General features: G+C 67.7%; 123 protein-coding genes and 2 tRNA genes (2 of these 125 cut by a window edge). 45 read left to right on the forward strand and 80 right to left on the reverse strand.

The annotated features are described in order from the left end of the window. Both DM480_RS10285 and hisB read right to left on the reverse strand, forming a co-directional pair. Nucleotides 1-37, reverse strand: the beginning of a protein-coding gene (locus tag DM480_RS10285; protein WP_115378769.1) for a YciI family protein. 281 nt of this gene lie to the left of the window's left edge; the window shows 37 of its 318 coding nt (coding positions 1-37); its start codon is at nt 35-37; its stop codon lies beyond the left edge, outside the window. A gap of 13 nt (nt 38-50) precedes the next feature. Continuing rightward, nucleotides 51-638 carry an imidazoleglycerol-phosphate dehydratase HisB gene (gene hisB, locus DM480_RS10290; RefSeq protein WP_115381154.1) on the reverse strand — a complete coding sequence of 196 codons (588 nt, stop codon included), beginning with the start codon at nt 636-638 and terminating at the stop codon, nt 51-53. A 77-nt stretch (nt 639-715) separates the two neighbouring features. On the opposite strand from hisB, the gene DM480_RS10295 reads away from it, so the two are divergent. From DM480_RS10295 to gmk, 5 genes are all read left to right on the forward strand, one after another. After that, nucleotides 716-1201 (forward strand): SspB family protein, encoded by a 486-nt coding sequence (locus DM480_RS10295; RefSeq protein WP_115378771.1) that lies wholly within the window; start codon nt 716-718, stop codon nt 1199-1201. 436 nt (nt 1202-1637) lie between these two features. Further along, nucleotides 1638-3029, forward strand: coding sequence for a class II fumarate hydratase (gene fumC / locus DM480_RS10300; protein WP_115378773.1), 1392 nt, complete (start codon nt 1638-1640; stop codon nt 3027-3029). Nucleotides 3030-3108: 79 nt separating this feature from the next. Next, nucleotides 3109-3321, forward strand: coding sequence for a hypothetical protein (locus tag DM480_RS10305; protein ID WP_115378775.1), 213 nt, complete (start codon nt 3109-3111; stop codon nt 3319-3321). Beyond that, nucleotides 3318-3521: a hypothetical protein gene (locus DM480_RS10310; RefSeq protein ID WP_115378777.1), complete on the forward strand. Its 204-nt coding sequence runs from the start codon at nt 3318-3320 to the stop codon at nt 3519-3521. The genes DM480_RS10305 and DM480_RS10310 overlap by 4 nt, the downstream gene beginning before the upstream one ends. A gap of 102 nt (nt 3522-3623) precedes the next feature. Then, nucleotides 3624-4271, forward strand: coding sequence for a guanylate kinase (gene gmk, locus DM480_RS10315; RefSeq protein ID WP_115378779.1), 648 nt, complete (start codon nt 3624-3626; stop codon nt 4269-4271). Nucleotides 4272-4284: 13 nt separating this feature from the next. On the opposite strand, the gene DM480_RS10320 is transcribed toward gmk, so the two are convergent. The 6 genes from DM480_RS10320 to DM480_RS10345 are packed head-to-tail and all read right to left on the reverse strand — an operon-like array spanning nt 4285 to nt 8099. After that, a complete protein-coding gene (locus DM480_RS10320) occupies nt 4285-4974 on the reverse strand; it encodes an ATP12 family chaperone protein (RefSeq protein WP_115378781.1) in 690 nt (229 codons plus the stop codon). Continuing rightward, nucleotides 4971-5189 carry a hypothetical protein gene (locus tag DM480_RS10325; protein WP_115378783.1) on the reverse strand — a complete coding sequence of 73 codons (219 nt, stop codon included), beginning with the start codon at nt 5187-5189 and terminating at the stop codon, nt 4971-4973. Before DM480_RS10325 ends, DM480_RS10320 begins: the two co-directional genes overlap by 4 nt. Then, nucleotides 5186-5839 carry an HAD-IA family hydrolase gene (locus DM480_RS10330; RefSeq protein ID WP_115378785.1) on the reverse strand — a complete coding sequence of 218 codons (654 nt, stop codon included), beginning with the start codon at nt 5837-5839 and terminating at the stop codon, nt 5186-5188. Before DM480_RS10330 ends, DM480_RS10325 begins: the two co-directional genes overlap by 4 nt. Before the next feature lie 5 nt (nt 5840-5844). Further along, complete coding sequence (locus DM480_RS10335; protein ID WP_115378787.1) at nt 5845-6945, reverse strand: RluA family pseudouridine synthase; 1101 nt, start codon at nt 6943-6945, stop codon at nt 5845-5847. Beyond that, nucleotides 6942-7316 (reverse strand): fluoride efflux transporter CrcB, encoded by a 375-nt coding sequence (gene crcB, locus DM480_RS10340; RefSeq protein ID WP_115378789.1) that lies wholly within the window; start codon nt 7314-7316, stop codon nt 6942-6944. Before crcB ends, DM480_RS10335 begins: the two co-directional genes overlap by 4 nt. Nucleotides 7317-7376: 60 nt before the next feature. Next, on the reverse strand, nt 7377-8099 hold the full coding sequence (locus DM480_RS10345) for a hypothetical protein (RefSeq protein ID WP_115381156.1): 723 nt from the start codon (nt 8097-8099) through the stop codon (nt 7377-7379). 145 nt (nt 8100-8244) lie between these two features. Here DM480_RS10345 and DM480_RS10350 point away from each other — a divergent pair, with 145 nt between their 5' ends. After that, nucleotides 8245-8472 (forward strand): hypothetical protein, encoded by a 228-nt coding sequence (locus DM480_RS10350; protein WP_405053264.1) that lies wholly within the window; start codon nt 8245-8247, stop codon nt 8470-8472. Nucleotides 8473-8651: 179 nt separating this feature from the next. On the opposite strand, the gene DM480_RS10355 is transcribed toward DM480_RS10350, so the two are convergent. From DM480_RS10355 to DM480_RS10375, 5 genes are all read right to left on the reverse strand, one after another. After that, nucleotides 8652-9257: a glycine zipper 2TM domain-containing protein gene (locus tag DM480_RS10355; protein WP_115378793.1), complete on the reverse strand. Its 606-nt coding sequence runs from the start codon at nt 9255-9257 to the stop codon at nt 8652-8654. A gap of 146 nt (nt 9258-9403) precedes the next feature. Further along, nucleotides 9404-9829, reverse strand: a complete 426-nt coding sequence (locus DM480_RS10360) for an OsmC family protein (RefSeq protein ID WP_115378795.1) — start codon at nt 9827-9829, stop codon at nt 9404-9406. A gap of 133 nt (nt 9830-9962) precedes the next feature. Further along, entirely contained in the window at nt 9963-10277 is a 315-nt protein-coding gene (locus DM480_RS10365; RefSeq protein ID WP_115378796.1) for a glycine zipper 2TM domain-containing protein, read from the reverse strand. Between the two features lie 114 nt (nt 10278-10391). Further along, nucleotides 10392-10592, reverse strand: coding sequence for a hypothetical protein (locus tag DM480_RS10370; protein WP_115378798.1), 201 nt, complete (start codon nt 10590-10592; stop codon nt 10392-10394). 114 nt (nt 10593-10706) lie between these two features. Beyond that, nucleotides 10707-11336, reverse strand: coding sequence for a hypothetical protein (locus DM480_RS10375; protein WP_115378800.1), 630 nt, complete (start codon nt 11334-11336; stop codon nt 10707-10709). A 141-nt stretch (nt 11337-11477) separates the two neighbouring features. Here DM480_RS10375 and DM480_RS10380 point away from each other — a divergent pair, with 141 nt between their 5' ends. After that, complete coding sequence (locus tag DM480_RS10380) at nt 11478-11906, forward strand: biopolymer transporter ExbD (RefSeq protein WP_115378802.1); 429 nt, start codon at nt 11478-11480, stop codon at nt 11904-11906. A gap of 1 nt (nt 11907) precedes the next feature. Here the strand turns inward: DM480_RS10380 and DM480_RS10385 are convergent, their stop codons facing one another. The 4 genes from DM480_RS10385 to DM480_RS10395 all read right to left on the reverse strand — a co-directional run bounded on the left by DM480_RS10385 (nt 11908) and on the right by DM480_RS10395 (nt 14909). After that, nucleotides 11908-13371 carry an HNH endonuclease family protein gene (locus DM480_RS10385; protein ID WP_157968815.1) on the reverse strand — a complete coding sequence of 488 codons (1464 nt, stop codon included), beginning with the start codon at nt 13369-13371 and terminating at the stop codon, nt 11908-11910. Nucleotides 13372-13468: 97 nt separating this feature from the next. After that, nucleotides 13469-14527 (reverse strand): ribonucleotide-diphosphate reductase subunit beta, encoded by a 1059-nt coding sequence (locus tag DM480_RS10390; protein ID WP_115378806.1) that lies wholly within the window; start codon nt 14525-14527, stop codon nt 13469-13471. A gap of 17 nt (nt 14528-14544) precedes the next feature. Continuing rightward, nucleotides 14545-14712 carry a hypothetical protein gene (locus DM480_RS18090; protein WP_157968786.1) on the reverse strand — a complete coding sequence of 56 codons (168 nt, stop codon included), beginning with the start codon at nt 14710-14712 and terminating at the stop codon, nt 14545-14547. Further along, the gene (locus tag DM480_RS10395) at nt 14709-14909 is read right to left on the reverse strand and encodes a hypothetical protein (RefSeq protein WP_115378807.1); all 201 of its coding nucleotides are present in this window, start codon (nt 14907-14909) and stop codon (nt 14709-14711) included. The genes DM480_RS18090 and DM480_RS10395 overlap by 4 nt, the downstream gene beginning before the upstream one ends. Before the next feature lie 56 nt (nt 14910-14965). On the opposite strand from DM480_RS10395, the gene DM480_RS10400 reads away from it, so the two are divergent. Then, nucleotides 14966-15214, forward strand: a complete 249-nt coding sequence (locus tag DM480_RS10400; RefSeq protein WP_115378809.1) for a DUF2171 domain-containing protein — start codon at nt 14966-14968, stop codon at nt 15212-15214. Between the two features lie 74 nt (nt 15215-15288). Here DM480_RS10400 and DM480_RS10405 read toward each other — a convergent pair whose 3' ends face one another. From DM480_RS10405 to DM480_RS10415, 3 genes are all read right to left on the reverse strand, one after another. Beyond that, nucleotides 15289-15681, reverse strand: a complete 393-nt coding sequence (locus DM480_RS10405) for an endonuclease domain-containing protein (protein WP_115378811.1) — start codon at nt 15679-15681, stop codon at nt 15289-15291. A 136-nt stretch (nt 15682-15817) separates the two neighbouring features. Next, nucleotides 15818-17755 (reverse strand): ribonucleoside-diphosphate reductase subunit alpha, encoded by a 1938-nt coding sequence (locus DM480_RS10410; RefSeq protein WP_115378813.1) that lies wholly within the window; start codon nt 17753-17755, stop codon nt 15818-15820. A gap of 411 nt (nt 17756-18166) precedes the next feature. Continuing rightward, nucleotides 18167-20815 carry an EAL domain-containing protein gene (locus tag DM480_RS10415; RefSeq protein ID WP_115378816.1) on the reverse strand — a complete coding sequence of 883 codons (2649 nt, stop codon included), beginning with the start codon at nt 20813-20815 and terminating at the stop codon, nt 18167-18169. A 163-nt stretch (nt 20816-20978) separates the two neighbouring features. Between DM480_RS10415 and DM480_RS10420 the strand changes: the two genes are divergently transcribed. Then, a complete protein-coding gene (locus DM480_RS10420; protein ID WP_115378818.1) occupies nt 20979-22502 on the forward strand; it encodes a fumarate hydratase in 1524 nt (507 codons plus the stop codon). A gap of 178 nt (nt 22503-22680) precedes the next feature. Beyond that, on the forward strand, nt 22681-23115 hold the full coding sequence (locus tag DM480_RS10425) for a hemerythrin domain-containing protein (protein WP_232833957.1): 435 nt from the start codon (nt 22681-22683) through the stop codon (nt 23113-23115). Between the two features lie 144 nt (nt 23116-23259). Here the strand turns inward: DM480_RS10425 and DM480_RS10430 are convergent, their stop codons facing one another. The 3 genes from DM480_RS10430 to DM480_RS10440 are packed head-to-tail and all read right to left on the reverse strand — an operon-like array spanning nt 23260 to nt 24225. Then, entirely contained in the window at nt 23260-23448 is a 189-nt protein-coding gene (locus tag DM480_RS10430; protein WP_115378820.1) for a hypothetical protein, read from the reverse strand. A gap of 28 nt (nt 23449-23476) precedes the next feature. Then, a complete protein-coding gene (locus DM480_RS10435) occupies nt 23477-23989 on the reverse strand; it encodes a hypothetical protein (RefSeq protein WP_115378822.1) in 513 nt (170 codons plus the stop codon). Beyond that, the gene (locus DM480_RS10440) at nt 23989-24225 is read right to left on the reverse strand and encodes a helix-turn-helix transcriptional regulator (RefSeq protein ID WP_232833958.1); all 237 of its coding nucleotides are present in this window, start codon (nt 24223-24225) and stop codon (nt 23989-23991) included. Before DM480_RS10440 ends, DM480_RS10435 begins: the two co-directional genes overlap by 1 nt. 62 nt (nt 24226-24287) lie before the next feature. Between DM480_RS10440 and DM480_RS17935 the strand changes: the two genes are divergently transcribed. Next, the gene (locus DM480_RS17935) at nt 24288-24794 is read left to right on the forward strand and encodes a hypothetical protein (RefSeq protein ID WP_125471497.1); all 507 of its coding nucleotides are present in this window, start codon (nt 24288-24290) and stop codon (nt 24792-24794) included. 56 nt (nt 24795-24850) lie between these two features. Here the strand turns inward: DM480_RS17935 and DM480_RS10450 are convergent, their stop codons facing one another. Both DM480_RS10450 and DM480_RS10455 read right to left on the reverse strand, forming a co-directional pair. Beyond that, nucleotides 24851-26050, reverse strand: coding sequence for an IS256 family transposase (locus DM480_RS10450; RefSeq protein ID WP_062127390.1), 1200 nt, complete (start codon nt 26048-26050; stop codon nt 24851-24853). A 555-nt stretch (nt 26051-26605) separates the two neighbouring features. After that, entirely contained in the window at nt 26606-27166 is a 561-nt protein-coding gene (locus tag DM480_RS10455; RefSeq protein WP_115378828.1) for a hypothetical protein, read from the reverse strand. Between the two features lie 117 nt (nt 27167-27283). Here DM480_RS10455 and DM480_RS10460 point away from each other — a divergent pair, with 117 nt between their 5' ends. Then, entirely contained in the window at nt 27284-27670 is a 387-nt protein-coding gene (locus tag DM480_RS10460) for a PRC-barrel domain-containing protein (RefSeq protein WP_115378830.1), read from the forward strand. Here DM480_RS10460 and DM480_RS10465 read toward each other — a convergent pair. The 3 genes from DM480_RS10465 to uvrB all read right to left on the reverse strand — a co-directional run bounded on the left by DM480_RS10465 (nt 27667) and on the right by uvrB (nt 30524). Next, the gene (locus tag DM480_RS10465; protein ID WP_232833959.1) at nt 27667-27924 is read right to left on the reverse strand and encodes a HigA family addiction module antitoxin; all 258 of its coding nucleotides are present in this window, start codon (nt 27922-27924) and stop codon (nt 27667-27669) included. The genes DM480_RS10460 and DM480_RS10465 overlap by 4 nt on opposite strands. Nucleotides 27925-27958: 34 nt before the next feature. Beyond that, complete coding sequence (locus DM480_RS10470; RefSeq protein WP_115378833.1) at nt 27959-28240, reverse strand: type II toxin-antitoxin system RelE/ParE family toxin; 282 nt, start codon at nt 28238-28240, stop codon at nt 27959-27961. An 82-nt stretch (nt 28241-28322) separates the two neighbouring features. Continuing rightward, nucleotides 28323-30524 (reverse strand): excinuclease ABC subunit UvrB, encoded by a 2202-nt coding sequence (gene uvrB, locus DM480_RS10475; protein ID WP_115378835.1) that lies wholly within the window; start codon nt 30522-30524, stop codon nt 28323-28325. 219 nt (nt 30525-30743) lie between these two features. Here uvrB and DM480_RS10480 point away from each other — a divergent pair, with 219 nt between their 5' ends. The 3 genes from DM480_RS10480 to DM480_RS18735 all read left to right on the forward strand — a co-directional run bounded on the left by DM480_RS10480 (nt 30744) and on the right by DM480_RS18735 (nt 33337). Beyond that, the gene (locus DM480_RS10480) at nt 30744-31565 is read left to right on the forward strand and encodes a ferredoxin--NADP reductase (protein ID WP_115378837.1); all 822 of its coding nucleotides are present in this window, start codon (nt 30744-30746) and stop codon (nt 31563-31565) included. A 172-nt stretch (nt 31566-31737) separates the two neighbouring features. Then, nucleotides 31738-33051 carry a chloride channel protein gene (locus DM480_RS10485; RefSeq protein ID WP_115378839.1) on the forward strand — a complete coding sequence of 438 codons (1314 nt, stop codon included), beginning with the start codon at nt 31738-31740 and terminating at the stop codon, nt 33049-33051. Between the two features lie 151 nt (nt 33052-33202). Beyond that, a complete protein-coding gene (locus DM480_RS18735; RefSeq protein WP_269801924.1) occupies nt 33203-33337 on the forward strand; it encodes a hypothetical protein in 135 nt (44 codons plus the stop codon). Nucleotides 33338-33571: 234 nt separating this feature from the next. On the opposite strand, the gene DM480_RS10490 is transcribed toward DM480_RS18735, so the two are convergent. After that, on the reverse strand, nt 33572-34813 hold the full coding sequence (locus DM480_RS10490; protein WP_115378841.1) for an MBL fold metallo-hydrolase: 1242 nt from the start codon (nt 34811-34813) through the stop codon (nt 33572-33574). A gap of 122 nt (nt 34814-34935) precedes the next feature. On the opposite strand from DM480_RS10490, the gene DM480_RS10495 reads away from it, so the two are divergent. Further along, on the forward strand, nt 34936-36516 hold the full coding sequence (locus DM480_RS10495) for an amidase (protein ID WP_115378843.1): 1581 nt from the start codon (nt 34936-34938) through the stop codon (nt 36514-36516). Between the two features lie 56 nt (nt 36517-36572). Here DM480_RS10495 and DM480_RS10500 read toward each other — a convergent pair whose 3' ends face one another. Both DM480_RS10500 and DM480_RS10505 read right to left on the reverse strand, forming a co-directional pair. Further along, complete coding sequence (locus tag DM480_RS10500; protein WP_115378845.1) at nt 36573-36968, reverse strand: DUF4345 domain-containing protein; 396 nt, start codon at nt 36966-36968, stop codon at nt 36573-36575. Continuing rightward, nucleotides 36965-37414 carry a DUF2721 domain-containing protein gene (locus DM480_RS10505; protein ID WP_115381160.1) on the reverse strand — a complete coding sequence of 150 codons (450 nt, stop codon included), beginning with the start codon at nt 37412-37414 and terminating at the stop codon, nt 36965-36967. Before DM480_RS10505 ends, DM480_RS10500 begins: the two co-directional genes overlap by 4 nt. Nucleotides 37415-37510: 96 nt before the next feature. On the opposite strand from DM480_RS10505, the gene DM480_RS10510 reads away from it, so the two are divergent. From DM480_RS10510 to DM480_RS18805, 3 genes are read left to right on the forward strand one after another with little or no spacing between them, the layout of a single operon-like run. Further along, the gene (locus DM480_RS10510; RefSeq protein WP_232833960.1) at nt 37511-38602 is read left to right on the forward strand and encodes a GNAT family N-acetyltransferase; all 1092 of its coding nucleotides are present in this window, start codon (nt 37511-37513) and stop codon (nt 38600-38602) included. Nucleotides 38603-38635: 33 nt separating this feature from the next. Next, nucleotides 38636-39181, forward strand: a complete 546-nt coding sequence (locus DM480_RS10515) for a 3'-5' exonuclease (protein ID WP_115378847.1) — start codon at nt 38636-38638, stop codon at nt 39179-39181. 9 nt (nt 39182-39190) lie between these two features. Further along, the gene (locus DM480_RS18805) at nt 39191-40096 is read left to right on the forward strand and encodes a DUF4169 family protein (protein WP_332871304.1); all 906 of its coding nucleotides are present in this window, start codon (nt 39191-39193) and stop codon (nt 40094-40096) included. 10 nt (nt 40097-40106) lie between these two features. Here the strand turns inward: DM480_RS18805 and trmB are convergent, their stop codons facing one another. Beyond that, the gene (gene trmB, locus DM480_RS10530) at nt 40107-40787 is read right to left on the reverse strand and encodes a tRNA (guanine(46)-N(7))-methyltransferase TrmB (protein ID WP_115378849.1); all 681 of its coding nucleotides are present in this window, start codon (nt 40785-40787) and stop codon (nt 40107-40109) included. 105 nt (nt 40788-40892) lie between these two features. Between trmB and DM480_RS10535 the strand changes: the two genes are divergently transcribed. The 3 genes from DM480_RS10535 to DM480_RS10545 all read left to right on the forward strand — a co-directional run bounded on the left by DM480_RS10535 (nt 40893) and on the right by DM480_RS10545 (nt 42509). After that, the gene (locus DM480_RS10535) at nt 40893-41693 is read left to right on the forward strand and encodes a formate/nitrite transporter family protein (protein ID WP_115378851.1); all 801 of its coding nucleotides are present in this window, start codon (nt 40893-40895) and stop codon (nt 41691-41693) included. After that, the gene (locus tag DM480_RS10540) at nt 41690-42085 is read left to right on the forward strand and encodes a hypothetical protein (protein ID WP_115378853.1); all 396 of its coding nucleotides are present in this window, start codon (nt 41690-41692) and stop codon (nt 42083-42085) included. The genes DM480_RS10535 and DM480_RS10540 overlap by 4 nt, the downstream gene beginning before the upstream one ends. A 64-nt stretch (nt 42086-42149) precedes the next feature. Continuing rightward, a complete protein-coding gene (locus DM480_RS10545) occupies nt 42150-42509 on the forward strand; it encodes a PilZ domain-containing protein (RefSeq protein WP_115378855.1) in 360 nt (119 codons plus the stop codon). Nucleotides 42510-42602: 93 nt separating this feature from the next. On the opposite strand, the gene metK is transcribed toward DM480_RS10545, so the two are convergent. After that, a complete protein-coding gene (gene metK / locus DM480_RS10550) occupies nt 42603-43805 on the reverse strand; it encodes a methionine adenosyltransferase (RefSeq protein WP_115378857.1) in 1203 nt (400 codons plus the stop codon). 40 nt (nt 43806-43845) lie between these two features. After that, nucleotides 43846-45375, reverse strand: a complete 1530-nt coding sequence (lnt, locus tag DM480_RS10555) for an apolipoprotein N-acyltransferase (protein ID WP_115378859.1) — start codon at nt 45373-45375, stop codon at nt 43846-43848. Nucleotides 45376-45530: 155 nt separating this feature from the next. On the opposite strand from lnt, the gene DM480_RS10560 reads away from it, so the two are divergent. Together DM480_RS10560 and DM480_RS10565 are read left to right on the forward strand one after the other, a co-directional pair. Then, a complete protein-coding gene (locus DM480_RS10560) occupies nt 45531-45974 on the forward strand; it encodes a VOC family protein (protein WP_115378861.1) in 444 nt (147 codons plus the stop codon). Next, complete coding sequence (locus DM480_RS10565) at nt 45971-46270, forward strand: polyhydroxyalkanoic acid system family protein (RefSeq protein WP_115378863.1); 300 nt, start codon at nt 45971-45973, stop codon at nt 46268-46270. Before DM480_RS10560 ends, DM480_RS10565 begins: the two co-directional genes overlap by 4 nt. Nucleotides 46271-46402: 132 nt before the next feature. On the opposite strand, the gene DM480_RS10570 is transcribed toward DM480_RS10565, so the two are convergent. From DM480_RS10570 to cyoA, 7 genes are all read right to left on the reverse strand, one after another. Beyond that, entirely contained in the window at nt 46403-46951 is a 549-nt protein-coding gene (locus tag DM480_RS10570; RefSeq protein ID WP_115378865.1) for a response regulator transcription factor, read from the reverse strand. Beyond that, a complete protein-coding gene (locus tag DM480_RS10575) occupies nt 46948-48216 on the reverse strand; it encodes an ATP-binding protein (protein ID WP_232833961.1) in 1269 nt (422 codons plus the stop codon). Before DM480_RS10575 ends, DM480_RS10570 begins: the two co-directional genes overlap by 4 nt. A 92-nt stretch (nt 48217-48308) precedes the next feature. Beyond that, complete coding sequence (locus tag DM480_RS10580; protein ID WP_115378869.1) at nt 48309-48995, reverse strand: SURF1 family protein; 687 nt, start codon at nt 48993-48995, stop codon at nt 48309-48311. Nucleotides 48996-49009: 14 nt separating this feature from the next. Then, entirely contained in the window at nt 49010-49414 is a 405-nt protein-coding gene (gene cyoD, locus DM480_RS10585) for a cytochrome o ubiquinol oxidase subunit IV (protein WP_115378871.1), read from the reverse strand. Next, nucleotides 49411-50040 carry a cytochrome o ubiquinol oxidase subunit III gene (gene cyoC / locus DM480_RS10590; RefSeq protein WP_115378873.1) on the reverse strand — a complete coding sequence of 210 codons (630 nt, stop codon included), beginning with the start codon at nt 50038-50040 and terminating at the stop codon, nt 49411-49413. Before cyoC ends, cyoD begins: the two co-directional genes overlap by 4 nt. A 6-nt stretch (nt 50041-50046) precedes the next feature. Further along, complete coding sequence (gene cyoB, locus DM480_RS10595) at nt 50047-52047, reverse strand: cytochrome o ubiquinol oxidase subunit I (RefSeq protein ID WP_115378875.1); 2001 nt, start codon at nt 52045-52047, stop codon at nt 50047-50049. 10 nt (nt 52048-52057) lie between these two features. Next, nucleotides 52058-53233 carry a ubiquinol oxidase subunit II gene (gene cyoA, locus DM480_RS10600; RefSeq protein WP_115378877.1) on the reverse strand — a complete coding sequence of 392 codons (1176 nt, stop codon included), beginning with the start codon at nt 53231-53233 and terminating at the stop codon, nt 52058-52060. A 170-nt stretch (nt 53234-53403) separates the two neighbouring features. Between cyoA and DM480_RS10605 the strand changes: the two genes are divergently transcribed. Beyond that, nucleotides 53404-54732: an MFS transporter gene (locus DM480_RS10605; RefSeq protein WP_115378879.1), complete on the forward strand. Its 1329-nt coding sequence runs from the start codon at nt 53404-53406 to the stop codon at nt 54730-54732. Between the two features lie 67 nt (nt 54733-54799). Here the strand turns inward: DM480_RS10605 and DM480_RS10610 are convergent, their stop codons facing one another. Beyond that, entirely contained in the window at nt 54800-55552 is a 753-nt protein-coding gene (locus tag DM480_RS10610) for an EF-hand domain-containing protein (RefSeq protein ID WP_232833962.1), read from the reverse strand. A gap of 140 nt (nt 55553-55692) precedes the next feature. On the opposite strand from DM480_RS10610, the gene DM480_RS10615 reads away from it, so the two are divergent. Together DM480_RS10615 and DM480_RS10620 are read left to right on the forward strand one after the other, a co-directional pair. Next, entirely contained in the window at nt 55693-56415 is a 723-nt protein-coding gene (locus tag DM480_RS10615; RefSeq protein ID WP_115378883.1) for a response regulator, read from the forward strand. Between the two features lie 13 nt (nt 56416-56428). Next, entirely contained in the window at nt 56429-57778 is a 1350-nt protein-coding gene (locus tag DM480_RS10620) for an ATP-binding protein (RefSeq protein WP_115378885.1), read from the forward strand. Here DM480_RS10620 and DM480_RS10625 read toward each other — a convergent pair. Together DM480_RS10625 and DM480_RS10630 are read right to left on the reverse strand one after the other, a co-directional pair. Further along, nucleotides 57733-57966: a hypothetical protein gene (locus DM480_RS10625; RefSeq protein WP_115378887.1), complete on the reverse strand. Its 234-nt coding sequence runs from the start codon at nt 57964-57966 to the stop codon at nt 57733-57735. The genes DM480_RS10620 and DM480_RS10625 overlap by 46 nt on opposite strands. A 220-nt stretch (nt 57967-58186) precedes the next feature. Next, a complete protein-coding gene (locus DM480_RS10630; RefSeq protein ID WP_115378889.1) occupies nt 58187-58669 on the reverse strand; it encodes a GreA/GreB family elongation factor in 483 nt (160 codons plus the stop codon). Nucleotides 58670-58768: 99 nt separating this feature from the next. On the opposite strand from DM480_RS10630, the gene DM480_RS18260 reads away from it, so the two are divergent. Beyond that, complete coding sequence (locus DM480_RS18260; RefSeq protein WP_198665798.1) at nt 58769-58939, forward strand: hypothetical protein; 171 nt, start codon at nt 58769-58771, stop codon at nt 58937-58939. Between the two features lie 50 nt (nt 58940-58989). On the opposite strand, the gene DM480_RS10635 is transcribed toward DM480_RS18260, so the two are convergent. Then, nucleotides 58990-60279: an MFS transporter gene (locus tag DM480_RS10635; RefSeq protein ID WP_115378891.1), complete on the reverse strand. Its 1290-nt coding sequence runs from the start codon at nt 60277-60279 to the stop codon at nt 58990-58992. 186 nt (nt 60280-60465) lie between these two features. On the opposite strand from DM480_RS10635, the gene pgsA reads away from it, so the two are divergent. Genes pgsA through DM480_RS10650 form a run of 3 tightly spaced genes read left to right on the forward strand, consistent with a single transcriptional unit; the run spans nt 60466 to nt 61745 of the window. Next, nucleotides 60466-61032, forward strand: coding sequence for a CDP-diacylglycerol--glycerol-3-phosphate 3-phosphatidyltransferase (gene pgsA / locus DM480_RS10640; protein WP_115378893.1), 567 nt, complete (start codon nt 60466-60468; stop codon nt 61030-61032). 6 nt (nt 61033-61038) lie between these two features. Continuing rightward, nucleotides 61039-61296 carry a molybdopterin converting factor subunit 1 gene (moaD, locus tag DM480_RS10645; RefSeq protein WP_115378895.1) on the forward strand — a complete coding sequence of 86 codons (258 nt, stop codon included), beginning with the start codon at nt 61039-61041 and terminating at the stop codon, nt 61294-61296. After that, nucleotides 61293-61745 carry a molybdenum cofactor biosynthesis protein MoaE gene (locus tag DM480_RS10650; RefSeq protein ID WP_115378897.1) on the forward strand — a complete coding sequence of 151 codons (453 nt, stop codon included), beginning with the start codon at nt 61293-61295 and terminating at the stop codon, nt 61743-61745. Before moaD ends, DM480_RS10650 begins: the two co-directional genes overlap by 4 nt. 13 nt (nt 61746-61758) lie before the next feature. On the opposite strand, the gene DM480_RS10655 is transcribed toward DM480_RS10650, so the two are convergent. From DM480_RS10655 to DM480_RS10670, 4 genes are all read right to left on the reverse strand, one after another. Further along, a complete protein-coding gene (locus DM480_RS10655; protein ID WP_115378899.1) occupies nt 61759-62379 on the reverse strand; it encodes a fasciclin domain-containing protein in 621 nt (206 codons plus the stop codon). Nucleotides 62380-62426: 47 nt separating this feature from the next. Continuing rightward, on the reverse strand, nt 62427-63329 hold the full coding sequence (locus DM480_RS10660; RefSeq protein ID WP_115378901.1) for a hydrogen peroxide-inducible genes activator: 903 nt from the start codon (nt 63327-63329) through the stop codon (nt 62427-62429). A 120-nt stretch (nt 63330-63449) separates the two neighbouring features. Then, entirely contained in the window at nt 63450-63875 is a 426-nt protein-coding gene (locus tag DM480_RS10665; RefSeq protein ID WP_198665799.1) for a DUF4112 domain-containing protein, read from the reverse strand. Nucleotides 63876-63881: 6 nt separating this feature from the next. After that, a complete protein-coding gene (locus tag DM480_RS10670; RefSeq protein WP_310596199.1) occupies nt 63882-65315 on the reverse strand; it encodes an ABC transporter substrate-binding protein in 1434 nt (477 codons plus the stop codon). Between the two features lie 227 nt (nt 65316-65542). Here DM480_RS10670 and DM480_RS10675 point away from each other — a divergent pair, with 227 nt between their 5' ends. Beyond that, on the forward strand, nt 65543-65737 hold the full coding sequence (locus DM480_RS10675) for a hypothetical protein (RefSeq protein ID WP_115378905.1): 195 nt from the start codon (nt 65543-65545) through the stop codon (nt 65735-65737). Nucleotides 65738-65786: 49 nt separating this feature from the next. Here DM480_RS10675 and DM480_RS10680 read toward each other — a convergent pair. The 3 genes from DM480_RS10680 to rpsA all read right to left on the reverse strand — a co-directional run bounded on the left by DM480_RS10680 (nt 65787) and on the right by rpsA (nt 68056). Further along, a tRNA-Leu gene (locus tag DM480_RS10680) sits at nt 65787-65871 on the reverse strand. A 65-nt stretch (nt 65872-65936) separates the two neighbouring features. Beyond that, nucleotides 65937-66215, reverse strand: coding sequence for an integration host factor subunit beta (locus DM480_RS10685; protein WP_115381169.1), 279 nt, complete (start codon nt 66213-66215; stop codon nt 65937-65939). A 131-nt stretch (nt 66216-66346) separates the two neighbouring features. Then, nucleotides 66347-68056, reverse strand: coding sequence for a 30S ribosomal protein S1 (gene rpsA / locus DM480_RS10690; RefSeq protein ID WP_115378908.1), 1710 nt, complete (start codon nt 68054-68056; stop codon nt 66347-66349). A gap of 278 nt (nt 68057-68334) precedes the next feature. On the opposite strand from rpsA, the gene DM480_RS10695 reads away from it, so the two are divergent. Together DM480_RS10695 and DM480_RS10700 are read left to right on the forward strand one after the other, a co-directional pair. Further along, entirely contained in the window at nt 68335-68583 is a 249-nt protein-coding gene (locus tag DM480_RS10695; RefSeq protein WP_115378909.1) for a type II toxin-antitoxin system ParD family antitoxin, read from the forward strand. Beyond that, nucleotides 68543-68860 (forward strand): type II toxin-antitoxin system RelE/ParE family toxin, encoded by a 318-nt coding sequence (locus DM480_RS10700; RefSeq protein ID WP_232833963.1) that lies wholly within the window; start codon nt 68543-68545, stop codon nt 68858-68860. The genes DM480_RS10695 and DM480_RS10700 overlap by 41 nt, the downstream gene beginning before the upstream one ends. On the opposite strand, the gene cmk is transcribed toward DM480_RS10700, so the two are convergent. Next, entirely contained in the window at nt 68857-69480 is a 624-nt protein-coding gene (gene cmk / locus DM480_RS10705; protein ID WP_115381173.1) for a (d)CMP kinase, read from the reverse strand. The two genes, DM480_RS10700 and cmk, sit on opposite strands and share 4 nt — an antisense overlap. Beyond that, on the reverse strand, nt 69477-70859 hold the full coding sequence (gene aroA / locus DM480_RS10710; protein ID WP_115378911.1) for a 3-phosphoshikimate 1-carboxyvinyltransferase: 1383 nt from the start codon (nt 70857-70859) through the stop codon (nt 69477-69479). Before aroA ends, cmk begins: the two co-directional genes overlap by 4 nt. A gap of 128 nt (nt 70860-70987) precedes the next feature. Here aroA and DM480_RS10715 point away from each other — a divergent pair, with 128 nt between their 5' ends. Both DM480_RS10715 and DM480_RS10720 read left to right on the forward strand, forming a co-directional pair. After that, nucleotides 70988-71311, forward strand: coding sequence for a TIGR02300 family protein (locus tag DM480_RS10715; protein ID WP_115378913.1), 324 nt, complete (start codon nt 70988-70990; stop codon nt 71309-71311). 124 nt (nt 71312-71435) lie between these two features. Then, nucleotides 71436-71511: transfer RNA gene (locus DM480_RS10720), tRNA-Ala, on the forward strand. 87 nt (nt 71512-71598) lie between these two features. On the opposite strand, the gene DM480_RS10725 is transcribed toward DM480_RS10720, so the two are convergent. After that, the gene (locus DM480_RS10725) at nt 71599-72306 is read right to left on the reverse strand and encodes a FadR/GntR family transcriptional regulator (protein WP_115378915.1); all 708 of its coding nucleotides are present in this window, start codon (nt 72304-72306) and stop codon (nt 71599-71601) included. A gap of 304 nt (nt 72307-72610) precedes the next feature. Between DM480_RS10725 and DM480_RS10730 the strand changes: the two genes are divergently transcribed. Beyond that, complete coding sequence (locus DM480_RS10730; protein WP_115378917.1) at nt 72611-74170, forward strand: alpha-N-arabinofuranosidase; 1560 nt, start codon at nt 72611-72613, stop codon at nt 74168-74170. 54 nt (nt 74171-74224) lie between these two features. Here the strand turns inward: DM480_RS10730 and paoC are convergent, their stop codons facing one another. The 4 genes from paoC to DM480_RS10750 form a co-directional block, all read right to left on the reverse strand. Next, nucleotides 74225-76435 (reverse strand): aldehyde oxidoreductase molybdenum-binding subunit PaoC, encoded by a 2211-nt coding sequence (paoC, locus tag DM480_RS10735; RefSeq protein WP_115378919.1) that lies wholly within the window; start codon nt 76433-76435, stop codon nt 74225-74227. Continuing rightward, nucleotides 76432-77418, reverse strand: coding sequence for an FAD binding domain-containing protein (locus tag DM480_RS10740; protein WP_115378921.1), 987 nt, complete (start codon nt 77416-77418; stop codon nt 76432-76434). Before DM480_RS10740 ends, paoC begins: the two co-directional genes overlap by 4 nt. Then, a complete protein-coding gene (gene paoA, locus DM480_RS10745; RefSeq protein ID WP_115378923.1) occupies nt 77415-78047 on the reverse strand; it encodes an aldehyde dehydrogenase iron-sulfur subunit PaoA in 633 nt (210 codons plus the stop codon). Before paoA ends, DM480_RS10740 begins: the two co-directional genes overlap by 4 nt. Nucleotides 78048-78190: 143 nt before the next feature. Continuing rightward, nucleotides 78191-78991 carry a Crp/Fnr family transcriptional regulator gene (locus DM480_RS10750; RefSeq protein ID WP_125471499.1) on the reverse strand — a complete coding sequence of 267 codons (801 nt, stop codon included), beginning with the start codon at nt 78989-78991 and terminating at the stop codon, nt 78191-78193. A gap of 309 nt (nt 78992-79300) precedes the next feature. Between DM480_RS10750 and DM480_RS10755 the strand changes: the two genes are divergently transcribed. Then, a complete protein-coding gene (locus DM480_RS10755; RefSeq protein WP_198665800.1) occupies nt 79301-80377 on the forward strand; it encodes a catalase family protein in 1077 nt (358 codons plus the stop codon). 12 nt (nt 80378-80389) lie between these two features. On the opposite strand, the gene DM480_RS10760 is transcribed toward DM480_RS10755, so the two are convergent. Further along, nucleotides 80390-80857, reverse strand: a complete 468-nt coding sequence (locus DM480_RS10760) for a MarR family winged helix-turn-helix transcriptional regulator (protein WP_115378927.1) — start codon at nt 80855-80857, stop codon at nt 80390-80392. A gap of 112 nt (nt 80858-80969) precedes the next feature. Between DM480_RS10760 and DM480_RS10765 the strand changes: the two genes are divergently transcribed. Together DM480_RS10765 and DM480_RS10770 are read left to right on the forward strand one after the other, a co-directional pair. Beyond that, nucleotides 80970-81395: an organic hydroperoxide resistance protein gene (locus DM480_RS10765; protein ID WP_115378929.1), complete on the forward strand. Its 426-nt coding sequence runs from the start codon at nt 80970-80972 to the stop codon at nt 81393-81395. 121 nt (nt 81396-81516) lie between these two features. Further along, nucleotides 81517-82029 (forward strand): DUF1440 domain-containing protein, encoded by a 513-nt coding sequence (locus tag DM480_RS10770; RefSeq protein ID WP_115378931.1) that lies wholly within the window; start codon nt 81517-81519, stop codon nt 82027-82029. A 10-nt stretch (nt 82030-82039) separates the two neighbouring features. On the opposite strand, the gene DM480_RS10775 is transcribed toward DM480_RS10770, so the two are convergent. The 15 genes from DM480_RS10775 to DM480_RS10845 form a co-directional block, all read right to left on the reverse strand. Further along, nucleotides 82040-83362 carry a PQQ-dependent sugar dehydrogenase gene (locus tag DM480_RS10775; protein WP_115378933.1) on the reverse strand — a complete coding sequence of 441 codons (1323 nt, stop codon included), beginning with the start codon at nt 83360-83362 and terminating at the stop codon, nt 82040-82042. Between the two features lie 200 nt (nt 83363-83562). Next, nucleotides 83563-85713 (reverse strand): TonB-dependent siderophore receptor, encoded by a 2151-nt coding sequence (locus DM480_RS10780; protein WP_115378935.1) that lies wholly within the window; start codon nt 85711-85713, stop codon nt 83563-83565. A gap of 455 nt (nt 85714-86168) precedes the next feature. Next, nucleotides 86169-88385 carry a catalase/peroxidase HPI gene (gene katG / locus DM480_RS10785; protein WP_115381177.1) on the reverse strand — a complete coding sequence of 739 codons (2217 nt, stop codon included), beginning with the start codon at nt 88383-88385 and terminating at the stop codon, nt 86169-86171. A gap of 176 nt (nt 88386-88561) precedes the next feature. After that, nucleotides 88562-89470: a hemolysin family protein gene (locus DM480_RS10790; protein ID WP_115378937.1), complete on the reverse strand. Its 909-nt coding sequence runs from the start codon at nt 89468-89470 to the stop codon at nt 88562-88564. Between the two features lie 11 nt (nt 89471-89481). Beyond that, nucleotides 89482-89994: an rRNA maturation RNase YbeY gene (gene ybeY / locus DM480_RS10795; protein ID WP_115378939.1), complete on the reverse strand. Its 513-nt coding sequence runs from the start codon at nt 89992-89994 to the stop codon at nt 89482-89484. Then, nucleotides 89994-90389, reverse strand: coding sequence for a type II toxin-antitoxin system VapC family toxin (locus DM480_RS10800; RefSeq protein ID WP_115378941.1), 396 nt, complete (start codon nt 90387-90389; stop codon nt 89994-89996). Before DM480_RS10800 ends, ybeY begins: the two co-directional genes overlap by 1 nt. Beyond that, on the reverse strand, nt 90386-90634 hold the full coding sequence (locus DM480_RS10805; protein WP_115378942.1) for a type II toxin-antitoxin system VapB family antitoxin: 249 nt from the start codon (nt 90632-90634) through the stop codon (nt 90386-90388). Before DM480_RS10805 ends, DM480_RS10800 begins: the two co-directional genes overlap by 4 nt. Nucleotides 90635-90683: 49 nt before the next feature. Continuing rightward, complete coding sequence (locus DM480_RS10810) at nt 90684-91682, reverse strand: PhoH family protein (protein ID WP_115378944.1); 999 nt, start codon at nt 91680-91682, stop codon at nt 90684-90686. Between the two features lie 144 nt (nt 91683-91826). Next, nucleotides 91827-92138 carry a hypothetical protein gene (locus tag DM480_RS10815; RefSeq protein WP_115378946.1) on the reverse strand — a complete coding sequence of 104 codons (312 nt, stop codon included), beginning with the start codon at nt 92136-92138 and terminating at the stop codon, nt 91827-91829. A 6-nt stretch (nt 92139-92144) separates the two neighbouring features. Then, complete coding sequence (locus DM480_RS10820) at nt 92145-92435, reverse strand: hypothetical protein (protein ID WP_115378948.1); 291 nt, start codon at nt 92433-92435, stop codon at nt 92145-92147. After that, complete coding sequence (gene miaB / locus DM480_RS10825; RefSeq protein WP_232834203.1) at nt 92432-93703, reverse strand: tRNA (N6-isopentenyl adenosine(37)-C2)-methylthiotransferase MiaB; 1272 nt, start codon at nt 93701-93703, stop codon at nt 92432-92434. The genes DM480_RS10820 and miaB overlap by 4 nt, the downstream gene beginning before the upstream one ends. Nucleotides 93704-93961: 258 nt before the next feature. Continuing rightward, a complete protein-coding gene (locus tag DM480_RS10830) occupies nt 93962-94342 on the reverse strand; it encodes a hypothetical protein (protein ID WP_115378950.1) in 381 nt (126 codons plus the stop codon). A gap of 86 nt (nt 94343-94428) precedes the next feature. Next, complete coding sequence (locus DM480_RS10835; protein WP_115378952.1) at nt 94429-95151, reverse strand: lysophospholipid acyltransferase family protein; 723 nt, start codon at nt 95149-95151, stop codon at nt 94429-94431. 10 nt (nt 95152-95161) lie between these two features. After that, complete coding sequence (locus DM480_RS10840) at nt 95162-95584, reverse strand: Fur family transcriptional regulator (protein ID WP_115378954.1); 423 nt, start codon at nt 95582-95584, stop codon at nt 95162-95164. 119 nt (nt 95585-95703) lie between these two features. Then, nucleotides 95704-98565: a M16 family metallopeptidase gene (locus DM480_RS10845; RefSeq protein ID WP_115378956.1), complete on the reverse strand. Its 2862-nt coding sequence runs from the start codon at nt 98563-98565 to the stop codon at nt 95704-95706. A 219-nt stretch (nt 98566-98784) separates the two neighbouring features. Here DM480_RS10845 and DM480_RS10850 point away from each other — a divergent pair, with 219 nt between their 5' ends. From DM480_RS10850 to DM480_RS10870, 5 genes are all read left to right on the forward strand, one after another. After that, nucleotides 98785-99513, forward strand: coding sequence for an aspartyl/asparaginyl beta-hydroxylase domain-containing protein (locus DM480_RS10850; protein WP_232833964.1), 729 nt, complete (start codon nt 98785-98787; stop codon nt 99511-99513). A gap of 244 nt (nt 99514-99757) precedes the next feature. After that, nucleotides 99758-100330: a NifU family protein gene (locus DM480_RS10855; protein WP_115381184.1), complete on the forward strand. Its 573-nt coding sequence runs from the start codon at nt 99758-99760 to the stop codon at nt 100328-100330. Beyond that, nucleotides 100330-100923, forward strand: coding sequence for a malonic semialdehyde reductase (locus DM480_RS10860; protein ID WP_115378958.1), 594 nt, complete (start codon nt 100330-100332; stop codon nt 100921-100923). The genes DM480_RS10855 and DM480_RS10860 overlap by 1 nt, the downstream gene beginning before the upstream one ends. 49 nt (nt 100924-100972) lie before the next feature. Further along, nucleotides 100973-101632: a tRNA (adenosine(37)-N6)-threonylcarbamoyltransferase complex dimerization subunit type 1 TsaB gene (gene tsaB, locus DM480_RS10865; protein WP_115378960.1), complete on the forward strand. Its 660-nt coding sequence runs from the start codon at nt 100973-100975 to the stop codon at nt 101630-101632. Next, complete coding sequence (locus DM480_RS10870; RefSeq protein WP_115378962.1) at nt 101632-102099, forward strand: GNAT family N-acetyltransferase; 468 nt, start codon at nt 101632-101634, stop codon at nt 102097-102099. The genes tsaB and DM480_RS10870 overlap by 1 nt, the downstream gene beginning before the upstream one ends. 19 nt (nt 102100-102118) lie before the next feature. On the opposite strand, the gene DM480_RS10875 is transcribed toward DM480_RS10870, so the two are convergent. The 5 genes from DM480_RS10875 to ggt all read right to left on the reverse strand — a co-directional run. Next, nucleotides 102119-103444 carry a TadE/TadG family type IV pilus assembly protein gene (locus DM480_RS10875; protein WP_232833965.1) on the reverse strand — a complete coding sequence of 442 codons (1326 nt, stop codon included), beginning with the start codon at nt 103442-103444 and terminating at the stop codon, nt 102119-102121. 5 nt (nt 103445-103449) lie between these two features. After that, on the reverse strand, nt 103450-104013 hold the full coding sequence (locus DM480_RS10880; RefSeq protein ID WP_232833966.1) for a TadE/TadG family type IV pilus assembly protein: 564 nt from the start codon (nt 104011-104013) through the stop codon (nt 103450-103452). Beyond that, complete coding sequence (locus tag DM480_RS10885; protein ID WP_232833967.1) at nt 104013-104519, reverse strand: TadE/TadG family type IV pilus assembly protein; 507 nt, start codon at nt 104517-104519, stop codon at nt 104013-104015. The genes DM480_RS10880 and DM480_RS10885 overlap by 1 nt, the downstream gene beginning before the upstream one ends. 283 nt (nt 104520-104802) lie before the next feature. After that, nucleotides 104803-106590: an AMP-dependent synthetase/ligase gene (locus DM480_RS10890; RefSeq protein ID WP_115381192.1), complete on the reverse strand. Its 1788-nt coding sequence runs from the start codon at nt 106588-106590 to the stop codon at nt 104803-104805. 52 nt (nt 106591-106642) lie between these two features. After that, on the reverse strand, nt 106643-107892 hold the 3' portion of the coding sequence (gene ggt / locus DM480_RS10895) for a gamma-glutamyltransferase (protein WP_405053270.1). Its footprint extends 508 nt past the window's final position; only the last 1250 of its 1758 coding nucleotides appear in the window; the start codon falls outside the window, past its right edge; it ends in the stop codon at nt 106643-106645.

The following is a 107892-nucleotide window of genomic DNA, read 5'->3' on the forward strand; positions in this document are numbered from 1 at the left end:
ACAAAGGCGCATCGGTCCGGACGAAGGGTTCGCTCACAGCATGCCCCCCATTACAGGATACCCTTCGTCGAGGGGATGGCGTCGCCCTTGCGCGGGTCGATCTCCACCGCGGCGCGCAGCGCGCGGGCGAGACCCTTGAACGCACTTTCGACGATATGGTGGTTGTTCTGCCCGTACAGCGTCTCGACGTGCAGCGTCAGGCCAGCGGTCTGCGCGAAGCTGTGGAACCAGTGTTCGATCAGCTCGGTGTCCAGGTCGCCGAGCCGCGTCATCGTGAACGCCGTCTTCCATACCAGCCACGGCCGGCCCGAGATGTCGAGCGCGACGCGGGTCAGCGTCTCGTCCATCGGCGACAGCGCGTCGCCGTAGCGGCGGATGCCGCGCTTGTCGCCCAGGGCCTTGGCGATCGCCTGGCCGAGCGCGAGCGCCGAATCCTCTGCGGTGTGGTGCCCGTCGATGTGCAGGTCGCCGTCGACCTTCAGATCGATATCGATCAGGCCGTGGCGCGACAGCTGTTCGATCATATGGTCGAGGAATCCGATGCCGGTGTGGATCGCATAGACGCCGGTGCCGTCGAGGTTGACGGTGACGTCGATCCGCGTTTCGGCGGTGGAGCGGTTGATCGTGGCGGTGCGCATGTCGGTTCGGCCCATACGTGGGTGTGTCGGCACACACAATCTTGACCGGTTTGGGCAAGTCGCTACCCAAGGGGCATATGACCGACGGACTGCCCGATAGCCTGATCCCTTACGACGAGATCGTCCAGGAGGCGCTGCGCGCCGTCGTCGGTCGCGTGCTGGGGTCGGTGGCCGAAACGGGCGCGCTGCCCGGCGACCATCATTTCTACATCACGTTCAAGACGCAGGCGCCCGGGGTCGACATCCCCAAAAGGCTGATCGAGCGCTTCCCGGACGAGATGACGATCGTGCTGCAGAACCGGTTCTGGGACCTGACGGTCGACGAGCGCAAATTCTCGGTCGGGCTGAGCTTCAACCAGGTGCCCTCGAAGCTCGTCATCCCCTATTCGGCGATCACCGGCTTCCACGACCCGGCGGTGAATTTCGAACTGCGTTTCCAGGCGACCGAGGATCCGGACGACGGCCCCGAGCCGCACGAAGAGGCGGAGAACGATGGCCCGACGGTGACGCCGGTGGAGGACGGGTCGAACGTCGTCAGCGTGGATTTCAAGCGGAAGAAATAGGGCGCGAGCGATTTAGTCACGACTAAATCGCGGTCGCGCAAGCGACGCGCCCCGCCGGCCGGGCTCGGCCAGCGGCCGAGCTTCGACGTCACGGGATTTACTCCCGTGACGGCGTGGGGTGGTTCTCCATGCTCCGTCATCCCCGCGGAGGCGGAGATCCAGACCCGGAGACGTCCGCGAATCTCAGCACCGGCAGCGCGTCTGGATTCCCGCCTGCGCGGGAATGACGTGTGGGGGTGTGGCGCTCTTCGTCCCTCCTTCGTCGTCCCTGCGGACGCCGGGACCCATGGACTCGGGACGCTGACGGGTCGCGCCATCGCTGGCCGAGCGCTTTCATGGGTCCCGGCGTTCGCCGGGATGACAAAGGAGGGGGCGGAACACGATGCCGTCCCCAGATCGCCCGGCAACCAACCCCGCCGCCGCCGGTTCCTCCATCATGACCGACACCCGCACCGAAACCGATTCGATCGGCCCGATCGAGGTTCCCGCCGACGCCTATTGGGGCGCGCAGACCGAGCGGAGCCTGGAGAATTTTCCTTTCCACGCGCGCGAGCGGATGCCGATCGGGATCGTCCATGCGCTGGCGATCGTGAAGCAGGCGGCGGCGCGGGTGAACCGCCGGCATGGCCTGGCCGCGGACAAGGCGGACGCGATCGAGGCGGCGGCGGCGGAGATCGTCGCCGGCATGCTCGACGACCAGTTCCCGCTCGTCATCTGGCAGACGGGTTCGGGCACGCAGTCCAACATGAACGTCAACGAGGTGATCGCCGGCCGCGCCAACGAGAAGCTGGCGGGGACGCGGGGCGGCAAGGCGCCGGTGCATCCCAACGACGACGTCAATCGCGGCCAGTCGTCGAACGACAGTTTTCCGACCGCACTGCACGTCGCGGCGGCGTTGGCGGTACGCGACCGGCTGCTGCCCGCACTGGCTACGTTGCACGATGCGCTCGATGCCAAGGCGAAGGCGTGGGACGGCATCGTCAAGATCGGCCGCACGCATCTGCAGGACGCGACGCCGTTGACGCTGGGGCAGGAGTTTTCCGGCTACGTCCAGCAGCTCGCCAATGCGCGCGACCGGATCGAAGGAACGGTGAAGCGCAACATCCTGCCGCTGGCGCAGGGCGGCACCGCGGTCGGCACCGGGCTCAACGCACCGTCGGGTTTCGCCGAGGACATGGCGGCAGAAATCGCCGGGCTGACCGGCATTCCCTTCGTCACCGCACCCAACACGTTCGAGGCGCTGGCGTCGAACGACGGACTCGTCGACCTGCACGGCACGCTGAATGTGCTGGCGGTCGCGCTCACCAAGATCGCGAACGACATCCGCCTGCTCGGCTCCGGCCCGCGCTCTGGCCTGGGCGAGCTGGAGCTGCCCGCGAACGAGCCGGGAAGTTCGATCATGCCCGGCAAGGTCAACCCGACGCAGGCCGAAATGCTGACGATGGTTGCCGCGCAGGTGATGGGCAACAACGTTGCGGTCACCGTCGGCGGGCTGCAGGGGCATATGGAGCTCAACGTGTTCAAGCCGTTGATCGGCGCGAACGTGCTACGCTCCATCGACCTGCTGAGCGTCGGGATGGAGAGTTTCGCCGCGCGGACGGTGGCGGGGATGCGCGCGAACGAAGCGCGGATCGTCGAGCTGGTCGACCGGTCGCTGATGCTCGTCACCGCACTGGCGCCGGAGATCGGCTACGACAATGCCGCGAAGATCGCCAAGCATGCGCATGCGACCGGCGGCACGCTGAAAGAGGCGGGGCTCGCGCTGGGTCTGGTCGATGCGGCGATGTTCGACCGGCTGGTACGGCCAGCGGCCATGGTCGGCCGATAAGGGGCGATCGATAAAGGACCGTTTCCGGAACAACTTCGCTGCGTCGCGAATTGGACGCGGGCGAATACGGGAGGCATTCATGAGCGCAACAACACTCGGCGCGCTGATCGGCGGCGCGATCGATGCAATGTCCGGCGACGATGGCGTCGCGGATGGCGCGATCATCGGTGCGGTGACCGCCAACGTGCTGAAGGTCGTGCTGCCCGTGGTGGTGACCTATGCGGTCGGCTGGGCCGTGCTGCGCGGCGCGGCGGAACTCAAGAACCAGGTTTTCGGAGAGGCAGAGGCATGATCGGCAAGATTATCGGAGCGCTCGTCGGGCGCGAGCTGGACCGTCGTCAGGGTTCGGACGGCGTCAAGGGCGCGGTTGCCGGCGCGGTCGCCGCCGGCGTGCTGCGCCGCATGGGGCCGCTCGGCATGCTGATCGGCAGCGGCTATGTCGCCAAGAAGGCGTACGATCGCCGGAAGATGGCGAAGCGCAGCGTGATCTGACGCCGCGCTTCGGGCGTGCACTGGGCACGGCCGAATATTTTTCCGCAGTGCAACAGGCCGCGGGTGCTTGACGCCTGCGGCCTTCGCGCGCCACTAGCACGCATGCCGACGACCCCACCTGACCCGCACAATTTCAAGCGTCGCGGAGTCCTGTTCGTCCTGTCCTCCCCCTCGGGCGCGGGTAAGTCGACGATCGCGCGCAAATTGCTCGCCGCCGATCCGGAACTGGCGATGTCGGTGTCCGCGACGACGCGGCCGATGCGCCCCGGCGAGGTCGAGGGCAGGGATTACCATTTCGTCGACCTCGAGGAATTCCGTCGCATGGTGGCGGAGGACGAGTTCCTGGAATGGGCGCACGTCTTCAACCACCGTTACGGCACGCCGCGCGCGCAGGTCGAGGCGATGCTGGCGGCGGGCAAGGACGTGCTGTTCGACATCGACTGGCAGGGCGCGCAGCAGCTGTTCCAGATCGCGGGCGGCGACGTGGTGCGTGTGTTCATCTTCCCGCCGTCGATGGAGGAACTGCGGTCGCGACTGACCAACCGCAACACCGATTCCGCCGAGGTGATCGAGGCGCGGATGGCGCGCGCGACGAACGAGGTCAGCCATTGGGACGGCTATGACTATGTCCTGGTCAACGACGACGTCGAGCAATGCTTCACGGGCGTGCGCACGATCCTAGCCGCCGAACGGCTGAAGCGGTCGCGGCAGACCGGGCTGATCGGCTTCATCCGCAAGCTGACACGCTGAACCGACGCTGGCGTCAGGCGGGGTCGAGCGCCGCGAGAAACCGTACCGCCGCGTCATAATCGCGCCGCCGCGTTTCGCGCGCCTGCGCGGCGAGCGGGTCGTGGCCCCAGTGATCGGCCTGCCAATCCTCGTCGACGTTCGCGGCGCGCCAGAGCGTGTCCGCGTCGCTTGCCCCTTCGACGAGGGCGAGTGCGAGCACGAGCGATCCGGTGATCGTCACGACCGGCGACAGGCCGGCGAGGTGGAAGGCGTCGAGCGCGGCAACCGCTTCGGTCAGCCGGTGCACCGTGGCGGCGGGTTGCGGCGTATGGAGGATGCCTGCCGTCACCGCGAAATGCACGTCGTACCGCCCGCGCGCCCAGTCGAGCCACGGGTCCCATGCCGCCGCCTGCCGCGCGACGAGCGGTTCGGGATCGGCGGCACGGTAACAGAGCAGGTCGCTTTCACCGTAGGCGGCGAGGCCCGCGGCGAAGGCGGCGGGGTCGGGCGCGATGCGATCGATCGCGGCATTGGCGAGCCCGGTGAGCGGCATCGCGCGCGGATCGAGCGTGTCGCCGACGGCATTCCACTCGCCCGCGACCGTATGCGCCAGCGCATCGGTCGGCAGCGTCAGCGGCGTGCGACCGGGAGTGCGCACCGGACGTCCATCCAGCATTACGACGCGGTTCGCGTCGACACTCGCCTGAGCCCAGAACCGCTTCATGCGTCGGGGCTGCGCCAGCGATGCGCGAGGCTGGCGGGCACGATCGCGATGACGGCGAGCGCCGACAGGACGATGGCGATGCCGAGGATCTTGACCGGTATGTCGTGGGTGCGCGCGGCGAGGATCATGCCGAACACCGCGCCCGCGGTCCCGGCGAGGCGAATCGCGACGAGCGCCAGCCAGCGGCGCATCGCCTTGGCGTCCTCCGGCGTCATGCGAGCAGCCCTGGCAGCGCATCGACCGTCTCTGCGACCACGTCCGCGCCGCCGCGGGCGAGATCATCCCGATCATGATAGCCCCAGGCGACGCCGACGGCACGCGCGCCGGCGGCCCTGGCCATCGCCATGTCGAAGCTAGTGTCGCCGATCATCGCGGTTTCGTGCGGCGCCGCGCCGGCTTCCGCCATTGCGGCGAGCAGCATCGCGGGGTCGGGCTTCGACGGATGGCGATCCGCGGTCTGGAGCGTGACGAAGCGCTGCGTCAGGCCGTGATGGGCGAGTACGTGCGCCAGGCCGCGATCGGACTTGCCGGTCGCGACGCCGAGCAGCCAGCCGTCCGCGGCGAGCCGGGCGATCACCTCGGCGATTCCGTCGAAGAGCGGCTCTTCCGCCATGTCGCCGCTGGTGCGCAGGTCGAAGAACGCCTGCTTGTAATCGGCGGCCATGCGGCTGTGCGTCGCGTCGTCCTCTTCCGGCAACAGGGCGTGCAGCGCCTCGACGAGGCTGAGACCGACGATGCGGCGGATCGCGGCGCGTGGCGGCGGGGGGCGGTTGGCGATCGCGAACGCCGCCTCCATCGCCTGGCAGATGTTGGCCTGGCTGTCGACGAGCGTGCCGTCGCAGTCGAACACGGCGAGCCGCGGCACCGCGATCAGTCCCGGCTGCCGCGGCGGCGGCGTTCGCCGCGATGTTCCTTGCGCATCGACTTGGCGTGCGCCCTGGCGCGCTGTTTTAGAACGGCCTTGGGCGGTGGGCCCTTCTTCGGTTCCTCCAGCGGCATGGCATCGCCCTGCGCCGTCTCGAAGCCGAGGCTGGCGAGGCTTTCGGCGAAGTGCGTCGGCAGATCGGCGACCTGGTCGAGCGTACCGCCGTCGGGATGGTCGACGCGGATGCGGCGCGCGTGCAGGTGCATCTTGCGGCTGATCCCGCCGGTGAGGAAGGCGGCGGGACCGCCGTACTTGCCGTCGCCGACGATCGGGTGGCCGATCGCCGCCATGTGGACGCGCAGCTGGTGCGTGCGGCCGGTGAAGGGTTGCAGTTCGACCCAGCAGCAGCGGTTGCCCGCGCGCTCGATGACACGGTAGCGCGAGCGCGACGGCTGGCCGTTCTCCTCGTCGACGTGCATCTTTTCGCCGCCGGTGCCGGGCTGTTTGGCGATCGGCAGGTCGACCATGCCGTCGTCGATCGAGGGGACGCCGACGACGAGCGCCCAATAGACCTTGCGCGCGGTGCGGCCCGAAAATGCCTTGGCAAAGAAGGCGGCGGCCCGGCTAGTGCGGGCGATCAGCAGCGCGCCGCTGGTGTCCTTGTCGAGGCGGTGGACCAGCTTCGGCCGGCTTTCGCCGTCGAACTGGAGCGCGTCGAGCAGGCCGTCGACATGCTCGACCGTCTTGGTGCCGCCCTGCGTGGCGAGGCCGGGCGGCTTGTTGAGGACGAGCGCCTGCGCATCCTTATGAATGACCATCTCGCGGGCGAAGGCGACCTGATCCTCGGTCAGCGGCGTACGGTCGCGCTGCGGGCGCGGCGTCGTGGCCGCGGGGGCTGCCTCCGCCGGGGGGACGCGCAGCACCTGGCCGGCAGCGATGCGGTCGCCCGGCGTGGCGCGCGCGCCGTCGACGCGCAACTGACCGGTGCGCGCCCATTTCGCGACGACGGTGAAGCTGGTGTCGGGCAGATGCCGCTTGAACCAGCGATCGAGGCGGATGCCGTCGTCGTCGAGGTCGACGGTGAACTGGCGGACGGCGTCGGTCATGCCACCCCCCGCGCCAGCGCGAGGCCGCCGGCGAGCGCGAGGATCGAGCCGATCACCGAGACGAGAACGTAGAAGAGCGCGAGCGGCAGCGCGCCGCGTTCGATCATCGTCACCGTATCGAGCGAGAAGGACGAAAAGGTGGTAAAACCGCCGAGCACGCCGACGCCGAGCAGCAGGCGCCAACTCTCCCCGCCGGTGCCGAAGCGCGCCAGATTGCCGACGAGCAGCCCCATCAGCAGGCCGCCGATCAGGTTCACCGAGAGCGTGCCATAGGGAAAGGCGGGGCCGAACACAGCGAGCGTGGCACGGCCCATGAGGTGCCGCGCGCCGCTGCCCAGCGCGCCGCCGAACATGACGAGAAGGAGAGGCATGCCCCGCCCCCTACCGGAATTGGCGCGCAAAGGGAAATGCCCGGCGCGAGCATCCCTCGCTCAGCGCGTCACCAGGTCGACGTCGGTCCCGCCGCCGGGGCGGGGGCTGGCGTAGAGGACGAAGGCGGCGTCGCCGTGCGTGCCGCCGAGCACGTGGCGGTTCCCATCCGCCTGATGTTCCGCGGCATAGCCGGCGCGGGTGACGCGGGCGTTATACCAGTCGAGGATGCGGCCGAGCGGGGCGGCGCTAGCGAAGCTGACGACGCGCAGGCCGCAGGCATCGTTGCCGGCCGCCTCGACGACGCGGGCGTCGGGGTAGAGCGGTACGGCGGCGGGCAGGCGGTTGGCCCAGGTGGCGGAATAGCTGACGTTGCGCGCGCAGTCGGCGGTCATCGGCGACTGGCGGCGGGCGAGTTCGCCGAGCGTCAGCGCGCCGTTCGCCTTGCGGCATTCGGGGCAGTCGGCCTTTGCCGGCGGCGTCGCCTTCAGGTCGGCGCTGCGTACGCCGTCGGGGCGGGCGCCGGCGTCGTCGGGGGGCACCGATCCCGCATCCGGGCGGCTGGGCGGACGGACGACGTTGGTGTTGGCCGATTGCGTCATCGCCGGATCGACCATGATCTGGTCGCGCAGCGCCGCGGTGAGCGCCGGGTCGTGCTGGTTGACGGGCTTTGCCCCTTCGGTCAGTTCGCGGTCGAGGCTGTCCAGATCCTGCTGCGTCGCGGCGGGCTTGGCGCAGGCGGCGAGCGGCAGGGCAAGGAGGAGCAAGGCGAGAGTCGGGGACACGGCGGGGATCGTGGCGCGCGCGCCGCTAAGGAACAAGCGACAAGCGTGGTTAATGGTGATCGCCGCCTTTACCGTGCCGGGGCGGGACATGGGATGGATCGGATCGGCACGGGGCCCTTGCACTGGCGGGGAACGGGGCCATGTGATGGCCATGCTGAACATCATTTCCGTGCTGATCGGTGTCGTCACGCTGGTGCTGGGGCTGGTCGCGTTCGTGCCGTTGCTGGGCTGGCTCAACTGGCTGGTGATCCCGATCGGGGTCGTCGGCGCGGCGGTTGGCGCGTTGTCGTCGAGCAACGGCGGGCGCAACCTCAACCTGATCCTGATCGTCATCTTCGCGGTCCGGCTGAGCCTAGGCGGCGGAATCATCTGAGTCGCGGTGCCGGCCCGCTCCCCCTCCCGGCCACCCATCGAGGATACCTTGTGGTGGCCGGGAGGGGGAGCGGGCCGGCACCGTCACGAAATTCGCCCTGGCGAATTTCCGGACATACGCACGGCGGAGGGGCCCGGCGGTCGCGCGCCGAGCCCCCATCTTAGCCGAAGCCTGTCCGCTTAGCGGCAGACGACCTGGCCGCGGTCGACCGACTGGCCGAGCAGCGCGCCGCCGGCGCCGCCGATCACCGTACCGAGCAGGCGCGAGCCGCCGCCGGCGATGACATTGCCGAGCGCACCGCCGGCGAGGCCACCGATGATGAGGCCCGTCGTGCCATCCGAACGGCGGCAATAATAGCGGCCGTCGTTACCGCGGTAGATGCGGTCGTTGCGGGTCAGCCGGCGCGGCTGGTAATAGCGGCCGTCGCGGTAGTAACGGTCGGCATAATAGGCGCGCTGGCCCGGCGGCAGGCGATTGTAGTCGTAGCTGCGCCAGGTGCGATAATCGTCGCGGCGATAATCATCACGGCGATCCTGGCGGATGTCGCGCAGGTCCTCGCGGCGATCCTTGCGGGCATCGCGGACCTGGTCGCGGTAATCGCGCTGCGCATCGCGGATGTCGCGGGGCGAATCGGCGTTGCGCACGTCGCGGCGATAGTCGCGCTGCGCGTCGCGGACTTCCTTGCGATATTCACGGTTCGCCTGCCACGGCGTGTCCTGCGCCGCGACGGGGATGGCGCCGATCGTGGTCGCGGCGAGCGCCGCGGTGAGAAAAGCGGTACGCATCAAACTCTCCTTCTCAATGCATGCCAGGAAAACGGATCGCGCGGATGACGGTTGCGTGAACCGAAAACTACGTCCGGTTCATGAATGAGACAGCAGCGCTGCCTTTCTCCGCCGCTCCCGGCCCGCCTGTCTCACCGCCGCCGCCCTCAGCCGAAGGTGGTTTCCAGCGTGATGTCCGCGTTCAGCACCTTCGACACCGGGCAGCCGGCCTTCGCCTCGTTGGCGATGCGTTCGAACTCGGACTGGTCGATGCCGTCGACATGACCCTTGAGCGTCAGCGCCGATTTGCTGATCTTGAACCCGTCGCCGTCCTTGTCGAGCGTGACCCGGGCGCTGGTTTCGAGCGTGCCCTGCGTATGCCCCGCCTGCGCCAGCGCGAAGGACAGCGCCATCGTGAAGCAGCTGGCGTGCGCCGCGGCGATCAGTTCTTCGGGGTTGGTGCCCGCGCCGTCCTCGAACCGCGTGTTGAAGCCATATTGCGTGTCGCTGAGCACGCCCGACTGAGTCGAAACGTGACCCTTGCCGTCCTTGCCGAGCCCGTCGTAGCGGGCCGAACCCGAGCGCGTTACCATCGTCCTTGCTCCTTCGTCACATGAGACCGGGGCGCCGCGATTGCTCGCGACACCCCGGCCCAACGCGTGAACGCGCATTTGGCGGCAGCCGGAAAACGACGCTTGTCCCAGCGCGCGCTCCGGCCGTCGCGGCTTAGCGGCAGCCGCGACGGCTGCGCTGGCTGCTGCGGTCGACCTCGCGGCCGAGCAGGCCGCCCGCCACCGCGCCGCCGAGCGTACCGAGCGTGCGGTCGCCGCGCGTATCGATCGTGCGGCCGAGCAGCGCGCCCGCGACGCCGCCGACGACGAGGCCGGTGGTGCCGTCCGGCTTGCGGCAGCGCAGGCGGCCGCGATCGTCACGCCATTCGCGATACTTGTAGCGCTGCGCGCCCGCCTGCGAGATCGGCACCGCCATCGTGGCGGGGATGACCATCGCGGTGCAACCAAGGGCCAGCATCAACTTGCGCATCGTAACACTCCCATTGTTCAAAGTTCGTGTGGGGCCAACGCCGTCCGGATAATGAGAGTTGCATGAACGCAGCACAACGTTCCGTTCAGGAAACGAAAGGCGGCTGCGGGCGCGTCAGCCGAGCGCGTTGACCAAGGTCGCGACGTCGCGATCGTCGGGGGCCGCGTCCGGCGTCGCCGAGGCGGCGGGCGCGGGGCCGGACGCGTGACGCGGCCCCGACAGGCCGCCCGCCATCTCCGCCACGCCCCACAGGATGCCCGCCGCCCAGAGGAGCGCGGCGCGGCGGCTGCGGAAGAGGCGGGGGCCGGGGAGCATGACCGCGCCAGCGTGCGCGCGCGGGCTTGCGATCGGGTTGCGCGAAAGGGTTAAAGCCCGCCTGTGGCGATCGAAAGGTCGCAAAGGTCGCAGTGTCTGGGGGGTAGGCGGGGGTCAACAGCGCATCGCGGGATCCTCCTCCGGCGCCTCGTCGTCGAAATCGGCGGGGCCGACGGGCAGGTCGTCGACGGAGATGGCGGCGAGTCCGTCGAGCGCGGCGGGGAGCGCGCGCTGCGCGCTGCCGACGCGATCGGTACCGAAGGCGTTGCCCGCGGTCGTCGGCCCGAACAGGTGCGGCATCGTCTTGGCGAGCAGGAATTCGGCCATGCGATCGGACGGCACGCGCGTCTGCGACACGATCTCGCCATCCTTCCACACGGTGCGCACCGCGCCATTGATCGCGCGATCATAAGCGACGGCGAGCAGACGGTGGCCCGCGGCGAGCTGCGCCTGCGTCCAGGCGTGCGCGAAGGCGGCGGCGCGGGGGTGCAGGCGCAGGCGATAGGCGGAGCGCGCGGTCATGCCGACCGCATCGGCGGCCGCCGCGACGCAGCCGGTTTCGGCGAGCGCGCCGAGGAAGTGGCGCTGCCGCTCCACCGTCCAGCCGTCGTGCCGCGAGCGCAGCGACGGCGCGCGATAGGCGGGCGGGGGCGATGCGCGTTGCGGATCGAAAGGGGCGGGATCGAAAGGGGCGGGATCGAAAGGGGCGGGATCGGAGGGCGCAGGATGGGCGGTGTCGGGCATGGGTCGACTCCTCTTCGAATGGATCGACCATATCATATAACCAAATGGGTTCTTGTAGGAAAGCGGTTTTTACCGCGCGTACGCGATCTACGCGTACGTGGATTAGTGATGGTATTACGTCATATCATTGGGAGAGTGACCATGCGCCAAGCGTTCCGTCCCGCCGCTACCCCGATCCCCGAGCCGATCGCGACGCTGAACATCACGCCGTTGATCGACGTCCTGCTCGTGCTGCTGGTGATGATGATCCTGACCCTGCCGACCGTGCTGCACAAGGTGCCGATCGAGCTGCCGCAGGATGCGCCCGACGCTTACGTCCCGCGCAATGTGCACCGGCTGGAGCTGACGCGCGCCGGCGGCGTGACGCTGGACGGCGCGGCGGTGGCCGACGCCGCGCTGCCCGCGCTGCCCGCGCGGCTGGCGGCGGCGAAGGCGGACCCCGATGCGCTGCTGGTGATGCGCACCGACCCGGAGGCGCGCTACGAACGCTTCGACCAGACGCTGGCGGTGGTGAAGCGCGCGGGGATCACGCGGCTGGGGTTTGCGGGGAATGGGCCGTTGGCAAAGTAAACTAGCCTTTTACGCTGTTGCAATATGGATGGGTCGCTTGGCAATTTTCGTCCCCGCCAGTGCCTCCATCTTCCTTTCTGATAATGTGATCATAAGATATTGATTTAGTCGGATCTAGATAACCCTCGCAGAGCGGGCGCCGTAATGCTTGACGAAGTGCGTCCCTTAAAAAAGCTGAACTTTTTGCGTCATCACTAAAATCAGCGCCTGGCTTGCTTTGGATAGAATAAAGCCGGCTTTGTAATCCCAAATGTGCTGCAATATTGTCGGGTGTGATCGTGGATTTTCCTTCGCGGACGGTTTCAACGATATAATCGATGACCCGTTTACCTCCTTCTGCGCGCTTTTTACTAGCGGTCGCCGATATCAGCAGCGTTATGATTGTCTTGTGTTCAATCAGCGCTTCCTCAATCAAGCGCCTTTTGGGTGTAGCAAATATTTTGAACCAATCGCGATCGTTGTTGTTTAACTTTTCGGCGACAAGCGAGAACATGCCCATCATTAATGGGGGGTAGTGACGACCTTTTGACGTGTAAAAATACACAAATGGATGAAGGCCCAAGCTACGCGACTGATTGCCAATCAGATTTGACGTAGTCTTCTCAAGTCGTGATAGAAGGCTTAACGTCTCAGATCCGTCGGGGTCATCCTGGTAGCTTTCAATGGGGCGTGAGCTCGGATCAACGATTTCCGATAGGCTAATTAATAGGTCCAAAGCATCAGTAACCGACGCGGCTCCTCCAACGGGGAGGTCGATAGATTTAATCGGTGTATTTATTTCGGGTGAAAACAGCGACCTATGAATAGATGCTGATTTTGTCTCGATCGTTTTCTGAACCTCTGGGGAATATTTCGACCAATATTGATGCCCCGTGGCGGCCCTGACTACAGAGCGTGCGGCGACAGCGGGTGCCTTGCGTCGATTGCGTAAGATCCGTTCTTCAACGGGATCATGTATCGAGCCCTGCGTGTTGATTTTGAAAAAAGAGGACTCGGCCTTGTCGGCATCACCGTATATCCACTGAACTTGGATGCCACGCCGGATAAAATTCCCTACGCGAGCCGAAACTTTTGGGTCGGTTACTTCGCGTCCATTGGAAATTTGATCGGTGAAATGGCTAAACAAGCCGATTCGTGTTTCCACTTCGTTGCGGGCTTTCCGAGCCAAAGCTCGTTGGCCTTCAGGAATGATTCCCCCAAAATACTGATATGATAGCGGTCCGTCTCCATAATCGTTGAGGACCCAGGAAAGTAGCGCACTGAGTCTGTGCGCGCCGTCAATTACAAATATGTGGGACTTGGGCCCCCACAAAATAACCGCGGGAATCAGTTCGCCATCAAGAAAGCTCTCGATCAGCGTGACCATTTGATTTGCGGTCCACTGCGTAGTTTCACGCTGGAAGTCGGGCTTCCGAAGAACCTTTGGAAGCCATGCTCCGGCCCCTGCTAAATCCTTCAGGGCTATTTCAGCAAAATTATTGGCCTGAACGTGATCGCTATCCGACTTTGAGGCAAAGTCGGATAGCGATCATGGCGTCAAGGTTTATATTCTTTGCCATTTCTCACTCCGCTGCAACTCCAGCTTGCGAGAACATGTCACCGCTGTCCAGTCCCAAATCTTCATTCGCCGGCTTGGCGCCTTTGGCCTTCTGGCGCTTGTCGAAGCTGTCCCAGACGTCGTTCCACTGGCCCTTGGTCGCGGCCTTCGAATATTCGGTCGCGCGGGTTTCGAAGAAGTTGGCGTGCTCGACGCCGTTCAGCATCGGTGCGAGCCACGGCAGCGGGTGTTCGTCGATCATGTAGATCGGCTTGAGGCCGAGTTGCCCCATCCGCCAGTCGGCGATGAAGCGGATGTATTTCTTGATCTCCTTGGCGGTCATGCCGTTGACCGGGCCCATTTCAAAGGCGAGGTCGATGAAATTGTCCTCGAGCCGGATCGTCGTCTGGCACACGTCGGCAATGTCGTCCTTCACCGCCTTGGTCAGGCACTGGCGTTCCTTGACGAAGGTGTGGAACATCTTGATGATGCCCTCGCAATGCAAGCTTTCGTCGCGGATCGACCAGGTGACGATCTGGCCCATGCCCTTCATCTTGTTGAAGCGCGGGAAGTTCATCAGCATCGCGAAGCTGGCGAACAGCTGAACGCCTTCGGTGAAGCCGCCGAACATGGCGAGCGTGCGCGCGATGTCTTCATCGCTGTCGACGCCGAAGTTTTGCATGTAATCATGCTTTTCCTTCATCTCGGCATATTCGAGGAAGGCGCCATATTCGCTTTCGGGCATGCCGATCGTGTCGAGCAGATGGCTGTAGGCGGCGATGTGGACCGTCTCCATGTTGCTGAACGCGGTCAGCATCATCTTGATCTCGGTCGGCTTGAACACGCGGCCGTATTTCTCGTGGTAGCAATCCTGCACCTCGACGTCGGCCTGTGTGAAGAAGCGGAAGATTTGCGTCAGCAGGTTGCGCTCGTGATCGGTCAGCTTCTGCGCCCAGTCGCGGCAATCCTCGCCCAGCGGCACTTCCTCGGGGAGCCAGTGGAGCTGCTGCTGACGCTTCCAGAATTCGAACGCCCAGGGGTATTCGAACGGCTTGTACTGCTTGGAGGCTTGGAGGAGGGACATGGCGGTGCCTTTCGGATTCAAACGAGATGGAGGACGAGCAGCGCGGCGCTGCTGAAAAGGGCGAGGAGCGCGACGGGCAGCCGGGCGCGCAGGCTCCAGCGGGCGGCGGGACGGAGGAGGGCGGCAACGAGGCCGAGCAACGATGCGGCCTGGACCGCGGTGAGCAGGCGGACCGCAGGGCTCATCCCGCGACGCTCCACCGCTGCATCGACCCGGCGCCGGCGGCGAGCATCACGCCCGCGGCGAGCGCCATGATCCCGGTCATGCGCAGCACATAGGCGCGCGCCGCGCCGCCGGGGCGCAGCAGCAGCAACAGGCAGCCCGCGCCGACGAGCAGCAGCAGCGCCGCGACCGCATACATGATGGCGACCTGGCGGATCATGCATCCATTCCCCGCGACGCTCGTTCCGCGTCCGACCCCGTTGAAGGAGAATCAGCATGCACGATCATAGCAACATCAAGGAACATATGAAGGTCATCGGCGCCGACGGCGTGCATGTCGGCACCGTCGACCATGTCGATGGCGAGCGCATCAAGCTGACCAAGACCGACTCGCCGTCGACGCAGGACGGGCAGGGCGCCAAGCATCATTACCTGCCCGCCGGGCTGGTCGCGGAGATCGAGGGCGACACCGTGCGCCTGTCGGCGACCGCGCAGAACGCGCAGGACATGTTCGAAGAGGCGTGAAGTGCCTTCTCCCTCTCCCGTCGGGAGAGGGAGGGAGCCGCCGAAAGGCGGCGAAAGGGTGAGGGGGCCGTCCATCACGGGCGGCCCTTTTGCTTGTGCGCCACGCGCGCGTCGATGCTTGCCACGACGCCGCCGAGGTTCGTCATCACATCGGCATTGGCGAAGCGGATCACGTCATAGCCCTCGGTATTGAGGAAGCGGGTGCGGAGTGCGTCCCGGTTTTGTCGCAACGCATGGTCGTCGCCGTCCACTTCGACGATCAGCCGCGCGGCGTGCGAGCAGAAATCGGCATGATAGGGGCCGAACGGGACTTGTCGGCGGAACTTTGCGTCCGGGAAAGCCTCGCGGAGGGCGCGCCACAGACGGCGTTCGGGTTCACCGGCACTCTGGCAAAGTGCACGCGAGAGCGTGGCAACCGTCGCGGGGAGTTGCTGGCGCTTGGTCAGGCCTTGCGCATTGCCCCTCACCCTTCCCACGGCCTGCGGCCGCGGGCCCCTTCCCTCTCCCACAAGGGGAGAGGGAGGGAGCGCCGGAGGCGCGGAAGGGTGAGGGGGGCGTGGCATGCCGTGACCTTCCCGTCAGGCGATCAGCGGACTCCTGTCCTCACTGGCAGGCCAGACACTCGTCATAATCCGTCGTCTCGCCGAGTTCGAACTTCGGCTTTTCGATCGTGTTGTCCGCCTCGACGCCGCCGCTCCCAGCAAAGCCCGCGCGCTGCACCGACTTGGAGCGCAGGTAGTAGAGCGACTTGATGCCCAGTTCCCACGCGCGGAAGTGGAGCATCAGCAGGTCCCACTTCTCGACGTCGGCGGGGATGAACAGGTTGAGCGACTGTGCCTGGTCGATATAGGGCGTGCGGTCGCCGGCGAGTTCGAGCAGCCAGCGCTGGTCGATCTCGAAACTGGTCTTGTAGCAGTCCTTTTCCTCCTGGCTGAGGAAGTCGAGGTGCTGGACCGAGCCGCCGTGTTCGAGGATCGAATTCCACACCGCGTCGCTGTTCTTGGATTTCTCCTTGAGCAGCTTTTCGAGATACGGGTTCTTGACCGAGAAACTGCCCGACAGCGTCTTGTGCGTATAGATGTTCGCCGGGATCGGCTCGATACACGCGCTGGTGCCGCCGCAGATGATGGAAATCGACGCGGTCGGCGCGATCGCCATCTTGCAGGAAAAGCGCTCCATCACGCCCATGTCGGCGGCGTCGGGGCAGGGCCCGCGCTCGACGGCGAGCTGCATCGAGGCTTCGTTCACCTGTGCGTTGATGTGCTTGAAGATGCGCAGGTTCCACGACTTGGCCATCGCGCCCTCGAACGGCAGGCCGCGCGCCTGGAGGAAGCTGTGGAAGCCCATGACGCCGAGGCCGACCGAGCGTTCGCGCCCGGCGGAATAGGCGGCGCGTTCCATGCCGGGTTCGTGGCGGTCGATGTAATCCTGCAGCACGTTGTCGAGGAAGCGCATCACGTCCTCGATGAAGACCTTGTCGTCCTTCCACTCGTCCCACGTCTCGAGGTTGAGGCTCGACAGGCAGCAGACCGCGGTGCGGTCGTTGCCCAGGTGGTCGCGCCCGGTCGGCAGCGTGATTTCGGAGCAGAGGTTCGAGGTCGAGACCTTGAGGCCGAGGTCGCGGTGATGCTTCGGCATCGCCTTGTTCACGTGATCGGCGAAGACGATGTACGGCTCGCCGGTGGCGAGGCGGGTTTCGACCAGCTTCTGGAACAGCGCGCGCGCATCGACCGTCGCGCGGACGGACTGGTCCTTCGGGCTGAGCAGGTGCCATTCGGCGCCGTCGCGCACCGCCTCCATGAAGGCGTCGGTGAGCAGCACGCCGTGGTGGAGGTTCAAGGCCTTGCGGTTGAAGTCGCCCGAGGGTTTGCGGATTTCGAGGAATTCCTCGATCTCCGGGTGGCTGATGTCGAGGTAGCAGGCGGCCGACCCGCGGCGCAGGCTACCCTGGCTGATCGCGAGGGTGAGCGAATCCATCACGCGGACGAACGGGATGATGCCGCTGGTCTTGCCGTTGAGGCCGACCGGCTCGCCGATCCCGCGCACGTTGCCCCAATAGGTGCCGATGCCGCCGCCGCGGCTGGCGAGCCACACGTTCTCGTTCCAGGTGTCGACGATACCGTTGAGGCTGTCGGGCACCGAATTGAGGTAGCAGCTGATCGGCAGGCCGCGCCCCGTGCCGCCGTTCGACAGCACCGGCGTCGCGGGCATGAACCACAAGCGGCTGATATAATCGTAGATGCGCTGCGCATGCGCGGCATCGTCGGCATAGGCGCTAGCGACGCGGACGAACAGGTCCTGGAAGCTTTCGCCGGGCAGGAGATAGCGGTCCTTCAGCGTTTCCTTGCCGAAATCGGTGAGTAGCGCGTCGCGGCCATGGTCGACGTCGAGCGCATAGGGCTGCGCGATCGCGCGGCTGCCCGTGTCCGCCTTGGCGGCGTCGGGCTTTGCGGCATCGGCCTTAGTCGGCGCGTCGTCCTGCGCGGGGGCGAGGGCAAGCATATCGGTCATCGTTGCGTCCTGCGTATCCCTGAAATCCATCGCCAAAACCGCTCCTTCGTCCCATCATCGCGTCCACCGCCGGGCAGGCGCCACGCGTCGTCAAGCGGGCGGTGCCGATCGGCGAACATACCGTGCACCACCTGGCCCGTTCGGGAGAGCAAGCGGAATCGCGACACCCTATATAGGGTGCATCCGATACCAGTGCTTGGGTTCTCCCCCGATACCAACCCCAACAAATTGTGGCAAAGCGCGGCGGGAGGCAAGGGGTTAATCGCGTGCCAGCCATCCGGTTCCCCCGGTTTGCGGGGGCGTCCTGTCGGGCTCAATCACGCGACGCGTGGACTTCTGCGGGTTTCGCAAAGTGCAAGCGAAGAAGGCGCGCGCGAAAATTTTTTCGACGCCGGCCGATCCGTCCGACCCGGTCGAAACCGGGCGGAAATCCGATATCCGTCAGGCGGTGCGGCGGAGCGCGCGGGCAGGCTGGGGCGCGAGCCGCGAGAGGTCGAATTCGCAGCCGAAGGTAAGCCCGGCGCGCCCGTCGCGCGCCCAGGCGATGCGGGCGGGCACCAGTTCGTTCTCGACGAGTTCGATGCTCACCGCCATCCCTACCGCCTCGCCGGCGATCGACAGGCCTTCGACCATCGCCCCCATCGGCGAGATGTCGCGGATGCGCACGTCACCGCTCGCGGTGCCGGCGATGACGCGTGCGGTGCGCAGCATCCTGGTGCGCGGACGACGGCTGATCTTGTACCCAGACGGGGTGATCGCGCCGCCGCCGAGCTGGTCGATGACGAGCGCATCGCGTACGGGCGGGCCGTAGACGAAGCCCTGGATATGGCTGACGCCGAGCGCGCGGACCAGCGCGATCTCGTCCTGCACCTCCACCCCTTCGGCGGTGGTTTCCATGCCCAGCGTGTCGGCGAGCGTGACGATCGCCTTGATGATCGCGGCGTTGCGGCTGGCGGGTTGCGCGGCGCCGCGGACGAACGACTGGTCGATCTTGATCTTGTCGAACGGCGCGTTGCGCAGATAGCCGAGGCTGGAATAGCCGGTGCCGAAATCGTCGAGGCTGAGACGGACGCCGAGGCCCTTCAGCGCGTTGAACATGTCATCGGACGAATCGTTGAGAAACGCGCTTTCGGTGATTTCCAGCTCGAGCCGGTGCGGCGCGAGCGTGGAATGGGCGAGCGCGCTGGCGACGATCGCGGGCAGGCTGGGGCTGGCGAACTGGATCGGCGAGACGTTGACCGCGACGCGCACTGCGCGGGGCCAGCGGGCGGCGGCATCGCAGGCGGTGCGCAATACCCATTCGCCGATCGGCGCGATCAGCCCCGATTCCTCTGCGACCGGAATGAAGGTGGCGGGCGAGATCAGCCCCTGCGTCGGATGGTTCCAGCGCAGCAGCGCCTCGTAGCCGACGATGCGTTCGTCGCTGGTCGATACCAGCGGCTGGTAGACGAGGTGGAACTGCCCCTCCGCCAGCGCCGCGCGCAGATCGTCTTCCAGTTGCTTGCGGGTCCGTGCGCCCGCCAGCATCGCTTCGGTGAAGAAGCGGTGGACGCCGCGCCCGTCGGCCTTGGCGGCATAGAGCGCAAGGTCGGCGTTGCGGATCAGTTCCTCCGAATCCTCGCCGTGATCGGGCGCGATGGCGATGCCGATCGAACAGCCGATCGACACCGACGTGCCGCTGATGAAATAGGGTTGCGACAGCGAGGCGATGAGATCGTGCGCGAGCGCGGACAGCGCCTCGCGCTTGTCGAGGCCGGGCAGCAGCACCTGGAATTCGTCGCCGCCGAGCCGGCCGACCAGCCCGGCCTCGCCGACGCCGCGCTGCAGCCGTTGGGCGACCTGGACGAGCAGCGCGTCGCCCGCCTGATGGCCGAGCGTGTCGTTGACCGTCTTGAACCGGTCGAGGTCCATGAGAAATAGCGCGGCAGGGCGATAGGGGCCACCGCCCTGCTGCTGCAGCGTCTTGTCGAGGCTGTGGCGCATGCGCTGGCGGTTGGCGAGGCCGGTGAGGCTGTCGAACAGGGCGAGGCGGTTGATCTCCGCCTCCGACCGGCGCTGTTCGGTGAGATCGCTGCCCGATCCGATGAACCCCTGGAACCGGCCGAGATGGTCGATCAGCGGACGACCGGAGATCGACCACCAGCGTTTGTCGCCATCGGCGCGGTCGCCCTGGCGCACGGCGCGGACGGTATAGTCGGCGAACGAGGTGCGCGACGACAGGTGGAAGGCGAGCGTGCGTTCGGTCCCCGGCGCGGCGCTGTCCATCTGGAACAGGTCGGTGAGCAGCTGGCCGAGCGGCGCGTGGCCACCCGCGGCGAGATCGCTCGCGACCTTTTCCGACAGATAGGTGAGGCGGCCGTAGCGATCCGTCTGCCAGAACCAGCCGGTGCCATGCGCCTCGAATTCGCCGATCATGCGCGCGGCGGACTGACCCGCCTCGCGCTCGCGGATCGCGGCGCGGGCGCCGGCGACCTCGATTCCCGCGATGCGCAGCACCGCAAAGGTGAGGCCGACGAGGAACAGCGCGGCGACCAACGTCGGCAGCCATTGCTGCGACACGACGCCGAGCGTGACGACGAGGCCGGCAAGGAAGGCGAGGCTGGCGACGCGGACGGCATGGAACGCGAGCGCCGTCGCGATCAGCGCGGCGATCAGCGCGACGAAGGCGGCATCCTGCACCATCGCGGTGGCGATGGCGGCCGCGGACCATAACGAGGCGGTCAGCATCGCCGCGACGCACGCGGCGCACGCGGCGAGCGCACGGTTGCGCTGGTGGATCGGCCAGCGGTGCGTATCGGCGTGGCAGACCACGAACCACGATCCGCCGGATGCGAGCAGCATCACCGCCACCTCGATCGCGGCGATCACGGCGGATGCCGCCTGCCGCGCGATCAGCGTCGCGCCGATGGCCAGCAGCCCGGCGACCGCCTGCGTCGCCAACGCATAGGGCCAGGCGATGCCGACGCCGCGCAGCCGCGAGGCGTGCTGGTTGGCGATCGGATCCTCATGCACGTCGACCAGACCGAGCAGGTGCCAGACCTGCGGCGCCTTTTCCACGTCGCGATCCGTCCGGGGCAGAAAAGCTCTCATATTGAAGCTTCTATGGTGAAGTCGTTTCCGAAGCGTTGCGCGCCGAACGTCAATTCGGCGTTAACCACCGGCGCTTTCGCCGGTACCGGTCGCGCGGCGACGGGTCTTGGATTGGGGCGAGCGCGCGCTTAAGGCTGCGCGGGTCCAAAGGAGCCCCCACGCCGTGTCCACCGTCACCATCCGCCCCGACGACCTGATCGAAAGCGTCGCCGACGCACTGCAGTTCATCAGTTACTATCATCCGATGGATTACATCCGCGCGCTCGGCGAGGCCTATGCCGTCGAGCAGAGCCCGGCGGCGAAGGACGCGATGGCGCAGATCCTGACCAACAGCCGGATGTGTGCGGAGGGACACCGGCCGATCTGCCAGGATACGGGCATCGTCACCGTCTTCGTCAAATGGGGGCAGGATTGCCGGCTGGAGGGCGAGCGTTCGTTGCAGGAGGTCGTCGACGAAGGCGTGCGGCGGGCGTATCTGCATCCCGAGAACAAGCTGCGTGCCTCGATCCTCGCCGATCCCGCCTTCACGCGCCGCAACACGCGCGACAATACGCCGTCGGTGCTTCACGTCGAGATGGTGCCGGGGGCGCACGTGCATGTCGACGTCGCCGCCAAGGGCGGGGGCAGCGAGAACAAGACCAAGTTCAAGATGATGAACCCCAGCGATTCGATCGTCGACTGGGTGCTCGAGATGCTGCCGCAGATGGGCGCGGGCTGGTGTCCGCCGGGGATGCTCGGCATCGGCATCGGCGGCACCGCGGAAAAGGCGATGGTGCTGGCCAAGGAATCGCTGATGGGCCAGATCGACATGGCTCAGCTGAAGGCGCGCGGGCCGAAGAACGACCTGGAGGCGCTGCGCATCGAGCTGTTCGACAAGGTCAACGCGCTCGGTATCGGCGCGCAAGGGCTGGGCGGGCTGTCGACGATCCTCGACGTCAAGATCCTCGACTGGCCGACACATGCCGCCTCCAAGCCCGTCGCGATGATCCCGAACTGCGCCGCGACGCGCCACGCGCATTTCACGCTCGACGGCAGCGGGCCGGTGTTCCTGGAAGCGCCGAGCCTGGACGAATGGCCCAAGGTCGACTGGCAGCCCGACAGCGCGGCGATCCGCGTGGACCTCGACACGCTGACGCCCGAGGTGGTGCAGACGTGGAAGCACGGCGACCGGCTGCTCCTCAACGGCAAGATGCTGACCGGGCGCGACGCCGCGCACAAGCGCATCGCCGACATGCTGGCCCGGGGCGAGCCGCTGCCGGTCGAGTTTGCCGGCCGCGTGATCTATTATGTCGGCCCGGTCGATCCGGTCGGCGAGGAAGTCGTCGGCCCCGCCGGCCCCACGACCGCGACGCGGATGGACAAGTTCACGCGCATGATGCTGGAACAGGGCCTGCTCGCGATGGTCGGCAAGGCGGAGCGGGGCCCTGCTGCGACCGAGGCGATCCGCGACCACAAGTCCGCCTATCTGATGGCGGTGGGCGGCGCCGCCTATCTGGTCGCGCGTGCGATCAAGGGCAGCAAGGTCGTCGGCTTCGCGGACCTGGGGATGGAGGCGATCTACGAGTTCGAGGTGAAGGATTTCCCCGTCACCGTCGCGGTCGATGCCGAGGGGCAGAACGTCCACCAGCTCGCGCCGCTCGTCTGGCGCGAGAAGATCGCGCGCGAAGGACTGCTCCAGCCCGCCTGAGCGGCGGTCTGGTGGCATCCGTCTGGAACGGCACGGCAGCGCGCGTTTCGCGGCGGAGTGAAACGCTTTCGGTACGGTTCCGGACATAATTTTAACCGGACCGCAACCCCGCCCGACCATCCTTCCGGCCGTATCGCCAACGGCGATGCGCGAGGGGTAACGATCGGGAAGGGCCACCATGCTTAGCCGCGCCACGCTGTCCGCCGAGCATGACGAACTGCTGGGGCTTGGCGAAGAGCTCGTCGCCTGCATCGCTGAGACGGTGCCCGATCATGCGGCGGTCGCGCGGCTGCGCTGGGCGATGACGCGCAAGCTGCTGGCGCATCTGGCGAAAGAGGACACGCTTCTCTATCCGCGGCTGAAGGCCAGCCGCGATCCGCGCGCCGCGGCGATGGCGACGCGCTTCGCCGACGAGATGGGCGATCTGGCGGAGAAATACCGCGCCTATATCGCGGACTGGCCCGCCGAGCGCATCGACGCGGACTGGCGCCAATTCGGTGCCGAGACGCGGCGTATCCTGCAAGCGCTGCGCCAGCGGATCGCCCGCGAGGAGACGATGCTTTACGCATTGCTCCCCGCCAGTCCACCCGCGGTCGGCCGCGGCGCGGGCTGACGCGAAGCCGCGTCGTCCTGCCAGCGGATCGTCCAACTGACGTAGACGGTGGGCGAGGCGGCGGTTCGGTCGATCCGATATGCACGGGGCATCGCGTCGGACAGCGCGCTGCGCGCGAACTCGTTATAGGCAGCAAAAGCCGCGCTAGGTCAGCCACGCGTCACGCGAAAAGGGCGAGTTGAGGAACAGCAGCCTGCTCATCAGCATCGCATTGGGGATGATGGTGCCGTGGTCCCCGGCACCGGTCATCGCCATGGCGGGAATGGCAAGGACGAAGACGAGGCCCAGGGTCAATAGCGTCGCGGGCGCCGCTTCATCTCGTTCGCCTGCCATTCGCGGAAAGCGTAGCCGTCGCGATAGCTCATGCGGCGTCCTCGTCGGTTGGGAAGGGAATCGCCCATTCGGCGAACAGCGCAGGGAGGTTGGAAGCAATGGCGGCGAGCGCGAGCGCCCAGGCCGCCCAGTCGCCCCAGCGATGCGGCATGACAAGCGCATGCGCGGATGCAACCGCGCACCAGATCAGCGCAGCGATCGCGAGGATGACGATGACGCGATAGGCATTCTGCGTCGCGCGCAGCACCGCCTCGCGCTCGAACTCATCATAGCGGGCGACGTACCATTGGTTGCGCGCGAATGGCGACCGGCCGCGCGAAACGTTGAACAGCGCGGTCACGACGAACCAGCCGACGGGCAGGCCGGAGCCGTGCGCATCGGGGAAGAACGGCTGCGCGATTGCAAGCGCGAGGCTGCCGATCACCGCAGCGAGCAGATACCAGCGCAGGCGCCGGTTGCGATAGGGACGCCCGCCCGCGAACTCGGGCGGCATCTCGCCCGGCGCGTAGCGGCCCGTCCAGCGGCGGCTGTCGTAACCCATCAGGCGTCTCCGGCCCGGCGCAGTGCGTCGGTGAGCGAGGGGAAGGGGGCGAGCGAGAAGACTAGGTCGACCGGGACGTCGAAATAGGCGGCGATCTTCAGCCCCAGTTCGAGGCTGGGATTATAATCGCCGCGCTCCAGATAGCCGATTGTCTGCGGATTGACGCCGACCGCCTTCGCCAGATCGCGGCGCGACACGCCGCGGTCGTTGCGGAAGAGGGCGATGCGGTTATACATGCGCAGATCATAGATGATATGTTGCGTTTACACAACGATTCGTTTTGAGTGGACGCGGCCTGATGGTTGCCCGGCATTGGCATGTCGCCTGCACACATGCACTGTCGCATCCAAGCTGGCGCAGACGCTGCCTGTATGCTTGTTTCAGCATTATGTCGGGTAAGCGGGATCTGACGGGTGGTGAACGTCTGCAAGCGGGTTGCGGCTGTGGGGCGCTGGTCCTCCTTGCGTCGACGGCGCTGCTCGGTTCGGCGGGGGAAGCGATGTGCAAGACGACCATGTTCGGACAATCGACCTCGCCGGATGGGTGGTCCATGGCGCGGGTCGACATGACGGATTGTGGTGCACTGAACGGCTTTTCGCGCATCGTGTGGGTGCAGCCGGCGTGGCTGCCGTCGTCGCGCTGGCTATCATGCCGGGCCGTCGCGTTTTCCGGCGTGACACCGGTGCATGTGCACTGGCGCGATGACGTCCTCGTCGTGTCCAGCGCCGTCTCGAAAGATGATGTGATCGCGGCAGCGTCCACATGCCAAGGATGGCGGATAGATTTGCAGGTAAGCGGACCGTGATACCCTGCACTACGCGGGACTGTCAGGAATTTTGTGCGGGAGGCCGGTTACCGTCATTAGATGACGAAGCGCTCACCGAAGATTACGGCGAACTGACTTTTGGCCTCACCCCATTCGCGCGGTGGGCGCTTCCATTCGTCCGCCGCGTGATTGAGCACGAGATATAACAGCTTCATCGCGGCATCGTCACCGGGGAAATGGCCGCGGGTACGGACGGCACGGCGAACCTTCGAATTCAGGGCCTCGATGGCGTTCGTAGTGTAGATGATCCGGCGGACGCCCTCGGGAAAGGCGAAGAACGGGATCACCTGGTCCCAGTGTCGCCGCCAGCTTATGGCGATGGCCGGGTGTTTCTGGCCCCAGGGGCCTGCCTCGAACGCCTCCAGCGCAGCCATGCCGGCCTCGGGCGTCTCGGCACGGTAGACGCCGCGCAACGCCTGGGCGATGAACTTGCGCTCTTTCCAGGACGCAAAGCTCATGCTGTTGCGGATCAGATGGACGATGCAGGTCTGGACGATGGCCTCGGGGAAGACAGCGTTGATCGCCTCCGGGAACCCCTTCAGGCCGTCGACGACGGCGATCAGGATGTCGGCGACGCCGCGGTTCCTGAGCTCGTTCATGACGCGCAGCCAGAATTTGGCCCCCTCGGTCTGCTCGATCCAGATGCCGAGCACCTCCTTGGTCCCGTCCGGCTGAATGCCCAGCGCGATGTAGACCGCCTTGTTGCGGACGAACCCTTCGTCGCGGATCTTCACCCGGATCGCGTCGAAAAACACCAGCGGATAGCAGGCGTCGAGCGGCCGACCCTGCCATTCGGCAACCGTCTCCAGCACCGCATCGGTGACGGTCGAGATCAGGTCCGGCGAGACGTCGATCCCGTACAGCTCCTCGAGGTGCCCGCGGATTTCGCGCACCGTCATCCCGCGCGCGTACATCGAGACGATCTTGTCGTCGAAGTCGGGGAAACGGCGCTGGTATTTGGCGATGAGCTTCGGGTCGAACGTCCCCGCCCGGTCGCGTGGCACGTCCAGCGTCACCTTCGATGTGCCCGTCAGCATCGTCTTCCTCGATGACCCGTTGCGCCGGTTGATGGTGCCTGCGGCGCCTTCGCTTTCCAGATGATCGTCGAGCTCAGCCGACAGCATCCGCTCCGACAACGCCTTCTTCAGCTCGTCGAGCAGACCGTCCTTTGCAAACAGCTCCTGCGGGTCACGACCAGCCAGAAGCTGGTCCAAAACGTCCTTGTCGATTGCCATATCGATGGTCCCTTCCATTCCATCCTATGGCCTCCCGCACAAAATTCCTGACAGTCCCGCACTACGCCGCCGCGAAGCCGCGTCGTCAGTCGTCGCGTTGCGACGCTGGCCGGGCTGGGGCGTCTCGACGCCAGCGCGACTGGCGGCGTGCGCCCTCAGCCACAAATGAGAAGAGGTTGCCGGGCATCCCTCCCGGGTCTGCCCGACAACCCCTCAACATGGTCAGCGGCCGGAGAGCTCCAGCCCGGGAAACCATGAGGCCTCTTCAACCCTTGCCGTCACCGTTGATTGGGGGAGGATACCCCCCGATGCGGCGTCAACGGGTGTTAGAAGCCAGTCCCCCGAACGAACTGAACCGACCCCATTGCTGAACCATGAGACATCGGATCACCTCCTTTCGCTTGTGATAGCCATGTGCCGAGGACCCTCGCCACACCCGCAATGTGCGTAAGCCCGAAGCAACATACAAGGCTTGTTTTGTCGCAAAGTTTGGACGAGAATCGGCGCTTCCCCGCGCGTAACCCCGGTCCCGCGCAGCCCGCTCTCTTGGGCGCGTCAGCCGCGGCAATCCTCGATCACCCTGCCGACTTCCGCCCAGGCGGGGATGACCAATGTGCCGGGAGCCGGCTGCGCCGCCGCCTGTTGCCCGATGGCCTCCATGGTGAAATGGCCGCGGCTGAACGCCATCGCATCGAGCAGGCGATCGTCGGGCGCGAGCGCCACGGCGACATAAAGCGGCGTGCCGCCGGTCGGCTGCATCGCCACGACGCGCACCATGCTGGTGGTGCGGATGGTCAGCGGTTCGGCCACGCTGCCCGCGCGCGACAGATACAGCCGCCCCGCCGCGCGGTCGCAGCGCAGCGAGACCAAGGCATCGCTGCCCGCCGGGCCGAACAGCGCGAGCCCGCCGCGCGCGTCGCGCCGATACGTCCACGTCCCCGGCGTGACGGGCCAGTCGCGCCAATCGTCGCTGATCGGCTGCGCCACCGGTTGCGGCGCCGCCTGCAAGACGACGCGGGTCGGCAGCGGCGTAGGCGCGGACTGCGGCGCGACCTGCGGAACGCAGGCGGTCGCGGCGGCGGCGGCGATCGGGACGGCGGAAAGGCGAAGGCGCATGGCCGCGGCTTATGGGCGATGCGCCGGGGCGTCTCAAGGCGGCACGTCCGGGAACCGCCGTGGCGGCCGGGCGGTTCATCTGCATCAATGCCGTATCATTTCGCATAAGGAGCTGCCATGTCCGCCGACGCGTCCGCCGCCACCACCGCCGCCACGCAATTGCTGGCGCAGACCAACGTCGCCCAGACGCTGAAGGTCGAAAGCCGCGACGGCGACGTCGTCGGGTCGGTCTATGCGCTGATGGTGCACAAGGGGTCGGGTCGCACCACCCATGCCGTGCTGAGCCTGGGCGGGTTCCTGGGCATGGGCAAGAGCTTCTACCCGGTGCCCTTCCACCTGCTGCAGTTCGACCCGGTGCGCGACCTGTACGTCATCACGATCGACCGCCGCATGCTGGAAGGCGGCCCGAGCTGGTCGAACAACGCGCCGGTCTTCGACCAGGCCTATGCCGATCGCGTCGCCAGCTATTACGGCGTCGGCACCGAGGATCTCGCCGCGGGTTAAGCGGCGCGCGGTACGATCCGGTCGAGCGCGTCGTTCAGGGCGCGCTTGGCTTCCACGATTTCGTAGCGATCCTGCAGTCGGAGGAAGAACCCCTCTGACATGCCGAAATATCGCGCGAGGCGGAGGTCGAGTTCTGCATCCATAGGCCGGCCGCCATCGATCACCGCCTGGATGTGATCCTGCGACGCGTCGATTGCCTGCGCGAGTTGCGCGACGCTCAATTCCTCGGGCTCGAGAAATTCGCTGACCAGCAACTGGCCCGCATGCTCGTTGTCGAGCCAGTCCGGATCAGTGATACTCGGTGATCTCGACGTCATGGGCGTCTCCGTCCTTCCATACGAAACATACCCGCCATTGCATGTTGATGGCAATCGCATGCTGGCCTGCGCGATCGTCCTTGAGGGCGTGGAGGCGGTTGCCTTTCAGGTTGCCGATCTCTTCGAGGCTCTGCGCCGAATCGAGCAACGTAAGCCGCCGCATCGCCCGCTGCTGGATGTCGGGTGGCAGTCGGCGGCTGCGATCACGGTTCCAGATGCGTTCGGTTTCGGGGTCGGCGAAGCTGCGGATCATGGCGTCATCCTTTCCACTCGATCCGTAGCCGGCTCATCATCCGCTACTACCGCCGTCACATGTAGAAGCGCATCCTACATGACTAACGGCTCCGTGAGCCCCCCATGCGCATCTTCTGCTGCTTGCCGTAACGCGTCTTGCGTGTGCCCGGCTTGCCTTCGTTGCTGCGGCCCATGATCGGCGCCTTGTGCTGTTCGACGGGGAGGCCGAGTTCTTCCTGTTCGAGGCTGCGGATTTCGTCGCGGAGGCGGCCGGCTTCTTCGAATTCGAGGTCGGAGGCGGCCTTGCGCATCTTCTTTTCCAACTCCTCGATGTAGGCGCGCAGATTGTGGCCGACCATGTGCGGCCGCTGGCCGTCCTCATCGATCGGCACCGTCACCTGGTCTTGGCTGGCGACGTGCGCGATGATGTCGCCGATGTTCTTGCGCACCGTCGCGGGCGTGATGCCGTGTTCGCGGTTGTACGCTTCCTGCTTCTCGCGGCGGCGCGACGTCTCGTTCATCGCGCGCTCCATGCTGCCGGTGATGCGGTCGGCATAGAGGATGACGCGGCCGTCGACGTTGCGCGCGGCGCGGCCGATCGTCTGGATCAGCGACGTCTCGGAGCGCAGGAAGCCTTCCTTGTCCGCGTCGAGGATCGCGACCAGCCCGCATTCGGGGATGTCGAGGCCCTCGCGCAACAGGTTGATGCCGATGAGGACGTCGTAGACGCCGAGCCGCAGGTCGCGGATAAGCTCGATACGCTCCAGCGTCTCGACGTCGGAATGCATGTAGCGGACCTTGATCCCCGCTTCGTGCATATATTCGGTGAGGTCCTCGCTCATGCGCTTGGTGAGCGTCGTCACGAGGCTGCGATAGCCCTTCGCCGTCGTCGCCTTGCACTCCTGGATCAGGTCCTGCACCTGTTCCTCGACGGGCTTGATCTCGACCGGCGGGTCGATCAGGCCGGTGGGGCGGATGACCTGTTCGGCGAAGACGCCGCCGGTCTGCTCCATCTCCCATGTGCCGGGCGTCGCCGAGACGCTGACCGTCTGCGGGCGCATCGCGTCCCATTCGTTGAAGCGTAAGGGGCGGTTGTCGATGCACGACGGCAGGCGGAAGCCATATTCGGCGAGCGTGATCTTGCGACGGTGGTCGCCGCGCGCCATCGCGCCGATCTGCGGCACGGTCTGGTGGCTTTCGTCGACGAACAGCACGGCGTTTTCGGGCAGATATTCGAACAGGGTGGGCGGCGGCTCGCCGGGCAGGCGGCCGGTGAGGAAGCGGCTGTAATTCTCGATGCCGTTGCAGCTGCCGGTGGCGGCGATCATCTCGAGGTCGAAATTGGTGCGCTGCTCAAGCCGCTGCGCCTCGAGGAGCTTGCCCTCGGCGACGAGTTCCTTGAGCCGTTCGCTGAGCTCGTGCTTGATCGCCTCCGTCGCCTGTTTCAGCGTCGGGCCCGGCGTGACATAGTGGCTGTTCGCATAGATGCGGACCGAGTTGAGGCTGGCGATCTTCTTGCCGGTCAAGGGATCGAACTCGACGATCTCCTCGATGTCGTCGCCGAAGAAGCTGATCCGCCAGGCGGTATCCTCATAGTGCGACGGGAACACTTCGAGCGTGTCGCCCTTCACGCGGAAGTTGCCGCGCGCGAAGGCGGCGTCGTTGCGCTTGTACTGGAGTGCGACGAGCTTGCGCACGATCTCGCGCTGGTCGGCGGTCTGGCCCTTCTTGAGGTCGAAGATCATCGCCGAATAGGTTTCGACCGAGCCGATGCCGTACAGGCACGAGACGGAGGCGACGATGATGACGTCGTCGCGTTCGAGCAGCGACCGGGTGGCCGAGTGGCGCATCCGGTCGATCGACTCGTTCACCGAGCTTTCCTTCTCGATATACGTGTCCGATCGCGGGACGTAGGCCTCCGGCTGGTAGTAATCGTAATAGCTGACGAAATATTCGACCGCGTTGTTGGGGAAGAAGCTCTTGAACTCGCCGTACAGCTGCGCGGCGAGGATCTTGTTGGGCGCGAGGATCAGCGCGGGGCGCTGCAGTTCTTCGATCACCTTCGCCATGGTGAAGGTCTTGCCCGAGCCGGTGACGCCAAGCAGCACCTGGTCCTTCTCGCCGGCGCGCGCGGCTTCGGTCAATTCCCGGATCGCCGTCGGCTGGTCGCCCGACGGCGTATATTCGCTGACCAGTTCGAAGCGCTTGCCGCCTTCCACCTTGTCGGGGCGCGCGGGGCGGTGGGGGACGAAGCTTTCGCCCGTTTCCGGCTCGGCGAGGCTGGTGCGGATCTGGATGGCCATAGATGCAGGGATATGGGGGCGGAGGCGGACGGTGGCAACGGATCGGGAACATCCATGTGCTCCTGCGCACGCAGGAGCGGAGGGTCACGGGCGTTGCGCTATTCGGCTCTGGGCTCCTGCGTGCGCAGGAGCACTGGGGTGGCTGCAAGTTTCGCTTTGGTTGACCCGTCCCGCCCGCACCCATATTGCGACCGCTTCGCGAACAACCCGAAGCGTGCAATGACCGATACCCGTGCCCCCGTGCTGATCCCCGAGACGAAGGCGTTCCTGAACGTCAAGGTTTTGTGGGTGCGCCACTGGAACGACCGCCTGTTCTCCTTCGCGGTCGAGCGGCCGGCGTCGTTCCGCTTCCGCTCGGGCGAGTTCGTGATGATCGGCCTGCCCGGCGACGATGAAAACGCCAAGCCGATCATGCGCGCCTATTCGGTCGCCAGCCCGCATTATGCCGAGGAACTGGAGTTCCTGTCCATCAAGGTCGAGGACGGGCCGCTGACGTCGAAGCTGCAGCTGATCCAGCCGGGCGACGAGGTCTATATGGGCAAGAAGCCGACCGGCACGTTGGTGACGGACGCGCTCGTCGGCGGCAAGCGGTTGTTCTTTTTCTCGACGGGCACGGGCCTTGCGCCGTTCCTAAGCCTGGCGCGCGATCCGGACGTGTACGGCATGTTCGACCAGGTGATCCTGGTCCATTCGGTGCGGCAGGTCAGCGACCTGGCCTATCACGACGAACTGCAGGCGCGGCTGGCGGACGATCCGCTCGTGTCGGAGGAAGCGGCGACGCAGTTCCACTATATCCCGACCGTGACGCGCGAGCCGTTCCGCACGACGGGGCGGATCGGCGACCTGATCGAGAGCGCGGCGCTGTTCGGCGATCCGGTGCAAGGCCCGAAGAGGCTCGACCCGGAGACGGACCGGATCATGCTGTGCGGGTCGATGGCGATGATCCGTGAGACGGCGCAGATGCTGGACGGCATCGGGTTCGAGGAAGGGTCGAACGCCAAGCCCGGGACATATGTGATCGAGCGCGCGTTCGTCGATTGAGCGCGTAGGGATAAGCCCCTCCCCTTCAGAGGAGGGGTTGGGGTGGGGCGGCGTCTCGCAGAGACCGGCCCGCGCAAGGGCCTTGCCTGCGGCCTCCACCCCAACCCCTCCTCTGAAGGGGAGGGGCTTTATGGGCTTCACCATTCCCCCCCTTTCGCCTACCGCGGCGCGGATGACCGGCGAAGCCCAGCCGCCGCGTCGCCCGCGCGGGTGGACGCCTCGACGTTTCCGCGCCTTGTTGCGCTCGCGCGGGCCGACCAGCCTGCGCTTCCGGCGGCGGATCGCGGTGCTGACCGGCGCGGTGGCGATCGGTATCGTCGCGGTGTTGTTCGCGCAGGCGTCGGACGCGACGGGTCTGATGTTCGGCAATTACGCGCGGCGCTGGCACTGGCTGCCGCTTCTCACGACGCCGCTGGGGTTCATGGCGCTGGTGTGGCTGACGCGGCGGTTTGCGCCGCTGGCGCGCGGGTCGGGCATTCCGCAGGTGATGGCGGCGCGCGCCGACCCCGATGGCGCGACGCGCACCTTGATCTCGGTGAAGACGGTGAGCGCCAAGGTGCTGCTGACGATCGGCGCGATCCTGTGCGGCGCCAGCGTCGGGCGCGAGGGGCCGACGGTGCAGATCGCCGCCGCGGTGATGGGCGTGACGCACCGCGCGCTGCGCGTGCCGCTCAACGCGGCGGTGATCGTCGCGGGCGGCGCGGCGGGCGTCGCGGCGGCGTTCAATACGCCGCTGGCGGGCGTGCTGTTCGCGATCGAGGAACTCGCCGCCGCCTATGAGCAGAAGGTGACGTTGCTCGTCCTGTCGCTGATCGTCGTCGCGGGCATCACCGCGCAGGCGCTGATGGGCGATTACATCTATTTCGGTGCGATCGGCGCGCACATGTCGCTGGCGACCGCGGTGCTGATCGTGCCGGTCGCGGGCGTCATGGGCGGCGCGTTCGGCGGGCTGTTCTCGCGCATCATGCTGGGCTTCGCGAGCGGCGCGCATCGCATCACGCAGGTGAGCAAGATGCGGCCGATCGTGTTCGCCGGGCTGTGCGGGCTGGTCGTCGCGGGGCTGGGCATCGCGACGTCGGGGCTGACGTGGGGCACGGGCTATTCGGCGGCGCGCGCGATGATCGTCGGCGTCGACGCGCCCTTGTGGTTCGGGCCTGCCAAGGCGCTGGCGACGCTGGCGACCGCGGTCGCGGGGCTGCCCGGCGGCATCTTCGCGCCGAGCCTGGCGGTGGGCGCGGGCGTCGGCAACCTGCTACATGCGCTGTTCCCCGGCGATCCGGCGGGCGCGGTCGTGATCCTGGGGATGACCGCCTATTTCGCGGGCGTCGTGCGCGCGCCGCTGACCGCGGTGATCATCCTGTCGGAAACGACCGCGAGCCGCGGGCTGTTGCTGCCGATGTTCGCGGTGGCGTTCATCGCCGACTGGGCGAGCCGCGCAGTGTGCCGGGAGAAATTGTACCACGGGTTGGCGCAGACGTTTCGGTGAGGGGCTGTTCGTCTTGTCCGGATGGTTAGGATTGGCGGATTGACCAGTCGAAAGGGCGCTTTTGTAAGCTGTAAATGTCCGCTCCCGCCTACATTCGGACGTGCCGCTATTGTCCCCTAGCGGGCATTTCATATCGCGCTAAGGTCGCTTTATGGGAAACGAGGACCCTTGGTTCATCATCGCCTTGGGGGTGATCGCCCTGCTGGTGGTTGCGATTGCTATATTTATTCCGGCGAAGTTTATTCAGATCGCCATTCGCGATTGGCGCAGTCGCAGGAAACCCTAACTGCCAGCACCAGCCCAATAGCGGACATTCACCCACAAGGCGTAGCATCAAGGATGGCGATACCTCCCTACCCCAATCGGACGTTCCTGGGCCGTGCGATTGCCGGGACGATTCTGCTCGTCCTCTTCGGTGGGTATATTCTTTTCGCGTTGCTTGCAGGTGACGTTTAACGTCCGCTTTTCCCCGAAAGCAGATCTTCTGCAGCCGCCCTTCAACCGTAAGCGCAGCCAACCGTCAGCGCAGCGCCTTAACGGCCGGCGTGTCCATGCAGCGTAGCATCGCGTCTCGGGTCAGCGGGGGCGTCTGCGCGGGGGCGGTGTAGGGCGGGACCTCGAACGGCATGCCGATCTCTGCCGCGGCGAAGCCGGTGCCGTGGGTGCATTGCATCGCCTCCGCCAGCATCCGGGGCGGGGTGTCGTAGCCTTCGTAGGAGAGGCGGAAGGTGCCCCAGTGGATCGCGAGGCTGTGCGCGGCGCCGAGGCGCTGGTGGATCAGCGCGGCCTCGGCGGGGCCGACGTGGCTGCCCGACGACATCTGGCGGGGCACGAAGCGGAACGCGCCGATCGGGATCATCGCGAAGCGGATCGGGCCATAGGCCGCCGCCTCGCGCGGCCAGTTGCCGTCGCCGAAGCCCGTGTCGCCGGCGAAGAAGATGTTCCCGCCATTGCCCGGCAGGCGGACGACGAAGCTGGACCAGAGCGCGCGGTTGCGATCGGTGAACCAGCGGCTGCCCCAGTGATGGTTGCGCGTGACGATCACCTGCGCGCGGTCGCCGCGGCACCACATGCTCTCGCCGCAGCGCGGGGCGACGGGGGTGACCTTCAGACCCGTCGCGTCCAGTGTCGCGGCCTGCCCCCAGTCGAGCGCGGTCGCCTTTGCCCCGACCTGACCGATGACGCTGTCGTTGCCGAGGCTGGTGACGATCTGCGGCCGGTCGCGCTGCCACAGGCGCTTCAGCGTCGCCTGGTCGAGATGGTCGTAGTGATTGTGGCTGACCAGCACGAGGTCGATCTTCGGCAGATCGTCGAACCGGATGCCGGGCGCGGCGACGCGCTTCGGCCCGAAGCCGAGCGGGCCGGCGCGGTCGACCCAGACGGGATCGGTCAGGATGTTGAGCCCCGCGGTCTGGATCAGCACGCTGGCATGGCCGACCCAGGTGACGCGCATCGCGTCGCCCTCGACGCGGGCGGGCGGGCGATCGGGCGTGACCGCGACGCTTGCGGGCCAGGCCGGGCGGCCGTCGCGCCCGGTCAGCTGGCGCCACAGGAAGCCCGCGCGGCTGCCGCCTGCGGGCGCCATGCGCAAGGTGTCGCCGTCCCCGTCCGGGTTGAAGAAGCGTTGCCCGTCGTAATGGTCGCTGTCCGGCCCCTCGTAATAGAGGCGGTCGAGGAAACGCGGCACGATCGTGATGCCGAGGCCGATCACGACGACGACGATGACGAGGATGGCACCGATGATCTTGAGCGCTGTGGCCACAGACAGTCCAGGACAAGAGGATCGCGACCAACGCAGGTGCGCGATTGCGGTTCACCGGGCAAGCCCGCTTGCGCTGCGGCGTGGAGCCGATAGCATCGACGATCGTCTCAAAGGGGGAATGCATGCGCCGGATTCTGTTGGCCTTTCTGCTGGGTGCGGCCGCCGTGCCGCATGGCGCGGCGGCGAAGACGGTCAAGGTCGACGAAGCGTCGATCGACCAGTTGCAGGCGATGATGGCCAAGGGGGAGGCGTCGAGCGTCGATTTGACCCGCGCCTATCTCGCCCGCATCGCGGCGATGGACCGCAGCGGACCGGCATTGCGCAGCGTCATCGCGATCAACCCCGATGCGCTCGACCAGGCGAGGGCGCTGGACGCAGAGCGCAAGGCGGGGCGGGTGCGCGGGCCGCTGCACGGCGTTCCCGTCCTCATCAAGGACAATATCGAGACCGCGGACCGGATGGCGACGACCGCGGGCAGCCTGGCGCTGAAGGACAATGTCACGCGTCGCGACGCGCCGGTGGTGGCGGAGCTGCGACGCGCGGGCGCGGTGATCCTGGGCAAGACCAACCTTTCCGAATGGGCGAACATCCGCTCGACGCATGCGATGAGCGGGTGGAGCGCGGTCGGCGGGCTGGTGAAAAACCCCTATGCGCTCGATCGCACCGCCTGCGGGTCGTCGTCGGGCTCCGGCGCAGCGGTGGCGGCGAGCTTCGCGACGGCCGCGGTGGGGACGGAGACGGACGGGTCGGTCGTCTGCCCGTCGTCGATCAACGGGCTGGTCGGGCTGAAGCCGTCGATCGGCCTGGTCAGCCGCACGCATGTCGTGCCGATCAGCCATAGCCAGGATACGCCGGGGCCGATGGCGCGCAGCGTGCGCGACGTCGCGTTGCTGTTTTCCGCGATGGTCGCGCCCGATCCCGCCGATCCGGCGACGGCGGGTGCGGTGCGCAAGGATTATGCCGCCGGCCTGACGACGGCGGCGCTGTCGGGCCTGCGCGTCGGCGTGATCCGGCCCAAGGATCTGCCCGCGGACGTGGCGGCGCGATACGAAGCGGCGCTCGGCGTGCTGCGCGCCGCCGGTGCCGTGCTGGTCGACGTGACGCCGCCCAAGCTGGAGGGGATCGGCGATGCCGAATTCCTGGTGCTGCAGACCGAATTGAAGGCCGATCTCAACAGCTATCTGGCGACCACGCCGCCTGCGGTGACGGCGCGCACGCTCGATGCGCTGATCGCGTTCAACCGCGACCATGCGGCGCAGGAGATGCCGTTCTTCGGCCAGGAAATCTTCGAGATGGCGGCGAAGACGGGCGGGCTGGACGATCCGGCGTACAAGGCGGCGCGCGCCAAGTCGCTGCGGCTGGCCGGGGCGCAGGGGATCGATGCGATGCTGAAGACGGCGGGGGTCAGCGTGCTGATCGAGCCGACGTATGCGGGCGCGTGGCTGAGCGATCCGGTCTATGGCGACCAGTATAATGGGCCGTCTGCATCCGAACTGCCGGCGATCGCGGGCTATCCGCATCTGACCGTGCCGATGGGGCTGGCGAAGGGGCTGCCCGTCGGGCTGTCGTTCATCGCGACCAAGGGGGGCGAGGCGAGCGTGCTCGGCGCGGGATACGCGTATGAGCAGCGGGCGAAGGCGCGCGTGGCACCGACGTATCGCGCGCAGGCGGACGTGGGGGCGGGGCTGGACGGGGTGCGGTGATCCACGAGCGCCTGCGCGTCACCCGGATCAGGTCCGGGGTCAGGAGCAGGCCGTCTCTACCCCTGCCGCGCGACGCGGGCCTGCCACAACATCAGCAGCGGGACGACGCCGAGCTCCATCGCCAGCCCGAACAGATGCCCCGCCGACGGCGCGCCGACGCTGGCGAGCGAGACGACACGCGCGCAGCCGCCCGCGACGATCAGCGCGCCGAGCAGGCGGAAGCGCGGGCCCTTGTTGGCAATGTCGGGGATGCAGGTAACGAAGGCGACGCCGACCGCGAAGAAGATGCCCGAGACGTAGCGGAAATGGCTGTCGAGATCGCGCGGAACGACCGGCGGATGACCGAGGAAGCCGGGGCCGCGCAGGATGCCGAGGCCGCCGATCGCGAGCGGGACGAGACAGGCGATCGCGACCACCACCTGCAAGAGGCGCAGTTCCAGACGCGCGCTCATGCCAGGATCTCCTTGCGGACGTGGATCGCGCGCAGCGACACGCGCACTTCCCACATGAAGGCGGTGAGGCACAGGATCAGCAGCGACACCGCGACGATGAACGCCAGCGCGATCCACGTGCCGATATGCAGCTTGGCGAGATTGGCGACGAACAGCATCGCGATGACGATACATGCCATGACCGCGCTCGACACCGCCAGGAACAACGCGCCGTTGATGATCGACATCCGCTCGTCCAGCAGCTTCAGTTCCCACTTGCGGCGCACCGCCTCGTCGCCGTCGATGTCGCCCAGCAGCGTCTCCAGCGCCCGCGCCCGGTCGATGACGCGCGCGAGCCGGCCGGCGAGGACGTTGAGGATCTGGCCGATCGCCGCCAGCATGAACACGGGCGCCAGCGATAGCTGAATAGTCTGCGCGATGGTGGTGACGGCGGGCATGGTCGGCATGGTGGACATCATAGGGGGGACGCGCCGTAGCGGAAGGGGCGTAAACGGCCCTATGGCTGCACCGGTTGGTAACTCCTGGGGGATAAGGCGGTGCACGTGACCAAGCCGATGCTCCTCGCCGATTTCCAGCGGCTGCCGCCATCGCTGCGCGCGACCGTCGCGGACGGGCTGGCGACCGCGATCGATGCGGTCGCGGCGGCGGGGCCGGCGAGCCACGCCTTCCTGCGTTATGGCTGGTATGCCGCGGCGCTCGCGGCATACGGCGGCGCGGCGCGGACGTTGGTGGTGGAAGAGGACCAGCGTGCGGTGCTCGCGCTGCCGTTCGTCGGCTTCGGGCCGGGGCCGCTCCGGCTGGCGGCGGTGCCGGGCAGTTACTGGCCGTTCCGCAGCTTTCCGGTCGCATACGGCATCGGCGAGGGCGTGTGGGACGCGGCGCTGGACGCGCTGGCGGGCGCGGTCAACGGCCTGCGCATCGGCCCGGTCTATGACGACGACGCCAGCGCGATGCCGCTGATCGCGGCGGCGCGGCGGGCGGGCTGGTGTGCGATGCCGCGCTTCGTCGCGGACAGCTGGCTGCTCGACATGGCGGCGTTGCAGGCGGACGGCGGCTGGCCGCGCAATTCGACGTTGCGGAAGAACCGCTTCCACGAAAAGCATCTGGCGGCGCATGGCGAACCGGGTTGGCATTTCCTGACCGGTGCGGACTGGCCCGCGGCGTTCGACCGGCTGGCGGCGGTGGAGGAGGCGAGCTGGATCGCGTCGCGCACCGACGGCAGCGACGCGAAATTCACCGCGACCGGCCACGGCGCCTTCTGGCGCGCGGCGGCGGCCGATCCGGTGGTGGCGGCGATGCTGCGTGCGGCGTTGCTGACGATCGACGGGCGGCCGGCGGCGTTTTCGTTCGATATCGATGCCGGCGACCTAAAATATGCGATCGCCAACAGCTACGACCCCGCTTATGCCAAGCATTCGCCGGGCAAGCTGCTCTATTACCGCAACCTCGTCGAGGCGCTGGGCCGCGGCGTCGCGCGCGTCGATTGGGGCGCGGGCGACAGCGGGTACAAACAGGTGATCGGCGCCGACAAGGGGCCGGCGATCCGCGACTGGCTGCTGCTGCGGCCCGGTCTGCCGGCGCTGGCGGGACGGATGCTGCGGGGGATGTGGGCGCGGTCGGGTCAGCGACACTGAGCCCGCGCGGCCGGCCGGCGCGTTAGGGGGTTCATGCGCATATTCATCGATTTCGAGGCGTCCTCGCTCGGCAAGACCAGCTATCCGATCGAGGTGGCTTGGGTGTTCGAGGACGGGCGCGAGGAAAGCCACCTGATCCGCCCGCCCGAACGCTGGGACGACTGGGACCCGGCGGCCGAAGCGGTGCATCATATCGCGCGCGAAACGCTGGAGCGGGACGGCACGGCTCATGACGTCGTTGCGCGCCGGATGGTCGACGCGCTTGCCGGGCACGACCTGTTCGCGAGTGCGCCGTCGTGGGACGGCAAGTGGCTGAGCGCGCTGTTGCGTGCGGCGAAGCTGCCGCGCCACAGCCTGCGCCTGCGCGACACGGACGAGGCGTTCCGCGACGGCGCGGCGGACGTGCTGGCGGCGACGGTGCCGCGCGAACGCGTCGGCGCGCTGGTCGAGGAAGCGGTACGGATCGCGACCGCGGACGATGGCGGCCCCCCCGCGCACCGCGCGCTGGCCGATGCGCGTGGAGAACTCGCGACCTACCGCCGCGTCCGCGCGGTGGCGCGCGAGCTGGCGGCGCGATAGACGCGGCGTATGGGTGAGATCATCAACCTGCGTCAGGCGCGCAAAGCGAAGGCGCGCGCGGACGCCGCGCGCACGGCGGAGGCCAATCGCGCGAAATTCGGGCGGACGAAGGCGGAAAAGGTCAACGACGCAGCCGACCGCGCGCGCATCGAGCGCACGCTGGATGGCGCGAAGCGGGACGATCGAGGCGCCCGCCCCCGCGCCCGATTGTCGGCATTTGGCCAAGGCAGGCGGCGTAAGACCGCGTTAAGCAGTGCGACCTACCTCCGATCGTGGACAAGGAGCATTATGCTGACCGCGATCGATGCTTCCGAGCAACTCAACCTCGTCATGACGCATGTGCGGCATGGCATCGTCATGTACGACGGCGACGAGGTCATCTGCCTCATCAACCGGCACGTCGGCGCGATCTTCGGCTTTGCGATCGGCGAGGTCGGGCCGGGATCGTCCGTCGCGGAATATCTGGCCTGCGTCGGCAAGGCGGTCGGCTGGTCCGCCGATCGGATCGCGCGGGTCCACGCCAATCACCGCGACTGGAGCCGAAAGGGCGTGCCCGTCGCGGTCGATCATCATTTCGACGACGGCAAGGTGTTCGAGGTGCGGTTCGATCCCCGCCGCGGCGGCGGCGCGATCCTGACCTTTATCGACGTGACGCACGAGCGCGACCTGCGCCGCAAGGACGAACGGCGCGAAATGCTGGCCCGGCAGGCGAGCGCGCTGCTCGCGGGCGTCGCGCGGATTTCGTCGAACACGCGCATCGTCGCCTTCAACGCCAGCATCGAGGCCGCGCGGCTCGGCGAACTGGGCCGCGGCTTCGCGGTGGTCGCCGACGAGGTGCGCGATCTGGCGCGCCAGACGTCGGGCGTGGTCAACGAGATCGCGCGGCTGAACGAGGATTCGCTCAGCCTGACATGACGCGCGCCGCCTATTGCCGGATATACCGGAAATACCAGACCTCGTGCCCCTGCCGGCGCGCCTTGCGTTCGTAGCGGGTTTCAGGCCAGTCGGCGGGGCGGGTCAGGAAATCCTGCGGGCCTTCAGCAGTCCAGGTGAAGTCGCGGCGCTGGTTCATCACCATCATCGACCAGCGGCAATAGGTGGGATCGTCGGTGCCGAGGCGGAATTCGGCGCCCGGCTTCAGCTTGGCGGCGATGACGTCGAGCGGGCCGTGGTTGACCATGCGGCGTTTGGCATGGCGCGCCTTGGGCCAGGGATCGGGATGGAGCAGGTAGAGGCGCGACAGGCTGGCGTCGGGCAGGCGCTCCAGTACCTCGATCGCATCGCCCATGTGCAGGCGCACGTTCGCGAGCGCGCCGTCGCGGATATGGCCGAGCGCGCCGACGACGCCGTTGAGGAACGGCTCGCAGCCGATGAAGCCGGTGCCCGGGCGCATCGCCGCCTGGCCGGCGAGATGCTCGCCCGCGCCGAAGCCGATCTCCACCTCCAGCGGGCGGTCGTCGCCGAACAGGCGCATCGCGTCGAGCGCGCCGTCCTCCGGCACGCTGACGGTCGGCAGCAATTCCTCGACCAGCGCGGCCTGGCCCTGACGCAATTTGTGGCCCTGGCGGCGGCCGTAGAGGCGACGGATGGAAACGGGATCGTTCATGGGAGCGCGGCCTTAACCGCATCACGCGTCGCTGGCAAAACGGGCGGTCGGAAAGGGCAGGGCGCCGCGGAGCAAAAGCGCGTGCTTGCCCGTTACAGAAGCGAAATGGCGGACACGCACGACGACGACCTGAAGGCGGCGGACGCCAAGGACCTGCACCGCACCGTGCGCGAGGAGGGGGAGGCGGAACTGCGCCGCCCTGCGATGTCGCTGTTCTGGTCGGGGCTGGCGGCGGGCGTCGCGATCAGCACGTCGCTGATCGTCGAGGCGGCATTGTATGCGCATCTGCCCGACACGCCCTGGCGTCCGCTGCTCGTCGGGCTGGGCTATCCGGTCGGGTTCCTGCTCGTCGTGCTCGGACGGATGCAGTTGTTCACCGAAAGCACGATCACCGCGATGCTGCCGCTGGTGACGCGGCCGTCGGCCTGGGCGTTGCGCCGGACGGTGCGTTTGTGGACCATCGTGCTGTTCGCCAATCTGTGTGGCACCGCCCTCGCCGCTTTGGGGGTGGCGACCGGGGCGATCGGCGACGATGCGCTGCGCGAGGCGGCGGTGGCAGTTGCGCGGAAGATCACCGAACTGTCGCCGGCGCGGACCTTCGTCAACGCGATTCCCGCGGGGTTCCTGATCGCGGTGCTCGCCTGGGTGTTGCCCAGCGCGCGCAGCCAGAGTTTCTGGCTGATCCTTGCCTTCACCTATGTCGTGACGATCGCGGGGTTCAGCCATTCGGTGGTAGGGTCGGATCAGGCGTTCCTGCTGCTGTTCAGTGGGCAGACGGATGTCGTCCGCACGATACTGGAATTGATCGCGCCGGCGGTGCTGGGCAATCTGGTCGGCGGCGCGGGGATATTCGCGCTGCTCGCCCATGCCCAGGTGCGCGGCGAAATGCCGGAGGAGCTTGCATGACCGCGACGACGACTTTGCCCGCCACCGTGATCAAGGACCGGGACGAGGACACGGCAACGCCCGCGGGCGACGGCGTCGTCGCCGCCGCTGCGGAGGCGGTCGGCGATGTCGTGCGCGAGCTGAAGCGGCATCCCGCGATGCTGGCGGTGGCGTTGGGCACCGTCGCGATCGGTGTCGTCGCCCGCCGGCCGAAGCTGGTCGGCGGCGGCGGCCGCATGCTCGCCGCGCAACTGGTCGCGGCGGTCGGGGCGACGGCGCGTACGCGATTGCTGTCGAGCGGGGATGGCAAGGGAACACCCGCGCACCCGCTGGCCGACATGGCGGCAGGCGTCGCGATCGACTGGGCAGTGCGTGCGGTCCGCGAAGGCCGGCACCCCGGTCGAAAGCGCTGATCGGGCCGTTACATTTACCTTCTGGTTACTACGGCTCGGGCATAACGGCGCCAAGAGGACCCTTATGGACGACCTGACCGAAAACCCGAGGCAGAAGCGCAGCACCGTCATCGTTCGTGCGATGGTGACCATCCCGGGCAGCGACCGGCAGATCGAGCGTCGCGTGCGCAATCTGTCGCTGACCGGTGCGTGCATCGAACATACCGGCGAACTGACGCCAGGCATGGGGCTGAAGCTCGACATGGGCACGCTGCGCGAGCTGGACGGCACGGTGATGTGGGTCACCGAGCGGCTTGCCGGGCTACGCTTCGAACAGCCGGTCAACCTGGACGAGGCGCGCAAGCCGCGCACCGCGGGGGTCACCGAGATCGGCGGGGTACAGGTCGGCTGGATGAGCGACATCCGCCACGCCTATCGCCGCTGAACCGCAAGCAGGTTTTCACGACGACGCACAGAAAAAACCCCGGGTCGCCCCGGGGTTTTTTTCGTATCGGCGGTGCCGGCGGGGGCCGCGACGTTACGCCGCGACCGCCTGCTTCAGCCGGTCGACCAGATCGGTCTTTTCCCAGGTGAACAGCGCGCCGTCGGGCTCGCGGCCGAAGTGACCGTAGGCGGCGGTCTTCGCATAGATCGGCGCATTGAGCTTCAGATGCTCGCGGATGCCCTTGGGCGTCAGGCGGACGAGCTGCGGCAGCACCGCTTCCAGCGTCTCTTCCGCGACCGTGCCGGTGCCGTGCGTGTCGACATAGACCGACAGCGGTTCGGCGATGCCGATCGCATAGCTCAGCTGGATCGTGCAGCGCTTGGCGAGGCCCGCCGCGACGACGTTCTTGGCGAGATAGCGCGCGACATAGGCGGCCGAACGGTCGACCTTGGTCGGATCCTTGCCGCTGAACGCGCCGCCACCGTGCGGGGCCGCGCCGCCGTAGGTGTCGACGATGATCTTGCGCCCCGTCAGGCCGGCGTCGCCGTCGGGGCCGCCGATCTCGAACAGGCCGGTCGGATTGACGTAGATCTTGTCGTCCTCGGGCAGCCAGCCGTCGGGCAGGATCTCAGCGAACACGCCCTTGACGTAGTCGCGCAGGCGCGCCTGGCCTTCGGGGTTCGAATGATCGGCATTGTGCTGCGTCGAAACGACGAGCGCGGTCGCCTTGACCGGCACGCCATTCTCATATTGCAGCGTCACCTGGCTCTTGGCGTCGGGCTCGAGGAAGGGGGCGGCGCCCGAGTGACGGTCCGCGGCCATCTTCTCGAGGATCTTGTGGCTATAATAGAGCGTCGCGGGCATCAGGCCGGGCGTCTCGTCGGTCGCATAGCCGAACATGATGCCCTGGTCGCCGGCGCCCTCGTCCTTGTTGCCGCTCTCGTCCACGCCCATCGCGATATGTGCGGACTGGGCGTGCAGGTTGTTCGAGAAGTCGAACGTCTGCCAGTGGAAGCCCGACTGTTCGTAGCCGATGCGCTTGACCGTTTCGCGCACGGCATTTTCGATCTCGTCGAGCGCGCCATCGGCCCATTGATCGTTCTCGAACACGCCCTTGCAGCGAATCTCGCCGGCCAGCACGACCTTGTTGGTGGTGGTCAGCGTCTCGCAGGCGATGCGCGCCTCGGGGTCCTTCGACAGGAACAGATCGACGATCGCGTCGCTGATCTGGTCGGCGACCTTGTCGGGATGCCCTTCGGAAACGGACTCGGAGGTGAAGATATAGGAACCGCGCATCACAGCCTCATAACGATATAAAGATGTCGTTATATGTGCCCTATCGCGCGCGGCGGCGGATGGCAATCGCTGCCGCGGCAAAGAGCAGGCCGACGAGCAGCGCCGTCCAATTGCCCAGCCGGCTGAACGGGGTCGGCGGCAGCGCGGGCGGCATCGGCACTTCGGCGGCGCCGGCGCGCTGGTGCGCGACGGCGGCGAGCAGGCGGCCGTCCGCGGCAATCACCGCGGAAATGCCGGTGGGCGTCGAGCGGACGATCGGCAGCCCTTCCTCGATCGCGCGCATCCGCGCCTGCGCCAGATGCTGCGGCGGGCCCCAGCGGCCGAACCAGGCATCGTTCGACGGATTGAAGATCAGCCGCGGCCGACGCGCTTCGTCGACGACCTGGCCCGAGAAGATGATCTCGTAGCAGATCTGGAAACCGATCGGTCCGAAACCGGGGACGGTGAAGGTGCGCGGGCCGGGGCCTTCGTCGAAATCGATGTCGCCGGGGACGAGGCGCGCGAGGCCCAGCGGCTTGAGCAGCCAGGGCAGCGGCAGATACTCGCCATAGGGGACGAGATGCGCCTTGTCGTAGCGGTAGAGGATGCGCGCGCGCGAATCGATCGCGAAGATCGTGTTGGCGGCGCCGCTGACGTCGCCCGCCGTATCGAATTTCAGCGCGGTGCCGCCGGTGAGCAGCACGTCGCGCGGGCCGAGCAGCCGCGCCATCCGCCAGCGCGTGTAATAGGGGCTGGAGAGCCCGTAGGCCCAGCGCGGGTAGCCGGTTTCGATGAAATCGCGCACGACGCCTTCCGGCCACAGGATCAGCCGCGGGCGCGGGCCCGGTTTGCCCGACAATGCGGCGAGCGCGTCGAGCACGCGCTCGCCATCGTCCGCGCTGCGCTGGTCCTGGCCGATATTCGGCTGGACAGTGCGCAGCAGCGGCGCGTCCGGCGCGGCGTCGGGCGCGCGGGAGAGGGGTGCGGCAAGCGCGGCGATCGCAAGGAGCGCGAAGACGCCTGCGGGCAGCGCCCAGCGCCGCTGTGGCAGTAGCAGCAACGCGGCGGCGGCGAGCATCGTCACGCCGGACAGCGCGTAGGTGCCGATCAGCGCAGCGAGGCGCGCGACGCCGATGACGGGCAGCCAGACGACGCCGATCGGGTCCCAAGCGTAGCCGGTGAACAGCACGCTGCGCAGATATTCGCTGCCGATCCACGCGGCGGCGAAGACGAAGGCGTATGCCGCGTCGGGCCGTCCGCGCCGCCCCAGCCGCCATGCCGCCAACGCCGCGAGCGCGGGAAAGATCGCAAGGTACAGCGCCAGCCCGACCGCGGCGAAATAGCCGAGCGCGGGCGGCATCTTGTCCTGGAAGTCGAAGGCGTGCTGGAACCAATTGTCGTTGACGGTGAAATGGCCGACGCCCCAGCACCATCCGATCCAGGCGGCGCGCTTCACCGTCGGCGCGGCATGGACGAGCCAGGCGATCGCGGCGAGGCCGATGAGGGTCAGCGGCCAGAGCTGCAGCGGCGCGAAACCACAGGCGGCGAGCGCCCCGAACAGGATCGCGAAAGGGGCGGGGCGGCGGGTCATCGGTTCTCGTCGTCTTTCGTCATGCCGGACTTGTTCCGGCATCCATCGCGCCGCAAGTCGAAACGCGCTGCTCTCTGCGGCACGGTGGATGGCGGAACAAGCCCGGCATGACGTTGATAGGTGACGCGTGCGTAACCCCGGCGTATCACATTTCCATGACCCTGCGCCCGTTCCATCTCGCCTTCCCGGTCCACGACCTTGGCGCCGCGCGCGCCTTTTACGGGGGACTGCTCGGTTGCGCCGAGGGGCGTTCGAGCGACCAGTGGATCGATTTCGACTTGTACGGCCACCAGATCGTCGCGCATCTCGACCCGGCGGCGCAGCCGGTGGCGGTGGCCAATGCGGTCGACGGCCATCACGTCCCGGTGCCGCATTTCGGCGTGGTGCTGACGATGGCGGACTGGCGGGCGCTTGCCGACCGGCTGGCAGAGGCAGGCGTGACCTTCGGGATCGCGCCGCATATCCGCTTCGCGGGCCAGATAGGCGAGCAGGCGACGATGTTTTTCCACGACCCGTCGGGCAACGCGCTGGAGTTCAAGGCGTTCGCGGACGACGCGATGCTGTTCGCGACGGATACACGGGAAAAGGAACCGGCATGAGCCAGATCGACGTCAACATCCCCCATCAGCTCGGCCTGGAGGGCGCGAAGGCGCGGCTCGACGGCGGGATCGGCAAGATCGGCAAGGTGATCCCTGGCGGCGCGATCACCGAGCAGCGCTGGGACGGCGACACGCTGCATTTCAAGGTCGAGGCGATGGGCCAGGCGCTCGCCACCCGCGCGACGGTGAGCGCGGACAATGTCCATATGGTCGTCGACGTGCCGATGTTCCTCGCGATGTTCTCGGGCAAGATCCGCGAGGTGTTGCAGCAGGAGGCGCCGAAGCTGCTGCGGTAGACGGCAAAAACCGTCATTCCCGCGCAGGCGGGAATCCAGAGTCGCTGACGGTTCGGCTGGATCGTGACGGTCGCCTGTCTGGATCCCCGCCTGCGCGGGGATGACCGCATCAAAGGTTTTACCGTTCCGTTCTCACCCCATATGCCGCTTGTCGAGCTTTCGCGCGAGCGTGCGGCGGTGCATGCCGAGCCGCCGTGCGGCTTCGGAGATGTTGAAGTCCGCGTCCGCCAGCGTCTGGTGGATATGCTCCCATTCCAGTGTCTTGATCGACGTCGGCGCGGCGGAGATGTCGACCTCCGCATCGCCGCCCTCGCGCGCGAAGGCGGCCTCGATATCGTCGGTGTTGGCGGGCTTGGTGAGGTAATTGGTCGCGCCGAGCTTGATCGCCTCGACCGCGGTCGCGATGCTGGCGAAACCGGTGAGCACGACGATCTTCAGCGCCGCATCGATGCCATGCAGCGCCGCGACGCAGGTCAGGCCGGAGGCGCCGCCCAGGCGCAGGTCGACGACCGCATGCGTCGGCCGGAACTGCCGTGCCGTTTCTTCGAGCCCGTCGGGCCCCGGCAGCATTTGGACGCGATAGCCGCGCCGTTCGAAGCTGCGCGCCAGCGTGCGGGCGAAACTGGCGTCATCCTCGACGACGAGCAGGCGGCGTGCGTCGGCGGCGGCGGTATCGGTCATGCATCCTCCTCGAGCGCGAGGCTGGCGAGCGGCAGCGTCAGCCGCGTCTCCGCGCCGCCGCCGGGCAGATTCTGCGCCTCCAGCGTGCCGCCGAGCGTGCGCAGCACGTTGGTGGCGAGGAACAGGCCGAGCCCCGCGCCCTGCCGCGGCTTGCTGCTGTTATAGGGGCGCCCCAGGCTTTCGAGCACCTGCGCAGGATAGCCGATGCCGTCGTCCTGCACCGACAGGATCAGGTCGTCGGCATCGGTCGCCGCGACGAAGGCGATGCGGGTAGCGGATGCCTCCGCCGCATTGTCGAGCAAGGCGGTCAGCGCCTGCGCCAGCGCGCGGTCGGCGACGATCGGGCGATCGTGGCCCAGACGATCCTCGAACGTGACGTCGCCCGGCCAGGTGTCGACGATGCCGGTCAGGAAGCGGCGCAGCGTCGTGCGTGCGGGCGCCTCGCCGGTCACCTCGCCGGCGGCGAACAGGATGCCCGACACGATCGCCTTGCAGCGCTTCACCTCCGCCTGCATCTCGTCGACCTCGGCGGCGAGGCGCGGATCGGCGCGGATCGCGCTTTCCGTCTTCCAATCGCCGAGCAGCACCGAGATCGAGGACAAAGGCGTGCCGAGTTCGTGCGCCGCGCCGCTGGCGAGCAGGCCCATGCGCACGATCTGTTCCTCCTCCGCCGCGCGCCGGCGCATTTCGGCGAGGTGCGCGTCGCGGCTGCGCAGGTTGGCGGCGATGCGCGTCACGAACAGGACGAGCAGCACCGCGGCAAGGACGAAGGCGAACCAGCTGCCCAGGATATAGACGGGCGACAGGCTGGTCGCGAGGTCGGCGGGGAGCAGCAGCGGGCGATGCTCGATCGCGAGAAGCGCGAACGCCGCGCCGGTGATGGCGACGAGCGCCCAGCTTGCCCAGACTTCGAGCAGCACCGCGCCCATCACGACCTGCAGAAGGTAGAGCAGCACGAACGGATTGGTGGCGCCGCCGCTGAGGTAGAGCTGCACGGTCAGCGCGGTGACATCGACGAGCAGGCTGCCGAACAGCTCCGCGTGCGTCACCGGCCAGCGCGCGAGCCGCAGCAGCGTGACGAGATTGAGGAAGACGAGGCCGCCGAGCACCGACACCATCGGGATGAGCGGCAGGCGGATGCCCAGCCAATAATGGACGACGACGATCGCCGCGAGCTGTCCGCCGACCGCCAGCCAGCGCAGCAGCACGAGCTGGCGCATATTGCGCTGGCTGGCGGCATCGGCGCGGGCGGGGGAGGGAGCCATGGTGTTCAGCTATAACGCCGGGGCGGCGGGTTGGCACGTGGCTGTATACGCCTCCGTTACCGTCGGCCTGTCACAGGGTGACGAGGACCGCGCTAGCTGCGCCGCCGCGCGCGCCAAGCCATGAAGGCGACGAGCGCGGCGAGGCCGAACCAGGTGATGGCGTAGACGAGGTGGTTGTTGGGGAAGCGCACCACGGTGAGCCCGCCGCGCGGCCAGCCGCTGGTCGGTTCGCGCGCGTCGATGAAATAGGGGGCGGTGCGGGCGAGCCCGCGCGCAGTGGCGATCGCGGTGACGTCGCGCGAATACCAGCGGTCCGCGGCAGGATCGTTGTGGCGCAGGAAGGCGCCGCGCGGCTCGGTGAGGCGGAGCAGGCCGGTGATGCGCTGCGGCCCAACGGGCGGCGGCGTGCGGCCGCGTAGCGTCGCCGGCAAGAAGCCGCGGTTGACGAGCAGGGTGAAGCCCGCGTCGGTATCGAGCGGAGTGACGACCCAGAAGCCGCCGCCGAACTCGGTCACCGCCTGGACATAGGTGTCGCGGCCGGGGCGATAGGTGCCGCGCGCGACGATCGGGCGATAGGCGTCGGCCTTGCCGATCGTCGCCCAGCGATCGGGACCGGGGACGGGGACGGGGGGCAGGCGGAGTTGCCGCTCGGTCTGCGCGATCAGCGCGCGCTTCCACTGCAGCCGCTCGACCTGCCAGATGCCAAGGCCGATCAGCAGCACGACGGCGGCCGCCACGATTGCCGTGGCGGCCAGGCGGCGGGGCGAACGGGAAGCCATCGCCCCGCGCGCGCCTACATGCCCGCCATCGCGCCGCTGCCCGGCATCATGTTGAGGTTCATGTGATACATGACCCACAGCGACCCCGACAGGCAGATGGCGACGATGACGACGGTGAACAGCAGCGCCATCAGCGTCCAGCCATTTTCCGACCGGGTGTTCATGTGCAGGAAGTAGATCATGTGGACGATGATCTGCACCAGCGCGAACGCCATGCAGAGACCCGCCGTGACGCGGTGGTCGGCGAAGGCGTTGGTCATCACCAAGGCGAAGGGGATGGCGGTGAGGATCACCGACAGGACGAAGCCGATCACATAATCGCGCATCGACCCGTGCGGCGCGCCGTCGTGGCCGTGCGCGTGATCGCCGTGCCCGTGATCGCCGTGGTCATGGCCGTGCGCATGGTTACCGGCGCTCATCGCAGCACTCCCAGCAGATAGACGAAGGTGAAGACGCCGATCCAGATGACGTCGAGGAAGTGCCAGAACAGCGACAGGCACTGCAGCCGGCGCTGGTTGGCGGGGATCAGGCCCTTGCGCCCGACCTGCACCATCAGCGTCACCAGCCAGATCAGCCCGAAGGTGACGTGGAGGCCGTGCGTCGACACCAGGGTGAAGAAGGACGACAGGAAGGCGCTGCGCTGCGGCGTCGCGCCTTCGTGGATCAGGTTGGCGAATTCGTAGAGTTCGATACCGACGAACGCCGCGCCGAACAGGCCGGTCACCGCCAGCCAGCCCTGCACCGCGCGCGCCTTGCCCTGGTTCATCGCCAGCATGGCAAAACCGTAGGTGATCGACGAGAGCAGCAGCATCGATGTGTTGAGCGCGACGAGCGGCAGTTCGAAAATCTCGTGTGGCTGCGGCCCGCCGGCGTAATTGCCGCCGTAGACGCCATAGGCCGCGAACAGCATCGCGAAGATGAGGCAGTCGCTCATCAGATAGAGCCAGAAGCCCAGCATCGTGCTGCCGCCGGCCGCGTGCTCGTGTTCGTCGAGCTCGTAGAAGATCGGCGCCTCGGCGCCGGGGGGGATGGTGGCTGTGCTCATGGGTCCTCAGGCTCCCGCGATGGCCAGGGCCGTGGTGCGCGCGTCTTCCGTCGCGGTCACCTCTTCGGCGGGAATGTAGTAATCGCGGTCGTAGATGAAGGTGTGGCCGATCGCGACCGCGAGGATGGCGACGAAGCTCAGCGCCGCCAGCCACCAGATGTACCAGATCATCGCGAGGCCGAAGACCATCGACAGGCCCGCCAGGATCACGCCCGAGCCGGTGTTGCTGGGCATGTGGATCGGGCGGAAGCCGGTGGTCGGACGCGCGGCGTTGCGGCTCCTCATGTCGTACCAGGCGTCGAGATCATGGACGACGGGCGTGAACGCGAAGTTGTACGCCGGCGGCGGCGACGAGGTCGCCCATTCCAGGCTGCGCGCGTTCCACGGGTCCCCCGTCGTGTCGGCCAGCTCGTGCCGCTTGCGGAAGCTGACGTAAAGCTGGACGAGGAAGGCGCCGATGCCCGCCGCGATGATCGCCGCGCCGATCGCCGCGATGATGAACCAGATCTGCAACGACGGATCGTCGAAGTGGCGCAGGCGACGCGTCACGCCCATCAGGCCGAGCACGTAGAGCGGCATGAAAGCGACGTAGAAGCCGATCGTCCAGCACCAGAAGCTGATCGTGCCCCAGAACCGGTCCAGCTTGTAGCCGAAGGCCTTGGGGAACCAGTAGTTGATCGCCGCGAACGTGCCGAAGATGACGCCGCCGATGATCACGTTGTGGAAGTGGGCGATCAGGAACAGCGAATTGTGCAGCACGAAATCCGCGGGCGGTACCGCGAGCAGCACGCCGGTCATGCCACCGATGACGAAGGTGATCATGAACGCGACCGTCCACATCATCGGCAGTTCGAAGCGGATGCGCCCCTTGTACATGGTGAAAAGCCAGTTGAAGATCTTGGCCCCCGTCGGGATGGAGATGATCATCGTGGTGATGCCGAAGAACGAGTTGACGCTCGCCCCCGACCCCATGGTGAAGAAGTGGTGCAGCCAGACGAGGTAGGCGAGGATGGTGATGACCAGCAGCGCGTAGACCATCGACGTATAGCCGAACAGGCGCTTGCCGCAGAAGGCCGCGGTCACTTCGCTGAACACGCCGAAGATCGGCAGGATCAGGATGTACACTTCCGGGTGGCCCCAGATCCAGATCATGTTCACGTACATCATGGGGTTGCCGCCCATGGTGTTGGTGAAGAAGTGCGTGCCGAGATAGCGATCGAGGCTGAGGAGCGCGAGCACCGCGGTCAGGATCGGGAAGGCGGCGACGATCAGCGTGTTGGTCGCCAGCGCCGACCAGGTGAAGATCGGCATCTTCATCAGGCTCATGCCCGGTGCGCGCATCTTGATGATCGTCGTCAGCAGGTTGACGCCCGACAGCAACGTGCCGACGCCCGCGATCTGCAACGCCCAGACGTAATAATCGACGCCGACGTCGGGGCTGTAGTCGAGCCCCGACAGCGGCGCCATCGCCAGCCAGCCGGTGCGCGCGAACTCGCCGACGAACAGGCTGGCCATGACGATCATCGCGCCCGCGACGGTCATCCAGAAGCTGAAGTTGTTGAGGAAGGGGAAGCTGACGTCGCGCGCGCCGATCTGCAGCGGCACGACATAGTTCATCAGGCCGGTGACGAACGGCATCGCGACGAAGAAGATCATGATGACGCCGTGCGCGGTGAACACTTGGTCGTAATGGTGCGCGGGCAGGAAGCCCTCGTTCGGGCCGAACGCCATCGCCTGCTGCGCGCGCATCATCAGCGCGTCGGCAAAGCCGCGCAGCAGCATGACGATGCCGAGCACCATGTACATGATGCCGATCTTCTTGTGGTCGACCGACGTGAACCACTCCTTCCACAGATAGCCCCACACCTTGAAATAGGTGAGCGCGCCGAGCACCGCGGCGCCGCCGATCGCGACCATGATGAAGGTCGCAACCAGGATCGGCTCGTGGATCGGGAAGCTGTCGAGCGTCAGGCGCCCGAAGATGGTCTTGAGCAGGGTATCGGACATCGTCGTCGTCCTACGAACGGGCGATCGCGGCGCGGCCGGCGAACGGCTGCGGCAACGGATCGGCCGAGGTCATGGAGCGGTTCGCTTCGGAACCGCGATCGTTGGTGCCGGGCGCCTGTTGGCGTGGGGCATTGCGGTGAGGGCTGTCGCCCTTTTCCTCCGGCGCCTTCAGGAGCGCACCCTTCGCCTCGCTGCCGCGCTGGTCGGGCGTGTCGTTGACGACGGCGCCGTGGCCGCCGCCGGCCTGCATGTCCTTCGTCATCGTGTCCTGCATGCACGATAGACCCGGCTGGACGCACATGCCGACCGCGCGGTCGAACAGCTGCGGCGTCACCGCGGCGAAGCGCATCGAAGGCACGCGTTCACTCGGCTTTTCGAGCTGCATGTAAGTCGCCGGGTCGAGCGTACGGCCCGACGTCTTCGCTTCCGACACCCAGCGCGCGAAGCCTGCATCGTCGACGCTGTCGACGGGGAAGTGCATGTAGGAGAAGCCTGCGCCACTGTAATTGGCGGACTGTCCCTCGAACCGGCCGGGGCGGTTCATCACCGCGTGCAGCTTCGTCTCCATGCCCGGCATCGTATAGACCATGCCGGCCATCGCGGGGACGTAGAAGGCGTTCATCACCGACGACGAGGTCAGGCGGAAGCGCACCTGCCGGTCCTGCGGCAGGACGAGTTCGTTGACCGTCGCGATCCCCTGTTCGGGATAGATGAACAGCCATTTCCAGTCGAGCGAGACGACCTGGATCTCCAGTGGCTTCGCCGACTTCGCCAGCGGCCGGCCCGGCGCGATCCGCGAGAGCGGGCGATAGGGATCGAGCGTGTGCGTGCTGATCCAGGTGAGCGCGCCGAGCGCGATGACGATCAGCAGCGGCGCCGACCAGATGACGAGTTCGAGCCCCGTCGAATGATCCCAGTCGGGCGCATAGTCCGCCGTCTCGTTGCTCGCGCGGTATTTCCACGCGAAGACCAGCGTCAGCACGATGACGGGCACGATGATGAGCAGCATCAGCCCCGTCGACCACAGCACCAGATCGGCCTGTTGCCGGGCGACGTCGCCGGACGGGTTCATCACCACCCAATCGCACCCGCCGAGTAGGGCGGGCGCGGCCACCGCGGCAGCGAGCGCGCGCAGCCGTTTGACCGGAGAGGAGGGATGCGGGGAGAAAAGCGGGGATGGTCGCATGGCCGTGCGCCTAGGCCTGCGCGCTGCACCGCAAAATAGGACATTTTGTCCTATCCCGCGGTGCAGCATGCAGCGTTAAGGGGGGACGCTTGCATCGGGACCATGTTAGGGTCCGGCGCGTTGTGACGGGGAGGTCGGGCGACCTCTTCGCGAAGACAGGATAGTGATACATGGCCGTTGCTTCCGCCCATTCCGCCCCGCTCGAACGCGACGCGCGTGCCGTCAACACGCAGGGCGAGCATCAGGTCCGTCCCGGCGAGATCGCGATCGGCGTGATCATCGGCCGGACGTCGGAATTCTTCGATTTCTTCGTCTACGCGATCGCCTCGGTGCTCGTCTTTCCGCAGGTGGTCTTCCCCTATCTCGACCGGCTGAGCGGCACGCTCTGGTCGTTCGCGCTGTTTCCGCTCGCGTGGATCGTGCGGCCGATCGGCACGCAGATCTTCATGTGGGTGGACCGCCAGCACGGGCGCGGCACCAAGCTGACGATCGCGCTGCTGCTGCTCGGCACGTCGACCGTGTCGCTCGCCTTCCTGCCCGGCTATGCCGAGGTCGGCAGCGCCTCGGGAGTGCTGCTCGCGCTGTTCCGCATCGGCCAGGGCCTCGCGCTCGGCGGCGCCTGGGACGGGCTTGCCTCGCTGCTCGCGCTCAACGCGCCCGAGAACAAGCGCGGCTGGTATGCGATGGTGCCGCAGATCGGCGCGCCGCTCGGCCTGATCGTGGCGAGCGGGTTGTTCGCCTTCTTCCTGTCGAACATGGAGCCGGTCGACTTCCTGTCGTGGGGCTGGCGCTATCCGTTCTTCGTCGCCTTCGCGCTCAACGTCGTCGCGCTGTTTGCGCGGCTGCGCATCGTCGTGACGCCGGAATATACCGAGCTGTTCCACAGTCGCGAACTGACGCCGTCGCCGGTGCTGCCGACGATCAAGGCGCAGTGGCGCAACATCATCATCGGCGCCTTCGCCCCGCTGGCGAGCTTCGCGCTGTTCCACATGGTCACGGTGTTCCCGCTGTCGTGGATTTTCCTCTACACCAACGTCAACATCGCCTGGTTCCTGGGCATCGAGATCGTCGGCGCGGTGTTTGGCCTGGGCGCGCTCGTCGCGTCGGGCCTGCTGGCGGACCGGATCGGCCGGCGCTCGCTGCTCGGCTATACCGCCGTCGGCATCGCGGTGTTCAGCGGCTTCGCGCCGCAACTGCTGCGCGGCGGCACGGCGGGCGAGCTGGTGTTCATGATCGCCGGCTTCATCCTGCTCGGCCTGTCGTTCGGCCAGTCGTCGGGCGCGGTGACGAGCAATTTCCCGAAGCGCGCACGCTATACTGGCGCGGCGCTGACCAGCGACCTCGCGTGGCTGTTCGGCGCTGGCTTCGCGCCGCTTGCCGCACTATTGCTCGCCAGCAGTTTCGGACTGATCGCGGCGGGCGGCTATCTGCTGTCGGGCGCGCTCGGCACGCTGATCGCGCTCGGCCTCAACAAGGAACTGGCGCGCCGGCTCGACTGAGCCGATCCATACGGAGGCGATCGCGCATCGATCGCCTCCGATCGGCCAGAAAATCATGGGCGGGCGGTCAGGGATTGCCGCCCGGCATCATGCCCCCGCCCATCATGCCGCCACCCATCGGGGTCCGGCTGCCGCCGCCCGACATCCCGCCATAACCGCCGCGCCGCCGGCCGCCCTTGCGTTCCCCGCCGCTATTACCGCCGCCGCGCACCTCTGCCCGGACGCGGACGTGGGGCAGTTCGTCCCACATCAGCTTGCCGTCGTGATTGGTGTCGAGCGCATCGAACCGCTGGCGCGCGGCGCGGGCGAATTCCATCGGGTCGACGCCGCGATTGAAGTTGCGGTCCGCGGGCGTCACCGGTTCGGGCAGGTCGAAATAGCTGAAGCGCGCCGCGCCGAGCTTGCTGGGATCGTAGAGTACCCCGCGCGTGCCCTGCACGTCCGCGCCGCCTTCGCCGTCCTGGCGCCGCGCGATGATGCCGCTGCCCCCCGCATTGCCCGATCGGACTTCGGGGGCGAGGACGTTCTCGTAATAATCGATGTCGTCGGGATCGATCTCGCCGTCGTTCTTGCGGTCGAGGATCTTGAAGAAACGGGTGGCGTCGGCGTTGAATTCGGCGAAGGACAGCGCACCGTCGTGATTGGTGTCGGCTCCGTCGAACCACGTCCGTTCGGGGTCGGGCGCCGCCTCCGTACCGCGGAACGGCTCGCCCATCGGGCTGATGAAGATGCGGCGCGACCCTTCCGCCGCGGCGCCGGACGCGGCGGTGACGATTGCCAGCAGCGGCAGGGCTAACGCGATTCGAGCGAGACGGCGCATGGAAACTCCCCGATGAAAAGCCGACGATAGCCCAACCATTGCGATGTTGCGGCGAAATGTCGGCCGGATTCGTCGCGGCGATGATAGGGTGGCCATACAGAGATTTCCCCGCAACAATCGCTTGGCAAGACCATGGGGCGATGACCATGCAGACCCAGATTTCCGACCAGCCCGCATCGATCCTCGTCGTCGACGATGATCGCGAGATCCGCACCCTGCTGACGCAGAGCCTCGGCGCGCGTGGATACCGGGTGCAGGCGGCGGCGAACACGCGCGAGATGGACGCGGTGCTGGAACGCGAGCGGGTCGATGCGATCCTGCTTGACGTGATGATGCCGGGCGAGGACGGCATCGCCGCATGCCGCCGGATCGCGCGCGACGACGGGCCCGCGGTCATCTTCCTCAGCGCGCTCGGCGAGGAGCGCGATCGCATCGTCGGGCTGGAAATGGGCGCGACGCATTACCTGCCCAAGCCGTGCAGCGCGCGCGAGGTGCTGGCGACGGTGCGCGCGGCGCTGCGCATGCGGCGCCAGGCGACGGCGGGGGACCGCGTCTGCCTGGGCTTCGATGGCTGGATGATGGACCTCGTCGCGCACGAACTCTTCGATCCCCAGAACGTGCTCGTCGGCCTGACCGACGGTGAATTCGCACTGTTGCGCGCCTTCGTCGAGCGGCCGCGTCGTGTATTGTCGCGCGAAATACTGCTGGAGGCGGCGCGCGGCCCCAATTCCGACGCGTTCGACCGTGCGATCGACGTGCAGATCAGCCGCCTGCGCCGCAAGCTGCGCTGCGGCGGCGACGAGATGATCCGCACGATCCGCAACGAAGGCTATCTGTTCGTCCCCGCCGTCGCGCGGGTATGAGCGCCGTGCGCGCATGAGCGGGGCGGGGGAGGAGCCCGCGCCGATCCCCGTGCTGCGGCGGATTGGCCTGTCGCTGTTCTGGCGGATATTCCTCGTCATGCTCGCCAGCGTGGCGAGCGTGCAGCTGGTGAACCTGGCGCTGGTCGTCTTCGTCACGCCGCCGACGCCGCATATCTTTTCCGTCGCGCAGGTGGCGAGCGCGCTGCGCCACGGGCGCGACGCCAGCGGCGAGATCGTGCTCGATCGTGAGGATGATGCGCCGGCGGGGCGGGGCCCGCGCACGCTGCACCTCGAACAGGCCCTCGCCGCGCAGCTGGGCGTGCCGATCCAGCGCGTGCGCGTCCATTTCGGCGGCCCGCCCGCGTTCCTCCGTCCGATCGGGCCGGAGCTGAGCGCGCGTCGCCATCCGCGTCCCGACGCGCGCGCGCAAATACTGTTCGGCGGCTTCACCGTCGCGGTGCGCGAGCCCGATGGCGACTGGATCATCGCGCGTGCGGCGCGCACCGGCCTCGAAAGCTGGCGGTGGCGCGCGTTGTTGTGGCTGTTCGCTGCGCTGGTCGCGGTCGCGCCCTTCGCCTGGGTGTTGGCGCGGCGATCGACCGCGCCGGTGCGCCTGTTCGCCGCCGCCGCGGAGCGACTGGGACGCGACCCGCGCGCCGCGCCCGTGCCGCTGGACGGCCCGACCGAGATTGCCGAGGCGGCGATGGCGTTCAACCGGATGCAGACGCGGCTCAACCGCTACGTCGAGGATCGCACGACGATGATCGCGGCGATCGCGCACGACCTGCGCACGCCGCTGATGCGCCTGTCGCTCAGGCTGGAACAGGCACCCGAATCGATCCGCGCGGCGAGCGAGGCGGACATCCACGACATGCAGGCGATGATCGCCGCGGGTCTGGCCTTTTTCCGCGATGCGACGCAGACGGTCGAACGCCGCGCGCTCGACCTGCGTTCGCTGACCGAAAGCATCGTCGACGATCTCGCCGATCGCGGTGCGGCGGTGACGCTGGCGGACGGCGACCCGCTGGTGGTGACCGGCGATGCGACCGGGATCAAGGCGATCATCGGCAATCTCGTCGGCAACGCGCTAAAATATGCGGGGGATGCCGCGGTGACGCTGACGCGCGAGGGCGATCACGCGCGTATCGACGTGCGCGATCATGGGCCGGGGATCGACCCCGACGACCTCGACCGCGTGTTCGAACCCTTCTTTCGCGGCGAACGCTCGCGCAACCGCGACACGGGCGGGATCGGGCTGGGGCTGGCGAGCGTGCGTGGCATCGCGCGCGCGCACGGCGGCGATGCGACGATGGCGAATCACCCCGACGGCGGCGCGCTCGCCAGCGTGTGGCTGCCGGTCTGATCGGGACGCGCGGGCGCGGGGCCCTGCGCGCCGAGTTCGTCGGCGATGATCCAGCGGCGGCTGAGCGCCAAGCGCATCAGGTTGAGCCCGCAGCTGCGGCAGCGGGCGCGGGCGATGCCGCCCGCCTCCCATTGCGTGCGACCGGGCCGATGGCGGCTGCGGCTGCAGGACGGCGTGGTCGAGGCCATGGCGAGAAAAGCACCTCCTTCGAAGGCGCCGTTTCTGCGCCCGGTGCCTTGCACGCGAATGTCCCGCCGTCCCGTGCGCGGAAATATCCGGGACACATCGCCGCGCTAGCGGGGGGGTGTCGGTGTGGTTCTCTCCCGTTCGACATCATCGACAGGTCTGGGCGCTCCCCGGTGCCCGGCCCTTCCGGGCTGTGAGGACCTCGTGGTCCTTGCAGCCCGGTCAGGCCGCCGGATCGTCGATCGGTGCCACCGCCAGTACGCGAATCGCGCCTTCACGACCGTTGAAGGGCAGTACGTCGCCCGGCTCCGCCCCCGCCAGCGCGCGGGCGAGCGGTGCCGAAAAGGCGATGCGATCGGCGTGCGGGTCTGCCTCGTCATCGCCGACGATCGCCAGCCGCCGCGTCCGCCCGCCCATCGCGACATCGACATAGGTGCCAAAGCCCACGGTGCCGTCTTCGGGCGCGAAGGTCGGCTCCGCGGTTGCACGCCGCGTCTGCCAGTAGCGCAGGTCGCGCCGCGTCGCCTGCACCGCCGCCTCGTCGTCCGCGGCGATGGCGGCGAGCCTTTCCTCCAGTTCGGCGATCCGCGCGGCGATGAGCGCCACACCTGCGCGCGTCACCCGGTTGGGGCCGGGGGGCAGGGGGATTTCGAACCTGGGTTCCAGAGGCTCGTCGTCGCTCTCGCGACGGAAGGCTACGCTCATGTCCATCCTCTCCGCCGCGCTGTCCCGGCGTGGGACGGCGCGGACTTAACCACCTTTACCGCTGGTCCAAATCGTAAACGGCGCGTTAACGCCTTCGCCATGACCAGACGCCTCGTCCTCACCAACGAAGCCGCCCGCCATCCTTTCCGGCGGAATCTGCCACCGTCCGTGACGCGCATCGCGCGCCCGCAGGGTGACGATCAGGACTGGAAGCTGTTCTGCCTCAGCTTCGCGGCCTTTTTCATCTGTTTCTACACGCTGATCTTCTGACGGGGTTCTAGGAAACGCGCGGCAGGGCGCGTTTCGACGCGGTGTCGGCCTCAGTCGCAGGCGCGGTGCAGCTTCTGCGCCAGCCACGCCGCGACGAGGCACATGGCGGCGACCAGGAACAGCATCTCCAGCGGTTGCACCCCCGCCGCGCTCAGACCCATCACCGCTGCCGACCCCAGCGTCATCGCGCCCGAATTGACGACGTTGTTCGCCGCGACGGTGCGCGCCGTCTGGTCCTTTTCCACCGTCGTGGTCAGGAACGCGTAGAGCGGCACGACGAACATGCCCCCAGTCGTCGCGATGGCGAGCAGGCACAGCATGATCGCGACCGCGCGCGGCTGCGCGACGAACGCGCCCCAATGGTACAATGTGCCGTCCGGCGCCGGCGTCCAGCCGTGGCACAGGAACGAGAAGAGGATGACGAACGCGCCCATCGCGATCACCGACACCGGGGAATAACGCGCGCTGATCCGGCCGCGCAGCATCGTGTTGATGACGACCGATCCGATCGCGACCCCGACCGAGAAGACCGCGATCGCGCCGCTCGCCACACGTTCGTCCGCGGTCAGCACGTTCTTCACCAGCGGCGGGAAGATGACGATCAGCACCGCGCCGATCGTCCAGAAGAAACTGATCGCGCAGATCGACAGGAACAGGCGCGGGATGTGCAGCGTCGCGCGGATCAGCCGCCATGACGAGGTGAAGGGATTGTAGTTGATCGCGAGTTTCGGCCCTTCGCGCGGCGCGGGCGGCACCTGGCGCGCGGTGATCCAGCCGACCGCCGCGACGCCGAGTACCGCGATCGCTGCGCCCTCGATCGGGATCCAGCCGGCGACGACGGTGCCGAGCAGGATCGCCAGATACGTCCCCGCCTCGACCAGCCCGGTCCCGCCCAGCACGTCGTGCGGCGGCAGGTGCTGCGGCAGGATCGCGTATTTGATCGGCCCGAAGAATGTGGAATGGACGCCCAGGAACAGCACCGCCCCCAGCATCAGGCCGATGCCCAGCGTCGGCAGCCCCGCCCGCGCGACGAGCAGACCCGCCGCGCCCAGCAGCATGATGAAGATTTCCGCAGTCTTCACGATGCGGATGATGCGCGCCTTGTCGTGGCTGTCCGCCAACTGCCCCGCCAGCGCGGAGAAGAGGAAGAAGGGCAGGATCGCGATGCCCGTCGCCAGCGCGTTGAAATTCGCCTCCATCCGCGGATCGTCGAAGATCGCGTAGGTCGCAAACAGCACCATCGACGTCTTGAACAGATTGTCGTTGAACGCGCCGAGGAACTGCGTGGTGAACAGGGGCAGGAAGCGGCGTTGCTTCAGCAACCCCAAGGCATTCAACATGACGGACGCAGACCCCGGATGGTGACGGACGTGTCATCGGCATAGCCGAGCCGGCGAGCATCGCCAACGACTTAGCGTTTCGGGCAATGCAGCGCGCGGCGGGGCGGGCGGGCTCAATCGCAAGTTTTACCTCGGCACCCCCGCGCGATGGGTTCCGCCCGCCCGCGAGCGGCGATAGGAAGAGCCATGCTGACGCTGCCCAACCTGTTGACCCTGTCGCGGATCGTCGCGGTGCCGCTGCTCGTCGCGTTCCTGTGGTGGCCGCGGTGGGAGGCGGGGTTCGCGATCGCCTTCGCGCTCTACTGCCTGATGGGCATCACCGATTATTTCGACGGCTATCTCGCCCGGGCGAAGGGGGCGGTGTCGAAGCTGGGCATCTTCCTCGATCCGATCGCGGACAAGATCATGGTCGCGGCGGTCATCCTGATGCTGGTCGGCACGCGCCATGACGATGCCGCGCTGATCACCGGCGTCCACCTGATCGCCGCGCTCGTCATCCTGCTGCGCGAGATTGCGGTGTCGGGCCTGCGCGAATTCCTGGCGGGGCTGCAGGTGTCGCTGCCCGTGTCGAAGCTCGCCAAGTGGAAGACGACGCTGCAACTCGTCGCGTTCGGCGCGCTGATCCTCGCCGGCGCGTTGCCGGCGCAGGCGTGGATCAAAACGGTCGGGCTCGGCTGCCTGTGGAGCGCGGCCGCGCTGACGCTGGTGACGGGCTGGGATTACCTGCGCGTCGGCCTGAAGCACATGGACTGAGCGCGCATGGCGGTCGACATCCTCTATTTCGCCTGGGTGCGCGAGGCGATGGGCCGCGCGGCGGAGCGCGTGTCGCCGCCAGCGTCCGTGGCGAGCATTGCCGACCTCGTCGACTGGCTGGCCGCGCGCGATCCCGCCGCGGCCGCAGCGCTGGCCGATCGCGGGCGGTTGCGCGCGGCGGTGGACCAGATGTTCGTCGGCCTCGACGCGCCGATCGCGGGCGCGCGCGAGATCGCGCTGTTCCCGCCGGTGACCGGCGGATGATCCGCGTCCTCGTGTCCCGCGACCCGATCGACCTCGTCGCGGAGATGGGCCGCATCGAGGCGGCGGCGGGCGCCGGCGCGGTCGCGACCTTCACCGGCCTGGTTCGGCGCGATGCCGATGCGACGGGGGCGGTCGGCACACTGGAACTGGAACATTATCCCGGCGCGACCGAGGCGGCGCTGACCCGGCTTGCCGAGCAGTCGCTGGACCGCTGGCAACTGGGGGCGGCAACGATCGTCCACCGCGTCGGGCCGATGGCGCCGGGGGAGCGCATCGTCTTCGTCGCCGCCGCGGCGCCGCATCGCGCCGCCGCGCTGGCAGCGTGCGCCTATCTGATCGACCGGCTGAAGACCGACGCGCCCTTCTGGAAGCGCGAAATGCGCGACGGCGTCGCCCGCTGGGTCGAGGCGCGCGCCGCCGACGATGCCGCGGCGGCGCGATGGGAATAGCCGCCCGCCATCGTCAAGGCAGCGTCGGCGTCAGCACGCCATTGACGACGTGGAGCAGGCCGTTCGCCTGGCGCAGGTCGCCCGCCTCGACATAGGCCTTTTCGCCGCTGCTGCTGGTCAGCGTGACGACGCCGTCGGTCAGCGTCGCCACGATCGGCTGCCCCGCCAGCGTCATCAGCGTCGTCCGCCCGCCGCCCGCGGCGATCCGCTGCGCCAGCGTGGCGACGTCGATCTCGCCCGGGACGACATGGTTGCGCAGCAGCAGCGCCAGCGTCGGGCGATTGTCGGGGGCGAGCAGGTCGCGCGCGACGCCGGGTGCCAGCCGCGCATAGGCGGCGTCGCTGGGCGCGAACACCGTATAGGGACCCTGCGCCGCCAGCGTCGGCGCCAGGCCGCTCGCGCGCAGTTCGGCCGCCAGCGTCGAGAAACCGGGCGTCGCCGCGACCGATTGCGCGATCGTCGCATCCGGGCCGATCGCGGCGGGATCGACCGCGACCGGACCCGTCGTCGCCGTGACCGGCGGCGGCGCGACGCCCGGCGCGATCGTGGCGGGGGGCACGCAGCCGGGCAGCGCGGCAAGCAGCAGGATCGCGGCGCTGCGGCGCGGCAGATAGTGGCGGAACGAGGGATGCATGACGGGGGCTACGCCCGAACGGCGCGTGGAGTTGCGGGAAAGCGGCATTACTGGACCTGCGCGAGCGTTTCGGCGAGCAGCTGGAAATCGCGCTCGCGCGGTGAGGCGCGGCGCCAGACCAGTGCGATGCGGCGGACCGCATTTTCGGCCGCCAGCGGCCGCGCGACGATGCCGGTATGCTCGAGGATGCCTGCCTTGATCGCCATTTCGGGCAGCATCGTCATGCCGAGACCATTGTCGACCATCTGCACGATGGTGTGGAGCGAGGTGCCGAGCATCGTCGCTTCGGCGCGCAGTTCGGGTCGGTTGCAGGCGGCGAGCGCGTGATCCTTCAGGCAATGCCCGTCCTCGAGCAGCAGCAGCCGGTTCTCGTCGATCGCGGATGCCGGGATCGACGGCGGATCGCTCGGCATGTCGCCCGCCTGATAGGCGACGTAGAGCCGGTCGTCGAACAAGGTCTGCGACGCGACCTCGCCGCAGGCGAAGGGCAAGGCGAGGAGGACGCAATCGGTGCGTCCGTTGTGCAGCCCCTCGCACGCCGCGCCGCTCGGCTCCTCGCGCAGGAACAGCTTGAGGTCGGGGTAATCGGCGCGCAGCCGCGGCAGAATGCGCGGCAGCATGAACGGCGCGATCGTTGGGATGACGCTCATCCGCATGTCGCCCGACAGCGGCCGGCCGGCGGCGCGCGCGATGTCGCCCAGCTCCTCCGCCTCGCGCAGCACGCGGCGCGCCTTGTCCGCGATCCGGTCGCCGAGCGGGGTGAAGCGCACGACGCGCCGCGTCCGCTCGACCAGCACGACGCCGATCAGCGTCTCCAGCTCGCGCAGGCCCGCCGACAGCGTCGACTGCGTGACGAAGCATGCCTCGGCGGCGCGGCCGAAATGGCCGTTGTCCTTCAGCGCCACCAGATATTGCAGCTGTTTGAGCGTCGGCAGGTAGGTCGCGGCCATGGGTCGCCTTTATCGATGATCGCCTCGGTCGATCACGTTTGTGTCGATAACGGGGCGGATAGCCGCCACCGCCGGGCAATGCCAGTGCGCGCGCGCCGGGGGGTATGCGCGCGCGAGCGATCAGCCCTGCAGCGTCACCGTGCCGGGGAAATGCCGGTCGAGGTGGCGCCGGATGATCTTCAGGTTGCGCGTGTTCGATCGGAAGAAGAAATCCGGCACCGCGCCGACCCAGGGGATCATGCCCAGCGCCCAGTCGATGCCGACGTTGCCGAACATGCGCGCCATCTGCAGCTTCGACATGCCGAGGTTGCGCGCTTCCCACACCAGATACGATCCGATCGCCGCCGCGATCGTCGTGCCGACGACGGGGACCAGATCGAGCAGCACGTCGAGGCCGACGCGCCGGTTGGTGCCGGGGATGACGAACAACCCCTCTAGCAGGCGCTCCATCGCCTCGATCCGCCGGCGCACGGATGCGGCGTCGCGGCCGACGGGCATGGCGTTGAGAATAGCACGGGCGTCGATCGGGCGAACGCGGTCAGTCATGCCGCCTTAATTGGTGTCGGCGCGCAGCCGGTTCAACGGGTGCCACGCGCGCGCATTCGCCTGCCACTGGCGCAGCCGGATCGCGACGAGCGACCAGCGCAAGGGACGGGCGAGCGGGATGAAGGCGGCATCGCCGGTCAGGGCGACGTCCGCCGCCGCGATCAGCCGAGACCGGTCCGCCAGCGTCGGCGCGTCGCGTGCGGCGGCGATCGCGGCGGCGGCGTCCGCGCTGCACGGCCGGCATGCCTGCGCGAGGTACCAGCGCGCGCTGTCGTAGGGCGCGACGATGTCGATCAGGCGAAGGTCGGCGGACGCATCCGCATCGACCCGGCGCGCGGTGATCCCGGCCGACAACAGCGTTGCCGCGACCTGCGCGTAGACGAGCGTCCCGCCGGGGCCGCGAGGCAGCGCGACGGTCATGGTCACCGGCCCGCCGGAAAAGGCGGCGACGCGGCCGCGCAGGGCGTCGCGCCGCTGGTCAGGGGTGAGCAGCGACCAGCCTGGCACGGCCGGGGGGGCGGCCGAATCGAGCTGGTCGGGCAGCACGCGCTCGATCGGCTCCCACCCGGCCATCACCGCGCCGGTCAGCGCCGTGCGATCGATCGCGCCGGCGAGCGCGGCGCGGTTCGCGGGATCGGCCAGGAAGCCCGCGCGCCGCTCGATGGCGAGGCCGAACAGCCCCGCGGCAGGATCGATGCGGATATTGGCGGGCGCGACGCCGCCGATCGCGACGAGCGGCCAGTCGGCGAAGGTGCCGCCGCTGACCAGATCCGATTCGTGCGCGGCGAAGCGCACGATCGCGCGCGCGGCGCGTTCCCCGATCAGGCGCACGTCGTCCTCCGGCCGGGACTGGCGCTGGTCGTCGGGATCGGCGCGACCGGGGTCGAGCGCGGGGCGCAGCAGCGGGCTGGCGGTCGCGCGGACGATGCGCAGCGGCCCCGCACCGCCGCTACGTGGGCGCCAGAGCGCGAGTTCGGGTTGCGCGAACAGTTTGAGCAGGTCGGGGCGTGGACGGCGCAGCCGCACCTCGATCACCTGCGGTGTCATCACGACGATTTCGTCGACCGCGGTGAGGAAGGGGGCAAGCGGATTGCGTGAACCGGGATGCAACTGGTGACGGAGCAGCGCGACGACCTGATCCGCGGTCACGCCGCTGCCATCGCTCCATTGCGCATTGCGCAGCCGGAAGATGTAGCTCATCCCGTCGTCGATCACGATCCAGCGTTCGGCGAGGCCCGGTTCGATCTGACCGGATGCGTCGAACCGCACCAGGCCTTCCGCGGTCGCGTCCATCAGCAACCGCGCGGGCGTGTCGAGCGATTTGCGCGCGGGATCGGCGGCGCGGGGCGGCGCCCCGATCGCGCTGACCACGACGGCGCCGGTGTCGGGGCGCTGGTTGCACGCTGCAAGTGCGAGGACGAGCAGGGCAGGCGGCGCCAACCGCCATATCATGTGGGGCTGACGATGCGGCGAGGGGGCGTTGCGTCCTATCATCGTGTCGCCCGATCCTTTCCATCCTGCCCGCTTGCGATCCGATCGACGCTGTATCGCCTCACGCGGGCAAACGCGACCGGGACCGTCGCCGTACCGAAGCGGGACGGGCGGTATGGTTGACCGAAACTTTCATTTCGAAGTAAATTTACGGCCGGCTCGGTCCAAAGGAGGGCGTGTTGATCGAGACGGGGATTTTCCTGCTGCTGATGGTGATCGCCGCGGCCCTGTTCGTCTGGCGTCGTACGGTCGAACGCCGCATCCGCGCGCAGCATCGGCAGCGGCGCGCGGTGCGCGAGGCCGAATGGGAAAAGATGATCCGGGGGTGCGCGGCGGCATCGGACGATCGATCGCCATCGCATCTTCACTGAGTGCGGCGTGGCGGGCAGCCGCCGCGTCGTCGATCGTTGCGAAGCTGGCTGGTGCGGGCGGCGGGACTCGAACCCGCACTCCCGAAGGAAACCGATTTTAAGTCGGCAGCGTCTACCGATTCCGCCACGTCCGCACGCCGGATGCCGAAGCGCAGCTTGGCGCGGGCGTCAACCCGTCGCGATGCCCGGCGCTTGCGCGTCAGACGTTGAGTCGCGCGCGCATTTCCTTGCCGGGCTTGAAATACGGCACCCGCTTGGCATCGACGGCGACCATTTCGCCGGTGCGCGGGTTGCGACCCTGACGCGCGTCGCGCGCGCGGGTGGAAAAGGCGCCGAAGCCACGCAGTTCGACACGGCCATCCGCCGCGAGGCGGCGCGTGATCTCGTCGAAAAAGGTTGTGACGATCGTCTCGATATCCTGCGTGGTCAGCTCCGGGTTCTGGCTGGCCAGGTTCTGGATGAGTTCGGAACGGATCATGGCAGGCTTCCCGCGGACTTGGTTGAGCGATTGATACGCATCAACATGCGTCACGCATAGGTCCGAATCGGATTTCATCCGACAAAAAAAGAGCGAGGCCGGGACGTTTCGCGTCCCGGCCCCAACCTATGTTACTTCTTGTCGGCCTCGCCGCGCGCCTTGAGCGCCTCGCCGAGGATGTTGCCGAGCGTCGCGCCCGAATCGGACGAGCCATACTGGGCGACCGCCTGCTTCTCTTCGGCGATCTGCATCGCCTTGACCGAGAAGGTCGGCTTCTTCGACCGGTCGAAGCCGGTCACCATCGCATCGAACTTCTGGCCGACCTGGAAACGCTCCGGACGCTGCTCGTCGCGGTCGCGGCCGAGGTCGGTGCGCTTGATGAAGCCGGTCGCGCCATCGTCGCCCGCCTGCACTTCGAGGCCCGCATCGCGGACTTCGAGAACGGTGACGGTGACGACCTGGTTCTTGCCCAGGCGATCGCCCGCGCCCGCCGCGACGGGGCCGCCGCGCTCGAGCTGCTTCATGCCGAGGCTGATGCGCTCCTTCTCGGGATCGATGTCGAGCACGACTGCCTGGACGGTCTCGCCCTTGCGGTGCAGCGCCAGCGCGTCCTCACCCGACACGCCCCAGGCGATGTCCGACATGTGGACCATGCCGTCGACGTCGTTGTCCAGGCCGATGAACAGGCCGAACTCGGTCGCGTTCTTGACTTCGCCCTCGACGGTCGAACCCACCGGATGGGCGGCGGCGAACGCTTCCCACGGATTGTTCTGCGCCTGCTTGAGGCCCAGGCTGATGCGACGCTTGTCCTCGTCGACCTCGAGCACGACGACATCGACTTCCTGGCTGGTCGATACGATCTTGCCCGGATGGACGTTCTTCTTGGTCCAGGACATTTCGGACACGTGGACCAAGCCCTCGATGCCGGCTTCCAGCTCGACGAAGGCACCATATTCGGTGATGTTCGTGACGCGGCCCGACAGCTTCGCGCCGACCGGATACTTGGCGGATGCGCCGTCCCACGGATCGCTCTCGAGCTGCTTCATGCCGAGGCTGATGCGCTGCGTGTCCTTGTTGATGCGGATGATCTGGACGCGCACCGTGTCGCCGATGTTGATCATCTCGGACGGATGATTGACGCGCTTGTAGCTGAGGTCGGTGACGTGCAGCAGGCCGTCTATGCCGCCCAGGTCGACGAACGCACCGTAATCGGTGATGTTCTTGACGACGCCCTCGATGATCTGGCCCTCGTGCAGCGACTGGATCAGGCCCGAACGCTGCTCGGCGCGGGTCTCTTCCAGAACGGCGCGGCGGCTGACGACGATGTTGCCGCGCTTGCGGTCCATCTTCAGGATCTGGAACGGCTGCGGGATGTCCATCAGCGGGGTGACGTCGCGCACGGGGCGGATGTCGACCTGGCTGCCCGGCAGGAACGCGACGGCGCCCGACAGGTCGACGGTGAAGCCGCCCTTGACGCGGCCGAAGATCACGCCTTCGACGCGGTTGCCCTGGCTGAATTCGAGCTCGAGCTTGTCCCATGCGGCCTCGCGGCGCGCGCGGTCGCGCGACAGCATCGCTTCGCCATGCATGTTCTCGACGCGGTCGACATAGACTTCGACTTCGTCGCCGACCTTCAGCTCGGCCTTCTGGCCCGGCGCGGCGAACTCGCGCAGCGGCACGCGGCCTTCGGACTTCAGACCGACGTCGATGACGGCCATGTCGTTTTCGATCGCGGTGACGGTGCCGTGCACCACGCGACCCTCGAAGCTGTCGGCGCCGCCGAACATGTCATCGAGCATCGCGGCGAAATCGTCGCGGGTAGGTTGGGGCTGGGTAGCCATAGGGTTAGAGGTTCCTCAGGTTTATCTGTTTCCGGCCAAGCGGTTGGCTCCGCTGGTCTTGGCTGAAAACGCCGCGGCGACCCCATGCCGGTCGCGGCATCCATCGACCCGGTGGTCGCGACAGGCGGGCAATCGCGGATATGCGAAAAGGCGCGAAGGAATCCCTGCGCGCCACGCCATGCCGCGAACCCCAGGTCCGGCGGACCGCGGCGCAATACACGAAAGGGGCGGGCGGGACAAGTTTGACAATCCTTGCCATAAGGCGCAGGGTGTCGGGCATGGCCACCATGAACATCTCGCTGCCAGACGCCATGAAGGAATGGGTCGAGGCACAGGCCGAAACCGGCCGTTACGCCAATTCCAGCGACGTCGTTCGCGACCTCATTCGCCGCGAGCAAGTGCGCGCCGAAAAGATCGCAGCGATGCAGAAGATGGTCGACGAAGGCCGGGCGAGCGGTATTTCCACGCTGACGCCGGACGAGCGGCGTGCCGAAGCGCGTCGACGCGCAGGTGTCGATGTCTTTTAGGGTCACGCCGCGGGCGGACGAGGATTATTACGCCATCTATGCCCATGGCGTAGAACGGTTCGGCCGCGCGCAGGCGGAAGCCTATGCCGACCGACTTGACGAGAGTTTCGCGTTTCTCGCGGATCATCCTCGGGCGGCGCGGATGCGCTACGAGTTCGATCCACCCGTTCGGGCGTTGCCGGTCGGTGCGCATATGATCGTCTACGACGTCGAGCCAGACGACACCGTTGTCATCCTGCGCATTCCCCACGGCCGCGCCGACTGGGCAAACGACTAACGCGTCCGCGCCGCCTCGACGATCGCGATCGCCTTCTGCACGCTCGCCTCGATCGACAGGAAGCTGGTGTCGAGCGTCACCGCATCGGTCGCCTGCACCAGCGGCGCTGCCGACCGGCCGCTGTCGCGCGCGTCGCGGGCGCGGATGTCGGCGAGCACCTTGTCGAAACTGACGCTCGACCCGTGGCTCTTCAATTCCGCGTGGCGGCGCTGCGCGCGCACCTGCGGCGTCGCCTTGACGAACAGCTTCGCCGTCGCATCGGGCGCGATGACGGTGCCGATGTCGCGTCCGTCCAGCACCGCGCCGCCGTCCTGATGCGCGAACCGTTTCTGCCGCTGGAGCAGCGCCGCACGCACCAGCGGATGCGCGGAGACGACCGAGGCGAGCTGCCCGATCTCGTCGGTGCGCAGCGCGGGGTCGGCCAGCGTCAGCTCGTCGAAGCCGCAGGCCGCAACCGCGTCCGCTTCCTTTTCGGCATCGAGCTCCAGCCGCCTGACCGTCAGCGCGACCGCGCGATAGAGCAGGCCGGTGTCGAGGTGCGGCAGGTTGTAGTGCCGCGCCAGCGCCTTGGCGATCGTGCCCTTGCCGCTCGCCGCGGGGCCGTCGACCGCGATGATCATGCCGTCACCCATTGCGGGGTGGCGCCGAGCGCGCGGGCGGTGTCGACGAACGCGGGATAGCTGGTCGCGATCGGTGCGGCATCGTCGATCCGCACCGGTGACGCGCTGTGCATCCCTGCGACCGCCATGCTCATCGCAATGCGATGGTCGAGCAGCGAGGCGACCGCAACATCGCCGGTGCCGGGCAGGGGTTCGCCGTCGCGACCCTCGATCGACAGGCCGTCCTCGTGCTCGGTGACCGCCACGCCGGCGAGCCCGAGCGCCGCCGCCATCGCCGCGATCCGGTCCGATTCCTTGACGCGCAGTTCGTGCGCGCCGCGCGCCACCGTCGTGCCATGGGCGAAGGCGGCGGCGACGAACAGCACGGGATATTCGTCGATCATGCTCGGCGCGAGAGCGGCGGGCACCTCGATCGCCGACAGCGGCGCGTGGCGCACGCGCAGGTCGGCGACGGTCTCGCCGCCGACGTCGCGCGGGTCCCGTTCCTCGATCGACGCGCCCATCATCCGCAGCGCGGTGACGAGACCGGTGCGCGTCGGGTTCATCAGCACGTTGCGGATCGTCACGTCCGACCCCGGCACGATCGACGCGGCGACCATCCAGAATCCGGCGGACGACGGATCGCCCGGTACGTCGATCTCCTGCGGCGCCAACTCCGCCTCGCCCGCGATCGCGATGACGCGGCCCTCCGCCGTCTCCTCCACGGTCAGGTCCGCGCCGAAGCCGCGCAGCATCCGCTCGGTATGGTCGCGCGTGGGCACGGCCTCGATGACGCGCGTGATGCCGGGGGTGTTCAGCCCGGCGAGCAGGATCGCAGACTTCACCTGCGCCGATGCGACGGGCAGCGTATAGGTGATCGGCACCGCCGGGCAGAGGCCGCGCATCGTCAGCGGCAGGCGGCCGCCCGATCCGTCAGGGCCAGGGCTGGTTGTGAAGTCCGCGCCCATCCGTGCGAGCGGATCGGTGACGCGCGCCATCGGCCGCTTCGACAGGCTGGCGTCGCCGACGAAGGTCGCGGTGATCGCATGGCTGGCGACCAGTCCCATCAACAGCCGCGTCGACGTGCCCGAATTGCCCATGTCGAGCGCGGTCTCGGGCTGCAGCAGACCGCCGACGCCGACGCCTTCGACCGTCCAGCTGCCGTCGTCGCCGCGCGTGATCGTCGCGCCCATCGCGCGCATCGCCGCCGCGGTGGCGAGCACGTCCTCGCCCTCCAGCAGGCCGCGGATGCGGCTGGTGCCGACGGCAAGACTCGCGAACATCAAGGCACGGTGGCTGATCGACTTGTCGCCCGGAACGGTGACGGTGCCGACGAGCGGACCGGCCGCGGCGACACTGAGCGGGCGGGGGGCGAACGAGTGGGCAGGGACGTTGGACATGGCTGGCCGCGGGCTTTGACAGTCCCCTTGCGCTATGGCAAGGCGCCCGCCACGTTACGGGCATCGGACCGGACGGGGGGCAACCTTCGGCCGCGACGACCCATTTTTCCGAAAGGCACACTGGCGGCATGATCAAGCCGGAATGGGGCACGAAGCGTACGTGCCCGAAATGCGCCACGCGCTTCTACGACCTCGAGAAGGACGATCCCGTCACCTGCATCAACTGCAACACGCAGTGGGTGCCGGAACCGATCCTCAAATCCAAGCAGCCGTTGCCGTTCGAGCAGGTCAAGCCCGAGGGCAAGGAAGCCGATTCCGATCTGGAAGGTGGCGATGAGGATCTGGAGGCGCTGAGCGCCGAGGACGAAGAGCCGTCGGCCGACGACGAGGTCGATCTGGGCGGCGACGACGACCTGGGCGTCGAAACGTCCAACGAAGACGACGAGCATTGATCGCTCTCCCGTCGCAGCGTCGTGCGGCGGGAATCGCGTGATGTGAAAAAAGGTGTGGCCGGCGGTGAAAACACCGCTTGCCATGCCCCGGCGCCCCCGCTAGTGGGGCGCCTCCCGGACGGATGGGGCCGTAGCTCAGCTGGGAGAGCGTCGCAATGGCATTGCGAAGGTCAGGGGTTCGATCCCCCTCGGCTCCACCATTTCGTCCCTTGCCCTGACATCGCCGTTCTGCCGTGAAGCATGCCGCCAGCGCGTGTCGCGACGCGTCATCCGGCGCGATGCGTCGGTCAGCCTTCCAGCGCCACTTCGGTATCCTGCTGCGCCTGACGCAGCAGCGCGAGCGTCGCATCGCGCGCGCCGGTGGGATCGGCATTGGCGATCGCTTCGAACAGGATGCGGTGCTGCGGCATCGGGTCGCGCGGCTGGCGGCTTTGCTTGTACTTGAAGAACGTCGTCCAGCGGACGGCCGCGGTGATGCTGCCCGAAAGACCCGCGAGCAGTTCGTTGCCCGCCGCCTCTAGGATCGCGGCGTGGAACAACTGGTCCGCCGTCTGCCCTTCGCTCGTCGCCAGGCCGTGCTTGCCCATCGATTCCAGCGCATGGCCCATCCGCGACAGGTGACGCGCGTCGCGCCGCGCCGCCGCCAGTTCCGCCGCGGCGGGTTCGACGATCATGCGCAGTTCGAACAGGTTACGCACGAACTCGAGCGGCGGCGATCCTTCGAACATCCAGGCGAGCAGATCGGGGTCGAGCATCGCCCAGCGATTGCGGTCGCGCACGCGCGTTCCCGCCTTGGGCCGGCTTTCCACCAGTCCCTTGGCCGCGAGCATGCGCAACGATTCGCGCACGACGCTGCGCGAGACGCCGAATTGTTCGGCCAATTCCAGTTCGCCGGGCAACACCGATCCGGGCGCATGCGTGCCGGTCGCGATCGCGACGCCCAGGCGATGCGCCAGCAGCGTGTGGGCGGGTTGCCGCCGGGGTGCCTCGTCCATCGCCGCCCAATTCCTCTCAAATGCGGACCCTAAGCGGCGATCAACCTTCGCCGCAAGCGCTTCCTGCCGGATGTCTCAGCGTGGAATGGCGCGCTTGACTTGCGCGATACTTGTCTGACAAGAATGCCGCTCAAGAGGGAGGGGCATGCGCATCGCCATGGCGAGCCGAAGGCCGATAAACCGCGATCCGCATCGCACGCGTCGCTTCGGGCCGATCGCGTCGCGCGTCCGTTCCGCTGCCGCTCCTTCCCGTATTCCCAGCCAATGGTGCGCGGCCGATGCCGGCACGACGGAGAACCGACCCATGCGTACCCTGCTGAGCGCGCTCGCGCTCGTCCTCGCTGCGCCCGCGCTCGCGCAACAGGGGTCCGCGCCGGCGGACGGCGCGCCCGACACGGTGGTCGTGCACGGCGACCGGCCGGCGCCCCGGTTCGACAAGCGCATCTTCGGCCAGTTCGCCGAGCATCTGGGCACCGGCATCTATGGCGGCATCTGGGTCGGCAAGGGCAGCAAGGTGCCCAACGTCGAGGGTTATCGCCGCGACGTGATCGACGCGCTGAAGGCGATCCGCGTGCCCGTCATCCGCTGGCCGGGCGGCTGTTTCGCCGACGAATATCACTGGCGCGAAGGGATAGGCCCGCAGGCGAAGCGCAAGGTGAAGATCAACACCAACTGGGGCGGCGTGACCGAGGACAACAGCTTCGGCACCACCGAGTTCATGAACTATTCCGAGCTGGTCGGCGCCGAACCCTATGTGTCGGGCAACGTCGGTTCCGCGCCGCCGTACGAAATGGCGGAATGGGTCGAATATATGACCTCGCCGACCGGATCGAGCCTGGCCAAGGAGCGCGCCGCCAACGGCCGCAAGGCGCCGTGGAAGCTGACGATGTTCGGTCTGGGCAACGAATTGTGGGGCTGCGGCGGCAACATGAAGCCCGAATATGCCGCGGACGTCACGCGCCGCTATTCCACCTTCATCAAGATGCCCGAGGGGCAGCGCGTGATGAAGATCGCCAGCGGCGCCAATTCCGAGGATTACACCTGGACCGACGTGATGATGCGCGATGCCAGCGGGCATTTCGACGGGATCGGCGTCCATTACTACACCATCCCCTACGACTGGGATCGCAAGGGGGCTGCGACGGGATTCGACGAGGACGGCTGGGCGCGGACGCTGGCCAAGACGGTGAAGATGGACGACATCGTCACGCGCCATGCCGCGATCATGGACAAATACGATCCGAAGAAGCGCGTCGCGCTGCTCGTCGACGAATGGGGAACGTGGTACGATGTCGAGCCTGGCACCAACCCGGGCTTCCTCTACCAGCAGAATTCGCTGCGCGACGCGCTCGTCACCAGCCTGAACTTCGACATCTTCGCCAAGCACACGGACCGGCTGCGCGGCGCCAACATCGCGCAGATGGTCAACGTGCTGCAATCGATGCTGCTGACCGACGGCAACCGCATGGTGAAGACGCCGACCTATTGGGTGTTCGACCTGTACAAGGACTATCAGGACGGCACCGTCCTGCCGGTCGACGTGCAGTCGCACTGGTACAACAAGAACGAGTGGACGCTGAAGGCGGTGAGCGCGAGCGCGGTGCGCGGCGCGGACGGCGTCGTGCATATGGGATTGACCAACGTCGATCCGAACCGGCCGGCGACGATCACCGTCAAGCTGGACGGCGTGACGGGCAACGCCGTGTCAGGCCGCATCCTGACCGCGGCGGCGATGGACGCGCACAATACCTTCGATGCGCCGGATACCGTGAAACCGGCCGCGTTCACCGGCGCGACGCTGTCGGCGGGGACGCTGTCCGTCACCTTGCCGCCCAAGTCGGTGGTGATGCTCGACCTGCGCTGACGCCCGGGCAGAATAAGGGGGGGCGTCAGCGCCGCCCCCCTTGCCTTCCGGCCTTCACACCACCTGCGGCAGCTTCTCCAGATGCTTGTCGAGCGTGATCGGATAATCGCGCACGCGCACGCCGGTCGCATTGTAGATCGCATTGGCGATCGCCGCGCCGACGCCGCACAGGCCGAGCTCGCCGACGCCCTTCGCCTTCATCGGTGACGACATCGGATCCGCTTCGTCGAGGAAGACGACCTCCTGGTGCGGGATGTCGGCGTGGACGGGCACCTCGTAGCCGGCAAGGTCGTGGTTGACGAAAAAGCCGAATCTTTTGTCGACCGCCAGTTCCTCCATCAACGCCGCGCCGACCCCCATCGTCATCGCGCCGATCACCTGGCTGCGCGCGGTGGTCGGGTTGAGGATGCGCCCCGCCGCGCAGACCGCGAGCATGCGGCGCACGCGCACCTCGCCCGTCCAGGCATCGACGCCCACCTCGACGAAATGGCCGGCGAAGGTCGATTGCTGATATTGTTTGGCGAGGTCGCCATATTCCATCGCCTCTTCGGCGGAGAGACCGGCGTCGCCCGCTGCCTCGGCCAGGCTGACGCTGCGGTTGCCCGAGCGGACCTTGCCGCCCTCGAACGTCACGTCGGCGGAATTGAAGCCGAGTTTCTGCGCGATGCTGTCGCGCAGCTTGGCGCAGGCGGCGTAGACGCCCGCGGTCGCGCTGTTGCCGCCCCACTGGCCGCCCGACCCGGACGACACGGGGAAGGACGAATCGCCCAGCAGCACGACGACCTTGTCGAGCGGCACGCCGAGCATTTCCGCCGCGGTCTGCGCGATAACGGTATAGCTGCCCGTACCGATGTCGGTCATGTCGGTCGCGACGGTGACGACACCCTTGCGATCGATGCCGACCCGCGCCGCGGACTTCATCACCAGATTGTTGCGAAAGCCCGAGGCGACGCCCATGCCGACCAGCCAGCGCCCGTCGCGCACTGCGCCCGGCGTGGCGCTTCGCCGCGACCAGCCGAACCGATCCGCGCCCTGCCGCAGGCAGCCGACGAGGTTGCGCTGCGAGAATTTGCGTTCCGGCTTGGCGGGATCGACCTGCGTGTCGTTGACGATGCGGAACTGCACCGGGTCCATGCCCAGTTTCTCCGCCATTTCGTCCATCGCGATCTCGAGTGCCATCAGGCCCGGCGCCTCGCCCGGCGCGCGCATCGCATTGCCTTCGGGCAGATCGAGCACCGCGAGGCGCATCGACGTCAGCCGGTTGGCGCCGGCGTAGAGCAGCTTGGTCTGCGCCACCGCAGTCTCCGGGCCGCCGTCGGGCAGATCGCCGGATACGCTTTCATGCGCGATCGCGGTGATGCGGCCATCCTTCTCGCAGCCCAGGCGGATGCGCTGGATCGTCGCGGGCCGGTGCGTGGTGTTGTTGGCGATCAGCGGGCGCTGCAGCGCCACCTTGACCGGCCGCCCCGCCGCACGCGCGCCGAGCGCCGCCATGATCGCATCGGTGCGGACGAACAGCTTCCCGCCGAACCCGCCGCCGATATAGGGTGAGATCAGTCGCACCTTGTCCGCCGGGATGCCGAGCGTGCGCGCGACATCGCCCTTGCCCCAGTTGATCATCTGGTTCGACGTCCACAGCGTCAGCTCGTCGCCGTTCCACGCGGCGATCGAGGCGTGCGGTTCCATCATCGCATGGCTCTGGTCGGGCGTGGTGTAGCGTTGATCCAGCGTCACCGGCGCGGCGGCGAAGGCCTTGTCGAAATCGCCGACCCGGTCGACCGGCGGCGCCTTCGGCCCGCCGTCGCCCTTCAGCGGCGCGCTGTCCTTCTGCGCCGCAAGATCGAAGCGTCCCTTGTCGCGCGCATAATCGATGCGGACGAGCGCGGCGGCGGCGCGCGCCTGTTCGAACGTTTCCGCGACGACGACGGCGACGGCCTGGTGATAATGGTCGATCGCGGGACCGCCGAGCAGCTTGGCGGTATTCATCTTGCCCTTGCCGAGCGGGCCGGCCGTGTCGGCGGTAACGATCGCGAGAACGCCGGGCGCGGCCTTCGCCGCGGCAAGGTCCATCGACGCGATCCGCCCCTTGGCGATGCCGGCGCCGACGACATAGCCATAGGCCGCGTTGGGTGCGGCCGCATGCTGTTCGTAGGCGTAGGGCGCGGTTCCCGTCGTCTTGTACTTGCCGTCGATGCGATCGGTCGGCTTGCCGACCACCTGCATGCGGTCGATCGGGTTCGCGCCCGCGGGCGTGTCGAACTTCATGCGCCCTGCTCCTGCGTCACCGGTTGCTGTGTCGTGCCCGTGGCCTCATGGATCGCCGCGCTGAGCGTGCGCGCGACCAGCGGCACCTTGAAGGCATTGTCGCGCGTCGGGCGGGCATCGGCGAGCAGGCGGTCGGCCACCGCCTTCGCCCCCTGCGGCATCGCGGCTTCCGCCGCCTCGCTGCGCCACGGGCGCGGCGCGATGCCGCCGATCGCGGCGCGGCCGGTGCCGTCCTTCTGGATCACCGCCGCGACCGAGACGAGCGCATAGGCATAGGACGCGCGATCGCGCACCTTGCGGTAGACATGCGTGCCGCCCAGCGGGCGGGGCAGGGTGACGGCGGTGATGAGTTCGCCGGGCTTCAGGTTGGTATCGATGTGCGGCGCATCGCCGGGCAGACGGTGGAAATCGCCGATCGCGATCCGCCGCGTCGCACCCGCCCCGTCGATCGTCTCGATCGTCGCGTCGAGCACGCGCATCGCGACCGCCATGTCGCCGGGATAGGTGGCGATGCACGCATCGGACGTGCCGATGATGCCCAGCTGCCGCGAATAGCCGCCGATCGCGGCGCAGCCCGACCCGGGCTTGCGCTTGTTGCATGCCTGGTTGGTGTCGTAGAAATACGGGCAGCGCGTGCGTTGCAGCAGGTTGCCCGCGGTCGTCGCCTTGTTGCGCAGCTGGCCGCTCGCGCCCGCGACGATCGCGCGGGTCAGTACGCCATAATCGCGGCGCACGCGCGCGTCGCTGGCCAACGACGTGTTGGTGACGAGCGCACCGATGCGAAGGCCGCCGTTGTCGGTCGGCTCGATCCGGTCGAGCTTCAGGTCCTGGACATCGACGAGATGCGCTGGCGTCTCGATCTCCAGCTTCATCAGGTCAAGCAGGTTGGTGCCGCCCGCGATGAACTTCGCGCCCGGCGTCGCGGCGACCGCGGCAGCAGCCTCTGCCGGGGTCTTGGCGCGGGTGTAAGTGAAGGGCCTCATGCGCGTGCTCCCGCAACGTCGGCGATCGCCTCGGCGATGTTCGAATAGGCGCCACAGCGGCAGATGTTGCCGCTCATCCGTTCGCGCAATTCCATGTTACTTGGCCGCGGGGCGGCGGTGATGTCGCCCTGCACGTGGCTGGGCACGCCGGCCTTGATCTCGTCGAGCACCGCGACCGCGGAACAGATCTGGCCCGGCGTGCAATAGCCGCATTGATAACCGTCGTGGCGGATGAAGGCGGCCTGCATCGGGTGCAGTTTGTCGGGCGTGCCCAGCCCCTCGATCGTCGTGACCCGGTCGCCCTGGTGCTGCACCGCCAGGCTGAGGCAGCTGTTGATCCTCTTGCCCTCGACGATGACGGTGCACGCGCCGCATTGGCCGTGGTCGCAGCCCTTCTTGGTGCCGGTCAGGTGCAGATGCTCGCGCAAGGCGTCGAGCAACGTCGTGCGCGTATCGAGGTCCAGCGTCTGCTTGCGGCCGTTGACGGTCAGCGTCACCGGCATCGTCGCCGGTGGCGTGGCGACCGGGGCCTGCGCCTCGGCCTGCGACACGCCGGCCAGTGCGCAGGACGCCGCGCCGCCGACGATCACGCCGCGGCGCGACACCTGAGTCTCGTCCCCGAAGGACATAGTGCATGCTCCCTGTCCACCTGCGGACGCAGGCGCGATGATGGCGATGGATGTTGGCCCGGGAAAGCAGGACGCAACGCAACGTGGACAGTGAACGATCGGATCAGGGTGCGTGTTCCGTTGCGATCGAGAACTAATTTACGTCAGCCGCCCATCCGCCGATCGCCGATCGCGTCACCACGGCGCGCGGTGGCGATCAGCCGCGCATAGGCGCGTTCCGCCGGACCGTAGGTGTCGCCGGCGATGTCCATCAGCTTCGCGCGGTCGCGCACGACGACACGCCCGCGCAGGCCGCGCACCGCCTGTTCCGCCTCCAGTCGATGCAGCGCCTCGGTGATGCTCGACCGGCGCACGCCCAGCATCAGCCGGAATTCCTCATGCGTCAGGCAGATGTCCTCGCCGCTCACCCGGTCATGATACAGCAGGATCCAGCGTGCCATCCGGCGCTCGACGGGGTGGACCAGCGACGACACGATCGTGCTCGCCATCTGGATGTTGATGACGCCGACGAAGCGCAGCGCCGCATCGCGCAGGCTGTCGCTCGCCGCGATGCAGGCAAGGAAGGCGTCGCGCGCGATCCGCAGCGCGGTGCCGCTTTCCGCACGCATCACCACGTCGTGCGGCCAGTGCGTCTCGCCGAGCAGCAACGGCCAGCCGCTGAACCCTTCCAGCCCGATCAACCCCACCGCGAGCCGGCGGCCATCCGATTGCGAGTCGAGAAACGCCGCGACGGCGCCCTCCGGGAAATGCAGCGATTCGATCGGATCACCCGTCTGCGCCAGTTCGTCGCCGATCGCGAACGGCACCCGTTCCAGATGCGGCGCCAGCAGGGCGAAGTCGTCCGGGTCGAGGTTGGCGAGGAAGGAGTTGCGGATTCCATCGCCAGTTACGGCGACGGGAATGCGGAATTGGCCCTCGCGCGGATCGGTCATATCGGCTGTCATCGAACGCTGCCTAGAATAGCCCCCATTGCCTGGTCCAGCCCGCGCATTTTCTGCACGGTTTCGTACAGACAATCCGCCGGTCGCTGCAATGTTGGGACGATGCGGGCCGTTGGCAAGAATTTGCTAATGCGGTGCATTTCCGTCGGCAACGCTTCAATGGGCAGTGATGATGACCTTCAGTGCTGCGGCGCAAGTTGATCGCCTCTGGCGAGCAGGTGTTGCGTATCAGCGATGGTCGACCGCGTCGCACCCGTTTACGCGTCCGGATCGTTGGGTCGGTTCGCTTTCCCAGCCAGGATGATCGTGTCCATGATGCAGCCACCCGTCCGTTACGCCCCGTCCGTCGAGGTCATCGATCCGGAGGAAGAGCAGACGCATCGCGCGCTCAACGACGCGTTCGACATGATCCTGGAGCGGACCGCAGAGGATTACGGCCACGCCGTCCGGTCGGTCCACGCCAAGTCGCACGGCATCCTCGAAGGCGAAATGACGATCGATGCGGACCTGCCGCCGCATCTGGCGCAGGGGCTGTTCGCGACGCCGGGCACGCACCGGGTGATGATCCGCCTGTCGACGAATGCGGGCGACATCCTGCCCGATGCGATCAGCCTGCCGCGCGGCCTCGCGATGAAGGTCTATGGTGTCGACGGCGAGCGGTTGCCGGGCGCGGAAGGGCGCACGCAGGATTTCGTGATGGTCAACGGCCCGGTCTTCCAGGCGAAGACGGCCGAAAAATTCCTTGGCAATCTCAAGCTGCTCGCCAGGACCACCGATCGGATGGAGGGCGGCAAGAAGGTCGTCTCCGCGGTGCTCCGCGGCGTCCACAATGCGCTCGACGCGATCGGCACGCGCATTACCGCGGTCGACTCGCTGGGCGGCGCTCCCAATGTCGAGCCGCTCGGCGAGACCTTCCACAGCGCCACGCCGTTCCGCTACGGTGAGCATATCGCCAAATTCGCGCTGGTCCCCGTCGCGCCGGCCCAGGTCGCGCTGACCGGCAAGGTCATCGACATCGCCGGGCGCGAGGATGCGATCCGCGAAGAGGTGCGGGCGGAAATGCGCGATCCGGATGCGGTCTGGGAATTTCGCGTGCAGCTGTGCCGCGATCTGGAAAAGCAGCCGGTCGAGGACCCGACCGTCGCGTGGAACGCGGCCGACGCGCCCTTCGTCCGCGTCGCCACGATCCGCGCGGGGCGGCAGGACAGCTGGGACCCGGCGCGAGTCGAGGAGGTCGACGAGCGCCTGCGCTTCAGCGTGTGGACCGGCCTGGCGGCGCACCGGCCGCTTGGCAACATCAACCGCGCGCGGCGCGCGGCCTATCGTCACTCCGCCGATTTCCGTGCCCGTTTTAACGGCTGCCCCTATCACGAACCGATGGAGGCGTGACGCGCAACGCGCCTAGGCCGCGTCCTCGCGGGGGGCGGCAAGCGCGGCGTTGAGCACATGCAGCCGCTCGTTCAGCGCGCGCACCTCCGCCACGTCGAGCCCGCTGCGCGCTATCATCAGCGGGGCAAGACAGCCCGTCTCCCGCCAGCGCGCTTCGCCGAGGTCGGTGAGGCGGACGCGCACCTGCCGTTCGTCCTTCGGATCGCGTGTCCGCGACACCAGCCCCGCCGCCTCCAGCCGCTTCACCAGCGGCGTGATCGTGCTCGATTCGAGCGACAGCCGTTCGGCGATCTGGCCGATCGTGCGGTCCGGATGCTCGCGCAGCGCCTGCAACACGAGGAATTGCGGGTAGGTGATGCCAAGCCGGTCGAGCACCGGCTTGTACGCACGATTGATCGCGATCGTCGCGGTGTAGAGCGAGAAGCACAGTTGCGCGTCGAGCGGCAATGGGAGTGGGGAGGGAGTGGGTTCGCCGGCCATAGGCACGGCTCTAGCATGTAATGCCTATCGAGATAACTTTTATCTGGACAGTCGTATCGATCTCGCCTAAATAATTTATCGCGATAACGAAATTCACTTCAGGAGCCCAGCCATGTCGATTGACGTCAAATACAGCACCAATGCCACCGCCACCGGTGGCCGCGACGGCCACGCGCGTTCGGAGGACGGCCGCGTCGATGTCCAGCTGTCGACGCCCCGCGAACTGGGCGGTGCGGGCGGCGAGGGCACCAATCCCGAACAGCTGTTCGCGGCGGGCTATTCCGCCTGCTTCATCGGCGCGCTGAAGGTCGCCGGCCAGCAAATGAAGGTGAAGGTGCCCGACGACGTCGCGGTGACGGCCAAGGTCGGCATCGGCCCGCGTGCCGCCGGCGGCTTCGGCATCACCGCCGACCTGACGGTCGACCTGCCGGGGCTGGACCGCGCGCAGGCAGAGCAACTGGTCGACGCCGCGCACCAGATCTGCCCCTATTCGAACGCGACGCGCGGCAACGTCGATGTCGGCCTGACGCTCGCCTGAGCCAGCGTTGAACCACGGGCCGACGGTCCGCTGACGTACCCAAAGCGCCGGCGATCTCCACAAGGGGATCGTCGGCCCCTTGCGTTGGTTGCCCCTTGGCAAGAGAGCCCGAGGAGCATCGATGCCCGCCGATCCGCAGCAATCCACGACCACCCGCCTGTTGGGCGGTGCGCTCGCCGGCGTCGTCGCCGGGCTCGCCGCCTCCGCGGCGATGGACGCGTTCCAGGCGGGTGTCGCGGCGCTCCGTCCTGCGGACGGGTCCGACGGCGATCCCGCAACGGTGAAGGCCGCCGATGCGCTGGCCCAAGCGACCGTGGGACACAAGCTGGCCGCGACGGACAAGCCGCTGGCGGGCCAGGCGGTGCACTATGCGCTCGGGGCGGCGCTTGGCGTCGCTTATGGCATGGCCGCCGCGGTGCGGCCGGGCGTCACCGCGGGCCATGGCGCGGCATTCGGCCTGACCACCGCGACGCTGCTCGACGAGGTGGCGGTACCGGCGGTCGGGCTGGGCACAGCGCCGTGGCAGACGCCGCTGTCGACCCACGCTTACGGCGTCGCGTCGCACCTTGTCTTCGGCACCGTCACCGAACTCGTCCGGCGGCAGGTCGCCTCCGGTCTCGCGCCGCAGAACTGATGCGCGCGGGTTACCGCGCGGACACACGCCAGATCGTGTTGCCGACATCGTCCGCGACCAGCAGGGCGCCGCTCTTGTCGCCGATCACGCCGACGGGTCGGCCCTGCGCCTTGCCGTCCGAGTCGAGGAAGCCCGTCAGCACGTCGACGGGCTTCGCACCGTCGGCGGGAAAGCCGCGCGCGCCGAACGGCACGAACACGACCTTGTAGCCCGACACCGGCTTTCGGTTCCACGATCCATGCTCGCCGATGAACGCGCCGTTGGCGAAGCGGTCGCCCAGCTTCAGCCCGTTCGAAAAGGTCAGCCCGAGCGCGGCGACATGCGGTCCCAGCGCATAGTCGGGCCGTTTCGAATATTGCTGAAGGTCGGGGTTCGCCGGCTGGACGCGCCGGTCCGGATAGCCGCCCCAATAATACCACGGCCATCCGAACTGATCGCCCAGGCTCACCTGCGTCAGATAGTCGGGCGCAAGGTCGCTGCCCAGCATGTCGCGTTCGTTGACGACGGTCCACAATTGCTCGTTCGTCGGGTTGATCGCCATCCCCTGCGGATTGCGCAGGCCCGAGGCGAAGATGCGGAACGTCTTTTCCTTCGGCCAGACCTGCAGGATGTTGGCGCGGAATTTCTCCGCCGCCATACCGTTGTCGGCGATGTTCGACGAAGAGCCTACGCCGGTGTACAGTGTGCGGCCGTCGGGCGCGGCGATCAGCGTGCGCGCCCAGTGGTTGCCGCCGCCGGGAAGCTTGACCACCAGCTCCGGCTTCGCCGCGATCCGCGTCGCGCCGTCGCGATAGGGGACGCGCACGATCGCATCGGTGTTGGCGACGTAGAGCTGGCCTTCGAACAGCACCATGCCCGTCGGCGAATTGAGGCCGGTCATGAAGACGTGGCGCTCCTCCGCGATGCCGTCGCCATTGGCGTCGCGCAGCAAGGTGATGCGGTTCGCCGACGGCGCGCCCGCGCCCGCCTTGCCCATCATCCAGCGCATCACCATGCCCTCGATGCCGCCGCCGTTTCGCGCCGGGCTGTTCGTCTCGGCGACCAGGATGTCGCCGTTGGGCAGCTGATACAGCCAGCGCGGGTGATCGAGCCCCTGCGCGAATGCCTGCACCTTCAGCCCCGGCGCGGGGATCGGCGTCCTGCCGCCCTGCCAGCCGATCGCATCGGCGATCTTGAACGTCGGGATCGTCTGGTCGCGCGGGTCGGTGATCGTCGGGCGCTTGCCGGTCACCTGCGCGAAGGGCACGCGCGCCGTGTCGGGCCAGCCGAGATAGACGACGACGGCGATACCGACGACGAGGACGATCAGCGCGATGCGCAGCAGATGCTTCATGCCGCCACGCTAGGGGAGGGGCGGGGCGGAGACAATGACCGTTCCCGGCCCAAACCGGCCCGGAGGCGGATGCCATGGAACGGGCCCACACCCGTTTGGTTGACCACGGCCAAGCCTGTTCCGTCACCCCGGACTTGATCCGGGATGACGAGAAGGGACCCTATGTCGTCAACAGCGGCGATGTCCGCGCAAAAGCGGGCCTAGAACCGATAACCGATCGTCGCCTGCACCGTGCGCCGGTTGCCGTACCAGCACCAATTGTAATTGGCGAAGCAGCTGGTCAGATAGCGCTTGTCGAACAGGTTGGTCGCGTTGACCGCCAGCGTCATGCCCTTCAGCGACGGCGCCGCCTGCGCCAGGTCGTAGCGGGCGAGGGCGTCGAACACCGTATAGGCGGGCGTGTCGCGCGCGATGCCGTCGATCGGCGAAATGCCGGCATAGATGCGGTCGACGTGGCGCACCGCGCCGCCCAATGTCAGCCCGGCGAGCGGCCCCGTGGTCGGTGCCCAGTCGAGGTTGAGCGACGCGCCGCCACGTCCGACCGTCTCCAGCCGGCGGCCGACGCGGGACGGATCCTCGGCATCCGCGGTCACCCGCACGCTCTGCCGACTGTACGCCGCGCGCACCGCAAAGCCGTGCGGCAACGGCGCGGTGCCTTCGAATTCGACGCCGGTCGATCGCACCTGCCCGGTCTGGCGCGACACGGTGAAATCCGGGGTGGAGGTCAGCACGTTGGTCTGGTCGATGCGGAACCACGCGCCGGTCAACAGGATCGGCGTGCCCGGCACGGTGAATTTCGCGCCCGCCTCGATCTGCTTGCCCAGCGACGGGTCAGCGATCCCCGTGCTGCCGTCGCCGCGACGGACCAGCGCGGTCTGCGGCTCGAAGGACGTCGCATAGCTGACGTATGGGGCAAGGCCGAACGGCAGCGTGTAGAGCGCGCCCGCGCGCCAGGTGAACTTGCGGTCGTCCTTCGCGCCCAGCCCGGCCTGTTCGGCATGCGTCCAGTCGTGCCGGCCGCTCAGCGTGACGCGCAGCGCGCCGACCGCGATCTGGTCCTGCGCATAGACACCCTGCTGCCGCTGGCGGACCGCATAATTGCCCGCGAACGGATCGGGCACCGCGGCCGGCGTCTGCGGCACGGCCATCGTGCCATAGACGGGCGCGTAGACGTCGATCGGCGTCGCGGAGCCGAAGGCGAAGGCTTCGCGGGCATGCGCCACCTGCCGGTCGGTGCCGAACAAGAGAGTGTGCACCGCCGGCCCGGTCCGGACGCTGCCGGTCAGCTGATTGTCGTACGTCCAATTGTCCAGCTGTTCGTCGGTCGCATAGGAGGCGCGGCCGAAGCGGCGCAGGCCTGCGTCGAGCGGCGTGCCCGTCGTGTAGACGAGGCCGAGCCGAGCGGTGACATGCTGGTATCGGCCCGACGACCGCAACGCCCAGCCATCGCCGAAATCGTGACGGAAGATATAGGTCAGCGCCGCCTGCTCGCGCCGGAAGCGATTGCCCGGCTCGCCCGCGTCGAAGCGCGTCGGCAGCCGTCCGTTAGGATTGGCGATCAGCGTGCCGAGCGTCGGGAACACGCCATAGGTCCCGTTGTACGGATCGTGCGACCACGCGCCCAGCAGCGTGAAGCTGGTCGCGCGGCCGGCGCCCGCGGTGACCGCGGCGGACACCGTCTCGCGCTCGCGCTTGCCGAAGCGCTGCTGCGTCGAGGCGCCATTCGCGCTGCCATACAGCCGCCACAGCACGTCGCCGCCCGCCCGGCCGCCGATGTCCGCATCGACGCGGTACAGATCGTAGGTGCCGTACCTGCCGGCGATCGCGCCATACAGCGGCGTATCGATCGGCAGCTTGCTGCTCTGCGCGACGAGGCCGCCGGGGCTCGACTGGCCGTAGAGGACCGATGCCGGGCCCTTCAGTATCTCGACCCGGTCCAGCCGCGAGACGTCGACCTGCGGCACGGCGTATCCCGTCGGACTCTGGAACATCTTCAATCCGTCGAGGAACGCGGGGGCGTCGAAGCCGCGCAACTTGAACTGGTCGTACACCTCCGCGCTCGATCCACGCGTCTCGGGCGTGATGCCGGCGACGAAGCGCAGCGCCTGGTTGAGGTTTTGCAGTCCCAGCTCGGCGATATCCTCGCCCGTCACGACGCTGATCGACTGGGGCGTCTCGGCGATCGGCGTCGCGGATTTGGTGGCGGACGAGGCGCGGTCCGCTTCCTGCTGACCGGTGACGACGATGTCGGACTGGTCGGCGGCACGGCTGCGCTGCATCTGCACGTCATCGTCAGTCGCGACGGGAAGCGCGGTGCCGAGCAGCAGCGCGGTCAGGAAAACGGAGGACATATGGTTGAAACCCTTTCGCCCTGCGCTCTACTAATAATGAGAGTAGGTCGCAATAGCTTTTGCGTGTAATACTCGCCTCTCGAAACACTGCCAATGGACGCGGCGCTCGCCGGTCACGCGGAAAAGGCAATCTGTGGGGTACGACCTTCGCAACGCTACCGCGGTCGTGGGGGAGCGGGGCGGGGCGCGCGCTTCACGCTGCCGACGTGGCGATATGACAGGGGGCCGGGGCTATTCGCCACGCGGGTCGTCGGCGAGGAGCGAGTCGCGACGGCGCGCGGCCCGCGGGCGGCGATTACTGCGCGATCGATGCCGACCTGCTGTCGCGCGAACCCTGACGCCAGGGGTCACGCAAAAAGGCCGCCGACGGTGTCGGCGGCCTTCCTGACCCGCCCGGAGGGGAGCACAGGCGGGAACCGGTTGCGAACCGGGGCGCAGGCCGCCCCGGCGGGCCGTTAGACCCTGAGGTCGTAACGGTCCGCGTTCATCACCTTCGTCCAGGCCTGGACGAAATGCCGCGCGAACATGTCCTTCGCATCGTCGCACGCATAGACTTCGGCGATCGCGCGCAGCTGCGAATTGGAGCCGAACACCAGGTCTGTGCGCGACGCGGTCCACTTCTGTTCGTGCGTGTGGCGGTCGGTGCCGACGAATTCCTCGTCGCTGTCGTCGCTCACCTGCTTCCACGCCGTGCCCATGTCGAGCAGGTTCACGAAGAAGTCGTTGGTCAGCTGCCCCGGCCGGTCGGTGAACACGCCGTGGTTGCCCGCCTTCGGATGGTTGGTGCCGAGTACGCGCAAGCCACCGACCAGCACCGCCATCTCCGGCGCCGACAGGCCGAGCAACTGCGCGCGGTCGATCATCAGCTCTTCGGTCGGCACGTTGTACTTGACCTGCAGATAGTTGCGGAAGGCATCCGCCTTCGGCTCCAGCACATCGAAGCTTTCCGCATCGGTCTGCTCGGCGGAGGCGTCGGTGCGGCCTGGAGTAAAGGGCACCTCGATCGCGTGACCGGCGGCCTTTGCCGCCTGCTCGATCCCCACCGAACCGCCGAGCACGATCAGATCGGCGATCGACACCTTCTTCGCGCCCTTGCCGTCGAAGTCGGCCTTGATGCCTTCGTAGACGCCGAGCACCTTGGCGAGCTGTTCGGGATTGTTGACCTCCCAATCCTTTTGTGGGGCGAGGCGGATGCGACCACCATTGGCGCCGCCGCGATGGTCCGACCCGCGCCATGTCGAGGCCGACGCCCAGGCAGTGGTGACCAGCTCGGCGACCGACAGGCCGGAATTGGCGATCGCCGACTTAAGGTCGGCAATGTCGCCGGCGTCGATCTGCGGATAGTCGGCGACCGGGATCGGGTCCTGCCAGATCAGCTCTTCCTGCGGCACTTCGGGGCCGATCAGGCGGCTCTTCGGCCCCATGTCGCGGTGCGTCAGCTTGTACCAGGCACGCGCCCAGACGTCGGCGAAATACGCGGGGTCGGCGCGGAACTTCTGGCAGATCGCATTGTACGCAGGGTCGACCTTCAGCGCCATATCCGCGGTGGTCATCATCGTCGGCACGCGCTTGCCCGCGGTGTGCGCGGCGGGGGCAAGCGTGTCGTCGGGATCGCCGACCGGGTGCCACTGGTGCGCACCGGCGGGGCTCTTCGTCAGCTCATATTCGTGATCGAAGAGCATGTCGAAATAGCTCATGTCCCACGTCGTCGGCGTCGGCGTCCACGCGCCCTCGATGCCGCTGGTGATCGTATGATCGCCCATGCCGCTCTCGTGCGTCGATGCCCAGCCGAGGCCCTGCGCCGCGATGTCCGCACCCTCCGGTTCGCGACCGACGAGCTTGGGATCGCCCGCGCCATGCGCCTTGCCGAAGGTGTGGCCGCCGGCGGTCAGTGCGACCGTCTCCTCGTCGTTCATCCCCATGCGGGCGAACGTCTCGCGCATGTCGCGCGCCGACCCCTGCGGCATCGGGCAGCCGCCCGGGCCTTCGGGATTGACGTAGATGAGGCCCATCTGGATCGCGGCGAGCGGGTTTTCGAGCGCGCGGCCCTCCTGCTCCTCGATCCGGGTCTGGCCCAGCCATTCCTCCTCGGTGCCCCAATAGACGTCCTTCTCGGGCTCGAACACGTCCTCGCGCCCGCCGGAGAAGCCGAACGTCGGCCCGCCCATCGATTCGATCGCGACGTTGCCGGCCAGGATGAACAGGTCGGCCCAGCTGAGCTTGCGGCCGTACTTCTGCTTGATCGGCCACAGCAGGCGGCGTGCCTTGTCGAGGTTGCCGTTATCCGGCCACGAGTTGAGCGGCGCGAACCGCTGCTGGCCCGCCGACGAGCCGCCGCGGCCGTCGCCGGTGCGATACGTGCCGGCCGAATGCCAGGCCATGCGGATGAAGAAGGGGCCGTAATGCCCGTAATCCGCCGGCCACCACGGCTGGCTGTCGGTCATCAGCGCGGTGAGATCGGCCTTCAGCTGGTCATAGTCGAGCGTCAGGAATTCGGAGCGATAGTCGAAATCGTCGCCCATCGGATTGCCGCTGACGCCCTTCTGATGAAGGATGTCGACCGACAGCGCCTCCGGCCACCAGTCGCGCGAGGTGCGGCCCAAGAGGCTGCGCAGCGCGGCGGGGGTCTTCTTCGGGTCGCTGAGCGGGCTGCCTTCGGTAATCGCGTCCATGTCGCATCTCTCCTCGAACATCGTCGGCGTGCACGTCATCGCGCACGGCCAGCGGCATGGACGAGGTGGTAGCGCAGCCCCAACCATCGCGGAAACGCGGAATCGCGAACGTCATGATCGCTTTTTGCGATCAGCGGGGATGTTCGGCGCCGCGACCCGCCGGATCGCGGCGGTGGTCAGGCGTCCTCGACCTCGCGCGTCACCGGCGGATGCAGGCGCAGGCGGTGGATGCGGCGCTCGTCGGCGTCGAGCACCTCGAGCTTCCAGCCGCTGGGATGATCGACGCAGTCGCCGACGTTCGGGACGTGGCCGGCAAGCACCGCGGCGAGGCCGCCGACGGTGTCGACATCGCTGTCCGCCTCGCCCAGCCGCGCATCGATCGCCGCGGCGACATCCTCCAGCTCGGCGCGGGCGTCGACGTCCCAGGCGCCGCCGTCGATCGGCACGAGCAATTGTTCTGGCGCCTCGTCATGCTCGTCGGCGATGTCGCCGACGATCTCCTCGATCAGATCCTCGATCGTGACGAGACCTTCGGTCCCCGAATATTCGTCGAGCACCACTGCAAGGTGGACGTGGCTCGCGCGCATGTCGGCGAGCAGGTCGAGCGCGCCGCGCGACATGGGCACGTAAAGCGGCTCGCGGATCAGCGGGGCAAGGCTGTCCGGCCGCGGCGCGTCGGTCGCCAGGATGTTGAACACGTCCTTGATGTGGACCATGCCGATGATCGTATCGAGCTCGCCGCGATAGACGGGCAGGCGGCTGTGGCCGGCCTCGGCGAAGATGCGCACCAGATCGGCAAAGCTGGTCTTCTCCTCGACCGCGATGATGTCCGCGCGCGGCACGCCGACGTCGCCCGCGTCGCGCTCGCCGAAGTGCAACAGGTTGCGCACCATCTGGCGCTCGAGCTGGGTCAGGTCGCCCTTGACGTCGGGGGTGGGATCGCCCTCGTGCCGGTCGATCGCTTCTTCCAGCTGCGCGCGGAGCGAATCCTCCACCCGGCCGCCGGACATGAATCCCTTCAGCACCCGCCAGATGCTGCTGTCCTGCTCGCCGCCGTGCGCGGCGCTACTTCGGTCCTCGGCCATCGGTGTTCGTGTCAGTCCTCTTGGATCAGATAGGGGTCGGCGATGCCGAGCGCGGCGAGCGCCTGTCGCTCGATCTCCTCCATGCCCTCCGCCTCGTCGTCCTCGATATGGTCGTAGCCTAGCAGATGCAGGACGCCGTGCACCATCAAATGGGTGGCATGGTCGGCGACGCTGATCCCCCGCTCGGCAGCCTCCGCGACGCAGACGCCATGCGCGAGGACGATGTCGCCCAGCAGAAGTTCCCCATCGTCCGAATTCTGGCTGACCGTGTCGATCAGATCGGGCTGCACCATCGGAAAGGACAGGACGTTGGTCGGTTTGTCCTTGCCGCGATACTGGCGGTTGAGCGCGTGCACTTCGTCGTCCGACGTCAGGCGCACCGAGATCTCGACCGCGGCGGCGGTGTCCAACAGGTCGCCGTGCGGCGTCCGCTCGATCGCCGCGCGCGCCGCGCGGTCGGCGATCGCGTCCCAGTCGGTGCCCTCGGGCCACGGGTCTTCGCGGGTCAGTTCGATCTGGATCATCAGGCAAGGTCCGTGTGGCTGAAATCGTCGCCTTTGTAGAGGAGGCGCGCATCGTTCGTCTTGGCACAGGCGTAAGCGAAGCAATCGCCCATGTTGAGCCCGGCCCGGTGGCGACCCTTGCCATAGCGGGCATAGGCCTCGATGGCACGTCGCGACTCCTCCTCGCCGATCTCCACCAGGCGCAGCCCGGTTGTACGGACGACGCTATCCAGAGCGCTGGTCGCCTTTTCGACGGTTGTTTTGCGCAAGCGGACGATCGCACGCATCGCTTCCCACGCGCCAACCGCGCAATAGCAGCGGTCGTTGTGTTGCTCGATCGCGTCGGCGAATTCGTCTGCCTCCGCTTCTCCCTCCATGATCGCAACAAGGGCCGATGCATCGACGAAGATGGTCAATCGTCGTCCTCGTCGTTTAACGAATCATAGAAAGCCTTGTCCGCTTTCAGGCCCGTCGGTTCGCCCAGCGGATGTTCGTCCCGCCAAAGGCGCAGCCGCTCGCGCAGTGGCAGGAGCACGGTGTCGCGATCAAGTTCGTGTTGCAGGGCAAGCTTGACTGCCGCGGTCTTGGAGATACCCCGACGCCGCGCCAAGCGATCCGCCAGCGCGTTTGCTTCCTCGTCTTTGACGTACAGGGACGACATGGCCGATCCTTCCGTATATCCTGATAGGTAAAAAGGATATACCGCTTCGTCAACCGGTCGGCCCCTCATACGCTTCGACGATCCGGCCGACAATCGGGTGGCGCACGACGTCGGCGGCGGTGAAGCGGCACATCGAAATGCCCTCGACGCCCTCCAGCCGATAAGTCGCATCGGCGAGACCCGAGGATGCGACGCCGCCGGGCAGGTCGGTCTGATTCGGATCGCCGCAGATCACCATGCGGCTGTTCTGGCCGAAGCGGGTGAGGAACATCTTCATCTGCGCGGGCGTCGTGTTCTGCGCCTCGTCGAGGATGACGAAGGCGTCGGCGAGCGTGCGGCCGCGCATGAAGGCGATCGGCGCGATCTCGATCTCGCCCGACGCGATGCGCCGCTCCACCTGCTCGGCGGGCAGGCAGTCGTGGAGCGCGTCGTAGAGCGGGCGCAGATAGGGGTCGACCTTCTCCTTCATGTCGCCGGGCAGGAAGCCGAGCTTCTCGCCCGCCTCCACCGCGGGGCGCGACAGGATCAGCCGCTGGACGGACCCGGTGATGAGCTGCGCCACCGCCTGCGCGACGGCGATATAGGTCTTGCCCGTGCCCGCCGGCCCCAGCGCGAAGATCATGTCGTGGTGGGTCAGCTCGCGCATGTAATGCGCCTGCGCGGGCGTGCGCGGCACGATCGTCTTCTTGCGCGTGCGGATCATCACCGACGGCGCCGCGCCGCGTTCGGCGCTGACGATGCCGTCGAGCGTCGGCTCCGCCGCCATCGCGATCGATGCGTCGACGAGGCCGGTGTCCACCTCCTCGCCGCGCTGGATGCGCTGGTACAGATCGTTCAGCACGTCGCGCGCCAGCGCGACCTGCTCCGCCGTTCCCTCCAGCCCGACGCGATTGCCGCGCGCGGTGATGTAAACGCCCAGCCGGTTTTCCAGCGCGACGAGATTCTGGTCATATTGTCCGAACAACAGGCTGAGCAGCTGGGGCTTGTCGAACAGCACTTCCACCCGGCTGCGTTCACCGGACTGGGCGGGGACAGGCTTGCGGCTCATGCGGTCCTTTCGGTCGTAACAGGGGCCTGGCAACCCGCGGGACTGCGGCGCAACCAGGCGTAGCGACAATGTGGGAGCATCGGCCCCCGCCCGCCAGTCTGGCAGCGCATCTCGCGCGGGGACAGCCCCCGAATCACGCGCGCGTCACGATTGCGATGTCCCGAACATCGCCCTCGTACGTGCGATGCTCTCCCACCGTCGCACTTCGTCCTCGGCGACGCGGCGGCGCAGCGTATCGATGAACGGATGTTCCGGCGCGAAGGGAGGCAGGTCGTATTCCGTCCGTACGTCGGCGGCGACCGTCCAGGCCCTGACGCCGAGCCGCGCCGCGAGCCGCGCGCATTCGAACGGCGCCGCCGTCGGGCCGCCATAGGTCCATTCCGCCTGCACCTGTCCCTGCGCGCTTGCCCGCTCGACATGCATGCCGAGCGCTGCATTGGCGAGCGCGGGCCGCATCGCCCGTCAGCCGAGGTCGTCGGCTGGATATTCGGCAAGCGTCGGCAGGTTGGTTGGTTGGCTCGATGGGTCGCGCCGAAGCTCCGTGCCCATGTCGATCTCGGCGATGAGGTCGAGGCAATCACCCGCGAACCGCTCGAGCGCGATGGCGACGCGCAGCGCGAGATAGCGCGCCTGCGCCTGCGTCGTACGACGCTCTCCCCAGCTTTTCAGCACGTGGTTGACGCTGCCGCTGACGATCCCGCCGATGACGCCGGCCGGGCCGACGATCGTGACGAAATCGCCCAGCGCGGTCACGCCGCCTGCCGCACCCTGACGACGCCCGACAGCGAATTGGGGCCGGCGGCGACGAGTTCGACGTCGACGAGGTCGCCGATCGCGGCATCCGCCATCAGATGCACCGATTGCAGCCATGGCGATTTGCCCAGCATCTGGCCGGGCAGTTTGCCGCGGCGTTCGACCAGCACCTGGCACGTGCGCCCGACGGTGGCGGTGTTGAACGCATGCTGGTCGCGGTTGACGTGCGCTTGCAGCCGCTGGAGGCGATGGTCCATCACCGCCGCCGGAACCGCGTCCGCCATCGTCGCGGCGGGCGTGCCGGGACGCGGGCTGTATTTGAACGAGAACGCCTGGGCGTAGCCGACCGCGTCGATCAGGCTGAGCGTATCGGAAAACTCTGCCTCCGTCTCGCCGGGGAAGCCGACGATGAAGTCGCCCGACAGCGCGATGTCGGGACGCGCGGCGCGGATGTGGTCGATCAGACGCAGGTAGGAGGTGCGGTCGTGGCTGCGGTTCATCGCCTTCAGCACGCGATCGTTGCCCGCCTGCACCGGCAGGTGGAGGAACGGCATCAGGCTTTCGACGTCGCGATGCGCGTCGATCAGTCCCTGCGTCATGTCGTTGGGATGGCTGGTGGTATAGCGGATCCGCGCGAGGCCGGGGATACGATCGAGCGTGCGGATAAGGCTGCCGAGGTCCTGCCCGTCCTCTGCCCAGGCGTTGACGTTCTGGCCCAGCAGCGTGATCTCGCGCGCGCCGGCGTCGACCAGCGCCTTCGCCTCGTCGACGATTGCTGCGAACGGCCGGCTGATCTCCGCACCGCGCGTATAGGGAACGACGCAATAGGTGCAGAATTTGTCGCACCCTTCCTGCACGGTCAGGAAGGCCGACGGGCCGACGCGGCGTCTGGCAGGCAGCGCGCCGAACTTCGACAGCGCGGGCATGTCGGTGTCGAGCGCGGGCGCGCCCGCCGCCGCCTTCGCCACCAGGTCGGGCAGATTGTGATACGCCTGCGGGCCGACGACGACATCCACCTTGGCGCGGCGCACGATCTCCTCGCCTTCCGCCTGCGCGACGCAGCCGGCGACCGCGATCATCGGCGACCGGCCCTGTTCGCCCGCCACCTTGCGCAGGCGGCCGATGTCCGAATAGACCTTTTCGGTCGCCTTCTCGCGGATGTGGCAGGTGTTGAGCACGATGAGGTCGGCGGCATTCGCATCGTCCGTGGCGACGAGCCCGTCCTTCGCCATCAGTTCGGCCATGCGTTCCCCGTCGTAGACGTTCATCTGGCAGCCGAACGACTTGACGTGGAAGGTGCGTGGAGCAGGCTTGGCGGTCGCGGCGTCGACGGATGACGCGGGGCGGGCAGGCGACAGGGTATCGGCGGGGGCATGCATCGCCGCGCGCATAGCGGTTTTGCCTCTGCCTCGCCAGCATTGTGCAACGCGAGCGGCGGCGATGACGATGCGCCGCTTCGGCGCGCGCAGCCGGCCGTCGGGCGGCATCGACCTCCGCTATACGGCAGGCATGCGCCGAGCGAAGGTTCAGGCGGCGGCCGCCTCGGGCTGGAACAGCCACTCTTCCGCCTGGGCGAGATCGGGAAACAGCCGGCCGCGTCCCGCGGCGGCGCGCAGGATCTGCGAGCGGGCGAGCGATGTGCCGACGACGAAGGCGATCCGCCGCGATATCGTGACGGGATAGGTCAACAGGTCGGTGAAGAGCGCGACCGTTTCCTGCGACTGGATATTCATGCCCCGGATATCGACAAGGGTCAGATGCTGGTTGGGCGCGCAGGTAAGTTGCTGGAACGACACGTCGCGCTGGGCCCGAAAGGCCATTATGTCCTGCGGTTCGAAGAAGCCGTTCATGCCGATGCGGACGAGATCGTTCGCGACATCGACGTGGATCGAGAAAGAGGCCTGCATGGTGTTATTATTTAGTGATCGCGCGTTAGCGTTTGGTAAAATCCGACCGGAACGGATTAGTTTTTCGGTGCCGCTTCACCTTTTTTTTACAGTATTGCCAGTGCGATGCGGTCGCGCGCCGTCGCCGCGACCGCCTTGCGTCCGCCGCAGCTCGCCGGGTCGAAAGGCGTGAGACAGCGGAGGGTGGCGTCGAACCGGCCGCGCCGCCGCAGGACGCGTAACGCATGGGACTGTCCGGGTTCGTCGCCGACCCAGGCGAGTTCGGTGGTTGCGTCGCCGTAATCGATCCGGATTGGTTGGACCTGTGTCGCAGGCGGCGGCGGATCGAGCGCGGCGAGCAGCGATGCCTTGAATGGCAGCAGCGTCACCCCGTCGCCCGTCGTGCCTTCCGGAAAGATCGTCACCGCCCAGCCTTCGCCGATCGCCGCGCGCAACCGGGCGATCTGCTCCGCGATGCCCAGCCGATCCTCGCGCGAGACGAAGATCGTGCGGTTGAGCGTACACAGCCAGCCGATCAGCGGCACGCGCGCCAGCTCGCCCTTGGCGACGAAGGCGCTGCCCGTCGCGCCGGCGATGAGCAGGATGTCGATCCAGCTGAGGTGATTGGCGAGGAAGACGACGTCGCGGCGCAGCGGCGTACCGACGACGTGGATACGCGCGCCGACGATGCGCGCGACATTGCCCAGGAACAGTCGCGGCCAGGGCGAGGGCAGGCGGACCAGCCGCCACAAGCCGTGAAGCGCCAGCGCCGCGAGCAGCGCGACGATCAGTGCCGTAAGGCGGGCGGCGAGACGCAAGTTGCCGCCCACGACGCGCCGCTCAGCTCTTGCGGTCGAGGCTGACGCCGTACAATTCCATGCGATGGTCGACGAGGCGGAAGCCCAGCCGCTCGGCGATCGCCTTTTGCAACTGCTCGACCTCGGGATCGACGAATTCGATGACGCGGCCCGTCTCGACATCGATCAGATGGTCGTGATGCGCTTCCGGCGCAGGCTCGTAGCGCGCGCGGCCGTCGCCGAAATCGTGACGGTCGAGGATACCCGCTTCCTCGAACAGGCGCACCGTGCGGTAGACGGTGGCGATCGAGATGCCCGGATCGATCGCCGACGCGCGCTCGTACACCTTCTCGACGTCCGGATGGTCCTCCGCCTCGGACAGGACGCGCGCGATGACGCGGCGCTGTTCGGTGATACGCAGGCCCTTCTGGGCGCAAAGGGCTTCGAGGTCGATCTTGCGAGGCATGCGCCCATCCCTACCGCGATGCTCTTGTTGCGAAAAGCGAAACCGACTCGCAACAGCGTCTCCCTCTCCCAAATGCGGGAGGGGGAGCAAGGGGTGTAACAGTCCGTTTGTGGGGCGAGTTATTTGCCCGCCGTCTTGCGGGGCACGACTGCCAGCGTCCAGTCCCTCGACGGGACGAGGTATTTCGCGGCGGTCTGTTGCAGCGAGGCGGGCGTCACGGCGCCGAAATCGCGGCCGATGTGCTGCGTCGCCTCCAGCCGCGTCGGGTCGAAGGCGCTCCCCGACAGCTCGCGCATCCAGAACAGGCTGCTCGTCGCGGCGCGCTGATACAGCTGTTGCAGCGGCCCCTTTACGCGCGCCAGCTCGTCGTCGCTGACCGGATTCGCGGCGAGGTCGGCGGCGATCTCGCGCGACAGGCGGAAGAACAGCGGCACGTTGGCCGGCGCGACCTGGCTCATCGCCATCAGGCGCCCGCCGCCCGGTAGCCCCTTGGGCCATGTGCTCGCCACGCCGGGGCTGTAGCTGGCACCCGCCGCCTGGCGCATCTTTTCGAACAACCGGTCGCTGAACACCTGCGCCAGCACCTCCAGCTGCCGCGATGTGCCGCTGTCCGCCATGCCGGCGCCGGTCGGCCACGCGATCACCGCCGCCGCCTGCGTTTCCGGCCCATCGTGTAGGCGCACGATCGGCGTCGCGACGTGCGCGGGGAAGCGGACGGGCGGCGGCGGCGGCGTGGCGGCGCTGCGCGGCGGCAGCGCGCCGAAGCTCTTCGCCACCGCGGCGATCGCGGCATCGGCGTCGACCTGGCCGAAGACGTCGACCTCGATCGGGCCGCTGGCGAGCATCGGCGCCCAGAACGCCTTGAACGCGGCCGGGGTCAACGCGTCGATCGCCTTGGCATCGGGGGTGCGCCAGCGCGGGTCGCCGTCGTGGAGCAGCCCCTCGAGATCGCGCGACAGCACGCCGTCGGCAGACGACTGATAACCGGGAATCGCGGTCAGCGCCGCTTCCTTGGCACGCAGCACGGGCGCGGCGTCCCAGCGCGGCGCGGCGAGCTTGGCGGCGATCAGCGTCAGCTCGTCGGCATAATCCTTCGGGCTCGACAGCGCGGCGATCGAGAAAGCGTCGTCGTCGATGTCGAAATCGAGGCCGAGCTGGCGCCCCGCGGTCAGCTGGTCCAGGTCGTTCTGGCCGAGATTGCCGATCCCGCTTTCCATCAGCGCAAGGTCCCCCGACCAGCCAAGCGACTGGCGATCCGCAGGCAGCGCGTTGTAGCCGCGCCCGAAGCGCACGCGCACGAAGACGCGCCCCGTATCGTCGGGGTTGGGGAAGAGCAGCAGGCGCACGCCGTTGGCGAAGCTGACCGTTTCCAGCGGCAGGCCCTGCGCCTGCTGGCGGGAGACGACCTTGCCCGGCGCACCGAGCGCGGGCAGCTTCGCGAAGTCGACCGACCCCTGCGCCGCGCGTTTCACGGTCAGCTGCGACACGTCGGCCTTGAGCGCGGCAGCGAGCTTTTCCGCCGTGCCTTTTTCCGCGGTACGCGTGTTGACCAGCGCGCGCGTCGCGACGCCGGTGAAGATCTTCTTCGTGGACGCAAGCACGGCGGCGGGGTTGAACATCCCGGCCTTTTTCGCATCGGCCAGGATGTCATACTGGTTCTGCGGCGCGGTCACGGTTTCGCGGATGTCGAGCGCGCCGGCCATGTCGTCCGCCTGTTTCGCGCTCGCCTCGACGCGCGCCGTCTCCACCGCATTGCGGATCGCGACCTCGTAATCGGCATATTCGCGGTCGATCTCGGCCTGCGTCGGCGGGGTCTTTTCCGCATCGGCGATCTCCGCGCGCACATCCTTCAGCGCCTGTTCCCATTTGTCGCCGACGGGCAGGATCAGGACGGTCGTCATGTTCGCCGATCGCGACCGGTCGTCGAGGTCGACGTTCGCCTGCACGAAACTGGCGCCGGCACGCGCGCGGCGCTCCAGTCGGCGGCTCAGCACCTTGGCGGCGATCGTGTCGACCATCCGGTTCTGGTTGAACGCCTTGGTGTCGTTGTTGAAGTGCCACGGGCGCACGACGCCCATCATGACGAGCGGCGGCAGGCCCGGTTCGACCAGGGTCGCGCTGGTCGGCTGCTTCGGATCGGGCTGGCCGAAATCGGGGTCGGCGGGGGCAGGGCCATTGCCCTTCCAGTCGGCGAAATGCTTGACGACGAGCTGGCCGAGCGTTGCGGCATCGACGTCGCCGGAGATGATGACGACGGCGCGTTCGGGCCGGTACCAGCGGTCGTGAAACGCCTTGATGCTCGCGCCGGTCGCCGCCTCCAGCGTCTTCAGCGTGCCAATCGGCGATCGGTCGGCGAGCGGTTGGCCGGCGAAGAACAGCGCGTTCATCGCATCGGCGAGGCGCACCTGCGGCCCCGGCTGTTCGCGCCGCTCGGCGAGGACGATCGGGCGCTCGGCGGCGACCGCGGCGTCGGTCAGCGTCGGCTTTTCCATCATGCCCGACAGGATCTTCAGGCTCTCGTCCAGCGTCTGCGGCGTCGCGGCGGGAAGATCGAGCTTGTAGAGCGTCTGCGTCGGCGTCGTCGAAGCGTTTGAATCGGAGCCGAAGGTCGCGCCGAACCTTTGCCACACACGCTTCGCCTCGCCGTCGGGAACGTATTCCGACCCGCGGAATGACAGATGCTCGATGAAATGGGCATAGCCGCGCTGGCTGTCCGACTCGTTGAGCGAGCCTGCGTCGATGCGCACGCGGATCGACACCTGCCCCGGCGGGACGCCGTTCTTGCGCACCGCGTAGCGCAGGCCGTTGGGCAGCGTGCCGAAGCTCCACGCCGGGTCGGGCGGCAGGTCGCTGCCCTTGTACAGCCACGCGCCGGTGTCGACCTTTACGGCCGGCGTCGCGGCCGGGCCGGTCTGGCCGGCAAGCGGGTTGGCGAGAGCGAGAAGCAGTACGGGCGCGAGCGCGCGGGAGAGGAACGCCATGGCTGAGGCTTGTAGCGTGCGCCGCTCCGCTTCGCCAGCCGCGCGCCCGTATCGCCGGGCGACCGCGAAGACACCGCGCGAAAGCCATGTTTTCGCCCCGGTCGCGCGATAGTCCCCGTCGTCATTGGGGTTAGCGCGACGCGATGCGCGACCCGGGGCCGGGCAGCGGAAAACCGCACCGGACAGGGACGAGCCGGACAGGGACGAGATGGTGCAAGGATGACGGCCGGCGCAAGCGACATCGGCATGCCCGAACACGACGGGGCATTGCGGCAGAAATTCGGCAGCGAGACGTGCGCCCGCCGACATCGTCCTGACATGCCGATTTTTGGCGGGACGCCGGCGGATCGGCCCCGTCCCGTGTCCGCCGGCGGCTGGCTGCGGGCGGTTATCGACCGGACGATCGCCGCCTCGTCCCTGGTTTCGACCGCGCCGGTGCTCGACATGCGCACCTTCGGCTGGACCGCGCTGCTGCGCGACCGCTGGCGGGCGATCCGCGACGAGGCGATGCGGATCGTCCCGCCTGCGCAGGGCGCGGTGCGGTCGGTCGCCTTGTGGGAACATGGCGATCGCGTCGTCGAGACGCTGGTGCGCTGTCCCGTCACCGCCGCCGCCATCGCGGCAATCCCCGGACTGGACGGCGCCTGTTTCGCGATCCTCGCGCCCGGCGCGCACGTCCCGGCGCGGCGCGGCGTCAGCAAGGCGTTGGTGACCTGCCACCTGGGGCTGGTCGTGCCGCGCGACGGCGATGTGCGGATGCGGGTCGGCGACCGCTATTTGCGGTGGGCGGAGGGGGAGACGCTGGTGTTCGACGACAGCTGCGCCCACGAAAGCTGGAACGACGCGGCGGCGATGCGGATGGTGCTGGAGGTCCGCTTCCGGAGACCGCTTCGCCAGCCGGGCCGCTGGCTCGCGGACGCGGTGCTGAAGGCGGCGCGGCGGGGTTAAGGATCTTCAGTCCCCCTCCCGCAGGCGGGAGGGGTTAGGGGTGGGCCGGTCCGGGCGATACGGATGGGTCCGTTCTGCAGGCACCGTATCGTCAGGACGGCCCACCCCCGACCCCTCCCGCAGGCGGGAGGGGAGGAAGATGGTCGCGACTCGCGTTACGAGCCCCACCATCGTTGCCCCCAGGAAACAAAGCCTTTCCGCCGCGCCGCTTGATCCGCCGCGCGCGCCGCGCCACATGACGGCGATGCTGATCGAAACCGAAGCCACGCCCAACCCGGCGACGCTCAAGTTCCTGCCCGGCCGCACCGTCATGGATGCCGGCACGCGCGACTTTGCCACCCCCGAGGAAGCGGAGGCGAGTCCGCTGGCCGAGGCGCTGTTCGCGCTCGGCGACGTCACGGGGGTGTTCTTCGGCCGCGACTTCGTGTCGGTGACCGCCGCGCCGGGCGTCGACTGGATCGGATTGAAGCCCGACGTGCTCGCCATCCTGCTCGATCATTTCTCCGCCAACATGCCGCTGTTCCGCGAGGCGCGCGCCGGGTTCAGCGTGCCGCCCGCGCAGGAGGATGTCGTCGACGATCCCGCCGACGCCGACATCGTCGCGCAGATCCGCGAACTGATCGACACGCGCGTGCGTCCGGCCGTCGCCAACGACGGCGGTGACATCGTCTATCGCGGGTTCGACAAGGGCAAGGTCTATCTGCGCATGCAGGGCGCCTGCGCCGGCTGCCCCTCGTCGAGCGCGACGCTGAAGAGCGGCATCGAGCAACTGCTGAAATATTATGTCCCCGAAGTCACCGAAGTGAGGGCGGTCTGATGTCCGAACCGCTGTCCGACGCCGCGCTCGACACGATCTTTCGCAACGCACGCAGCTACAACGCCTATCGCGACACGCCGGTCGACGAAGCGACGCTGCGCCAGATCTGGGACCTGATGAAATGGGGTCCGACGTCCGCCAACCAGCTGCCCGCGCGGCTAGTCTGGTGCGTCAGCGCGGAGGCGAAGGCGAAGCTCGCCGACTGCGCCGCCGACGGCAACAAGGACAAGATCCTGAAGGCGCCCGTCACCGCGATCGTCGCGATGGACGTCGAATTCCACGAACATCTGCCGACGTTGTTTCCGCACGCCGACGCCAAGTCGTGGTTCGACGGCAATCTGCCGCTGCGCGAAGCTTCCGCCTTCCGCAATTCGTCGTTGCAGGGCGCCTATTTCATCATCGCGGCGCGCGCGCTCGGCCTGGACACGGGGCCGATGTCGGGCTTCGACCAGGGCGCGGTCGACAAGGCGTTCTTCGCCGACCAGCCGGGCGTGCGTACCAACTTCATCGCGACGCTGGGCTATGGCGATCCGGCGAGCCTGTATCCCCGCTCGCCGCGCCCGGAATTCGAGCTTTTCAATCGCATCGTCTGACGGTGCGGGGACTTGTCGGCACGGCGCGGCTGCGACAAAGCGGCCAGCAATGACCGCCGCCCGCACGCTCGTGATCGACACCGCCACCGCCGCCTGCTCGGTCGCGCTGATCGACTCCGCCGGCGGTCCGGGCGGCGAGGCGCATGAGGTTGTCGGCCGCGGCCATGCCGAACGCCTGTTGCCGATGATCGCCGCGCTGCCCGGCGGCGGCCGGGCCGCGCATATCCTGGTCGACGTCGGCCCGGGCAGCTTCACCGGCATCCGCGTCGGCATCGCCGCCGCGCGCGCGCTGGCGCTGGGCTGGGGGGCGAGCGTTGCCGGCTATTCGTCGCTCGCGCTGATCGCGATGGACCAGTTCATGAGCGCGCAGCATCGCGGCCCGTTTGCGGTCGCGATCGAGGGGGGGCATGGCGAGGTGTTCGTGCAACGCTTCGCCGGCGCCCCCGATTTCGGCGCGACGGATGCCTTCGTGTCGCTGAAGCCGGCGGATGCGATCGCGCGGATCGGCGATCTGCCCGTGGTCGGCAACGGCGTCGCGCGACTTGCGGGCCTGCCACCGGTGCAGGTCGGGCCGGCGCTGCTGCCGAGGGCGGCGCTCGCGCTCGCCCTGCCGGAGGCGTATCGCGCGCTGCCGGCGAAACCGCTCTACGGCCGCGCGCCGGACGCCAAGCTGCCCGGCGGCCTCACCCCGCCGATACCCGTGATCTGATGGCGACGCGCGCGATCTCGCTCAGGACCGGCGATGCGCGCGACGTCGCGGTGGTGGATGCGCTGATGGCGGCGGCGTTCGACCCGCGTTTCGGCGAGGCGTGGACGCGCAGCCAGTGCCTGGGCGTGATGGCGATGCCGGGCGTCAGGCTGACGATCGCGCAGGTCGACGACCTCCCCGCCGGCTTCGCGATGGTGCGCAGCGTCGCGGACGAGGCGGAATTGCTGCTGCTCGCGGTCGCGCCGCCCTATCGCCGGCGCGGCGTCGCGGGGGCCTTGCTGCGCGCGGTGATCGCAGAGGCGCAGGGCGCGGGCATAGCCACGCTGCATCTTGAGGTGCGCGCGGGCAACGACGCGGTGCGCCTGTACGAGACGCACGGCTTCGCCAAGGTCGGCGAACGTCGCGGCTATTACCGCGGCCGGACGGGTGAAAGCTTCGACGCGCACACGTACCGCCGCGCGATCTGACGCCGCCCGGCGTCGCGGTTCACCCCGCGATGCGCGCGGTCGCCACCGCATTCTGGAACAGGGCGTCGAGCGCGGTGTAGATGTCCTGGTCCGATGTGACCTTGGTGTACAGCCCCGGCGACGCGCACGACTTCAACGCGGGCTCGACCTGATACAGATAGGGCGCAACGTTCGCTTGCGACCATCCGTCATTGGCGAGCGATTGCGGCAGATACTCGGTGTACAGCACCGCGATGCGGATGCCGCGTGCCTTGATCATATCGCATTTGGTCGTGTCGAAGCCGATTTCCGGCCGCCCGCCCGGACGCTGTTCGTCACGCATGCCGTCGGTGATGACGAACATCGTCGCCTGCGGCGGCGCGCCGTTGATGCCCGTGCCGGGATCGCTCGCGATCAGCGCATTCATCCGCTGAAACGCATCGCTGCTGCCCGTATCCTGGTCGTTCCAGCCGACATCGGTGGTGCTGCACGCCTGCGTCGGGCAGCCGTTCGACCAATACAAAGACGGCGTCAGATTGGTCGTGACGGTCGATGCCCCCTGCAGCCCGCGGGAGTCGTTGATGTCGTACAGGCTTTGGAACCCGCCGGCGCCATGGAAGCTGGCGATGCCCATCTTGTAGGTTGCGCCATTCTTGCTGGAGGTGCTGGCCGCGTCGGAGACGAGCTTCGACACCGCCGTGCCCTCTTCGTCGATCCTGAGGGTCAGCCCATAGGATTTGGCGACCCCGTACAGATCGGCCTGATTGCCGTTGGCGTCCGTCCCCTTCAGGTCGTTCACCGAATGACAGGCGAACTGGCATTGTCGCCCGTTGCTCGCCGCGACCTTCGCGAGGCCGGCGGTCGTCGTCGGCAACGCCATCGAGCCGGACACGTCGAGCAGCATGTAGAAATTGATGTTGGGCGCGGTGGCGTTCGTCGTCTGCGACGTCCCGCCGATGTTGAGCACGCCCATGCCGAGCAGGCGCGAGAACAGATTGTGCGAGGTCGCGGTATAGGTGACCGTCGCTGTCCGCCGGCCGTTCGCATCCGTCGGCGCGACCGCGGTGAGCGAGGTGATCTGGATCTGGTTTCCAGCGACCACCGCGGCGGCCTGCGTGTTGAACATCGTGATCGCAAAGCCGGCCGCCGTGCTGTCGGGGGCGGCCATGACGGGCTTGCTGACCGCCGTCAGCGCAGCGGCGTCCGCGATCGCGTTGAGCTTGGTCTGCGCCTTCATCGCGCGGGCATAGTCGATGCCCATGCCGACCGCGAACGACAGCGGCAGGAGCGCGAAGGCGAAGATCATGAAGGCCGCGCCGCGCCGGTCGGCGCGCAGGCGGGCGACGAATGAAGCCAGGCGCGTCATGACGGTCAGCATCCCGTACAGTCGATCTTGTTGGAGTTGCGCGGCAGCATGTAGAGCGAATCGCCCAGCTTCAGCGGCCCGACGAAGCCGAAATTCATCGGCGGTTTGTAGGCGTAGGTAACCTCGGCGAAGAGGAAATAGGCGCCCGGAATACGCATCGCCACTGGGATGGTGACGACCTGACCCGGTACGGCGGCGACGGCATTGTAACCGCGGCTCCATTGTACGGTCGTCTTCAATGTGGCGTCGGTCGTAACCTCGGTGATCCGGATGCTCGCCGCGCCGGCGGGATAGGGGGCGAGCACCTGCGTCGCGGCGGCGAGGTTGCTGTCGAGATCGCTGGCGGCGACCGATCCGCTGACGTTCTGCGCGACGAGATCGGCGACGGCGCGGGTCGCGATCGTCACCTTGCGGTTGCACGCGATCCCGTCCTCGATCTGCAGGCTGCCCATCCACAGGACGAGCATCACCGGCAGCATGACGGCGAATTCGACCAGCACCGTGCCGCGTCGGTCGCGTCGCAGCATCGCCGGCCGCGCGACGGGGCGAAGGCGCAGACTGATGCGCATCAGAAGTTTTCCGTCTTCGCGACCGACGTCGCGACCATCAGCCGTCCCTGCCGCCCCGCGCCCAGATTGCTGAAACTGAGGCCGAGCGGCCCCGTCTGGATCGGCCAGAGATACATCAGGCGGACCATCACGACCGACCCCTGGCTGCCCAGATCGTAGCGGAAGGTATTGGAGATATTGCCGTTCGAATCGAATGTCAGCGTCGGCACGGTCGTGCTCATCCCGCTCCAGTTCGGCGCGCTCGCCACCTCGACGTACAGGCGGTTGCATCGCAGGAAGCGTGGCACGCGCGCACAGGCGGCCTGGCGGAAACGCTCGGCAAGCTGCTGCTGGTTCATACCGGTCGCCTGCGCATCGCTCGCCTGCGCCTTGCCGGTCACCACGCTGCGCGCCGCCGCCTCGACGGCGGTTTCCAGCCCCTGCTGCGCGAAATAGATCAGGCTCGTCTGCAGTCCGGCGAGGATGAGCGCGATCATCGGTGCCGCGATCAACGCGAATTCGATCACGGAAACGCCCCGCCGATCCCGGGCCAACGCCCGCATGACGACAGGCCGCGGCACCGGGCCGGGCGTGTGTTTCGAAGGCGCGCTGCGAACCATCGAGTCGCACTGGCCGAAACGAAACTAAAATGGAGTAAATTTCGCTTTGAAATATTCCGCTGATCGGGTGTTTTGTGGACAGACGATCCATCGCGATCGGCTGCCAATCCGGACACGCGGATGCGCCGGTTGGGCGGGCCCGGACGGTCAAATTGCCCCCTCGCGCGGCAAACGGTCGCCCGGCCGCGCGTCAGCTGCGATACAGCGCGTCCAGCCGCTCGCCATAGACGTGACGGATGATGTGGCGGCGGATTTTCAGGCTGGGCGTCAGCTGCTCGTTCTCGATCGCGAAGGGGCCGTCGGCGAGGATGAAGCGGCGCACGCGCTCGGTGACCGACAGATCCTTGTTCACCCGTTCGATCGCATGGCCGATCGCGGTGCGATATTCGCTGTTCTCGGCAAGGCGGATGAAGTTGCAGGCGTCGCCGTTCGCCGCGCACCATTCCTGCGTCCATTCGGGATCGGGCACGATCAGCGCGACCATATACGGCTTGCGGTCGCCATAGATCATCGCCTGCACGATCTCCGGCTGCAACGTCAGCATACCCTCGATCTTCTGCGGCGCGACATTGTCGCCCTTGTCGTTGATGATCAGGTCCTTCTTGCGGTCGGTGATCTTGATCCGCCCGGCCGCGTCGAATTCGCCGATATCGCCGGTGTGCAGCCAGCCGTCCTTCAGCACGCGCGCGGTTTCCGCCTCGTTGCGCCAATAACCGTTCATGACCAGCTCGCCGCGCACCAGGATCTCGCCGTCGTCGGCGATGCGCACCTCGGTATCGACGAGCGGCGGCCCGACGGTATCCATGCGCAGGCCCGCCGACGGGCGGTTGCAGGAGATGACGGGCGCCGCCTCCGTCTGGCCATAGCCCTGCAGGAAAGTGAGGCCGAGGCTCTGGAAGAAGATGCCGATTTCCGGGTTGAGCGGCGCGCCGCCAGACACCATCGCCTTCAGCCGACCGCCGAACTTCTTGGAAATCTTGGGCTTGAACAGGGCGTTGACCGCGACCTGCGCGGGGCGGTCGATCAGCCGCAGCTTGCCCTCATATTGCCGCGCGCCGATCGCGAGCGCCTGGCCGAGCAACTTCTGCCCCAGGCCCCCCTGTTTCTCGATCGCCTTGCTGATCCGCGTGCGCAGCACCTCGAACAGGCGCGGCACGACGACCATGATCGTTGGGCGCACCTCCTCGATGTTGCTCGCCAGCTTGTCGAGGCCCTCGGCGTAATAGATCTGGCCGCCGAGCCCGATCGGGAAATGCTGGCCGCCGGTGTGTTCGTAAGCGTGGGAAAGGGGCAGGAAGGACAGGAACACCTCGTCCTCCCAGCCGAAATCCTCGGAGATGATGGTGCAGCAGCCGTTGACGTTGTGCAGGATCGCGCCGTGATGCTGCATCACGCCGCGCGGCGCGCCGCCGGTGCCGCTGGTATAGATGATGCAGGCAAGGTCGCCGCGCGCGAACGTCGCCTGCCCGGCGGCCTTGTCGGCGCTGGTCGGATGGTCGGCGATCAACTGGCGCCAGCTGTGGAAGTCGATACTCGCGGACGGCGCGCGCATCTCGTCGATGCCGATCACCGTCTGCCCCTGGTTCGACCGCAGCACCGCGGGCAGCAACGTCTTGGCCAGTTTGTCGGTCGACACAATGATCGCGCACGCGCCCGAATCAGCGATGATGTGCGCATGATCGCGTTCGGTGTTGGTGATGTAGGTCGGCACGGTGACGCAGCCCGCCGCCATGATGGCAAGGTCGCTGATGCACCATTCCGGCCGGTTCTCGCTGACCAGCATCACGCGATCGCCCGGCTTGATGCCGATCGCCTTCAGGCCGGCGGCGAGGCTGGCGACCTGATGCGCGGCGTCCGCCCAGCTGGTCGATACCCAGGCGCCGTTCTGCTTCGCCCATAGGAACGGGGCATCGCCCTTCTCGCGCGCGCGGGCGAAGAACATCGCGACCAAATTGGGGAAATATTCGAGCGTGCGCATCATTCTCTCCTGACGCCGGGGGCGCTGCGTGGCTGCCGCCCGTGCGATAGAACTATTCGGACGGGCGATTGGCTGCAGGGCCGATCCGGTCCGGTCTGGTTATCGTCCCGTCCTCGGCGATGGCGACGCCTTCGCTGCGCGGATCGGCCGCGCCCGTCCACCGGCCGTCCTTCCATTCCAGCGCATTGGCCTTGAGGCCGAGCGGCGCGACCTCGGTCCGTTCGCCGAGCGCGACGAGCGCGGGCTGCATCGCGGCGACCGGCGTGCCCGCCTCCAGCGTCGCGACGGGGCCGGGGGCGTAGACGAGCCCGAGCGCGATGGCGTCCTGCGCGGACAGATGCCAGTCGATCACCCCGACGATCGCCTTTGCGACCTGCGCGATGATCGTCGATCCGCCCGCGGCGCCGACCGCGAGCCGCACCCTGCCGTCGGGGCCGTAGACGATCGTCGGGGACATCGACGAGCGTGGCCGCTTGCCGCCCTCCACCCGGTTGGCGACGAGATAGGCGTCGCCGTTCTTTCCCGGCGCCTGGGGGACGATATCGAAATCGGTGAGCTGATTGTTGAGGACGATGCCGTCCATCGCCAGCCCGCTGCCCCACGGCCCCTCGACCGTGGTCGTCACCTCGACGACGTTGCCAGCGCGATCGGCGACGGCGAGGTCGGTGGTGCCCGCGACCTCGCTGACCGGCGCCTTGACGCGCGCGGGCGCGCCCGGCGGCGTACCCGCGGCGACGCTCGCCATCGTCGTGGTCGGAGAGATCAGCGCGGAGCGGCTGCGCAGATAGGCGGTGTCGAGCATGCCGGCGACGGGCACCGTCACGAAATCCGGATCGCCGACATACATGTTGCGATCGGCATAGGCGAGGCGGCTGCTCTCCGCGAACAGATGCCAGGCGGTCGGACTGTCCTTGCCGAGCGCGGTGAGGTTGAAACGCTCGAGCTGTTTCAGGATCATCAGCACGGTGATGCCGCCCGACGAGGATGGCGCCATGCTGCAGATGCGGTTGGCGCGATACGTCAGGCAGACGGGGGGGCGGGGCTTCGCGTCGTAGCTCGCAAGGTCGCCCGTCGTCATCTTCGACGGATTGCGCGTGGCGGTGTCGACGGTCGCGACCAGCCTCTGCGCCTCCGGCCCGACGTAGAAGCTGTCGGGGCCGCGGGCGGCGAGTCGTTCGAGCAGCGCGGCCTGCGCGGGGTTCTTCACCAGATCGCCGACCGCATAGGCGCTGCCGTCGGGTTTCGTCACCAGCGCGCGGCTTTCCGGAGCCAGGTGCGCGCCATAGGATGCGACCGCGTTGA

This window comes from Sphingomonas sp. FARSPH, from assembly GCF_003355005.1.
Taxonomy (GTDB): domain Bacteria; phylum Pseudomonadota; class Alphaproteobacteria; order Sphingomonadales; family Sphingomonadaceae; genus Sphingomonas.

Bases quoted from the DNA above. Each gene is read 5' to 3' on its own strand.
- miaB (WP_232834203.1), bottom strand. From the start codon at position 93,703: ATGAACGTCTACGACGGGGAACGCATGGCCGAACTGATGGCGAAGGAC.
- DM480_RS18260 (WP_198665798.1), top strand. From the start codon at position 58,769: ATGACCAGACGCCTCGTCCTCACCAACGAAGCCGCCCGCCATCCTTTC.
- paoC (WP_115378919.1), bottom strand. From the start codon at position 76,435: ATGAAGTTCGACACGCCCGCGGGCGCGAACCCGATCGACCGCATGCAG.
- DM480_RS10500 (WP_115378845.1), bottom strand. From the start codon at position 36,968: ATGAGCGCGCGTCTGGAACTGCGCCTCTTGCAGGTGGTGGTCGCGATC.
- DM480_RS10650 (WP_115378897.1), top strand. From the start codon at position 61,293: ATGATCCGCGTCCTCGTGTCCCGCGACCCGATCGACCTCGTCGCGGAG.
- DM480_RS10790 (WP_115378937.1), bottom strand. From the start codon at position 89,470: ATGGCCGAGGACCGAAGTAGCGCCGCGCACGGCGGCGAGCAGGACAGC.
- cyoD (WP_115378871.1), bottom strand. From the start codon at position 49,414: ATGAGCGCCGGTAACCATGCGCACGGCCATGACCACGGCGATCACGGG.
- katG (WP_115381177.1), bottom strand. From the start codon at position 88,385: ATGGACGCGATTACCGAAGGCAGCCCGCTCAGCGACCCGAAGAAGACC.
- trmB (WP_115378849.1), bottom strand. From the start codon at position 40,787: ATGAACGATCCCGTTTCCATCCGTCGCCTCTACGGCCGCCGCCAGGGC.
- DM480_RS10575 (WP_232833961.1), bottom strand. From the start codon at position 48,216: ATGGCTCCCTCCCCCGCCCGCGCCGATGCCGCCAGCCAGCGCAATATG.
- DM480_RS10580 (WP_115378869.1), bottom strand. From the start codon at position 48,995: ATGGCTTCCCGTTCGCCCCGCCGCCTGGCCGCCACGGCAATCGTGGCG.
- DM480_RS10545 (WP_115378855.1), top strand. From the start codon at position 42,150: ATGGACGACCTGACCGAAAACCCGAGGCAGAAGCGCAGCACCGTCATC.
- DM480_RS10560 (WP_115378861.1), top strand. From the start codon at position 45,531: ATGACCCTGCGCCCGTTCCATCTCGCCTTCCCGGTCCACGACCTTGGC.
- DM480_RS10540 (WP_115378853.1), top strand. From the start codon at position 41,690: ATGACCGCGACGACGACTTTGCCCGCCACCGTGATCAAGGACCGGGAC.
- DM480_RS10295 (WP_115378771.1), top strand. From the start codon at position 716: ATGACCGACGGACTGCCCGATAGCCTGATCCCTTACGACGAGATCGTC.
- hisB (WP_115381154.1), bottom strand. From the start codon at position 638: ATGCGCACCGCCACGATCAACCGCTCCACCGCCGAAACGCGGATCGAC.
- DM480_RS10805 (WP_115378942.1), bottom strand. From the start codon at position 90,634: ATGTCGTCCCTGTACGTCAAAGACGAGGAAGCAAACGCGCTGGCGGAT.
- DM480_RS10370 (WP_115378798.1), bottom strand. From the start codon at position 10,592: ATGCTCCCCGGCCCCCGCCTCTTCCGCAGCCGCCGCGCCGCGCTCCTC.
- DM480_RS10715 (WP_115378913.1), top strand. From the start codon at position 70,988: ATGATCAAGCCGGAATGGGGCACGAAGCGTACGTGCCCGAAATGCGCC.
- cyoB (WP_115378875.1), bottom strand. From the start codon at position 52,047: ATGTCCGATACCCTGCTCAAGACCATCTTCGGGCGCCTGACGCTCGAC.
- DM480_RS10310 (WP_115378777.1), top strand. From the start codon at position 3,318: ATGATCGGCAAGATTATCGGAGCGCTCGTCGGGCGCGAGCTGGACCGT.
- gmk (WP_115378779.1), top strand. From the start codon at position 3,624: ATGCCGACGACCCCACCTGACCCGCACAATTTCAAGCGTCGCGGAGTC.
- DM480_RS10605 (WP_115378879.1), top strand. From the start codon at position 53,404: ATGGCCGTTGCTTCCGCCCATTCCGCCCCGCTCGAACGCGACGCGCGT.
- paoA (WP_115378923.1), bottom strand. From the start codon at position 78,047: ATGTCCTTCGGGGACGAGACTCAGGTGTCGCGCCGCGGCGTGATCGTC.
- DM480_RS10810 (WP_115378944.1), bottom strand. From the start codon at position 91,682: ATGAGCCGCAAGCCTGTCCCCGCCCAGTCCGGTGAACGCAGCCGGGTG.
- DM480_RS10505 (WP_115381160.1), bottom strand. From the start codon at position 37,414: ATGCCGACCATGCCCGCCGTCACCACCATCGCGCAGACTATTCAGCTA.
- DM480_RS10635 (WP_115378891.1), bottom strand. From the start codon at position 60,279: ATGTTGAATGCCTTGGGGTTGCTGAAGCAACGCCGCTTCCTGCCCCTG.
- DM480_RS10450 (WP_062127390.1), bottom strand. From the start codon at position 26,050: ATGGCAATCGACAAGGACGTTTTGGACCAGCTTCTGGCTGGTCGTGAC.
- DM480_RS10615 (WP_115378883.1), top strand. From the start codon at position 55,693: ATGACCATGCAGACCCAGATTTCCGACCAGCCCGCATCGATCCTCGTC.
- DM480_RS10625 (WP_115378887.1), bottom strand. From the start codon at position 57,966: ATGGCCTCGACCACGCCGTCCTGCAGCCGCAGCCGCCATCGGCCCGGT.
- aroA (WP_115378911.1), bottom strand. From the start codon at position 70,859: ATGTCCAACGTCCCTGCCCACTCGTTCGCCCCCCGCCCGCTCAGTGTC.
- DM480_RS10435 (WP_115378822.1), bottom strand. From the start codon at position 23,989: ATGGGTTACGACAGCCGCCGCTGGACGGGCCGCTACGCGCCGGGCGAG.
- DM480_RS18090 (WP_157968786.1), bottom strand. From the start codon at position 14,712: ATGAGCCCTGCGGTCCGCCTGCTCACCGCGGTCCAGGCCGCATCGTTG.
- ybeY (WP_115378939.1), bottom strand. From the start codon at position 89,994: ATGATCCAGATCGAACTGACCCGCGAAGACCCGTGGCCCGAGGGCACC.
- DM480_RS10780 (WP_115378935.1), bottom strand. From the start codon at position 85,713: ATGTCCTCCGTTTTCCTGACCGCGCTGCTGCTCGGCACCGCGCTTCCC.
- lnt (WP_115378859.1), bottom strand. From the start codon at position 45,375: ATGACCCGCCGCCCCGCCCCTTTCGCGATCCTGTTCGGGGCGCTCGCC.
- DM480_RS10570 (WP_115378865.1), bottom strand. From the start codon at position 46,951: ATGACCGATACCGCCGCCGCCGACGCACGCCGCCTGCTCGTCGTCGAG.
- DM480_RS10305 (WP_115378775.1), top strand. From the start codon at position 3,109: ATGAGCGCAACAACACTCGGCGCGCTGATCGGCGGCGCGATCGATGCA.
- DM480_RS10740 (WP_115378921.1), bottom strand. From the start codon at position 77,418: ATGAGGCCCTTCACTTACACCCGCGCCAAGACCCCGGCAGAGGCTGCT.
- DM480_RS10845 (WP_115378956.1), bottom strand. From the start codon at position 98,565: ATGGCGTTCCTCTCCCGCGCGCTCGCGCCCGTACTGCTTCTCGCTCTC.
- DM480_RS10395 (WP_115378807.1), bottom strand. From the start codon at position 14,909: ATGATCCGCCAGGTCGCCATCATGTATGCGGTCGCGGCGCTGCTGCTG.
- DM480_RS10695 (WP_115378909.1), top strand. From the start codon at position 68,335: ATGGCCACCATGAACATCTCGCTGCCAGACGCCATGAAGGAATGGGTC.
- uvrB (WP_115378835.1), bottom strand. From the start codon at position 30,524: ATGGCCATCCAGATCCGCACCAGCCTCGCCGAGCCGGAAACGGGCGAA.
- DM480_RS10350 (WP_405053264.1), top strand. From the start codon at position 8,245: ATGGCCATGCTGAACATCATTTCCGTGCTGATCGGTGTCGTCACGCTG.
- DM480_RS10325 (WP_115378783.1), bottom strand. From the start codon at position 5,189: ATGACGCCGGAGGACGCCAAGGCGATGCGCCGCTGGCTGGCGCTCGTC.
- DM480_RS10875 (WP_232833965.1), bottom strand. From the start codon at position 103,444: ATGACGCGCCTGGCTTCATTCGTCGCCCGCCTGCGCGCCGACCGGCGC.
- DM480_RS10765 (WP_115378929.1), top strand. From the start codon at position 80,970: ATGTCGATTGACGTCAAATACAGCACCAATGCCACCGCCACCGGTGGC.
- cmk (WP_115381173.1), bottom strand. From the start codon at position 69,480: ATGATCATCGCGGTCGACGGCCCCGCGGCGAGCGGCAAGGGCACGATC.
- DM480_RS10535 (WP_115378851.1), top strand. From the start codon at position 40,893: ATGGCGGACACGCACGACGACGACCTGAAGGCGGCGGACGCCAAGGAC.
- DM480_RS10665 (WP_198665799.1), bottom strand. From the start codon at position 63,875: ATGACTGACCGCGTTCGCCCGATCGACGCCCGTGCTATTCTCAACGCC.
- DM480_RS10725 (WP_115378915.1), bottom strand. From the start codon at position 72,306: ATGGACGAGGCACCCCGGCGGCAACCCGCCCACACGCTGCTGGCGCAT.
- DM480_RS10455 (WP_115378828.1), bottom strand. From the start codon at position 27,166: ATGCGCCTTCGCCTTTCCGCCGTCCCGATCGCCGCCGCCGCCGCGACC.
- cyoC (WP_115378873.1), bottom strand. From the start codon at position 50,040: ATGAGCACAGCCACCATCCCCCCCGGCGCCGAGGCGCCGATCTTCTAC.
- DM480_RS10390 (WP_115378806.1), bottom strand. From the start codon at position 14,527: ATGTCCCTCCTCCAAGCCTCCAAGCAGTACAAGCCGTTCGAATACCCC.
- fumC (WP_115378773.1), top strand. From the start codon at position 1,638: ATGACCGACACCCGCACCGAAACCGATTCGATCGGCCCGATCGAGGTT.
- rpsA (WP_115378908.1), bottom strand. From the start codon at position 68,056: ATGGCTACCCAGCCCCAACCTACCCGCGACGATTTCGCCGCGATGCTC.
- moaD (WP_115378895.1), top strand. From the start codon at position 61,039: ATGGCGGTCGACATCCTCTATTTCGCCTGGGTGCGCGAGGCGATGGGC.
- DM480_RS10380 (WP_115378802.1), top strand. From the start codon at position 11,478: ATGCGCCAAGCGTTCCGTCCCGCCGCTACCCCGATCCCCGAGCCGATC.
- DM480_RS10480 (WP_115378837.1), top strand. From the start codon at position 30,744: ATGACCGATACCCGTGCCCCCGTGCTGATCCCCGAGACGAAGGCGTTC.
- DM480_RS10360 (WP_115378795.1), bottom strand. From the start codon at position 9,829: ATGGTAACGCGCTCGGGTTCGGCCCGCTACGACGGGCTCGGCAAGGAC.
- DM480_RS10415 (WP_115378816.1), bottom strand. From the start codon at position 20,815: ATGAGAGCTTTTCTGCCCCGGACGGATCGCGACGTGGAAAAGGCGCCG.
- DM480_RS10860 (WP_115378958.1), top strand. From the start codon at position 100,330: ATGTCCGAACCGCTGTCCGACGCCGCGCTCGACACGATCTTTCGCAAC.
- DM480_RS10880 (WP_232833966.1), bottom strand. From the start codon at position 104,013: ATGCGCATCAGTCTGCGCCTTCGCCCCGTCGCGCGGCCGGCGATGCTG.
- DM480_RS10830 (WP_115378950.1), bottom strand. From the start codon at position 94,342: ATGCAGGCCTCTTTCTCGATCCACGTCGATGTCGCGAACGATCTCGTC.
- DM480_RS10760 (WP_115378927.1), bottom strand. From the start codon at position 80,857: ATGGCCGGCGAACCCACTCCCTCCCCACTCCCATTGCCGCTCGACGCG.
- DM480_RS10850 (WP_232833964.1), top strand. From the start codon at position 98,785: ATGACGGCCGGCGCAAGCGACATCGGCATGCCCGAACACGACGGGGCA.
- pgsA (WP_115378893.1), top strand. From the start codon at position 60,466: ATGCTGACGCTGCCCAACCTGTTGACCCTGTCGCGGATCGTCGCGGTG.
- DM480_RS10565 (WP_115378863.1), top strand. From the start codon at position 45,971: ATGAGCCAGATCGACGTCAACATCCCCCATCAGCTCGGCCTGGAGGGC.
- DM480_RS10335 (WP_115378787.1), bottom strand. From the start codon at position 6,945: ATGACCGACGCCGTCCGCCAGTTCACCGTCGACCTCGACGACGACGGC.
- DM480_RS10870 (WP_115378962.1), top strand. From the start codon at position 101,632: ATGGCGACGCGCGCGATCTCGCTCAGGACCGGCGATGCGCGCGACGTC.
- tsaB (WP_115378960.1), top strand. From the start codon at position 100,973: ATGACCGCCGCCCGCACGCTCGTGATCGACACCGCCACCGCCGCCTGC.
- crcB (WP_115378789.1), bottom strand. From the start codon at position 7,316: ATGCCTCTCCTTCTCGTCATGTTCGGCGGCGCGCTGGGCAGCGGCGCG.
- DM480_RS10620 (WP_115378885.1), top strand. From the start codon at position 56,429: ATGAGCGGGGCGGGGGAGGAGCCCGCGCCGATCCCCGTGCTGCGGCGG.
- DM480_RS10485 (WP_115378839.1), top strand. From the start codon at position 31,738: ATGACCGGCGAAGCCCAGCCGCCGCGTCGCCCGCGCGGGTGGACGCCT.
- DM480_RS18805 (WP_332871304.1), top strand. From the start codon at position 39,191: ATGGGTGAGATCATCAACCTGCGTCAGGCGCGCAAAGCGAAGGCGCGC.
- DM480_RS10400 (WP_115378809.1), top strand. From the start codon at position 14,966: ATGCACGATCATAGCAACATCAAGGAACATATGAAGGTCATCGGCGCC.
- DM480_RS10365 (WP_115378796.1), bottom strand. From the start codon at position 10,277: ATGCGCAAGTTGATGCTGGCCCTTGGTTGCACCGCGATGGTCATCCCC.
- DM480_RS10470 (WP_115378833.1), bottom strand. From the start codon at position 28,240: ATGATCCGCAGCTTCGCCGACCCCGAAACCGAACGCATCTGGAACCGT.
- DM480_RS10515 (WP_115378847.1), top strand. From the start codon at position 38,636: ATGCGCATATTCATCGATTTCGAGGCGTCCTCGCTCGGCAAGACCAGC.
- metK (WP_115378857.1), bottom strand. From the start codon at position 43,805: ATGCGCGGTTCCTATATCTTCACCTCCGAGTCCGTTTCCGAAGGGCAT.
- DM480_RS10430 (WP_115378820.1), bottom strand. From the start codon at position 23,448: ATGGCAGGCGAACGAGATGAAGCGGCGCCCGCGACGCTATTGACCCTG.
- cyoA (WP_115378877.1), bottom strand. From the start codon at position 53,233: ATGCGACCATCCCCGCTTTTCTCCCCGCATCCCTCCTCTCCGGTCAAA.
- DM480_RS10440 (WP_232833958.1), bottom strand. From the start codon at position 24,225: ATGTATAACCGCATCGCCCTCTTCCGCAACGACCGCGGCGTGTCGCGC.
- DM480_RS10320 (WP_115378781.1), bottom strand. From the start codon at position 4,974: ATGAAGCGGTTCTGGGCTCAGGCGAGTGTCGACGCGAACCGCGTCGTA.
- DM480_RS10410 (WP_115378813.1), bottom strand. From the start codon at position 17,755: ATGGATTTCAGGGATACGCAGGACGCAACGATGACCGATATGCTTGCC.
- DM480_RS10375 (WP_115378800.1), bottom strand. From the start codon at position 11,336: ATGCCCGACACCGCCCATCCTGCGCCCTCCGATCCCGCCCCTTTCGAT.
- DM480_RS18735 (WP_269801924.1), top strand. From the start codon at position 33,203: ATGGGAAACGAGGACCCTTGGTTCATCATCGCCTTGGGGGTGATCGCC.
- DM480_RS10755 (WP_198665800.1), top strand. From the start codon at position 79,301: ATGATGCAGCCACCCGTCCGTTACGCCCCGTCCGTCGAGGTCATCGAT.
- DM480_RS10750 (WP_125471499.1), bottom strand. From the start codon at position 78,991: ATGACAGCCGATATGACCGATCCGCGCGAGGGCCAATTCCGCATTCCC.
- DM480_RS10655 (WP_115378899.1), bottom strand. From the start codon at position 62,379: ATGCATCCCTCGTTCCGCCACTATCTGCCGCGCCGCAGCGCCGCGATC.
- DM480_RS10610 (WP_232833962.1), bottom strand. From the start codon at position 55,552: ATGCGCCGTCTCGCTCGAATCGCGTTAGCCCTGCCGCTGCTGGCAATC.
- DM480_RS10840 (WP_115378954.1), bottom strand. From the start codon at position 95,584: ATGCCTCGCAAGATCGACCTCGAAGCCCTTTGCGCCCAGAAGGGCCTG.
- DM480_RS10355 (WP_115378793.1), bottom strand. From the start codon at position 9,257: ATGCGTACCGCTTTTCTCACCGCGGCGCTCGCCGCGACCACGATCGGC.
- DM480_RS10630 (WP_115378889.1), bottom strand. From the start codon at position 58,669: ATGAGCGTAGCCTTCCGTCGCGAGAGCGACGACGAGCCTCTGGAACCC.
- DM480_RS10685 (WP_115381169.1), bottom strand. From the start codon at position 66,215: ATGATCCGTTCCGAACTCATCCAGAACCTGGCCAGCCAGAACCCGGAG.
- DM480_RS10495 (WP_115378843.1), top strand. From the start codon at position 34,936: ATGCGCCGGATTCTGTTGGCCTTTCTGCTGGGTGCGGCCGCCGTGCCG.
- DM480_RS10855 (WP_115381184.1), top strand. From the start codon at position 99,758: ATGCTGATCGAAACCGAAGCCACGCCCAACCCGGCGACGCTCAAGTTC.
- DM480_RS17935 (WP_125471497.1), top strand. From the start codon at position 24,288: ATGGTTGCCCGGCATTGGCATGTCGCCTGCACACATGCACTGTCGCAT.
- DM480_RS10730 (WP_115378917.1), top strand. From the start codon at position 72,611: ATGCGTACCCTGCTGAGCGCGCTCGCGCTCGTCCTCGCTGCGCCCGCG.
- DM480_RS10890 (WP_115381192.1), bottom strand. From the start codon at position 106,590: ATGCGCACGCTCGAATATTTCCCCAATTTGGTCGCGATGTTCTTCGCC.
- DM480_RS10460 (WP_115378830.1), top strand. From the start codon at position 27,284: ATGTCCGCCGACGCGTCCGCCGCCACCACCGCCGCCACGCAATTGCTG.
- DM480_RS10660 (WP_115378901.1), bottom strand. From the start codon at position 63,329: ATGGCCGCGACCTACCTGCCGACGCTCAAACAGCTGCAATATCTGGTG.
- DM480_RS10775 (WP_115378933.1), bottom strand. From the start codon at position 83,362: ATGAAGCATCTGCTGCGCATCGCGCTGATCGTCCTCGTCGTCGGTATC.
- DM480_RS10815 (WP_115378946.1), bottom strand. From the start codon at position 92,138: ATGCGGCCCGCGCTCGCCAATGCAGCGCTCGGCATGCATGTCGAGCGG.
- DM480_RS10425 (WP_232833957.1), top strand. From the start codon at position 22,681: ATGCTTAGCCGCGCCACGCTGTCCGCCGAGCATGACGAACTGCTGGGG.
- DM480_RS10770 (WP_115378931.1), top strand. From the start codon at position 81,517: ATGCCCGCCGATCCGCAGCAATCCACGACCACCCGCCTGTTGGGCGGT.